Here is a 112349-nt window from a genome sequence, read left to right as displayed (position 1 = left end):
CCCTCCGGTCACGTCGACGGCCTTGCCGTAGCCGGGGCGGGAGGCCGCGAGTTCCAGGCAGAAGGGCACCAGCAGCAGCGAGAGCGCCGGCAGCACCAGGGTCAGCCGCCAGTCCAGCCAGTCCGTCACCATGCCGCCCATGAGGGTGGCGGTGGAGGAGAACAGCGCCATCGACGCGCCGAAGATGGCCAGGATCTTGGTCCGTTGCTCGGGTGCCGCCGCCGAGGCGAGTGTGAGGGCGCTGGAGGTGATGGCGCCGGAGCCCGCCGCCTGCACGAACCGGCCGGCGATCAGGGTGCCGAAGTCCTGGGCGACCAGGCACAGCACCGCGCCCACGGCGAGGAACAGGGCGCCGGTGAGGAGGGAGTTGCGCACCCCCCACTTCTCGGAGAGCCGCCCGAAGAACGCGGTGCCCACGCCGAGTGCGAGGGCGTGCGCCGTCAGCACCCAGCCGGCGACGGCCGGGCGGACCTCCATCTCCATCGCGACGTCGGGCAGCGCCACGCCGGCCGCGGTCACTCCGAAGATCACGGGGCCGAAGAGAGCGCCGAGCCTGAGCCCGGTCAAGCCCGCGCCGGGTGCGGTTCGCGGCGGGGCCTGCACCACGCTGTTGGTGGTCATCGAGAGTCGTCCCTTCCAGGATTCGTGAGGTGTGCCGAGCCGGCGTCTTCGTGTGGTCGAACCGGAGGAGGTCGTCCGGGTCATAGCGGCCCTTGATCGCGCCCAGCCGCGTGTGGTCGGCGGGCGCGTAGCCCCGGGCGGCCGGCAAGCCTGTGCGCGGTTGCCGGTCTGTCCATGCGTCAGCCCTCCCAGGCGGAGCCAGTCGGTTCGCTGATCACACTTCCAGCGCCGGCTCGGAGGGCCCATCCCTCTATTGAGGGGAAGTGGACTGCCCGCCGGTCCTGGCCCCCGGAGGCCACCGGCCTGCTGAAGCAGGCGGAGCACTTCGCCAACGCATGGTCCACCACCGGCCTCCCGGACGACTGAACACGCGATCGCCCGGCACTCGTCGTGCCCGCCTCGTACGGCTGCCGCCGGGGACAAAGAGAGGCGCCCCGCGTGGCCTCCAGGTCGGGGGATCCCCACGCCTTCGCGTACGTGTCGGTGGGTGTGGGCCGGCCGCGGTCGTCACGGCACCCACGCATTCTCACCGGTCCAGACGGACTGGCCTTCAGGAGAGCCCTCTCCGTGGAGACATCGGCCGCCCAGGGTGTCCAGGACGCGGTCGAGCACGTCCCGCAGTCCGGCCCGCACCGGGCGCGGCCGCCTCCGCCGTACCGCCGCCGCCTGCCCAGTCGAGGAGGGCGACGCTCAAACCGGCGACGACGGCGCTCGCCGTGACCCTGGCCTCGGTCCGCGGGGTGCCGCGTTCGCACAGCGCGCCGCCGAGGGCGTCGACGGTGGCCCGGCTGTTCCGTTCGATCGCGCCGTGCAGCCCCTTGGCGCCGGCGATGATCCGGATACGCTCCCGGACCGACTCCACCTGGTCCTCAGGCAGCTGTCGCCAGACCGCGCGGATGCCTTCGGCGGCCGCGCGCATCGGGTGCTCCTGCGGCGGCCGGACACGGACCGCGGCGGCGACCGCCGGGTCGAAGGCATCCTCCAGAAGCAGTGCCTCCTTGGTGGCGAAGTGACGGAAGAGCGTCATCTCGCTGACCCCGGCACGCTCCGCCACGGTCGCGGTCGTGGTGGCGTCGTAACCCTGGGCGGCGAACAGCTCAAGTGCGGCGGTGCGGAGGGCCTCGTGGGTGCGGTCGTACCTGCTCACCTCCGAATGTGAGCAACTAACATTCGGAGCCTCGAGGTCTCCGCCGTGAGCCCTTTCCGCCTTTGGCCCCATGAGATGCGCGAAGCGGGCATGCGTGAGGATTTGAGTCGCGGTAAGGCAGATCGGGGACGACCTCGCCGTACTCGGTGCAGAGGGGCGTCAGGTGATGCCCGAGGTCTCGCGCCATTGCCTCGCGAGTGCGGGATCGCCGGTGACGGTCGCCGCGTCGAGTGGCAGACGGTTCCACAGCAGGAGGTACAGGTTCCGGGCCGGGCCGGTCAGCTCGCAGTCGACGGGGCCCGCTGCGGATCGTTCGGTGTGCGGTGGCGCGTCAGGCAAGAGCTGTACGGTCCACACCGCCTCCGCGTCGGACGGGCGCACGCGCAGGGTGCGGGGGCGCTCGGTGCGCACGCGGCTCTTCGGGCGGGCGTGGAAGCCGGTGAGAAGCTCGTCGATGCCGTCGGCCGCGAAGGCCGTGTCCAGCGGGCAGAGCGCGCCGCCGCGGGCCGATTCGGCGTCTGTCCGGTGCACCGATGTCTCGTGGGCCTGCCGCCGCGCCCAGAACGCCAGCGGCGACGGGGCGCCGGGCAGGAAGGCCCAGCAGTCCAGTTCAGGGGCGGCCGTCCGCAGCGTCCGCACCAGGACGTCGTGCCCGTCCCGGAACCAGGGCAGCAGTTCCGCGCCGGTCGGCGCCTGCGGCAACGGATCCTCCGGCACGGGGCCGGGCAGCTGCTCGGCGACGATGCGACTCGCCCAGCGGTGGATGGTGCTCGTGTGCCGGAGCAGGTCGCCTGTCGTCCAGCCGGGGCAGGTCGGGACGGGCGCGTGCTCACCGCTGTACTCGGCGGCGTCCGCGAGTAGTTCGCCCTCTCGCTGCAGGTGGTCTATGTAGTCGCTAGTGAGCATGCGACGGATTCTGCCCTGCCGGCACCGGAGGCGTCACGCCCGCACCGAGTTGGCCGAGTCGCCGAGCGCCTCGTCGGCGCACTGGCGCACTGCACGGGCGAGGCGGCCCGGCGGCGCCGGCGGGATCAGCCCTTGGCGACGAGTTCGAGGATCTGCCGGGCGTGGTCGACGGACCCGTCGACGGTGTCGACGTCGTACATCGAGTCGACCATGAAGTGCTCGATGCCCGTCCGGTCGTGGATCTCCCTGATGGTGTCCGCGACCTGCCGCGTGCTGGTACCGGCGTCGATGTTCACCCGGAGCACGGTGTCGATCGCGCCGGGGTCGCGGCCCTCCGCGCGGGCCAGTTCGTCCAGCGCCGAGCGCTGGGCCGCGAGCCCGTCGGTGTCGACGTAGCTGGGCACGACCACCAGCGGCAGCCAGCCGTCGCCGCGCCGGGCGACCCGGCGCAGGGCGCGCTCGGACATCGCGCCCAGGTAGAAGGGCGGCCGCGGCCGCCGCGCCGGCTTCAGCGGTGCGTGGTGTTCGGGTACGGAGAGCTGGTCGCCCTCGTACCGCGCGGGGTCGTCGGTCCAGATGGCGTCGAGAGCGTCGAGCAGTTCCTCCATCCGGGCACCGCGGCGGGTGAAGTCCAGGCCGGCCGCCTGGTACTCCTCGGGCGACCAGCCGACGCCGAAGCCGGGAAGCAGGCGCCCGCCGCTGATCAGGTCGATGGTCGTCAGCGATCTGGCCAGCTGGACGGGCGGGTAGAGCGGGGCGACCAGGACGTGGGAGCCGAGCAGTACGCGGCTGGTCGCGGCGGCGGCGACGCCGAGGAGGACGAACGGGTCGGCTGCGGGGTTCAGTTCCTCCGGGATGGTGTCGCCCTGACCGCCGTACCCCACGACGGGGCGGACCGCGGCCAGGTTGCGGTCCCCCACCCAGAGGCTGGCGCCCCCGGCCTCCTCGATCGCGGCGGCGAACGCTCCGGCGCGGGCGACGCCGGATGCCTGGTGGTGGAACTGAGGGAGAGCGAAACCGATCTTCATGGCGTCCTTCGCATCGTGATCCTGATCGGGTGGGCCTACCCCGACGAGGACACCACACACTCAACTTCCGGCGAGGTATGCGTGGTTGACGGCCTCAGGACACCCCGGCCCACCGTGCGGCGGCGCCGCGGCGGCGGCCCGCGTCGGCGAGGACGTCCGCGGCGTACCCGGCGTCGTCCGGATTGAGGTCGGTCCCCGGGGCCACGACGCGGTCGACGCGGTCCAGCAGGTCGGGCTCCAGGACGATGTCCGCCGCGCTCAGCTGGTCGCGCAGGTGCTCGACGGTGCGCGGACCGATGATCGCCGCGGAGACCGCCGGGTGGGTGGTGACGAAGGCCAGCGCGAGCTGGATCAGCGTCAGGCCCGCCTCCGCTGCGACGGCGGCGAGTTCGGTGGCCGCGTCGAGCTTCGCCCGGTTGCCGGGCACATCCAGGTCGTAGTGGGAGAGCGTGGTGCGGAAGGGCATGGTCCGGGTGCGGTGACTGGACGGGCCCACGGCGCCGCGGTGCCAGCGGCCGGACAGCCAGCCCCCGGCCAGCGGGCTCCAGGCGAGCACTCCCATGCCGTACGTCTCGCAGGTGGGGAGCACGTCGGCCTCGATCCCCCGGACCAGCAGGGAGTAGGGCGGCTGTTCGCAGACGAAGCGCTCGCGCTGCCGCCGCTCGGCGGTCCACTGCGCCCGTACGATCGCGGACGGGGTGAAGGTGGAGGATCCCGCGTACCGGATCTTCCCGGCGCGGACGAGGTCGGTGAGCGCGCCCAGGGTCTCGTCCAGGTCGGTGACGGGGTCGGGCCGGTGCACCTGGTAGAGGTCGATGTGGTCGGTGCCCAGACGGCGCAGGCTCGCCTCGCAGGCCCGGACGATCCAGCGGCGCGAGGCACCGCGCTCGTTGCGGCCGGGCCCCATGGGGCTGGACACCTTGGTGGCGAGGACGACCTCGTCACGCCGTCCGGCGATCGCCTTGCCGACGATCCGTTCGGACTCTCCGTCCGAGTACACGTCGGCGGTGTCGATGATGTTGACGCCCGCGTCGAGCGCATGGCGGATGATGCGGGCCGAGTCGTCGTGGTCGGGGTTCCCCCACTTTCCGAGCATCATCGCGCCCAGGCACAGCGAGCTGACCTGGACCCCCGTACTGCCCAGCGTGCGGTAGCGCATGATCGCGGCCGTCCTCTCGTGGTCACGGTGGCGTGGCACGGCAGGCGGGTGCCTGCTACCTTTCCACCAAGCGGAGCCAACTCCGCTTACGTGACGAGAAGGTAAGCGGAGCCGACTCCGGTTGGCAAGCCGGGGAAGTGGAGGCCGGGAGTGGCAGGCCGAGAGGGAGAGGGCGCGCACGGGCGGGCGGACCGGCCGGTCCGGGCCGACGCGCGGGCCAACGAGGACCGGCTGCTCGCCGCGGCGGCCCTGGCCTTCGCGCGCGACGGCGCCGCCGCGACCCTGAAGCAGATCGCCAAGGACGCGGGCGTCGGCATCGGCACGCTGTACCGGCGCTTCCCGACCCGCGAACAGCTCGTCGACGCCACCTACCGCTACGAGACGGCACGGCTCTCCGCACGCGCCGCGGACCTCCTCGGCGAACTGCCCGCCGACCGTGCCCTACGGGCGTGGATGTCCGAAGTACTGGACTACCTCGCCACCAAGCACGGCATGGCCGACACGCTGGCGACCCTCCTGCGTGACGACGAGCGGCTGAGTTCGCTGACCCGCGAGCAACTCACGGGCGCGGTGGAGGAGTTCCGCCTCGCCGGGGTCGCGCAGGGGGTGATCCGCGCGGACGTGACCTCGACCGACATCCTCATGGCCCTGGCCGGCGTCACCCTCGTGGCCGGCGACGCCCCACAGCGCGCGCGGGCCGAACGGCTGCTCGACCTGCTCCTGGACGGCCTCACCCGCAGCGACCGCTGACACCCGCGCGAGACCGAGCCGGTGTGAATTCGGGATTGGGTAAGTATCGCAGAAATCGTTCACTCGACTGCCGCGCATCCGACGGAGTAGGCAGACGTTACTTCGGATATGACCGAGGAACACGGGGAATTGACGGCGCTCGGCCCGTACACCTACAGGCCCGGCAAAGATCACTGTCCGTCACCGAGTGACGGAACCCTGACCAGAGGCGGGCACCCCGTTCCCCTCCGGGTGACCGAACCGGTCCTGCAACGCTTCCTGGACGTCATGACGGAACTGGAGACCGGCCTCGCCGAGCGCTGGGCCAGGGCGCAGTCCTCCCTGACCTGCCCCCGGGCGGAGTGACCGGCGCGCCGTGCACGAGGAACACACCTACCCGCACATGCCGTACGGCGAGGGCTCGTTCCGCCCCGCGGGCACCGGGCGGCACCGGGCACCCCAGGAAGCCTTCGGGGAAACCCTCGTCCCGCCCGACCCCGGCTGGGACCCGGCCGAGGAACTCGCGTTCCTGCTCCAGGACGCGGTGGAGCAGCAGCCCGCCGTCCCGTACGGGATGGACACCTCGGCGATCCCTCCGGTGCCGGGCACACCGCTGAGCAATCTGCAGGAAATCACCGCGGAACTGCCCCCGTTGAGAGACGCGCCCACCAGTCACCGCCGCGTCCGCCGCCCGAAGGTGAGCCGGCTGCGTGCCGCGAGCCTTTTCGTGGCGGCGCTGGCCGCGGTCATCGCGGCCTCCGTCAGCCTGTTCGGCGGCATGGTGGCCTACGAGCCGCTGCGGCTGGCCGCCGTCACGCGTACGCGCGGCAGCGTCGTGTCCTGGTGGCCGCTGCTGGTCTACGGGCCCTGGCTGGTGGCGTCGCTGGCGGTCTTGCGGTCGGCCCTGCACCAGCGTCGCGCCGTCCACTCCTGGGCCGTCGTCCTGCTGTTCTCGGCCATCGCGATGCTGCTGTGCATCGCGGAGGCGCCGCGTACGGTCAGCGACGGGGCCGCCGCGGCACTGCCGGGGCTCGCCTCGCTGGTCTGCTTCCAGCAGATCGTCCGGCAGATCACGCTCACCCGGCCGCCCCGGCGGGCGGTGCCGCGCCACCGGCAGCGTGCGGCGGCCGCGCCGGGGGACGAGGCGGCGGACACGGCCGGCCAGGACCCGGTGTCCCTCCCGCAGCAGCGGCAGAGCACCCCGCGCACACCTCGGCCGGGCACCGGCCCCAAGAAGCGAACATAACTCTGTGTTACTGATCGCGGGGACTGAAACAGCGCTACTGGCGCGACAACAGCACTTCCGAAAGGCGCCCAATTCCTTCCCGCCGTCTCCCGGAGAGCGAATGGGTAATTCCTTCTCCGGGAAGTGGTGGAGGAATTGGGCGCCGTCCGCTCAGCCCGCCACCAGCTTCACGTCCTGGTCCTGCAGCGCGTGGAAGCTGGGCAGCGGCAGGCCGCTCGTGGTCCGCAGCTCCATCAGCGTCGCCTCGACGTGGGCCGCGCCCGGCTTGAGCGCGTCGGCGGAGGGCGTGCCCGTGTTGGCCCAGCGGTGCTCCTTGCCGTCGCAGACCGCGCGGGTGCCGCCGATGCCGTGGCGGACGGACGAGTCGTCGCCCTGACGCACGACGGAGCTGACGAAGACCGCACCGTCGGCGGCGGTGCAGCGGTAGGTGCCGGTGAGGGTGACGGTGCCGTCGGCGGCGAGGCGGCCGGTCCGGTCGACGGTCACGGACTCCGTGACGGTCGGGGTGTCGGTGGGGGCCGCCGTCGCGGCGGGGGCGGCCGGCAGGAACAGGGCGGCGCCGGCGGCCGCGGCGAGGACCGCGGAGCGTACGGGCATGGGGGATCTCCCAATCGGTCGGAATGCGGCATGGGGTGTTCGGGTGTTCCACTGGTACCGGGCGGACGGGCCGGTGCCGGTGACCGTCACCCCTTCGGTGGCGAGTCCGCGGCGCCGCCGTCCGTGAACCGTCGCCGGGTTGTCCGGGTGTTGTCACGCTTGCCGCCCGGGTCTTGGCGATGAGCTTTCGGCGGGCGCACGGTCTGTTCATGCGACGGTCCCGACGACGGGACGGTCTCCCGACGTGGAGGTGCGCCATGTGTACCCACCGGTCTTCCTGCCCCGGGGCCGACTCCCCCGCGACCGTCGTCGCGCACGTCGTCGCCGCCCACCCGGAGCAGGGGTGGAACCTGCTGTGCGACGGCACGATCGTCTTCGACGACACCGGTGAGCTGCGGCCCGACGGCCGGGTGGTCGCGCCGCGCCGGATGCCCGCCGGGCGCCTGGCGATGGCGGCCTGAGCCGGACCGTCCGCCGGGTGCCGCTCAGCGTTCCTCGGCTCAGCGCTTCTCGGCGATGAACTCCCGCAGCAGGGAGGCGAGCAGCTCCGGCTGGTCCTCGGGGATCAGCGTCCGGGCGTCCTCGACCTCCACCAGCCGCCCCTGCGGGAGGAGTTCGGTCAGACGCCGGCCGTGGGCGCGGGGCATCATCAGGTCCTCGGTCGCCCAGACGACGAGCGCGGGCCGGTCGAACCTCCGCAGCCCCTGGGCGGCCTCCAGCAGTTCGTCACCGCGGACGTGGGTGTTGTAGTGCCGGAAGTCGCGGCGGACCGCCGGATCGGTGCGCAGGGGGCGCAGCCACCCGTCGACGACCGCGTCCGGCACGGGCCGCTTGGTGAGGGCGCCGATACCGACGGGGAGGCGGCGCAGCGGCTTCAGGCCCAGGGTGCGGACCAGCAGGGGCACGCCGCCGGGCAGGCGGCAGGCGACGCCGATCAGCTTTCCCGGCAGCCCCGGCGGGTAGTTGTCGAACGCCTCGCACGCGACGAGCACCAGCCGCGCCAGCCGCTCCGGGTGCCGGGCCGCCACCGTCTGGGCGCGTCCGCAGTCGTTCTCGACCAGGGTCACGTCGGTCAGGTCGAGACGGCCGAGGAACTCCGCGATCAGTTCGTTGACGAGGTCCGGCGTGGGCGGCCGGGTCAGCGGCCGCCGGTGGGAGCCGTAGGGCAGGGTCGGCGCGATCACCCGGTGGTCGGCGCGCAGGTCGGCGAGGACCCGGCGCCAGACGGTGGCGATGGGGGCACCGCCCGCGCGAGCGAAGCCGAGCGTGGGGGAGGACGAGGCCGTGGAGGAGGACGACGACCGGGCCGTCCCCGCCGGTGTCCTCGTACTCGATGGTGCCCGCGCTCAGTTCGATGTCCGGCATGCCGGAACTCTAGGGCCGGCGGACGCGTCGCGGCAGTGGGCTACGGCAGTACCGCGAAGCCGTCGAGTTCCACCATCGCTCGTTCGTCCCAGAGGCGTACGACCTCCACGACCGCCATCGCCGGGTAGTCGCGGCCGGCCAGTCGGCGCCAGGTGCGGCCGAGGTCGGCGGCGTGGGTGCGGTAGGCGGCGACGTCCGTGGCGTAGACGGTGACGCGGGCGAGGTCGGCGGGGGTGCCGCCGGCGGCTCGCAGGGCGGTCAGGAGGTTGGTGAGGGCCTGTTCGAACTGGGCGGGGAGGGTGTCGCCGGTGACCTTGCCGTCGGTGTCCAGGGCGGTCTGGCCGGCCAGGAACACGACACGGGTACCGGTGGCGACGACGGCGTGCGAGAAGCCGGTGGGCGGGGAGAGTTCGGGCGGGTTCACCCGTTCGGCGGTCATGTACCGGCCTCCTCTGTCGTCGTGTCGTGCGTGCGGTACAGCTCCTTGGCGATGATGCCGCGCTGCACCTCGCTCGCGCCCTCGTAGACGCGGGGTGCGCGCACCTCGCGGTAGAGGTGTTCGAGGAGGTGGCCGCGGCGCAGGGCGCGGGCGCCGTGCAGTTGGACGGCCCGGTCGACGACGTACTGGGCGGTCTCGGTGGCGAGCAGTTTCGCCATCGCCGCGCGCCGCGGGACGTCCGGGGCGCCCTCGTCGTACGCCGTCGCCGCCGCGTACACCATCAGGCGGGCGGCCTCGGTGCGCAGGGACATCTCGGCGACCTGGTGGGCGACGGTCTGGAGGTCGCGCAGCTTGCCGCCGAAGGCGTCGCGGGAGGTGGTGTGCGCGACGGTGGCGTCGAGGGCGGCCTGGGCCATGCCGACGGCGAAGGCGCCGACGCTGGGCCGGAACAGGTTGAGGGTGTCCATCGCGACCCGGAAGCCACGGTCCGGCTCGCCGAGCACGTCGTCCGCGGTGACGGGCACGGCGTCGAAGGCGAGGGCGCCGATGGGGTGCGGCGAGAGCATGTCGAGCGGGCTGCCGGAAAGGCCGGGCCGGTCGGCGGGCACGAGGAAGGCGGTCACGCCGCGGGCGCCGGCGCCGGGTGTGGTGCGGGCGAACACGGTGTAGAAGTCGGCTTCGGGCGCGTTGGAGATCCAGCACTTCTCGCCGGTGAGCCGCCAGCGGGAGCCGCCGTCGGGGTCGGCGTCCAGGGTGAGGGGGCCCGCAGCGACGGGATCCGACGGGGCGTCGCGGGCCGCTCCCGCGCGGTCCCCGGGGGCAGGAGCGTTCGCGTCGTCCTCGGCGGCGGGCGCCACCGCGTCCCGGACGGTGCCGGTGCCCTCGGTGGCCCAGGCGGACTCGGCCGACGGGGCCGTGCTCGTGCCGCTCCCCGCGCCCTCCCCCGCCGGACCCCGGGGCTCCCCCGCGGCGGGCCGTGACGCCGACGGGGCCGCCGTGAGGGTCAGGGCCGCCGCGTCCGAGCCCGCGTCGGGCTCGCTGAGGGCGAAGGCGGCGACCGTCGTGCCGGCGACGACGCCGGGGAGCCAGCGGGCGCGCTGGGTCCCGGTGCCGTGGGCGTGCACCGGGTGGGCGCCGAGGCCCTGGAGGGCGAGGGCGGTCTCGGCCTCCGTGCAGGCGTGGGCGAGGGACTCGCGCATCAGGCACAGGTCGAGCGCGCCCGAGGTGAACAGGCGGGAGAGCAGCCCGAGCGCGCCGAGTTCGGCGACGAGGGCACGGTTGACGTGGCCGGACTCCCCCTTGTCCGCCAACGGACGCAGCCGTTCGACGGCCAGGGCGCGCAGCTCCCCGCACCAGGTGAGCTGCGCCGGTTCGAGCGAGAATGCGGTCATCGCCGGTCCTTCCCCTGCTCCGCTGCGGCCGCTGGGTCTCACCCGAGGTTATCGCGCCCCGTTGACTGTCGTCACCAACGCGATACGCTCGATGCGCGTGCCCACCACGACAAAGGGGGCGAACCGCCATGGCAGCTCCGCAGCACGCGGACCCGAGCCGCTCCGCCCACGTCGACACCTTCGCGCGCGAGCACCTGCCACCCCCCGACCAGTGGCCGCAGCTCCGCTTCGACCTGCCGGAGCTGCGCTACCCCGCGCGGCTGAACTGCGCCGCCGAGCTGCTCGCCGGCCCGCCCGGCGACCGCCCGGTCTTCCGCACCGCCACCGGGGACACCTGGAGCTACGGCCTGCTCCGGGACCGCGTCGACCGGATCGCCCACGCGCTCACCGGCGAGCTGGGCGTCGTACCGGGCAACCGGGTGCTGCTGCGCGGCCCCACCACGCCCTGGCTGGCCGCCTGCTGGCTGGCGGTGCTGAAGGCGGGCGCGGTGGCGGTCACCGTGCTGGCCCAGCAGCGCCCGCACGAGCTGGGCGCGATCTGCGAGATCGCCCGGGTGCGGCACGCCCTGTGCGACGTCCGGTCCGTCGACGACCTCGCCAAGGCGGAGATCCCCGGACTGCGGATCACGACGTACGGCGGGGACGCCCCCGACGACCTGCTGGCCCGCACGGCGGCGGGCACGGCGCCCGGCACGCCGTACCCGGCCGTGGACACCGCGGCCGACGACGTGGCGCTGATCGCCTTCACCTCGGGCACCACCGGCCGCCCCAAGGGCTGCATGCACTTCCACCGCGACGTGCTGGCCATCGCCGACACCTTCTCCCGGCACGTGCTCAAGCCGGACCCGGACGACGTCTTCGCGGGCAGCCCGCCGCTCGGCTTCACCTTCGGGCTCGGCGGTCTCGTGGTCTTCCCGATGCGGGCCGGGGCGAGCGCCCTGCTGCTCGAACAGGCGGGCCCCAGGCAGCTGTTGCCGGCCGTCGCCGAGCACCGGGTGTCGGTGCTGTTCACCGCGCCGACGGCGTACCGCGCGATGCTCGACGAACTGGACGGGTACGACGTGTCGAGCCTGAGGCGGTGCGTCTCGGCGGGCGAGAACCTGCCCGCGGCCACCTGGCAGGCCTGGTACGAGCAGACCGGGCTGCGCGTCATCAACGGCATCGGCGCCACCGAGCTGCTGCACATCTTCGTCTCCGCCGCCGACGGCGACATCAGACCGGGCACGACGGGCGTCCCGGTGCCGGGCTGGCACGCACGCGTGCAGGACGCCTCCGGCGTGCCGGTGCCCGACGGCGAGCCGGGACTGCTCGCCGTGCGCGGTCCGGTGGGGTGCCGGTATCTCGCCGATCCGCGGCAGCGGGAGTACGTGCGCGACGGCTGGAACATCACCGGGGACACGTACATACGTGAGCCCGACGGCTATTTCCGGTACGTGGCCCGGGCCGACGACATGATCATCTCCGCCGGGTACAACATCGCGGGACCGGAGGTCGAGGACGCGCTGCTGCGGCATCCGGACGTCGTGGAGGCGGCCGTGGTGGGCCGGCCCGACACCCGGCGCGGGCAGATCGTGGTGGCCCACGCCGTACTGAAGGAGGGCGCCGTGCGGGACGCCGAGGCGCTGCGCGCCTTCCTGCGCGAGGAGCTGGCGCCCTACAAGTGCCCGCGGGAGATCGTCTTCCTGGACGCGCTGCCGCGCACGGCGACCGGCAAGCTCCAGCGGTACCGGCTCCTGGCCGACGACATAAGATGATCAACGTGTACGACCAGCACGCGCAGCACGCCCCGAGGTCCCTCATCGTCACGCTCTACGGCGCCTACGGCCGTTTCGCGCCGGGCCCGGTGCCCGTCGCGGAGCTGATCCGGCTGCTGGGCGCGGTCGCGGTGGACGCCCCTTCCGTGCGCTCGTCGGTGTCCCGGCTGAAGCGGCGCGGGCTGCTGCTGCCCGCCCGTACCGCCGGGGGCGCGGCGGGCTACGCGCTGTCGCCCCAGGCACGTCAGTTGCTGGACGACGGCGACCGGCGCATCTACGCCACGGCCCCGCACGACGACGAGGGCTGGGTGCTCGCCGTGTTCTCCGTGCCGGAGTCGCAGCGGCAGAAGCGGCACGTCCTGCGCTCCCGCCTGGCCGGCCTCGGCTTCGGCAGCGCGGCCCCCGGCGTGTGGATCGCCCCGGCCCGGCTGTACGAGGAGACACGGCACACGCTGGGCCGGCTGGACCTGGACTCCTACGTCGACTTCTTCCGCGGCGAGCACCTGGGTTTCACGCCGACCGCCCGGGCCGTGGGGCGCTGGTGGGACCTGGCCGCGATCGCCAAGGAGCACGAGGCGTTCCTCGACCGCCACGCGCGCGTCCTGCGCGACTGGGAGGGCCGGGCGGACACCCCGCCCGAGGATGCCTACCGCGACTACCTCCTCGCCCTGGACTCCTGGCGCCACCTGCCCTACACGGACCCGGGGCTGCCCGCCCGGCTGCTGCCCGCACAGTGGCCCGGCACGCGCTCGGCGGCCGTCTTCCGCGCCCTGCACGAGCGGCTGCGCGACGCGGGCTCCCGCTTCGCGGCACTCGGAGAATCATCCAACCACGCCGAGTGACCTGCATCACACTTTTCCTGGATCAGGGAACGCTCAGTCTTCTCAGACCCTCTTCTCAGGTTTCTCACCTACCGTGCGGAAGCATGAGTCTCGCGCGCAACTTGAACCGGGCCCTCACCGTCACCACCGGCCTCCAGGTGCGGAGAGCACCCCAGGCCGTGAAGGAGAAGGACAAATCCGCCGCGCCGAAGCCGGCGGCGGCGCGCCCCGCGGCCGCCTACCGATGTCCGTCTCCCGAGGAACTTCCCACCGAGCGGCTGCTGCGGCGGCCCGTCTTCATCATCTCGTCCATCCGTTCCGGCTCCACCCTGCTGCGCATGATGATGGGCGCCCACCCGCGGCTGCACGCCCCGCACGAGCTGCACATAGGCAAGCTGGAGGTCACCTGCACCAACTGGTTCTCCGAGCGGGCCATGGGCGCCCTCGGCCTGAAGCGCGGCGATCTGGAGCATCTGCTGTGGGACCGCGTCCTGCACCGGGAGCTGACCAGATCGGGCAAGGACTTCGTGGTCGAGAAGACCCCGGCCAACGTCTACATGTACCAGCGCCTCAAGGACTGCTGGCCCGACGCCCGCTTCGTCTTCCTGCTGCGCCACCCCGTGTCGGTGGCCCGCTCCTGGCACGAGACCGACCCCGTCAAGCGGCCGTACGACACGGCCGTCACCGACGTGCTCAAGTACCTGACGGCCGTCGAGGAGGCCCGCGCGGCGGACGCCGAGGGCTTCACCGTGCGCTACGAGGACATCACCGACGACCCGGACGGCGAGATGCGCCGCCTGTGCGCGTTCCTCGGCGTCGACTACGCCCCGGCCATGCTGAACTACGGCAAGAAGAGCGGCGGCGAGCTGGTCAGGGGGCTCGGCGACTGGCGCGACAACATCCGCACCGGCACCGTGCAGCCGGGCCGCGCGCTGCCCGACGCGGACGAGGTCCCGGAGCCGCTTCGCCCGGTCTGCGAGGCCTGGGGCTACACCTCCTGAGGCCCGCCGTGCAGCGTGAGCCGGGGCCTGGGGGCGTCGGTGCGTCCGGTGCGCGGCGGACGGCTGCCCGCGCGGTACGGCGCCGGCCAGACCGCCCCCGGGCCCTCGTACCCCTGCTCGGCCGCGGCGTGCAGCGTCCAGTGCGGGTCGTAGAGGTGCGGGCGGGCGAGGGCGCACAGGTCGGTACGCCCGGCCAGGATCAGTGAGTTGACGTCGTCCCAGGAGGAGATCGCGCCGACGGCGATCACCGGCACGCCCGCCTCGTGGCGGATGCGGTCCGCGTACGGCGTCTGGTACGACCGCCCGAACTCGGGCCGTTCGTCGGACACGACCTGCCCCGTGGACACGTCGACGGCGTCCACGCCGTGCGCCGCGAAGGCGCGGGCGATCGCCACGGCCTCCTCGGCACCGATGCCGCCCTCGGCCCAGTCGGTGGCGGAGACGCGCACGGTCATGGGCCGCTCCCCGGGCCACACCCCGCGTACGGCGTCGAACACCTCCAGCGGGAAGCGGAGCCGCTGCTCCAGTGAGCCGCCGTAGGCATCGGTGCGCCGGTTGGTGAGCGGGGAGAGGAAGCCGGAGAGCAGGTAGCCGTGGGCGCAGTGCAGTTCGAGCAGGTCGAAGCCGACCCGGGCGGCGCGGGTCGCGGCGGACGTGAACTGCTCACGGATGTCGGTCAGTTGCGCCCGGGACAGCTCGCGGGGCGTCTGGCCGCCCGGCCTGTACGGCAGCGGGGAGGGCGCCACCAGGGGCCAGTTGCCCTCGGGCAGCGGTTCGTCCATGCCCTCCCACATCAGCCGGGTCGAGCCCTTGCGCCCGCTGTGGCCGAGCTGCACGCCGATCGCGGTGCCCGGCGCGCTCGCGTGCACGAAGTCGGTGATCCGCCGCCACGCCTCGCCCTGCCGGTTGGTGTAGAGGCCCGCGCAGCCGGGGGTGATGCGGCCCTCGGCGCTGACGCACACCATCTCCGTCATCACCAGCCCGGCGCCGCCGAGGGCGCGGGCGCCCAGGTGGACCAGGTGGAAGTCGCCGGGGACGCCGTCGACGGCGGAGTACATGTCCATCGGCGACACCACGACGCGGTTGCGCAGGGTCAGGTCGCGCAGCCGGAACGGGGTGAACATCGGAGGCGTGCCGGGCGGGCAGCCGAACTCGCGCTCCACGGACCCGGTGAAGCCCGCGTCGCGCAGCCGCAGGTTGTCGTGGGTGACCCGGCGGCTGCGGGTGAGCAGGTTGAAGGCGAACTGGCGGGGCGGCTGGCCGACGTAGCGGGCCAGGTCCTCGAACCACTCCAGGCTGGCCTTGGCCGCGCGCTGGGTCGAGGCGACGACGGGGCGCCGCTCCTCCTCGTAGGCGGCCAGGGCCTCGGCGAGGGAGGGCTGTTCCTCCAGGCAGGCGGCGAGCGCGAGGGCGTCCTCCACGGCGAGCTTCGTGCCGGAGCCGATGGAGAAGTGCGCGGTGTGGGCGGCGTCGCCGAGCAGGACGGTGTTGCCGTGCGACCAGCGTTCGTTGACGACGGTGCGGAAGGTGGTCCACGCGGAGTTGTTGGAACGCAGCGGGTTGCCCCCGAGGGCGTCGGCGAAGATCTTGGCGCAGCGGGCGGTGGACTCCGCCTCGTCGAGTTCGTCGAAGCCGGCCGCCCGCCAGACCTCCTCGCGCATCTCCACGATGACGGTCGAGGCGTCGGCCGCGTAGGGGTAGCCGTGCAGTTGCATGACGCCGTGCTCGGTCTCGGCGATCTCGAAGCGGAAGGCGTCGAAGGCGAAGTCGGCGGCCAGCCAGATGTAGCGGCAGCGGTGGCTGGTGACGCGGGGGCGGAAGACGTCGCGGAAGGCTTCGCGGGCGGCACTGTGCACACCGTCGGCGGCGACGACGAGGTCGTACGTCCGCGCCAGCTCGGCGGGGTCCGGGGCCTCGGCCCGGAAGCGGAGGTCGACGCCGAGGGCGTGGCAGCGGTCGTGCAGGATCTCCAGGAGGCGGCGGCGGCCCAGGGCGGCGAAACGGTGTCCTCCGGAGGTGTGGCGGTGGCCCCGGTGGACGATGTCGATGTCGTCCCAGCGGACGAAGTGGGCCTTGAGGGCCGCGTAGACGTCCGCGTCGGCGTGTTCGATGCCGCCGAGGGTTTCGTCGGAGAGGACGACTCCGAAGCCGAAGGTGTCGTCGGGGGCGTTGCGTTCGTAGACGGTGATCTCGCGGTGGGGGGCGAGGCGTTTGAGGAGGGCGGCGGTGTAGAGGCCGCCGGGGCCTCCGCCGGTGATGGCGATGCGTTGGGGGTGGTTGCGCTCGTTCGCCCGGTGCGGGTGCGTCGTGGCTGGTCGCGCAGTTCCCCGCGCCCCTGAGGTGCGCATACCTACCGTCCGTTCCACTTCGGAGGGCGTTTCTCCGTGAAGGAGGCGTGGAATTCCGCGTAGTCCTCGCCGGTCATCAGGAGGGCCTGGGTGGCGGCGTCCAGTTCGATCGCCGTGGCCAGGGGCATGTCCAGTTCGGCGGTGAGGAGGGCCTTGGTCTGGGCGTGGGCGAGGGCGGGGCCGTCGGCGAGGCGGTGGGCGAGGGCGTGGGCGGCCTCGTCGGCGCGGCCCTCGTCGGTCAGTTCGCTGATCAGGCCGATGCGCTCGGCCTCGGGCGCCCGCACCGTGTCGCCGAGCATCAGCAGCCGGGTGGCGTGGCCGAGGCCGACGACGCGGGGCAGCAGGTACGCGGCGCCCATGTCGCCTCCGGAGAGGCCGACGCGGGTGAAGAGGAAGGCGAAGCGGGCGGACGGGTCGGCGACGCGGAAGTCGGCGGCCAGCGCGAGGACCGCGCCCGCGCCCGCGGCGACGCCGTGCAGCGCGGCGATCACCGGGAACGGGCACTCCCGTACCGCGCGCACCACCTGGCCGGTCATCCGGTTGAAGTCCAGGAGCTGGGCGGTGTCCAGGGACAGTGTCGCGCCGATGATCTCGTCGACGTCGCCGCCGGAGCAGAAGCCGCGGCCCTCGCCGGCCAGGACCAGGGCGCGTACGGACCGCTCCCGGGACAGTTCCGCGAGCAGGTCGCGCAGGTCGGCGTAGGCCTCGAAGGTGAGGGCGTTGAGCTTGTCGGGGCGGGCGAGGGTGACGGTGGCAACGCCGTCGGCGCGCTCGACGCGCAGGTGCCGCCAGTCGGAGGTGGGGGCGGCGGAGCCGGTGAAGGGACTCATGACGGGCGGGGCCTCCTAGGGCGGGCACGGCCTCACTGAGCGTGGTGTCTCGCGGCCCTTCGAAGTTATCACCCTTCCGTGACCGTCGTCACGAGCGCGCGATACTTTGGTCCCGCGCCGGGAGGGTCGAAGGTCCCTAGGGGTGCCCGTCGAACGGCTCTGCCGGGTGGCGCCGTACCATTCATACGGTTGAAAGCAGGACAGGACGCCCTGCTCCACGAAACGGACCCGCCGTGCAAGATCACTCCAAAGCTCCCGCCTCCTGGCGCATCGCCCTGCCGCACTCCGCCGCGGCCGTGCCGGTGGCCCGTGCCCTGGTGCGCACCGCCCTGGCCGAGCTGGAGCACACGACGGACGGCGACACCGCGGAGCTGCTGACGGCGGAGCTGGTCGCCAACGCCGTGGAGCACACCTCGGGCGCCACGCCGATCGAGCTGGTGGTGGAGCTGAGGCCGACCGGCTGCCAGGTCGAGGTGCACGATCCGGACCCGGCACCGCCCGCCGACCTCACCCGCCCCGGGATCGAGCCGCCCGACCCGTGGCAGGAACACGGGCGCGGTCTGCTGCTGATCCGCGCCCTCAGCTCGTCCTGCGGTCACCGGCCCACCGGCTCGGGCAAGGCGGTCTGGTTCAGGCTTCCTGCGGTACCCGCTCCGCGCTGCTCTCCGGAGTGACCTCCGGGCGGGCGAGGCGGGAGTGCCGGCGGCCGTAGGCCGTGTACACCAGCAGCCCCACCGCCAGGAACACCGCGAACTGGAGCCAGGTGGCGCCGCCCGTCTCATACATCAGGTAGAGGCAGAAACCGACGCCGAGGAGCGGGGTCACCGGGTACAGCGGCACGCGGAAGGTGCGGGCCAGGCCCGGCTCGCGGCGGCGCAGCGCGATGACGGAGACGTTCACGGCGGCCATGGTGGCGAGGGTGCCGATGGTGCAGAGGTTGACCACCGCGTCCAGCGGCGCGAAGGCCGCGGGGAGGGCGAAGACCACGCCGACGATCAGGGTTCCGGCGACCGGGGTGGCGGTGCGCGGCGAGACCTTCTCGAAGACCCGCGGGATCAGTCCGTCCCGGGACATCGACATCAGGATGCGGGTCTGGCCGTACATGACGGCGAGCACCACCGAGGCGATGGCGACGACCGCGCCGAAGGCGACCACGCCGCCGCCGACCGTGGAGCCGGTGACCTCGTTCACGACGTAGGACAGGGCGGCGGGCCGGCTGCCGACCGCGTCGCCGCCGACGGCACCGATCGCGGCGACGGCGACCGCGCAGTAGAGCAGGGTGACCAGGCCGATGCAGACCAGGATCGCGACGGGGATGTCCCGGCGCGGGTTCTTGGCCTCCTCACCGGCCGTGGTGATCGCGTCGAAGCCGATGTACGAGAAGAAGGCGGCCGTGGTGCCCGCGCCGATGCCGCCGAGACCGGCCGGCGAGAACGGGCTGAGGTTGCCGTCCTTGAAGGCGACGAAGCCGATGGCGCAGAAGGCGATCAGGACGGCCAGCTTGAGGACGGCCATCGCGGCCGTGGCCCGGGCGCTCTCCCGCACGCCGCGCACCAGCAGGACGCAGGCCAGGGCGATGACGATCACCGCGGGCAGGTTGACCGCGCCGCCGTCGCCGGGGCCCGCGGACAGGGCGTGCGGCAGCTGGATGCCGAGGACGCTGTCGAGCAGCTCGTTGACGTACTGGCTCCAGCCGACCGCGACCGCGGAGACCGAGACGCCGTACTCCAGGAGCAGGCACCAGCCGACGAGGAAGGCGGTGCGCTCGCCGAGCCCGGCGTAGGCGAAGGAGTACGAGGAGCCGGAGACCGGGATCGCGCCGCCCAGCTCGGCGAAGGCGAACGCGGTGAAGACGCAGGTGATCGCGGCCAGCACGAAGGAGACGACGACGGCCGGACCGGCCTCGGCGACGGAGTCGGACAGGCCGACGAAGATGCCGGTGCCGACGATCGCGCCGACGCCGAAGCAGACGAGCTGGAAGAGGCCCATCGTGCGCTTCAGGCCGTGGCCTTCGCGGTCGGCGCCGGATTCGGCGATGAGGACCCGGGGGGACTTGATACGGGAAGCGGGCATGGCGGGTGGTGCTCGTTTCTGGTGGTGCGGGGCGCGACGGTGGTCGCGGCGGCGGCTCCGGAAGGGGTGGCTCCGGGGCCGCCGGACAGCATAGGGCCTGTTCAGGCGAGGGTGGCCACGAGTACGGCCTTGATCGTGTGCAGCCGGTTCTCCGCCTCGTCGAAGACGACGGAGTGCGCGGACTCGAAGACCTCGTCCGTGACCTCCAGGGACTCCAGGCCGTGGGCCTCGAAGATCTCCTGGCCGACCTTGGTGCCCAGGTCGTGGAAGGCGGGCAGGCAGTGGAGGAACTTGACGTCCGGGTTGCCGGTGGCGCGCAGGACGTCCATGGTCACCGCGTAGGGGGCGAGGGCCTTGATCCGCTCGGCCCAGACCTCCTTGGGCTCGCCCATGGAGACCCAGACGTCGGTGACGACGAACCCGGCGCCGCGCACCCCCTCGTCCACGTCCTCGGTGAGGGTGATCCGCGCCCCGCTGGACTCGGCCAGTCCCCTCGCCCGGTCGACGACCTCCTGAGCGGGCCAGTACGCGCGCGGGGCCACGATGCGCACGTCCATGCCGAGCAGGGCGCCGGTGACCAGGTAGGAGTTGCCCATGTTGAAGCGGGCGTCGCCGAGGTACGCGAAGGCGGTCTCCGACAGGGGCCGGTCGGTGTGCTCGGTCATCGTGAGCACGTCGGCGAGCATCTGGGTGGGGTGCCAGTCGTCGGTCAGGCCGTTGTAGACGGGGACGCCGGCGGAGGCGGCCAGCTCCTCGACCTTGGCCTGGCTGTCCCCCCGGTACTGGATCGCGTCGTACATCCGGCCCAGGACGCGGGCGGTGTCCTTCACGGACTCCTTGTGGCCGATCTGCGAGCCGGCCGGGTCGAGGTAGGTCGTCGAGGCGCCCTGGTCGGCTGCGGCGACCTCGAACGCGCAGCGGGTGCGCGTCGAGGTCTTCTCGAAGATCAGCGCGATGTTCCTGCCCTGGAGATACCGTGTCTCGGCCCCGGCCTTCTTCGCCGCCTTCAGCTCCGCGGCCAGTGCGACCAGGCCGCGGAACTCCTCCTCGGTGAAGTCCAGCTCCTTGAGGAAGTGGCGGCCGGCGAGGGCGGTCGGGACTGTCGCCATGGGGCGCTCCAGAGATACAGGGTCGAGGGATGACTTCTGGAAGTCTATACGACCTTCTGAATTTCTATACAGGCACTCTGTACAGGCGTTTCTATACGGGCGCGCGCTCCACCGGGCAGCTCATGCAGCGCGGGCCGCCCCTGCCCCGGCCCAGCTCACTGCCCGGGATCTCGATCACCTCGATGCCCTGCTTGCGCAGGTGGGTGTTGGTGGTGGCGTTCCGTTCGTAGGCGACCACGACCCCCGGCTCGACGGCCAGGACGTTGCAGCCGTCGTCCCACTGCTCGCGTTCGGCGGCGTGGACGTCCTGGGTCGCGGTCAGGACCCGGATCTCGCCCAGCCCGAGCGCGGCGGCGATCGCGCGGTGCATGTGCTCCGGCGGATGGTCGGTGACCTTCAGGTCCTTCTCCCCCGCGCCGGGCTCGATCGTGTAGGAGCGGAGCATGCCGAGCCCGGCGTACTGGGTGAAGGTGTCGCCGTCGACCATCGTCATCACCGTGTCCAGGTGCATGAAGGCACGCCGCTTGGGCAGGTCGAGGGCCACGATGGTACGGGCCGAGCCCGCGGCGAACAGCTTGTGGGCGAGCATCTCGACGGCCTGCGGCGTGGTCCGCTCGCTCATGCCGATGAGCACGGCGCCGTCGCCGATCACCAGGACGTCGCCGCCCTCGATGGTGGAGGGATAGTCGGCCTGCCCCTCGGACCACAGGTGGAAGGTCTCGTCCCGGAACAGCGGGTGGTGCCGGTAGATCGCCTCGAAGTGGACCGTCTCGCGCTGCCGGGCGGGCCAGCGCATGGCGTTGATGGAGACCCCGTCGTAGATCCAGGCGGAGGTGTCCCGGGTGAAGAGGTGGTTGGGCAGCGGCCCGAGCAGGAAGTCGTCCAGCTCCATGGCGTGGAAGCGCACGGACGTCGGCTCCGGGTGCGCCTCCAGGAACTCCCGTTTGGTCATGCCGCCGACCAGGACCTCGGCGAGTTCGTGGGCGGGCAGGTTCTCGAAGGCGGCCCGGAGATGGTCCGTGGCCAGCACTCCGTACTCCTTCTCGTCGAAGACCCTGTCCAGGACGAGCCGGCGGGCCGCCGGGACGTCGAGGGTCTCCGTGAGCAGGTCGCCGAAGAGGTGGACGGCGACCCCGCGGTCGCGGAGCACGTCCGCGAACCCGTCGTGCTCGGCGCGCGCCCGGCGCACCCAGAGCACGTCGTCGAAGAGAAGGGCGTCCTTGTTGCTGGGGGTGAGCCTTTTGAGCTCGAGATCCGGCCGGTGCAGGATGACGCGGCTGAGCCGCCCGGCTTCGGATGCGACGTGGAATCCCATGTCTCCATCCTGACCATTCGGGCGCGCGTTCACCCCCTGCTTTCACGTGCCCGTGGCCACAAGTGCGCCCTCCCGGTGCACCCGTGCGACGCCGGTGTGCCCCGGGGTCCTTTCGTAGACCAGAGCGACGGCCGGAGCGCCCGGCCACGTGTCAGGGGGGAGACCGGGTGAGTCCCGATACGATGATCGCCCATTTCATGGGTGCCTCGGCGCTGATCCTGGTGGCCGCGCACGCCGGCGGCCTGCTGGCCCGGCGGCTGCGCCAGCCCCGCATCGTGGGACAGCTGGCGGCGGGGATCGCCCTCGGCCCGTCCCTGCTCGGCACTCTGGCCCCCGACGCGTACGCCGCTCTGTTCCCGGCGGCGATCGGCCCGGCGCTCACCGGCTTCGCGCAGTTCTCCCTGGTGGTGTTCCTGTTCGCGGTGGGCTACGAGCTGGACCTGAAGGTACTCGGCGACCGGGCGCGCACCTCGGTGATGGTGGCCCTGGCCTCGTTCGCGGTGCCGATGGCCGTGGGGTGCGGCAGCGCGCTGCTGTTCCGGGACGGGCTGCACGGCCTGGGCATGGAGCGGGACCCGTCGGCCGCCACGGTGCTCTTCGCGGGGATCGCCCTGTCGATGACGGCGGTGCCGGTGCTGACCGCGATCGTGCGGGAGAACGGGCTGTCGCGTTCGGCGCCGGGGGTGGTGGCGGTCTCGGCGGCCGGGATGCTGGACGCGGTGTGCTGGACGGTGCTGGCGGTCGCGCTGCTGGACAGCGGCGCGGGGGACGCGACGCTCGGCCGGCCCTGGCGGGCGGCGCTCGCCGTCGGCTTCGTCACCGTGATGGTGCTCGCCGCCCGGCCGGTACTGCGCCGGCTGCTGTGGCGCACCCGCCTGGAGCCGTCGCTGCGGCTGGCGGTGCTGATCGGGTTCGCGCTCGGGTCGGCCTGGGTGACGCACTCCCTGGGGCTGCACGTGATCTTCGGGGCGCTGCTCGCCGGGGTGGTGGTCCCGCGCGAGGAGGGCGGCACGCTCGACCCCGATCTGCTGCGGCCGCTGCACGAGGTCGGTTCCCTGCTGCTGCCGTTCTTCTTCGTGCTCTCGGGGCAGTCCGTGGACCTGGACAGCATGACCGGCACGGGCTGGGCGGCCCTGCTGGTGGTGACGGTGCTGGCGGTCGCGACGAAGATCGGCAGCGGGACGGTGGCGGCCCGGCTGGGCGGCCTTGACCGGCACGAGGCGCGCACGGTCGGGGTCCTGCTCAGCGCCCGGGGCCTGACCGAGCTGATCGCCCTGGGCGCCGGCCTGGAGGCGGGGCTGCTGAGCGGCCCGCTCTACACGGTCCTGGTCTTCATGGCGCTGACCACCACCCTGCTGACCCAGCCGTTCCTGCTGCTGACCCGCCGCCTGGCCGACCGGGACCGCCGCGCGGCCCCGGCCCCGGACACCGCCGTGAAGCCCTCCGCGGGGTGACGCGGCGGTGTCGCCGCGTCACCCGGTTCACAGCCGCGGGTCCACCGGCTCCGACTCCAGCGCCAGCACCCCGAACACCGCCTCGTGCACCCGCCACAGCGGCTCGCCGTCCGCGAGGCGGTCCAGGGCCTCCAGGCCGAGGGCGTACTCGCGGATCGCCAGGGACCTCTTGTGGCCCAGGAAGCGTCCGCGCAGGCGGGCGAGGTTGTCGGGACGGGTGTACTCGGGACCGTAGACGATCCGCAGGTACTCGCGGCCGCGGCACTTGATGCCGGGCTGGACCAGGCGCCCGCGCGGGTCCCGGACCAGGGCGCCGACCGGCTTGACCACCATGCCCTCGCCGCCCCGGCCGGTCATCTCCAGCCACCAGTCGACGCCGGCCGCGACCGACCCGGGGTCGCCGGTGTCGACGTACAGCCGCCGCGTGGTGTGCAGCAAGCCGGTGGTGTCGTGCTCGACGAGGCGGTCGATGAGGGCCAGCTGCTCGTCGTGCGGCAGGGACGCGAGGCTGCGGCCCTGGACGGCGAGGATCTGGAACGGGGCGAGGCGGACGCCGTCCAGGCCGTCGGTCGTCCAGCAGTAGCGGCGGTAGGCGTCGGTGAAGGCGGCGGCGTCGGCGGACCGTTCGCGCTGGCGGGCGAGGAGGCCGGCGACCTCGACGCCGCGCGCGGCGGCACCCTCCAGCGCGGCGAGCGCGCCCGGGAACACCGCGCCGGAGGCGGCGCCCACGGCGGCGTACTGGGAGCGAAGCAGCCCGGAGGCCTTCAGGGACCAGGGCATCAGCTCGGCGTCAAGGAGCAGCCAGTCGGTGGACAGTTCGTCCCAGAGTCCGGCCTCGCCGATCGCCGCGCGCAGCCGGTCCAGGACCGCCTCGGCCACGGTCGCGTCGTCGAAGAACGGGCGGCCGGTGCGAGTGCAGAGGGAGCCCGTCGGTCCGTCCACCCCGAACCGGGCGCGGGCAGCGTCCGCGTCCCGGCACACCAGCGCCACCGCCCGCGAACCCATGTGCTTCTCCTCGCACACGACCCGGGCCACCCCGTCCGCCGCGTACTGCGCGAACGCCTCCTCCGGGTGCTCCAGGTAGCCCTCCACCGACGAGGTGGCGGTCGGTGTCATGGTCGGCGGGAGGTACGGCAGCAGCCGGGGGTCGGTGGCGAAGCGGCTCATGACCTCCAGGGCCGCCGCGCCGTTCTCCTCGCGCACGGTGATCCGGCCCGCGTGCCGGGTCTCCACCACCCGGCGGCCCTGGACGTCGGCCAGGTCCAGCGGGCGTCCGTCGTGTCCGCCGGGGGCCTCGGTGCGCAGGGGCTTCACCGGCTCGTACCAGACCCGCTCGGCCGGTACGTCGACCAGCTCGCGCTCCGGCCAGCGCAGCGCGGTCAGCCTGCCGCCGAAGACGGCGCCGGTGTCCAGGCAGATGGTGTTGTTGAGCCAGGTGGCCTCCGGGACCGGGGTGTGGCCGTAGACCACGGCGGCGCGGCCCCGGTAGTCCTCGGCCCAGGGGTAGCGCACCGGGAGCCCGAACTCGTCGGTCTCGCCGGTGGTCTCGCCGTACAGGGCGTGCGAGCGGACCCGGCCGGAGGTGCGGCCGTGGTACTTCTCCGGCAGACCGGCGTGGCAGACCACGAGCCGGCCGCCGTCGAGGACGTAGTGGCTGACCAGGCCGTCGATGAACTCCCGCACCTCGGTACGGAACTCCTCGCTCTCACCGTCCATCTGCTCGACGGTCTCGGCGAGTCCGTGGGTGTGCTGGACCTTGCGGCCCTTGAGGTGGCGGCCGTACTTGTTCTCGTGGTTGCCCGGCACGCACAGCGCGTTGCCCGACTTCACCATGGACATCACGCGGCGCAGGACGCCGGGGCTGTCCGGGCCGCGGTCGACCAGGTCGCCGACGAACACGGCGGTGCGGCCCTCGGGGTGGACGCCGTCGGCGTAGCCCAGCTTGCCGAGCAGGGCGTCCAGTTCGGCGGCGCAGCCGTGGATGTCGCCGACGATGTCGAAGGGGCCGGTGAGGTGGGTGAGGTCGTTGAACCGCTTTTCGGTGACGACGGTGGCGTGCTCGGCCTCCGCCGCGCCGCGCAGGACGTGCACCTTGCGGAAGCCCTCGCGCTCCAGGTGGCGCAGGGAGCGGCGGAGTTCGCGGGTGTGGCGCTGGATGACCCGGCGGGGCATGTCGGCGCGGTCGGTGCGGGTGGCGTTGCGCTCGGCGCACACCTGCTCGGGGACGTCGAGGACGATCGCGATGGGCAGCACGTCGTGCCGCTTGGCCAGGTCGATCAGCTGACGCCGGGCGTCCGGCTGCACGTTGGTGGCGTCGACGACGGTGCGGCGGCCGGCCGCGAGCCGCTTGCCGGCGATGTAGTGCAGGACGTCGAAGGCGTCCCGGCTGGCGCTCTGGTCGTTCTCGTCGTCGGCGACCAGGCCCCGGCAGAAGTCGGAGGAGATGACCTCGGTCGGCTTGAAGTGGCGCCGGGCGAAGGTGGACTTGCCGGAGCCGGAGGCGCCGATCAGCACGACGAGCGAGAGATCGGTGACGGGGAGGTTCCGGGTCCTCGCGGTGGTGTCGGTGGTCCCGGGGGTGTCCTTGGCGGTCATGCGGCCTTCGCCTCCTTCTCGGTCGGGGTCCTGGTGCTGAAGACGGCCATCTGGGTGGGCGGTCCCACCTCGGTTTCATCGGGGCCGACGGGGCGGAAGCCGACGTCGTATCCGTGTCGTTCGGCGACCGCCTCGGCCCAGGTCCGGAACTCCTCGCGGGTCCACTCGAAGCGGTGGTCGCGGTGGCGGACGTGGCCGGCCGGGAGCGTCTCCCAGCGCACGTTGTACTCGACGTTCGGCGTGGTGACGACGACGGTGCGGGGGCGGGCGGCGCCGAAGACCGCGTACTCCAGGGCGGGCAGCCTCGACAGGTCGAGGTGTTCGATCACCTCGCTGAGCACGGCGGCGTCGTAGCCCCGCAGCCTCTTGTCGGTGTAGGCGAGGGAGCCCTGGAAGAGGTGCACGCGCGCGGCCTGCCGCTCACCCATGCGGTCCAGCCCCAGCCGCCGGGAGGCGATGGTGAGCGCGCGCACCGACACGTCCACGCCGGTGATCTCGGTGAACCGCGGCTCCTTGAGCAGTTCGCGCACCAGGTGGCCCTCGCCGCAGCCGAGGTCGAGGACGCGGGCGGCGGCGTGGTCGCGGAGGGCGGTGAGGATGGCCTCGCGGCGGTGCACGGCGAGCGGGGTCGGCCGGTCCTCCTGCTCGGTCTCGGCCGCGACGGCGTTGTCGATCTCCTCGACCTCGCTGTCGTCGGTCTCCGCCAGCCGGAGCAGTTCCAGTCGCTCCATCGCCTCGCGCGTCAGCGACCAGCGGCGGGACAGGTAGCGGCTGGTGATCAGCCTCTGCTCGGGGTGGCCCGGCAGCCAGCCGTCGCCGGCCCGCAGCAGCTTGTCGACCTCGTCGGGCGAGACCCAGTAGTGCTTGGCGTCGTCGAGCACCGGCAGCAGGACGTACAGGTGGCGCAGGGCGTCGGAGAGAGTGCGGGTGCCGGACTCCAGGACCAGGCGGACGTAGCGCGAATCGCCCCACTCGGGGAACTCGGTGTCCAGCGGCACGGCCTCGACGGTGACGTCCCAGCCGAGCGGCTCGAAGAGGCGGCGGACGAGGCCGGGGCCGCCGCGGGCGGGCAGCGCCGGGATCTCGACGCGCAGCGGCAGCGGCTCGGCGGCACGCCCGGGGCGGGCCTTGCACACGCCGCGCATCGCGCTGGAGAAGACGTTGCTCAGGGCGACGGCGAGGAGGGAGGAGGCCGCGTAGGGGCGGTCGTTGACGTACTGCGCGAGGGCCGCGTCGGGGGCGCCGCCGCGGCCCTTGCCCTTGCCGCGCCTGACCAGCTTCACCGTGTCGACCTCCAGCAGCAGCGCCGCCGTGCAGCGCTGCTCCGCCGCCTCCGGGTAGAACACGTGGGCCGTGCCGAAGGAGGTGGCGAACGCCTGCGCGTTGTCGGGATGCTTGTGCAGCAGGAACCCGAGGTCGGTCGCGGGGTGCCCGGGGGTGCCGGTGGTGGTGATGGTCAGGAACATGCTGAGGGCCTCTCCGGCCGGTGGACGCTGACGAGACGTCGTACGCGCGGGAGCCCCCAGGGTGAGTGATCCCGGGGGGCTCCGGCAGGACGACGGTCACACCATCGCACAGGGCCGGTGACCGGCGCCTTCGGTTATCGGGCGGGTGTCAGGGCGTCAGGACAGCTGTGCCTGGACCTGGGAGGAGATCAGCTCCAGGTGGTCCAGGTCGTCGAGGTCGAGGATCTGGAGGTAGATCCGCCGGGCGCCGACGGCGGCGTACCGGCCGATCTTGTCGACGACCTCGGCCGGGGAGCCGGCGAGGCCGTTGGCCTTCAGCTCGTCGACCTCGCGGCCGATCACGGCGGCGCGGCGGGCGACCTCGGCGTCGTCCTTGCCGACACAGGCGACCAGCGCGTTGGAGTAGGTGAGGGCGTCGGCCCCGCGGCCGGCCTCCTCGGCGGCGGCCCGCACCCGGCCGAACTGCCGCTCGGTGTCCTCGACGGAGGCGAACGGCATGTTGAACTCGTCGGCGTACTGGCCGGCCAGGCGCGGGGTGCGGGTGGCCCCGTGTCCGCCGATGAGCACGGGCACCTTCGGCTGCGCGGGCTTGGGCAGCGCGGGCGAGTCGGTGAGGTCGTAGAACGTGCCGTGGAAGTCGAAGGTCTTGCCGGTCTCGGTGGCCCACAGACCGGTGACGATGGCCAGTTGCTCCTCCAGGCGGCCGAGCTTCTCCTTCGGGAAGGGGATGCCGTACGCCTTGTGCTCCTCCTCGAACCAGCCGGCGCCCAGGCCCAGCTCGATCCGGCCGCCCGACATCTGGTCCACCTGCGCGACCTGGATGGCGAGGACGCCGGGCAGCCGGAAGGTGCCGGCGGTCATGAGGGTGCCGAGGCGGATGCGCTTCGTCTCCCGGGCGAGGCCCGCCAGGGTGATCCAGGCGTCGGTGGGGCCGGGCAGGCCGTCCGAGGAGCCCATGCGGAGATAGTGGTCCGAGCGGAAGAAGGCGTCGAAGCCGAGGTCCTCGGTGGCCTTGGCCACGGCGAGCAAGGTGTCGTAGGTGGCCCCCTGCTGGGGCTCGGTGAAGATACGGAGATCCATGCGTTCCATCCTGCCTGTTCGGCGCGGGTGCGCCGGACAGGCTCTCCCGGCGTCAGCCGGCCTCCCGCTCCGGTAGACCGGCGTCGCGGTCGGTGAGTTTGCGCAGCATCTCCAGGACCCGGTCGCGTGATTCGTCGGCCGCGTCGATCGCCTCCACGCAACTCCAGTAGGTGGCCTCGTCGTCGGCGGCGCAGGCGATGCCCACCAGGGCTATGCCGGTCTCGCCGAGCAGGGTGCCCAGGCGCATCAGGGCCTGGCGGGCGTCGCCCAGCTCGGTGAGCTGCGCGGCACGCAGTTCGCCCGGGGCCAGGTCCGGGGTGCGCAGGACTCCGCAGCCGCGGCCCGCCAGTTCGGTCAGGCCGATGGCCTCGCCGCGCAGTTCCGGTGGGCCGTGGACGGCCAGCCGGCTGCCGATCGCCTGGGCGAGGGCCTGCACCTGCCACACCTCGGTCAGGACGTCCGGCACCTCTCCGCCGGCGGCCAGGGCACGCCCACTGGTCACGATGAGCCGCACAGCGTCCATGCGCTGCCCCCGTCTGTTTCCGACGCGCGCGCGGCGCGTCCGCCCGAACTCCGTCACTCACTACCCAGAGTGAAGGCGTGTGGGGCGAAAAGCCAGAGGAAGGCGGAAATCTTCGGACAACATCTCGATAACTGGCCGGATTTTGACTGCGGAGAGTGATAACGGAGTGGTGGACTCCTCCGTACTCGGCCGTCCCGCCGTCAGTCGTCCTGCCGCTCAGTCGTCCTGCCGCTCAGCCGTCCTGCCGTTCAGTCGCTCCGCGGGTCCGGCGCGGGGAAGCGCGACTCGTTCCGCTCGATCTTCGCCTCCAGCGCGGCCAGCGGATCGACGCCCAGCACCTCGCAGAACTGGAGCAGATAGGCCAGGACGTCGGCGACCTCGTCCCGGACGCGGTGCGCGGTGTCCGGGTCGGCCATCACTCCGGCCGACTGCTCGGGCGTCAGCCACTGAAAGATCTCGACGAGTTCGCCGGCCTCCACGCTGAGCGCCGCGACGAGATTCTTGGGGGTGTGGTACGGCTGCCAGTGCCGGGCGGCGGCGAACTCGGCGAGTCTGCGCTGGAGTACGGCGAGGTCCTGGGGGTGATCGGTCACGGGTCCAGGTGTACCACCGTGACGCCGTCCGCCCCCGCCGCCGCCCACGAGGCGTCGGCGACCGCTCCGACGAGGCGGATGTGGCCGCGGTCGCACATCCGCGCCGCCAGCCGCAGGAGTTCGGCGCGCTGGCGCACGTCCAGGCCTCGGTCGAAGCCGTCGGCGAGGACGGTGAGCGTCTGCAGCGCGGCGGGGACCTCGCCGGCCGGGTCGACCTCCAGCACCCCGGGCCCGGTGAACAGCACCAGGGCGAGGGCGAGGTAGCGCAGTTCGCCGTAGCCGAGCCGGGCCAGGCCGGTGCGCACCCCGTCGCCCCGGTCGAGCAGGGCGCGGACCACGCCGCCGACGGCGGGTTCGGCCAGCACGTCCGCGACGGGGCCCGCGCAGCCGGTGCGGACCGCCGCGACGAACTGCGCGTGCCGCCGGGCGCATTCGGTGCGGGTGCGCCACAGCACGTCGGCGAGGTTGTCGCAGCCGCCCCGCAGGCGTCCGGAGCCGGTCGGCACGGGCTCCCGCATCCGGCCGGGCCGGGGGTCGCAGGCGAAGACGGAGCGCAGCGCGACCACCATCTGCTCGGCGGCCGCCAGCACCCTGCGCTGTCCCTCCGTCCTGCCGGCCACCCGCAGCGGCAGCAGCGGGGTGCCGAGCCGGTCGTCGGGCAGTGGCGCGCGGGTCACCGGCGCCGAACCGGCCGTGTGCCAGGCGGCCTGCACGGCACGCCGGCCGGGATCACGCAGGGCCGTCTCCAGCAGCACGACGCCGTCCGCCGACAGCCGCTCCCCCACGACGCGCAGTTCGGGCTCCGCCTGCACGGCGACGTCCAGGTGGACCGGGCCCTCGGCGCCGTCGGCCGTGCAGCCGATGCGGAAGCCCCGGCGCCGCTGGGCGTCGGGCCGGGCCCGTTCGGGCACGCAGGCGAGGGGGTCGGGGAACACGGCGCCGAGTTCCGCGCCGCCGCCGAGCCGGGCCAGGGCGTCGTAGGCCCTGAGCGCGGTGGTCTTGCCGCAGCCGCTGGGCCCGGCGAGCAGGGTGAGCGGCCCGAGCCGCAGCACCGCGCGCCGGTGCCCCGCGAAGGCGGACAGCCGCAGCTCCGTGACGCGGGGCCGGCCGGGGAGCGGTGCGACGGACGCCGCCGACGCGGATGACGCTGCCATATGCGGACCGTACGTACTCCGCCGTAGGGCGAACCGTTTTGCCCGGAAGGCGTTCCTACGATCGGGGGACGGCTCCGTCAGGACCGGGCGGGGCCGTCACACCCCGGGGACCCCGACGGCGTCCTCCATCAGTCCGTTGACCTCGGTGCCCGCCGGGCTCAGCAGGAAGACGTTGCGGTCGACCCGGTGCATCCCGCTGGCCAGTCCGAAGACGACGCCGGTGCTGAAGTCCAGGACCCGCTTGGCGACATCGCCCTCGGCTCCGGTCAGGTCCAGCAGGACCGGGATGCCCGCCATCAGGGTCTCGGCGACCTCGCGCGCGTCCGCGAACACGTTGACCCGCAGCACCACGAAGCGGCGGCGCCGCTCGGTCTCCGCCTCGGGCATCGCCCGGTGGCCGACCGCCGAGGGCCAGGCGTCGCGTCCGCGCAGCGGAACGACCTGGGCGAGCCCCTCCCACTGCTCATCGGTGACGTCGTGGCTGTTCACCGGCTCCCCCGCATTCCACTCGCCGTTATTGCCTGCACCAGCCAATTCTTACGTCAAGTCACCCGTTCGGCCCAACTGCGACACGGTCCGCGAGGCTCATACCCGGGAGGTGGCGTCCTGGCGGCTGGCCAGGGCCCAGATGACGAACACGTCGATCGCCATCATGATCACCGACCAGACGGGCGCGTACGGCAGGAACAGGAACTGCGCGATCAGGCTCAGCGAGGCGATGACGATGCCCGCGACCCGCGCCCAGGCCATGTCCTTGAGCAGGCCGTATCCCACGACGAGGACGAGGGCGCCGAGGACGACGTGGACGATGCCCCAGCCGGTGAGGCTCATCTCGTAGACGTACGTGCCGATGCGGGCGTACACGTCGTCCTCGGCGATGGCCGCGATGCCCTGGAGGACGGCGAGGGCTCCGTTCAGCATCAGCAGGACGCCCGCGAAGACGACACCGCCCGCGGCCCAGCCGCCGGGCCGGTCGGCCGGGCGCTGGGACCAGGTGCCGTCGCCGCCCTGGGAGGGGCGGCCGGGAGTGGGTTCGGCGTGCTGGCTCATGTGCGCGGTCCTTTCTGCGTGTCCCCCGTACGGGCCTGGGCCCGCCGGCACCGGCACGGCGCCGCCGGGTCGTTCCGAGCCTGCGGGGCGCCGGGCCCCCCGGCCACGCGGGTCCGCCGCACGGGTGAACGGTGCCCCGACGTGCGCATGCGGCCGTGCGCCCCCTCGCGTTAACTGAGCCGCACCCGCGGGAGCGGACGAAGGAGGGCACGTGACGAGTCGGCCGGCGCCGGCGAACGCCGCCCCGGGCCGGGCCGAGCAGTCGCTGCGGCAGATGCTGCTGAGCCCCGGCTACCGGCGGCTGTTGCTGCTGTGCGTGCTGCTGGGCGTGCCGATCGCGCTGGCCTGCTTCTTCTTCGTCGGTCTCCAGCACCAGTTGCAGCACTGGGTGTGGACCTCGCTGCCCGAAGCCGCCGGTTACGACACCCCGCCCTGGTGGTGGCCGCTGCCCGCGCTGGTACTGGCCGGGCTGATCCTCGCGCCGATCGTGACCCGGATGCCGGGCGCCGGCGGGCATCTGCCGGTGAACGGTCTGGGCGGGCCGCCCGTCGGCCCCAAGGCGCTGCCGGGCGCGGTCCTGGCCGCGCTGGCCACCCTGCCGCTCGGCGTGGTGCTGGGTCCCGAGGCCCCGCTCATGGCGGTCGGCAGCGGGCTCGCGCTGCTGGCGGTGCGGCGGGCGGGCGCGGGCGGCGACCAACGGGCCGGCGCGATCCTCGCGACGGCCGGCTCCACCGCCGCCATCTCCACCATCCTCGGCGGTCCGGTGGCCGCGGCCGTCCTGCTCATCGAGGGCGCGGGGCTGGCCGGGTCGCAGCTGGTGGTGCTGCTGCTGCCCTGTCTGCTGGCCAGCGCCACCGGCTCCCTGGTCTTCACCGGCTTCGGTCAGTGGACCGGCCTGAAGATCGGCGCGCTCGCCCTGCCCGACCTGCCGCCGGCCGCCAACCCGGACGCGGGCGACTTCCTGTGGGGCATCCCGACGGCGGCGCTGATCGCCGTAGTGATCACGCTGGCCCGCGAGCTGGGGCACCGCACCGTCTCGTGGACGCGCCGGCACACGGCCGTGCGCACGGTCGCCTGCGCCACCGCGGTCGGGGTGTGCGTCGCCGCGTACGCGCTGATCACCGGCCGCTCCCCGGCCGAGGCGGCGCTCTCCGGGCAGGCCGCGCTCGCCCAGCTCGCGGCCGACCCGCACGCCTGGCCGGTGGGCGCGCTGATCGCCCTGGTCGCGTGCAAGGGGCTGGCGTGGGGCATCGCGCTGGGCAGCCTGCGCGGCGGCCCGATCTTCCCGGCGGTACTGCTGGGCACGGCGACGGCGATGGCCTGTTCCGGGCTGCCCGGCTTCGGCGCGACCCCGGCGCTCGCCCTCGGCATCTCCGCCGCTGCGGCCGCCGTGACCGGGCTGCCGCTGTCCAGCGCGGTCCTCGCGGTGCTGCTGACGGGCGGAGACGCGTACGACCAGATGCCGCTGATCGTCACCGCGTCGGTGGTCTCCTTCGTCGTCTCCCAGGTGGTGCGGCGCACGGAGCCGGAGGCGGCCCACGCCCCGACGACGGGAACGACCGGGTGACGGAGCGCCGCACCGTACGGACCCGTTCCGCCTGGCACACCGCCCGGCCCTGGGTCGTACGCGGCTGCGTCGCGGTGGCCGTGGCCGTGGCCTACTTCCTGCTCCCCCTCGACCATCTGGGGCCGCACCGGCCCGTGCTGAGCTGGGTGCTGTGCGCCCTGCTGCTGGCCGCCGTGGCCGCGCTGCTGCTCCGGCAGATCCACCACGTCCTCGTGGACCGCCCCGAGACCAAGCCGGGCATGGTCATCACCCTGCTCATCGTCCTGTCCGTGCACATCTTCTCGGCCACCTACTACGCCCTCGCCAAGGAGCCGGGCGAGTTCACCGGCCTGCACACCCGCGTCGACGCGCTCTACTTCACGGTGGTCACGCTCGCCACGGTCGGGTACGGGGACATCACGCCGAGCGGGCAGTCCGCCCGGATCGTGGTTCTGATCCAGATCGCCTACAGCTTCATCTTCCTCACCGCCGCCGCGACGGCGCTCAGCACGCGGGCCCGCGCGATGGTGGTACGGCGCACGGAACGGGACCGGACCGGCTGACATTTCCGCAGCCCCGAGCCCTGTCCGCCGGGTCCGCGCGGCAGGAGGCCCGCTTGTCACCACCCCTGTGGGAGCACTACTGTCACCACGCCTTGGTGAACGGGAAATCCGGTGTGATGCCGGTGCGGCCCTCGCCACTGTGAATCGGGAAGTCCGGCTCCGGCCCTTCGTGGGCAGCCACTGGGTCCTCGTGACCCGGGAAGGCGTTGCCCGGACTGCGGTACCCGTCAGCCAGGAGACCGGCCAGGGCGCGTCGTCCATCCACGAGGTGCTGGAGAGGGTCTGCTGAGCCATGCACATAGCCGAGGGCTTTCTGCCACCGGCGCACGCGATCGCCTGGGGTGTCGCGTCCGCGCCGTTCGTCGTCCACGGAGTCCGGTCACTCACCCGTGAGGTCAGGGAGCACCCGGAGAGCACGCTGCTCCTCGGCGCCTCCGGTGCCTTCACGTTCGTCCTGTCGGCCCTGAAACTGCCCTCGGTCACCGGGAGCTGCTCCCATCCGACCGGCACCGGTCTGGGCGCCATCCTCTTCCGGCCGCCGATCATGGCGGTCCTGGGCACCATCACCCTGCTCTTCCAGGCCCTGCTGCTCGCCCACGGCGGGCTGACCACGCTGGGCGCCAACGTCTTCTCGATGGCGATCGTCGGTCCCTGGGCCGGGTACGGCATCTACCGGCTGCTGCGCCGCTACGACGTGCCGCTGATGGTCGCCGTGTTCTTCGCCGCGTTCGTCGCCGACCTGTCCACCTACTGCGTGACCAGCGTGCAGCTGGCGCTGGCCTTCCCGGACCCGAGCAGCGGATTCGCCGGCGCGCTCGGCAAGTTCGGATCCATCTTCGCCGTCACGCAGATCCCGCTCGCGGTCAGCGAGGGCCTGCTCACGGTCATCGTGATGCGGCTGCTGGTGCAGTCCAGCAAGGGCGAACTGACCCGGCTGGGCGTGCTGCTCACCCGGTCGGGCAAGACCACGACCGACGAGCAGGAGGCGGTGGCCCGATGACCCGCAACGCGAAGATCAACGCCCTGCTGCTGCTCGCCGTGGCCGCGCTCGCGGTGCTGCCGCTGGTGCTGGGGCTCGGCGACCACAAGGAGGAGCCGTTCGCCGGCGCGGACGCCGAGGCGGAGACGGCGATCACGGAGATCGAGCCGGACTACGAGCCGTGGTTCTCGCCGCTGTACGAACCGCCGTCCGGGGAGATCGAGTCGGCGCTGTTCGCGGTGCAGGCCGCGCTCGGCGCGGGTGTGCTGGCGTACTACTTCGGTGTGCGCCGGGGCCGGCGGCAGGGCGAGGAGCGGGCGGCGACGGCACTGCGGGACACTCCCGCAGGGGACTGAGTGCTGCCGATCGACGCGGCGGCCCACAGCAGTCGGTGGCGCCGCCGCCACCCCGTGGACAAGGCCGTGCTCGGTCTCGGTCTGACCGTGCTCGCGATCTCGCTGCCGCCCTGGCCGGGCGCGGCGCTGGTGCTGGTGACGGCGCTGGCGGTGCTGCTCGGCCCGGCGGGGGTGCCCGGACGGCGGCTGTGGCGGGCGTACCGGGTGCCGTTGGGCTTCTGTGTGACGGGCGCGCTGCCGCTGCTGTTCCAGGTCGGGGGCGCGGACGGGTTTCTGACGGTGGCGCAGGGCGGGCCGGTGCGCGCCGGTGAGCTGCTGCTGCGGACCTCGGCTGCCTCGCTCGGGGTGCTGCTGTTCGCGTTCACCACGCCGATGTCGGACCTGCTGCCCCGGCTGGTGCGGGCGGGGGTGCCCGCGCCGGTCGTGGACGTGGCGCTGGTGACGTACCGGATGAGTTTCCTGCTGCTGGACTCGGTGCGCCGGGTCCGGGAGGCGCAGGCGGCGCGGCTGGGGCACACCACCCGGGCCGCGGCCTGGCGTTCGCTGGGCGGGCTCGGCGCCACGGCGTTCGTGCGGGCCTTCGACCGGGCGGCGCGGCTCCAGTCGGGGCTGGCGGGCCGCGGCTACGACGGCACCCTGCGGGTCCTGGTGCCCGAGGCCCGCGTCTCCGTGGCCTTCACCGCGGCGAGCGGCGCGCTGCTCGCGGCGCTGGCCGCCCTCACCCTCGTACTGGAAGGGCCGTTGTCGTGAGTGGGACGAGCGAGGGGACGGCGGAGGCGCTGGTCGCCCTGCGGGGTGCGGCCTTCGCCTACGAGGAGGGCCCGGACGTGCTGGCCGGGCTGGACTTCTCGGTGCGCGAGGGTCGGGCGCTGGCGATCCTCGGCCGCAATGGCAGCGGCAAGACCACGCTGATGCGGCTGCTGAGCGGCGGACTGCGGCCGCGTGCCGGGACGTTGACGCTCGGTGGGGAGCCGGTGGCGTACGACCGCAAGGGGCTGACCCGGCTGCGGACCACGGTGCAGTTGGTGGTGCAGGATCCGGACGACCAGCTCTTCGCGGCCTCGGTGGGGCAGGACGTGTCCTTCGGACCGTTGAACCTGGGCCTGCCGGACGCGGAGGTCCGGTCCCGGGTCGACGAGGCGCTCGCCGCGCTGGACATCGGGGCGCTGGCCGACCGGCCGACCCATCTGCTGTCGTACGGGCAGCGCAAGCGGACGGCGATCGCGGGGGCGGTCGCGATGCGGCCCCGGGTGCTGATCCTGGACGAGCCGACCGCCGGACTCGATCCGGACGGCCAGGAGCGGCTGCTCGCCACCCTGGACCGGCTCCGCGCGGGCGGCACCACGGTGGTGATGGCCACTCACGACGTCGACCTCGCCCTGCGCTGGTCGGACGATGCCGCGCTGCTCACCCCGGACGGTGTGCGCACCGGTCCGACGGCCGCGACGCTGGCCCGCACGGATCTGCTGCGGCAGGCGGGGCTGCGGCTGCCCTGGGGCGTCGCGGCGGCCGGACTGCTGCGGGCGCGGGGCCTGTTGCCGGAGTCGGCGGCCGGACCGCGCACTCCGGAGGAGCTGGCCGCCCTGGCCGACTGACGCGTGCGCCGGCCGGGGCGGCCCGGGGTCAGCGCGCGGAGTCGCTGTGCTCCGGTCCGGGGATGGCCGCCGCCGGCTCGCCCTCGGGACGGTCCTCGGCGCCGCCGCGGCGGCGGCCCGGCAGGACGGCGAGGACGATCAGGGTGCCGGCGGCCATGATGATGCCGCCGACGAGGCTGGTCGTCGAGACGCCGTGGGCGAAGGCCCGGCCGACGGCGTCGGTGAGGGCCTGCGCCTGCTCGGGCCCGGCGGCCGGGTCGGTGGCGAGCCGCTGGGCGACGGCGAGTCCGCCGCCCACGGAGTCCTGGGCGGTGTCCAGCGCGGCGGCCGGGAGGCGGCCGCCCACCAGGCTGCCGAGTTCGTCGCGGTAGGCGGTGCCGAGCAGGGAGCCGAGGACGGCGATGCCCAGCGAGCCGCCGAGTTCGAGCGCGGTGTCGTTGGCGCCGCCGCCGACGCCCAGTTCGTCCTCCGGGAAGGTGCCCATGATGGTGTCGGTGGCCGGGGAGACGCTGAGGCCGATCGCGAGGCCGAGGAGCAGCATCGGGGCGAGGAAGTCGGCGTAGGTGGAGCCCTGGTCGATCAGGACCAGCAGGAAGACACCGGCCGTGCCGATCGCCATGCCGGAGCCGACCATGGCCTTCACGCCCAGCTTCGGGGTGAGCCGCCCGGTCACCGCGGCGCCGACGAACACGGCGCCCGCCAGCGGCAGCAGCCGTACACCCGTCTCCAGCGCGCCGTAGCCGAGCACGAACTGGAGGAACTGCGTGGCGTAGTAGATGGCGCCGTAGGTGCCGAAGAAGAAGAACAGCACGGCCAGCATCGAGCCGCTGAAGGGCCGCAGCAGGAACCGGCGCACGTCCAGCATGGGGTGCGGGTGGCGCAGCTCCCAGGCGACGAAGGCCACCAGGCCGACGCCGGCCACGACGGCGGCGGTGACCGGGCCGGCGCCCCAGCCGAAGTGCGGGCCCTCGATGGACGCGTAGACCAGGGAGCCGACGGAGACGATGGAGAGCAGACCGCCCACGTAGTCGATCCGGCCCATGCCGGCCGCCTTGGACGGCGGTACGAGGAGCAGCGCGCCGACGACCGCGAGGACCGCGATGGGGACGTTGACCAGGAAGGTCGAACCCCAGGCGTGGTCCTCCAGGAGCCAGCCGGCGACCAGCGGGCCGACCGCGATGGCGAGTCCGGAGGTGGCGGTCCACGCGGTGATGGCGCGGGCCCGCTCGCCCTTGGGGAAGACGGCGACCAGCAGGGAGAGGGTGGCCGGCATGACGACGGCGGCACCCACGCCCATGACCGCGCGGGCCGCGATGACCAGCCCCGTCTCCTCGACCAGGCTGCCCATCACCGAGCCGCCCGCGAAGATCACCAGTCCGGCGATCAGGGCGCCGCGGCGGCTGTACTTGTCGCCGATCGCGCCGAGCACCAGCATCAGCGCGGCGTACGGGACGGTGTAGCCGTCGATGACCCACTGCAGGTCGCTGCTGCTCAGGCCCAGGTCGGCGGTCATGTCCGGCGCGGCCACGATCAGGGACGTGTTGGCCATGACGACGATCAGCAGGCTCAGACACAGCACGAGGAGGGCCCACCAGCGCCGTGGGTAGGGCCCGTTCATCTTCTCGACGGGGGTGGTGGCCAGGAGGGGCATGGGGGGCTCCGGGAAAACGTGGGCAAGTTAATTGCCCATCGATGTGCAGACAAGCGCCAGCGTAGTTTGTTGCACAGTGGTGTGCAAATATGACTGTTCGAGGAGGCCGAGGAGGAGGGAGGCGGCATGCGAAGGGAACCCGGCGCGGGCAGCGGAGGCGGTGGGACGAGCACCCGTGCCCGGATCCTGTGTGCGGCCGAGCGGCTGCTGGTCCGCGATCCCGACAGCAGCCTCGCGGAGGTCGCGGCGGCGGCCGGCGTGGCGCGCCGCACGGTGTACGTCCACTTCGCAGGCCGGGACGCCCTGGTCGAGGGACTGGTCGAGGAGGCCGCGCGGGCGGTACGGCGCGCCCTGGCCGGACCCGACGCGCCCACCCCGGCGGACGACCCCACGACCGCGCTGGCCCGTTTCGTCCGCGCGCTGTGGCCGGTCGGCGACCGCTACGGCACGCTCATCGCACTCGCCCGCCGCCGGGGACTCGACCCCGATCCGGTGCGCGCCGTCCTCGGCCCCGCCCGTGACACGGTCGCCGCGATCATCGTCCGCGGACAGCGCTCGGGCGTCTTCCACACCGGCGTTCCGGCGGGGGTGCTCGGCGCTGCCCTGGAGGCACACCTGCTGGCGCTGCTGGGCTGCGCACGGTCGGGGACCTGGGAGGACGACGGCACGGGGGCGGCGGTGGCGGCGCTGGTGGTGGCGGGGGTGGAGAGCGGGACCGCGGCGGAGGTGGCGGGAGGCGCACGGCCCTCCGTGGGGACGAGGCCGGGGCACGACCGGTGACCCGATCGGCGCGGGCACGGGCGACGATCTCCCCGCCGGGGAGGATCCCGGCAGGCACGGCCGGTGGTCTACACACCGGATGCGGACTCGCCGGGCGGAGCCGGTTGCCTACCCGCCGGACGCGGACCCGCCGGGCACGGCCGGTGAGCTGCACGCCGGAGATGGACCCGCCGGCCGCAGCCGGTGAGCTGCACGCCGGACACGGACTCGGCAGGGCACGGCCGGTGGCCTACACGCCGGAGACGGACCCGCCGGCCGCAGCCGGTGAGCTACACGCCGGACACGGACCCGCCGGGCACGGCCGGTGGCCTACACGCCGGACGCGGACCCGCCGGGCACGGCCGGTGAGCTGCACGCCGGAGACGGACCCGCCGGCCGCAGCCGGTGAGCTACACGCCTGACGCGGACTCCTCCGCTACCGGTGCCGGGCCGGCCTCCGCGACCACCGTGTGTGCGCGGCGCTGGGGCACGCCCGCCGCGATGAGCGTGGCGACGGCGGCCCGGGTGCCGTCGTCCTCCAGGGCCCCGGTGTTGACCTGCTCCAGGAGGGCGACGGTCATCGCCTCCAGACCGGCGCTCAGCACGGCCGGCGGCAGGTGCGCGGGGAAGACGCCGTCCCGCTGGCCGCGCTCCAGGATGGCGGTGACCTCGGCACGGGCCGGGGACAGGATCTCGGCGACACGCTCCACGCCCAGGTCGTGCCGGGCCAGCGCGAGGAGCATCCGGTAGCGGTCGCCCACGGGCCACATCAGCAGCACGAAGTGCGCGAGCGCCCGGTCGGCCGGTTCGCCGGGCCCGACCCGCTCCGCCCCGGCGGCCATCGCTCCGCGCAGCACCTCGGACGCCTCCTCGGCGAGGGCCTCGAGGAGCGCCGCGCGTCCCGGGAAGTGGCCGAAGAGGGTACGCCGTACGACACCGGCGGCGCGGGCCAGCTCCTCCAGCGTGGTGTCCGGATTCCGCCCCAGCTCCCGGCGGGCCGTGGCCAGGATGCGCGCCCGGTTGGACCGGGCGTTGCGTCGCTGCGGCTCACGGGCGACGGACTTGGACACGGCGACCTCGGGCGGCTTTGCGGGGAGGGTGACGGGGCGGTGGGGTGGCGAGGATTCCATTCTGGCACGTGGCGTCCACGGGAGCGTGGCCGCCGATCAGCGACGCTCCCCGGTCGGCTCGGCGCGGTCGGCGGAGGGCGTCTCGGCCTTCACGCAGAGGACGTCGCGGGCCTGCTCGGCGGCGCGGGCGATGCCCTCGGAGACGAAGTCGAGGAACCGGGCGACGTTCTCCGGGCGGACCCCGGCGGGCGTGCCGGAGCCGAGGACGCCGGCGCACGTAGCCTGTGACGATGAGACTGCGCGCGATCAACCTGGACTGCCCCGATCCGCCGGCCCTGGCGGCCTTCTACCAGGAGGCCGCCGACCTCGAACCCCACCCGGCGTCCAACTCCGAGTTCGCCGGCGTCATCTGCGCGGACGGTCTCGTCATCGGCTTCCAGCGGGTCGACGGCCACCGGGCGCCGCGCTGGCCGGACCAGACCGCCCCCCAGCAACTCCACCTCGACTTCGCGGTCGATGACCTGGACGAGGCGGAGGCCAGGCTGCTGGGGCTCGGGGCGGGCCGGCCGGATCACCAGCCGAACGAGGAAAGGTGGCGGGTCCTCACCGATCCCGCCGGGCATCCGTTCTGCATTGTGAAGGGCTGACCCCGATCCCGAGGTCCTCCCCGAACACTCCGTTCCGGGGCGCGGGCGAGCCGTTCCACTCCATGCGCGGGCTGTTGGGGCTCGGGTGAGTGGTGAAGACGCGGGTCGGCGTGATGCCCTCGCGTTCCAGGTCCCGCGCGCAGCGGTGCAGCCGGGCTTTCAGGCCGCGGGTCCGGGGGTCGAAGAGGACGCCGGCCACGTTGCCGCTGTGGGCGATCTGCACGCCGACGGCGCCCACCCGGTCCGCGAGGCGGGTGAGGACCGGGAACTCCGGGTGCGCGAGGCGGCGTTGACCGAGTCGGGCGCTGGCGGTGCCGACCCGTCCCAGGAGGGTGGCATCGCCGTCGGACACCGCCCGGCGCAGCATCCGGCGCAGGTGCTCGTAGGTGTCGAGGTCGCGGGCGTCGTAGGAGGGGGCGGGCAGGGCGAGGGTGTCCACGGGGGCGCCGCCGCCGAGGGCGCAGCCCAGCACGACGGCGGGCGGAAGGGCGTGGCCCAGGGCTTCGAGGGTGCGGCCCTCGCGCTGGGCGAAGAGCAGCGGCGGGCCGGGGGCGAGCATCAGCGGATCGCTGGCGCCCTCGGCCCGGACCGCCAGCCCGGCGATGGTCCGGGGCGGCAGAGGTACGCCCCACGCGTCGGCGACCGCGCGCACGGCGGCGATGACGTCGCTCGTGGAGGAGCCCATGCCAAGACCCACGGGGATGTCGCCGGTCAACGTCAGTACGCCGCCGCAGGGTGTCGCGGACAGGCGTGCGGCGCACTCCCGGAGCGCGAGGACGGCCGCCGCCCGTGCCTTGGTGCGTCCGGCGGGCGTCACGCGCACGTCGTCGGGCGGGGTGCCGGGCCGGCGCGTGAACCGGGCGGTGCTGCCGGGCCCGTTCATCGGCAGGGTGACCAGCGCCTGGCAGGGGTGCCCGCGCTCGTCCAGGAAGACGCCTTGGAGGATCTCGCCGTGGTGGCAGGCGGCGTGTCCGGTGCCGGCGGCGTCGCCGGGGTTCGCGTCGGTCGTGGCGCTTCGGGTGGTGGCCCGCGGGGCGGTCGCCGTCATGCGCCGTCCGCCGCCCGGTAGCGGTACAGCGTCGTGGGTTCCGCGCTGAACTGGGAGAAGGGGAAGGGCTCCGCGGACAGCGCGGTCACCCCCGCGCCGAGGAACGCGCGCGCCACGGCGCTGCCGGTCTGCGCGTAGACCACCAGCGGCACCTCCCGTTCGCGGCAGCGCGCCAGGACGGTGTCGAAGGTGCCGTTGCTGAGGGTCATGCCGGTGGCGATCACGGCCTCGGCGGTGTCGAGGACCTCGTGCATGTCGTCGGTGACCCGGTCGCCCCACTGGGTGGTGCGGAGGTTGAAGTCGCAGAGCAGGGGGGTGCCGCCGCGCTCGCGGATGGCGGCGACGAGCGGGTTGACGACGCCTATCAGCCCGACCCGCGCGCCGGGTCCGGTGTCCAGCAGTCCGGCGATGGCCGCGTCCCGGGCCCGCGCCCGGACCTCGGGCGTCCCGGCGGGCAGGACGACCGGTTCGGCCCCGGCCTCGCGGTGCGGGCCGGCTTCGGAGAGGTAGGCGTCGAGTGCGGCGATCCGCAGCGGGCGGGGCGCCGCGCGCAGCAGGGAGTCGAGGGAGGCGCCGGAGGCCTCACGGCACAGGGACGGATCGACCTCACCCGCCTCGAACGCACAGCCCCCGAAGGAGCCGCCCAGCCGGACGAGGACGTACTGGTTGAGGTACGTGGTGTCGCCGCCGGCCAGCCGTGTGCCGTGGTGGATCCAGAACACGCTGGTGGCCACGAGCCCGGCGGGACGCGGACCGAGTTCGCCCGCCAGGACGGCGGTCAGCAGCTCATCGGTGTTCTTCATGCCTGCCCTCCGGCGCCGGGGATGTCACGGGTGGTGCCGAACAGGAACGTCCAGCCGTTCCTCTCGGAGGCACGGGTGGTGCGCGGGTCGTCCTTCGGCTGGTTGAGGGCGGGTCCGGTCGCGGTCAGGTCCACGTGGGCTCCTCGGGCTCGTGGGGGGTGGCAGGGTGCCGGCAGGAACACTAACGGAAATGATTGTCATTACGATAGCCTGCCCGGACGGCGTCCCGGCCGACCGCTCTCCTGCCTCGGCCCCACCGCCCAACTCCGCCCCACAACCCGCACCTTCACCCCACCAGGACTGGAGCGCTCCATCGTGCCGGCCTCACCCGCACCGACCACGTCCGCCGAGGCTGGGGCCGGGGCCGGGGCCGAAGGGCAACGGCCCGTCCTGCTCGACGTCGCGTTCCTCCGCCTCTGAACCGACGTCTACGGCAACCTGCCCGCGGACACCTACCCGCACATCCGCGCCGTCCGCGAGCACCTACTCGGGGGCGCGCACTCGGCGTTCCCCGACCCCCTCGACCTCCTGCTGGCCCAGTTCGAGGCGCGGTTGGGCCGAGCCGGGGGCGGCCCGTGCGTGGAAGTCGTGAAGAAATGACGCACGCTTCCCGGGATCCGGTCACATCGACGGAACACTCGGAGGCTCACTCGGCGCCTTTGAACCCGTCGGGCGCCGCCACGCGATGGGAGACCGACAACGATGTCCAATCCGATACGGCGCAGAGTACGCACTGCCGCCCTCGCACTCTCGGCCGCCGTGACCCTCACTCTCGGCACCACCGCCATGACCGGTGCGGCGGCGGCTCCCGCGCCTGATCCCGCTCCCTCGCCCGCGTCCGCTTCCGCCAAGCAGGGACCGACCTCGGTGGCCTACATCGAGGTGAACAACAACAGCATGCTCAACGCCGGCAAGTACACACTCGCCGACGGCGGCGGCAACGCCTTCGACGTCGCCGTGATCTTCGCGGCGAACATCAACTACGACACCGGCTCCAAGAAGGCGTACCTGCACTTCAACGAGAACGTGCGGCGCGTCCTCGACAACGCCGCCACGGAGATACGGCCGCTGCAGCAGAAGGGCATCAAGGTCGTCCTCTCGGTGCTGGGCAACCACCAGGGCGCGGGGTTCGCCAACTTCACGTCCCAGCAGACGGCTTCGGCGTTCGCGAAGGAGATGTCGGACACCGTGGCCGAGTACGGCCTCGACGGAATCGACTTCGACGACGAGTACGCCGAGTACGGCAAGAACGGCACCGCCCAGCCCAACGACAGCTCGTTCGTGCACCTGGTGACGGCACTGCGCGCCGACATGCCGGACAAGATCATCAGCCTCTACAACATCGGCCCGGCCGCGTCACGCCTGTCCTACGGCGGGGTCGACATCTCCTCGAAGTTCGACTACGCCTGGAATCCGTACTACGGCACCTGGCAGGTCCCCGGCATCGGCCTGCCCAAGTCGCAGCTGTCCCCGGCGGCCGTCGAGATCGGCCGGACCTCGCAGAGCACGGTCACGAGCCTCGCCCGCCGCACGGTCGGCGAAGGCTACGGCGTCTACCTGACGTACAACCTCGACGGCTCCGACCGCAGCGCGGACGTCTCGGCGTTCACGAGGGAGCTGTACGGGAGCGACGCCGTGTACACGCCGTAGGGCGCCAGCCGGTGGGCCGCCTTGTCGACAACGATGTCAGCCGTCGGCGGGGCGGCAGCGGCCGCGCCTGAGGGCCACCGGCGTCCGCGTCCCGGAACGGGGGGTCGGGTCTCTCTGTTTACCCCGCGACGTCTGCCTGCGACGTTTGCCTGCGACGCGTCGGGCATGCTCCAAGTGACAGGAGTCGCGGGAGCGCTCTGACCGCCGGCGCCCTCTTGGATCCGTTCCTGGATCCGTTCCTGGATCCGTTCCGCGCAGGGTCCGTCACCGGGTCCTCGCCGTGTCCCCGTCCCCGCCGCCCGGCGCGCCGCCCATCATGCGGAGCATGCCCATGCCCCCGGTGCGCAGGAAGCGGAAGACGAGTACGAGGGCCAGGGCGATAAACGCGATGTTGAGCCAGGTCGTGTAGTTCCAGGTGACGCCTCCGTCGGGCAGCGTCGCCTCCGAGCGGTCCGGTACCGCCCCGAGACCACCGAAGACGAGCTGCACCACGTATCCGGCAGCGACCATGGCCACGTAGAAGGTGACGAGCAGGAACCCGGCCGTCCGGCGACCGTAGTACTTCCGGTAGATGTTGAGGATCGGCAGGATCAGAAGGTCGGCGAAGAGGAAAGCCGTCACGCCGCCGAAGCTGATACCGCCCTGCCAGAGCACCACGGCCAGCGGGACGTTCCCGACGGAGCACACGAACGAGGCGATGGCCACGGCGGGGCCGATCACCGGCCCCCACAGGTCGGCGGCGAGCGGATGGCCTTCGAAGAAGAGCGCCTGCCAGAACGGTTCGGGCACCCATGCCGCGACCGCGCCGGCGATGAGGAGCCCGACGACGAGGTCGCGCAGGATCGCGGCCCACTCCATGACGAAGACGTGGGCGACGGCGGTGAACCCCTCGGCGGACACCAGACGCCGGAGGAACGAGCCCTCCGCGCGTACCGACATGTCCATCGCGGCATGCCCCTCCATGGCGCCGGACACCCCGCGATCGGCCTGCTCCCGTGCCTCGCGGAGCAACCGCTCACGCAGGAAGAGGCGGAACAGCACGGCCAGGAACACGATCATGAGCGGGCCGCCGACGAACTGGGCCGCGGTGAACTGCCACCCCAGCAGCAGAGCCAGGATGACACCGAGTTCCAGGACGAGATTGGTCGAGGCGATCTCGAACGCCATCGCGGCGGTGAAGTGCGCGCCCTTGCGGAACAGCGAGCGTGCGAGCGCCACCGCGGCGTACGAGCACGACGAGGAGGCCGCGCCCATACCGGTGGCACGCAGGAGGGTGCCGGGCCGGTCGTCGCCGAGGAGACGGGCGACCGACGAGCGCCGGACCACCGCCTGGACAACGGCCGACAGGGTGAAACCCAGCACCAGCGCCCAGGTGATCTCCCAGGCCATGGAGCCGGTGCGGGACAGAGCATGGAGCACGGCGTCCACGGGCGCACCTTTCCGGTGAGGCATCGGCCCCGCCTGACACGGGGTGAACCATCGGCCCGCGTACCCGGGGAGCGGGTGGGACACCGCTCCATTTCCTGCAATTTTGCACGATGCAATCGTGTGCGGCGCGATCCCGCCCCGGCACGCGACCGTCGGAGGGCCGCGAGATTCACCCACCCGTGCGTCCGCACCCCCTTGACGCTGTTTGCATAATGCAAAAGTAAGGAAGGGGAAACAGTGAGCGTCATACACGGTGAGGGACGGGCCGGACGCCCGGTCCCGGGCGGCCGGGGTTCGATGATGGGCCTGGCCGTGCTGGTCGGTGCGGGGGCCGGGCTGGGATCGATCGTCTTCCGCTGGTGCATCCAGACCTTCACCCGGCTCTTCTCGGGCCACGCCGACTACGCGGCCGCCCCGGGAAGCGGCCATCCGCACCTGCCCTGGCTGGGCGCGTTCTTCGTGCTCGCCGCGCCGGTCGTCGGCGGGCTGCTGTACGGGCCGCTGGTGAACCGGTTCGCCAAGGAGGCGAGGGGTCACGGTGTCCCGGAGGTGATGCTCGCCGTCGCCCAACGCGGCGGGCGGATCAGCCCGAAGGTCGCCGTGGTCAAGACCCTCGCCTCGGCCCTGACCATCGGCTCGGGTGGCTCGGTGGGCCGCGAGGGGCCGATCGTGCAGGTGGGAGCCGCGCTCGGGTCGACGCTGGGCCGCCTCACCAGGCTCACCGAGGACCGGATGAAGCTCCTGGTCGCGTGTGGTGCGGCGGGCGGCATCGCGGCCACCTTCAACGCCCCGCTGGCCGGCGTCATCTTCGCGATGGAACTGATCCTGGCCGCCTTCAGCATCGAGGCGTTCGGTGCGACCGTCCTCGCCAGCGTCACGGCCGGCATCATCGGCCGCGCCGCCTTCGGCGACGTGGCCTTCCTCCACCTGCCGGCGTTCCACGTCCAGCATCTCGCCCAGTACGGCCTGTTCGCCGCCCTGGGGGTTCTCGCGGGCGCGGTCGGTGTCGCCTTCTCACGTGTCCTGTACGCGATCGAGGACGCGTGCGACTGGGCCTGGCGCGGGCCGGAGTGGCTGCGACCCGCGGCGGGCGGCCTGGCCCTCGGCCTGGTCCTGCTGGCCCTGCCGGAGATGTACGGGGTGGGGTATCCGGTGCTGGAGGGCGCCACCGAGGGCAAGTACGCGATCGGTTTTCTCCTGGTGCTGCTCGTCGGCAAGATGATCGCCACCAGCCTGACCATCGGCATCGGCGGGTCCGGCGGGGTGTTCGCGCCGAGCCTGTTCATCGGGGCGATGCTGGGGGCCGCGTTCGGTGCGGGCGCGCACCACGTGCTGCCCGTGACGGCGGGAGCGGTCGGCGCGTACGCGCTGGTCGGCATGGGGGCGGTCTTCGCGGGCGCTTCACGGGCCCCGATCACGGCCGTGGTGATCCTCTTCGAGCTGACCGGCGAGTACTCGATCATCCTGCCGCTGATGCTGGCGATCGTGCTGTCCACCGCCACCAGCCGGGCCCTGACCCGCGACACCATCTACACCCTCAAGCTGCGCCGTCGCGGCATCGACCTGGAAGGCCCGGCACCGGGCGCCGCCATCGGCGCGGAGACGGTCGCCCGCGTCATGGAACCGCTGCCCGCGCCGGTCGGCGGCGCTGTGGAGCTGGCCGATGCCGCCGTCCTGTTGAGCCGTTCCGAACACGGGGCACTGCCGGTCCACGATCCCGCGCGCGCGTACCTGGGCATCGTCACGGCGCGTGCGGTGACGGAGGCCCTCGCGGAACAGCCCGACGGCGCGCCGTCGGTGACGGGCGACCTCGTCGAGACACCGCCCCGCGTCACCGCCGACCAGCAACTCGCGAACGCACTGCACTCGTTGCTGTCCGCATCCGGCACGGGACTCCCGGTCCTGGACGCCGGCACGGGGGAACCGGTCGGCTGGCTGAGCCATCAAGGCGTCCTGCGGGCACTGCACGCCCCGCGGAACGGCGAAACGGCCGAACGGCTTCCGTAGGACCGTCGCAGGGTCCGGCAGCGGGCCGCCTTCGTCCCCTGCGCCGCGGATCGCTGACGTACGACGTGCCCAGGCCGGTACCGCCTCCTCGCCACAGTCCGGCCGCGCTCGGACATGTGTCCGGCGAACGGCGGGAGTTGTACGCTCCCAAGGTGGAGGGGGACAAGTATCGCTTCGGGGAGTACGAACTCGACACGGCTCAGCACCAGCTGCGGCGGGCCGGTCGTCCGGTTCACGTCGAGCCCCGGGCCCTGGGGCTGCTGTGCCACCTGGTTGAGCACCGGGAGCGCGTCGTTCCGAAGGGCGAGTTGCTCGACGAGGTGTGGGGTGACCGCTTCGTCAGCGAGGCCGCGCTCACCACGGCGCTGCGGACCGCGCGTCTGGCCGTGGGGGACACGGGCAGCCGTCAGCAGGTGATCCGCACCGTGCACCGGCGCGGTTGTCAGTTCGTGGCTCCGGTGACGGCAGCCGGGGACTCGGCATCCGCGTTCACCGGCCAGGGAGCCCGCGGCGACGTGCCGGCGTCCGGCGGACCGCGCGGCGCCGACCGGCAGACCATCCGGTTCTGCCGCGCCGGCGACGGTACGCGCATCGCCTACGCCTCCGTCGGCTCGGGGCCGCCTCTGCTCAAGGCCGCCAACTGGCTGTCGCACCTGGATCTGGAGTGGACGACCCCGGTGTGGTCGCACTGGTTGAACGGGCTCGCCCGCAACCGCCGGCTGATCCGCTACGACGAGCGCGGATGCGGACTCTCCGACCAGATGGTGCCCCGTTCCACGTTCGAGGACTGGGTCGACGACCTGGAGACGGTGGTCGACGCCGTGGGACTCGACAGGTTTCCCCTGCTCGGGGTGTCGCAGGGGGGTGCCGTGGCGGTGGCCTACGCCGCACGCCACCCGGAGAGGGTCAGCCGGCTCGTCCTCGCCGGAGCCTACGCCCGAGGACGGCAGGTCCGCGCCCGGAACGAGACCGAGAGCACCGAGGCCGCCCTCGACCTCGACGTGGCCCGGGTGGGGTGGGCCCATCAGGACCCCCGGTTCCTGCGCGTCTTCGCCTCCCAGTTCCTGCCCGAGGGCACGCCCGCGGACTGGGACGAGTTCACCGACTTCCAGCGCAGAACGACCTCGCCGTCCAACGGCGTCCGCTTCCTGGAGGAGTTCGCCCGCATCGACGTGTCCGAGACGGCGCACGGAGTGTCGTGCCCGACGTTGATCCTGCACTCCCGCGACGACGAGCGGGTACCCGTCTCGCAGGCCCATGAGCTGGCCTCTCTCATACCCGACAGCCGGCTGGTCCTGCTCAAGAGCCGCAATCACCTGCTCACCGCCCACGAGCCGGCCTGGGACGAGTTCCTGGCGCACGTCGACGCCTTCCTGGCCGAGTGAGCCCGCGCCGCGCCGGCGGCCGCCAAGCCGGTGCCGGGCGCCACGTCCCTGTCGCCGTGCTCGCGTTCTCAGGCCCGACGACGGCCGAGACGCCGGCGGGCCGTACCCGCCGCGGTCCTCACCGGCGGCATCCGTGGTGACCGGCACCGCCGAACCCGGCTCCGGCGGTGCCGGCGGCGTCGCCGAGTGACGCGCAGCGAGCATCTCGCGACCCGTCGGGCAAACCGGCTCGCCGCACGGCGAGCGTCCTCAGCACCTCCTCAGTCCGCCCTCAGGGAAGCCTCAGACGGCCACCATGCCTTGCCCCTCCCGTCGGCCCGATGCTTGAGCGGTGCCGAGCCAGGGCTCTTGGGGTGACCCCGCCCGGCCGGCGCTCAGCGACATCGAGAGACTCCCAGAGAGAAGGACACGATGAGGTTCAACGACACCAGGACGCCCGGCCGGACCCGGACTCACCGGGGGGCGGCGCTGCTGATGGCGGCGGGAGCCGGAGTGGGTTCCCTGCTGCTCGCAACGGTTCCCGCGCACGCGAACGACACCACCAAGACGGTCGCGGCGGACGGCCAGTCGATCACGTTCGCCACGAACGACAGCAGCCGGGGCGTCAGCGGCAACGTGACGTTCGTGGTGAAGTCCGACGGCAACTGGTCGATCACCGGCAGCGGGAAGAACTCGCACCTGCTCGTCCGCACGTTCCACTGGACCTGCGACCTGACCTGGGACGCGGCCGGCGTCAACCACTCCACCGGCAAGAAGGCCGTGCCCGGCAAGAAGACCCGCACCAAGAGCGCGGCGGCGTACGACCCGGCCGTCCAGGCGGACTTCGCGGACATCGCGGCCCGCGGCAGGGCCGACTGCGACATCGTCATCGGCTGACCTCCATGGCCCAGCGCCATGGCGACCCGGGGCCTGACCGGGCCCGGATCACCGAGATCGATCAGTAGCCCACGGGCGGGCTCCGCCCGTCGTTCGAGGCGCCGCGGGGAGCGAGGTCTCCCCGCGGCGGCAGCACCGTGTTCCGGACTCTGGCCCCGGCCTCTCCCGCAGAGGGCCGCGACGCCCACGGTCCGGACGGCGTCACACCTGCTCGGACAGAAAGGTGTCGAGGTGTGCCAGGAAGGCCGGCCAGGCCGGGTCGGCCGCGGTGAACAGGTGGTTGCGGCTGTCCAGCAGGACCAGGCGGCTGTCGGGGATGAGGGTGGCCAGTTCCAGGGCCTGGGCGACCGGGACCCGCGGATCGTCCCGGGCGTGGATGATCAGAGTGGGACAGGTCACCTCACCGGCTATGCGCGAGACGTCGATGCGCGTGAACTCCTCCAGGAAGCGCAGGCCGTTGGCGACCGAGGTCGTCTGCCGCTGGTAGGCGGCGAAGGCGTCCCATTCCGCGGGGGTGGCATCGCCCAGGAACTGGGAGGCGAAATAGCGCAGGAAGCTGCTCCCCTGCGTGCGCCAGCCGGCGCGGGCGAGGTTGAGGTCGACCTCGGCGGCGTCCCGTTCGCTGTCACTGGCCGCGCGGATCTGCTGTCCCCGGGCGTAGGCGGAGGTGAGGACCAGTCGGCTGACCCTCTCGGGATGGCGGGCGGCGTAGGCGACGGCCACCGCACCGCCCTGGGAGACGCCGAGCAGAGGAAAGCGGTCGAGGCCGACGGCGTCGACCACACAGTGGAGGTCGGTGACCAAGTCGTCGAGGGCGAACCCGGGCACCGACCACTCGGACAAACCGCAGCCCCGTTCGTCGTAGCGGATGAGCTGACGGCCGCGGGTGAGGCCGTCGAACCAGTGCGCCCACATCGGGGTGGTCCGGTCGAGGTCCAGGTGGGTCAGCCAGTTGGCCGTCTTGACCAGGGGCGGGCCCTCGCCGGTGAGAGCGTAGGCGATGCGGGTGCCGTCGACGGACCGGCAGAAGCGGATGACCTCGTCGTCGGCCGGCGCCGAGGCGGTGAGCGGGGTGGCCAGGGTGGGAACCGACGTCACTGGCGCGACGAAGCGATGACAGCGCGGGCTGACCGTGCGGATGAGCCGTTGCCGTGTGTCACTGTCACCGACCGCCAGGCGAGCGGCGCGCAGCCGGCCGGCGAACGCGCCGTCACCGGCCGCACCGGCGGACCCCATGGAGTGGCGCAGCTCTTCCTCGGACACGCCGCGGTCCCGGTGTTCGACCAGGTGGCACAGGACTGCCATGGCCCCGGGCTCGACGTCGATCACGTCTCCGTCATGGCTGAGCACGCGGCGGTCCGCGTCCAACACGTACTGTCCGAACCGGTACTTCACGGAGCCCACACGATTACCCTACAACACCTGCACTGGAGCACGGAGTTGAGAGGCGACCGGAGCCCCGCGCCCGTCTGCCCCCGGGCCCGGACCCCGTTCAGGGCCTCTCCGACTCGCGCTCCCGAAGCTCACGCCGGAGGATCTTGCCGGAGGCGGCCTTCGGCACCGCCTCGATGAACTCGACCCGGCGGATCTTCTTGTAGGGCGCGACCCGGCCCTCGACGTGAGCCATCACGTCGGCGGCGGATATCGGAACTCCCGTCACGGGCACTACGAACGCCTTGGGAATCTCGTTGCCCTCGTCGTCGCGAACGCCGATCACCGCAGCGTCGGCGACCCCTGGATGCCGTACCAGGACCGCTTCCAGCTCGGCCGGTGCCACCTGATAGCCCTTGTATTTGATCAGTTCCTTGACCCGGTCGACGATGAACCAGTTGCCGTTCTCGTCGACCCGGCCGATGTCCCCGGTGTGCAGCCAGCCCTCGGCGTCGACCGTCGCGTCGGTGTCCTGCTGCCGTCCGAGGTAGCCCTTCATCACCTGCGGTCCGCGGATCCACACCTCGCCGGACCCGCCCGGCACCACGTCCAGCCCCGTGACCGGATCGACCAGGCGTGCCTGCGTGGACGGGAGCAGGTGCCCCACGCACGCGACGGGTTCGTCCCGGTTGCCGTCGGCGTGGATGTGCGATGCGGGTGACAGTTCGGTCATGCCGTACGCCTGCCCGACCTCCACCCCGAGCCGGTCGGCCACCGCCGCTTGCAGACCCGCGTCGAGGGGTGCCGCCGCGCATATGACGCGCCGCAGACCGGACAGGTCCAGGCTCGCGACCGCCGGATGCTTCGCCAGCGCCAGCATCACGGGTGGGGCGACGTAGGCGTGGGTGATGCGGTCGCGCTCCAGGCTGGTCAGGAACGAGGTGACGTCGAACCGCGTGTGCACGTACACCGTCGCACCGCGCCGCAGCGCGCTGTTCACCAGCGCGGTCAGGCCGAAGATGTGGAAGAACGGCAGGATCGCGATGACGCGGTCGTCCTCGCCGACCCGGTGCAGGGCACTCAGCTGTTCCAGGTTGGTGCAGAGGTTGCGATGGGTCAGCATCACCCCCTTGGGCACACCCGTCGTACCGCTCGAGTAGGGCAGTACCGCCACGTCCTCGGCGGGATCGACCTCGACGTGCGCCACCGCGCCGTTGCGGCTCAGTTCCAGCACCGTGCGATGCCCCTCGGCCCGGTCGCAGACCAGGATCTCGATGTCCCGGCCGGTCAGCCGCGCGACCGTTTCCACCGCGGCCCGAGCGGTCTCGATCAGCGCCGAGACGCTCACCATGAGCCGCGCCCCGGAGTCGATCAGTTGTCGGGCGATCTCGGACGGTGTGGCCATCGGCGACAGCGTGGTCACGGTCCCGCCCGCGGTGGTGGTCGCGTAGAGGACCACCGGGAAAAGGACCGTGTTGGGCGAGTGCAGCGCGACCACGCCGCCCTTGCCGATTCCCTCTGCGGCAAGACCCGCCGCGAGGCCGCGGACCAGCTCCGCCAACTCGCCGTAGGTGAGCGTGCGTCCGCCGACCACGTCCACCATGGCCGGCTTCCGGCCACGCCGCGCCGCATCACCGAGCACCCATGCGTGCACCGGACGGTCGACCACGGCGACGTCCGGGTACCTGCTCCTGTAGATCATTGCTGCTTCCTCTCCCAGCGTGCTTCGGAGACGAGGGCCGCCGGCCCCCTCCGTGCCGGTGGCATCGGAGAGGGCTCGTGTGGCTCGAAGCCGAGGACACCGCGTGCGCGTCCACGCCCCGGCGGCGCGGACCGGTCTCCGGTCGGCCTTCCGGTCTCCGGGACCACCCGATCGTCGGGCCGCTCACCGCTCCGACGCTTGGTGGAACCCTGAGCCTTGTCTGAGGGCGACCTGAGGACGGAACCCGCGGAGCCACCGCGCGCCCGCAGGCCGACGGTCCGGGACGGCCCGCAGCGCACGGAATCGACGCGCGGCACCTTCCCCGCGCAACGGTCAGCAGTCCGCCCGGCAAGAACACCTGGGGCCCCGGACCGGCACACGCCGGCACACGCCGGCCCCCAGGCATGTGGCCGCCCCCCTCCGTGACGTGCCGACCAACTCACGGAGGGCACCCCGTACCCTTCCGGCCGGTGCACCGGCATCGTCGAGCACACCTGGCCGACCGGGCTCGCGCCTCCCCCTGCGTCACGTACCCCGCTGACCCACCCTGCGCCTCCCCGCCCTCGTGTCCGGCCCTCATCGGGGTGACCTCGTCGGGTCGCCGTTCGCCTTCGCCGACGACACCTGCCGCTTCTGCCGGCCCGGCCCGCACACCTCCTGCCCCGCCGGGGGCTTCTTCGCCGCCGACGTGGGCGGCGCCCAGGCCGAGCCATTCGCGTCCCACCGGCCCGGGGCACGCTCGTCATGGCCCCGGACGCCGTCAACGAGAAGCCGCTGCCCCGACAGGCTCCGCGAGCACGCGACCCGTGAGGTCGGGCACGGCCGGCCGGAGCCGGTTCGGCACTCAGTCGCCGACCACCCCGGCATCGATCCGCCGGCCGCGCGACGCGTCCACCACGACGGGGATGCCGTCCGGGATCCGGCCCTCCAGCCGTTCGAGCAGAGCGCTCACCGGTGGGAGGTCCCCGGGGACGCGGACGTGGACGTACATGGTCCGGGAGGTCGCGTCGACACCTGTGACGGACGCGCCCGACTCGTCGGCGAGCCACTGCTCAGCCGCGTCCTTGGTGCGCCCGGTCCAGACGTCGAGCAGCAACGTGACCACGGTGTTGGCCGTCAGCGGAACGAACACGACGGCGAACAGCAGGGCCATGGCGGCGTAAGCCCTGCGGGCGGGCCGTCCGGCTGCCGTGTCGGCCTCCGCGCCGTAGCCGAGCGAGGCGAAGACCACCATGCCCCCGAAGACGAGGGCGAAGAGGTTCGACACGAAGAGCACCAGCGCGCCCAGCGCCAGCCAACCCGAGAGCCGTCCCAGGCACACCCCGGCCACCACCAGGGGCGGGACGAGGGAGATGGCGATCGCGACCCCCGGCAGCACAGCGGCGACGTCCCGTCGGGCGAGCGCCACCGCGCCGGCGAAGCCGGTCGCCAGGGCGGCGATCAGATCCATCAGGCCGGGCGACGTCCGCGACGAGATCTGGCTGTTGGACAGCAGGTCGTAGTCACCGGGGAGGGACACCGACATCACCATCCCGACGGCGATCACCACCAGGCAGGCGAGGAGGACGGTCCTGGCCGATCCGGTGCGGCGGCGCTGCACCGAACCCAGGGCGATGCCCATGATCGGCGTGGACAGCGGGGCGATGATCATGGCCCCGATCACGGTGGCGGTCGAGTCCGTGAGCACTCCCCCGGCCGCGATGACCGACGACAGCGTCAGCATGGTCCAGAAGGCGGACCGCTTGGACGTCGTGTCCCCGGTCGACAGGTCGAGGTCCTGCGTCAGTTCGTCCAGCGAGCGGCGCTGAGAGGCCGGCAGGACGCGGTCGCGAACTCCACTGATCACGTACCCAAGCAATCACGCTCTGCACGGTTTCGGCGGGCAGGACACGAGTACTCCCGCTCGCCGGGCCGTGAACGGGTTACCGCGAGACGGTCCTCGTGGACCGAGGGAGCCGGAGAGCCGGAGAGCCGGGAAACCGCGGCCGATGCCGAGCCCGTCACTTCGTGTCGACGGTCACCGGGCCCGTGGGGCCCCGCGGGCGGTGAGGATCTCCTGGTCGGCCAGGTGCGGCAGGTCATCGACGGGGTGCCGGACCGCGGCGTTTCCCGGGCACTCCAGGTGACCGCGCTGCGGGCGGCGCCCTGGCCGAGGCCGTGCTCCAGCCGACGGTGCCCCGGGAGGGCCGTCGGCCACGCTCAGCCCCGCGTCATGCCGCGTACCGCGGCGGAGGCCCGGCCCACGTCCGCGCCCCCGCCGCGCACCTCAGTCCAGGTCTGCCTTCGAGTACAGCGCGTCGCGCAGATTGGCGCGTGCGTCGGCCGGCAGCAGATGGCCGTGCCGTACGGCGCGGACGTCGGCGTCGACGACCCGGGCGACGTAGCCCGCGTGGGTGGGGTACAGGCGGTCCAGTCGCGCGGCGGTGAACGGCACATGCGTTCCGAACAGCACGCAGAAGGTCTCCCCCGTGTTGTCCCCGGTGTTCAGCGCCCTCGGGACCGCCACCTGGGACAGCCGGATTCCGCCGAGGGCGAGTCCGTGGGCGTCGCGGGCCTTGGTGCCGTCCGCGGAGAACCGCAGCCCGGGCGCCGACGGCGGGAGCACACCCCGCTCCGCCCATCGCTCGAGGTGACTGTAGGCGGCGGCGATCACATGGTGCAGGGGCACCTCGCTGAACGGCGGACGGTCGCAGGCGAACTCCGGTGCGGCACCGAGGTCGCGGATGAGCAGCGGTTCTCGGTATGCCTGTCCGAAGCGGCCGGAGTGCGCGGCGCCGGCCACCTCCCAGCGCCGGTAGTGGTCGTCGTCGGGGCGCCGGACCGGCGTGCGCACATCGGTCTCCGAGAGCACGTGGAAGACGGGTTCGTCGCCCTTGCGAGCGGGAGCCTGGCCCACGATGAAGCCGTAGCCGTCGAAGACCGGCTCCGTCTGCGGCAGCACGTGGTCGTAGTACACCGTCATCCGGCCCGCCGACTGCGAGGCGCCGATCCCGAGGATCGTCTTCGCGCGGAGGGGGCCCAGCAGCCCTCCGGTCCCCGTGCGCAGGGCCCGGGCGGCCTGCGCGTACACGTCGTAGGAGAGTTCGTCGGCCGTGAACCGCCCGCCTCCGGTCACGTCGAGACCGCCGTAGCGGGCAGGGCTCCAGGACCGGAGCTGGTCCACGCCGACGCGCTGCGCGGACACCCCCACCCAGACCTGCCCGGCACGCGTGATCTGGTCGGGCGCCCACAGGGCGTCCAGGTCATAGCCGCCGCTGACGTTCTGCCACTCCGTCAGGACCGTGCCGTCGAACCGCGCCGGGTGGGCGGGCCTCCGGACCACGACGCGCGTGGTGTACGGCACGTCCTCGGCGAGCCGTGCACCGGCCGGACTGTAGGCGTCCGCCCGGCCGGAGAGGAAGAACTCCCGCTCGACGTAGCCTGCTTCGGCCAGCCCGGGCGCGGACAGCCAGGGATAGGTGTCCGCCGCGTCCGGCGCTTTCGGATCACCCGGCACGGTCCCGGGCACCGGCCCCTCCACAGTCGGTGTCCCGGCCTCGGCCTGCGGAGCCTTCGGCGTGGCCGCCGCGTTCGCGCCGGTGCTCGCGACGACGACGGCCAGTGTTGCCGCGGCCAGTTTCAAGGTGGTGCGCCACGTTCTCAAGGGTCTGCCCCTTTCCACGTTCTTCCACCGGCGGGCGGACCCCGCCATCCCGGGCCACGGTGCCCCTGAGCCCCCCGGCACGCATCGGTGGGATCACCAGCCTTCACGGTGTCCGGGCCCTCAAGGCAGGGAGTGGCCGGCTGGTCGATGGGGGGCGGCGGTCCCGATCGCTCCCTGGAACGGTGACAAGTCCTGGCCCGAGGTCAGCGAGCCGGTGGCGGTAGTCGGCGGCCAGTCCGACTCCGTGGCACCGGTGGGATCACATCCGCTCCCGTTCTCAGCGGTGCCGACCACTTCTTCGTCAACCGGGACAACGCCCACCTGTCCTGGATGCTCGTGTCGTGGTTCAAGCGGTACCTCAACGACGATCCTCGCTTCACCCCGTACACCTGCGGCTTCGACGACGCAGGCGTCCCCGGCGTGTCCAGTTTCCGCACCAACGCCTGCTGACGGAGCGCTTTTCGCTCCCTCCGCGGAGACGGGGCGCAGGACCGCACCGGCCTGGCCCGGCTGCGGGCGCGCGAGTCACGGGCGGTCCAAGCGCGCGCCGAAGCGGCCCCAGGCGACCCGACATCGGCACGAGAGGGTGCGACGAACACCGTTCGTAATGACATCCATTTTCATGTATCGTCTCTCCCGCTCACCGATCGCACCCGGAGGTCCCCATGGCCGTACCCAAACGCAAGATGTCCCGCAGCAACACCCGGCATCGCCGCGCGCAGTGGAAGGCCACGACGCCCCAGCTGGTCACGGTCACGGTGGACGGCGTGCCGTACCTCGTTCCGCAGCGGCTGGCGAAGGCGTACGAGCGCGGTCTGCTCCGTCCGGAAGGCTGACCCCGGCATGGTCCACGCCCCCTCGCCGCGCCTTCCCGTCACCGTCCTGTCGGGTTTCCTCGGAGCCGGCAAGACCACCCTGCTCAACCACGTCCTCAGCAACCGCGAGGGCCTGCGCGTCGCCGTCATCGTCAACGACATGAGCGAGGTCAACATCGACGCCGCTCTCGTGCGCGGCGGCGAGGCAGCGCTGTCGCGCACCGAGGAGCGCCTGGTCGAGATGACCAACGGGTGCATCTGCTGCACCCTGCGCGACGACCTGCTGGAGGAAGTGGACCGGTTGGCGCGCGAGGGGCGCTTCGACTACCTGCTCATCGAGTCCTCGGGCATCTCCGAACCCATGCCGGTGGCCGCCACCTTCGCCTTCGCCCGCGACGACGGCGCCACCCTCGGCGACCTGGCCCGCCTCGACACGATGGTCACCGTCGTCGACGCCGCCAACTTCCTCCCCGAACTGGCCGGCGGCGACGAACTGACCGAGCGGGGCCTGGACCAGTACGAGGACGACGAACGCACCGTCAGCGACCTGCTGATGGACCAGGTCGAGTTCGCCGACGTCATCGTCCTCAACAAGCTCGACCTCGTGGACTCGGCGTCGGCGGACCGGCTCCGGGCCACCCTGGCCCGCTTCAATCCGGCCGCCCACGTCGTGCCGGCGGTGCGGGGCCGCGTACCGGTCCGTGAAGTCCTGGGCACCAGCCGCTTCGACCTGGAACGCGCGCAGCAGGCTCCCGGGTGGGTCAGGGAACTCAACGGCGACCACGTCCCCGAGACGGAGGAGTACGGCATCTCCTCCACCGTCTTCCGCTCCTCCACGCCCTTCCATCCCGGCCGGCTGTGGACGTTCGTGACGGAGGCGCTGGACAGCGGGACCTACGGTCAGGTCCTCCGGTCCAAGGGCTTCTTCACCCTCGCCAGCCGGCCCCACGTGACGGGACTGTGGTCGCAGGCCGGTTCGGTGGCGCGCTTCGAACCCTCCTCCGCGCGTGACACCGACAGTCCCCACGCCCAGGAAATCGTCTTCATCGGAACCCAACTGGACAAGGAACTGCTGAGCGCGGCCCTGACCGGCTGTCTCCTGCGGCAGGGCGAGGCGCGGCCCGCATCCGATCCGTTCCCCGCCTGGGACACCTACGGTTTCGACGAGACCTGCGCACACGAGCACGACCCCCTCACCACCGTGACGGGGCACTGAGACTCCGGGCCGGACGGTGGTCGCAGCCACGGCACCGTCCGGCCCGGTACACATCCGTGTCAGGGAGGCCGCTCATGGACTCCCACGGGCCGAGGAGATCGTGGCCTCGATCGACTACGACTTCGGACGCTTCGACGGCCTTCCGAGCCTCGCCGGCGCGCTGCTGCGCACCCTCCCGTTCGACCGGTGGGTGGCGGAATTCCTGTCCGCCCACCCCCAGGCCACCGTGGTCGAGATCGGCACCGGGCTCAACACGCGTTACGAACGCGTCGACAACGGCCGCGCCCGCTGGTTCGAACTCGACCTGCCCGACGTGATCGCCCTGCGCCGCAGATTCTTCACGGACACCCCGCAGCGGACCATGATCGCGTCATCCGTGACGGACGAGGCCTGGGCCGCCGAGGTGGCCTCGGGCGCGGGCGGGCCGTACCTCTTCCTTGCCGAGGCCGTACTCCCCTACCTGGACGAGGCCGATGTCCACCAGGTCGTGGATCTGCTCGCCGACCGCTTCCCCGGCGCCCTGCTCGCCCTCGACACCGCGGGTCCGGGCTTCTTCGACACCCAGGAGGAGCACGACGCGCTCAGCCGGGTCGAGGCCCGTATGCACTGGTTCTGCCCCGACCTGCCGGCCCAACTGGCCGACTGGCGCCCAGGGTCCGACATGATGGCTTCGCACACCCTCACCAGCCTGCCCGCCGCTCTGCTCGCCCAGCTGCCGCTCCCCTACCGGCAGATGGTGGCCGCACTCGCCGCGCAGAAGCTCCCCCAGGCCGAGGGCTACCGGCTCAACCTCGTGCGCCTGCCCTGAGATCCGCGCACCCCGACTTCCGTGCCGTAGGCGCCGACCGTGACCCCGCCGAGTCACGGTCGGCGCCTACGCCCCTGTCGCGGACGGCGACGTCACCAGGAGGACTTGGTGACTCCCGGCAGGAAGCCGGCGTGCGCCTGCTCTCGCAGGTTGACCCGTGACAGGCCGAACTTCCGCAGGTGTCCGCGGGGCCTGCCGTCCACGCTGTCGCGGTTGCGCACGCGCGTCGCGCTCGCGTCGCGGGGCTGGCGCCGGAGTTCGGCCACGGCCGCCTCGCGTTCGGCGTCGGTGGAGGACGGCCGGCGGATGATGTCCTTCAGCTCCGCACGGCGGGCCGCGTACCGCTCGACGACCGCCTTGCGCTTCTCGTTCTGCGCGATCTTGCTCTTCTTGGCCATCAGACCTTCCCCCCTCGGGCGCGGATACGGGCCACGGCGGCCTCGATGCCGATGCTGTCGACGGTCTTGACCGCCTTGGCGCTGAGCGTCAGCCGGACGTGCCGTCCCTCGCTGGGCAGCCAGTAGCGCTTGCGCTGGATGTTCGGGTCGAAACGGCGCGAGGTGCGCCGGTGCGAGTGGGAGATGGTGTTGCCGAAGCCCGGCTTGGCGCCGGTCAGTTGGCAGTGGGCGGACAAGGTTCTGCTTCCTCTCGTCGGACGGCTACTTTTTGGTAATGGAAACCATTCCCATATACTACCTCCATGGCGCGGGCCGAGTCACACCCGTCCGCCATCCCCCCCCTCCGACCCAGACACCGAGGAAGCCCCATGAAGCCCGGAATCCACCCCTCGTACGGCCCCGTCGTCTTCCGCGACCGCGCCGCGAACTACGCGTTCCTCACCCGCTCCACCATGACCAGCGAGAAGACCATCGACTGGGAGGACGGCAACACCTACCCGGTCGTCGACGTCGAGATCTCGAACGTCAGCCACCCCTTCTACACGGGTACCGCCCGCGTACTGGACACCGCCGGGCGGGTCGAGCGCTTCGAGCGCCGCTTCGGCCGACGCGGAGCCAAGTGATGCGGGACGAGGCCCGACTGCCCGTCGTCATGGTCGGCGGGCTCCACTCCGAGGCGCGCCGGCAGGTCGTCGACCACCTCCTGCGCACCGTCCCCGGCAGTGTCGCCCTGCACCACGACCTGTCCACGGCCGCGGAGCACGGCACCGTCCTGCGCCGGGTGCGGGACGCCTCGGGCGAGGTGTCCCGCGGCGAGGCCAAGTTGGCGAACGACTGCGCGTGCTGCGCGCTGCGCGAAGATCTGGTTCCCGAACTGGAACGGCTCGCCGACGCCGGTCTGACCCGCCTGGCCGTCGTCGAGTTGTGGGACTCCGTCGAGCCCAGGGGGATGGCCGAGGTCGTCGTCCACCACGGCGGCGACGCGATGCGGCTCACCAACGTGATCACGGCGGTGGACCCGGCGCTCGTTCTCCCCTGCCTCGGCAACGGCGACGACCTGGCCGAGGCGGGTCTCGCGGCCGCCGCCGGCGACCGGCGCACCGTCGGTGACACCTGGGCCAGACAACTGGAGTACGCCCCCGTGCTCGCCGTCGTGGACAGCTCTGACGCCGACGACGAGGATCGCGCCCTCCTCGCCCAGCTCCACCCCACCGCACACCAGGTCCGTGCGGACTCCCCGGAACTCGCGGAGCTGGCCTTCGCACGTTTCGACGTCGAGGCGGCCGCGGCAGCCCAGCACCCGGCCTGCGCCCTCCTTCCCCAGGAGGCAGAGGAAGCGGGCGTGACCACCTTCGTGTGGCGGCGCCACCGGCCGTTCCACCCCGAGCGCCTTTTCGATGCGCTGGAGGATCTCTGCTGCGCCGCCGCCCGCAGCCGCGGACGGTTCTGGCTCGCCGACCGCCCCGACACCCTGCGGGCCTGGGACGCCGCCGGCGGGGCCCTGTGTGTCGAGAGCGCCGGACCGTGGCTCGCCTCCCTACCCGACGCCGCCTGGGAGATGGAGCCGCCCGTCCGCCGGGCAGCCGCCGCTCTCGACTGGCACCCCGAACACGGTGACCGCTGCCAGCACCTGGTCTTCACCTCACCCGGGCTCGACCACGACGGACTCGAGCGCGTCCTCGAGTCCTGCCTGCTCACCGATGCCGAGTACGCAGCGGGACGTGAGGCGTGGAGGCGCCTCCCGGCATCGTTCGACGCCCTCCTCGACCCCGTCGCGTGACGCGGCCCGTCCACCCCGTACAGAAGGAGCCCACATGCCCTCTCGCCAAGGCCCCCGCAAGCCCCTGAAGTCCCGCCCCAACCCGCTCGACGCGGCCGGGATCACCTACATCGACTACAAGGACACCGATCTGCTGCGGAAGTTCATCTCCGACCGCGGCAAGATCCGCAGCCGCCGCGTCACCCGCGTCACGGCCCAGCAGCAGCGGCAGATCGCGACGGCAATCAAGAACGCCCGGGAGATGGCGCTGCTGCCGTATTCAAGCCGGTGAGAAGGTAAGCAGGTCCAGGAGAGTAAAGAAAGCGGAAATGCACCCCCGTTTCGGGGGTGCATTTGTATCATCGCACGGATTCGGACGCACCAAGAGTTCAGTGATCGTCCCAGTGGCCGCTGTGCGCCGCGTGACGGTGACCGTCGTGGACGTAGTCCATGTGGTCGCCGTGCGGGATGGCTACGTGCCCACAGCCCGCACCGTGCTCGTGGTCGTGACCGGCGTGCTCCTGATGCCCGCGGACCTCGCACTCGTCCACGTGATCCTCGTGCGCACGGTGCAGATGACCGTCGTGCACGTAGTCGACATGACCGTTGTGCGGGACCGCCACGTGTCCGCAGCCCTCGCCGTGCGCATGTTCGTGTCCGGGATGCTGCTCGTGCTGCACAGATGTCGCCACGCCACTCATCTCCAGGATCAGCCGCCGGCCATCGAGGACGGCGGTACGGAATTTACTTCCGTTTTCTATCCCACGGGAAAAGACTGCCACGGAAGGACACGCGGCGACAAACGGGCCACCCTGATATCGTAAATTCGATAACGATTTTCACTGCACCCTCGGGCGATAATCCCTGGATTTCCACGCCAACGGGCAGGGGCATTGGCGTCAGGAAAGGAAGTCCGTACAGGCCCCTGGGTCCGTCCTCGGGGTCGCTGAGCAGTCCGTGGAATCCGTGCAACGGGACCGGTCAGTGACCGGCCACCGTCCCGGACAGTTCGTTGGTGCCCTTCGGCAGCGTCACGGACGTCACCTTCTCGCCCGAGTCCAGGTCGAAGGCGTGCAGTTGGCGCTTGCCCGGGTCGGAGACGTACGCCGTGTGGTCGCGGACGAACAGGGTGGGCCTGGGCTGCTGCCAGTCCAGGGGTTCCGTCCAGTCGCCGACAGCGTCGATCTTCTTCTCGACCTTGCCGGTCTCCGGGTCGATGACGTGCAGGACGCCGTTGGTGCCGAGCACGAGGGCCTCTCCGTGCGGGCCGCGGGCGAGGGAGCGGAAGGAGTAGCTGGTGCCGAGGTCGACCAGCTTCATCTTCGCGGTGCGGGTGTCGATCAGGGATATGCGGGTCGGCCGCTCCAGCTCCGCCTCGGGATCGGTCTTGTAGTCACCCAGGAGGATCGGGGAGGCGTCGCTGCCCGCCTGGTTGCCGGTCCGGGCGTAGTCACCGGGAGCGTCGACCTTGGTGAACTCGCCGTCCTTGTAGAGCAGTACGCCGTCCTCGCAGCCGAGACCGACCACCTCGCCCTGGGCCGCGGCCTCGCCGTGCACGCCGGGGCAGTCCTCGGAGCGCGCGATCTCCTTGTCGTCCTTGTCCAGGACGAGGGCGCCGGTGCGCTTCTCCTCGGTGCCGAGGGTGGTGACGAGTTCACCGCCGGCCAGTTCGATGGCCACGCCGTGGTGGGGCTCGGCGGAGGTGTAGCTCCGGGTCTTCGGCTGCTTGCCGCCGGCCAGGTCGGCGGGGTCGAGGACGTGCACCTCGCCCGTGCCGTCGGTGAACAGGACCGTCCTGCCGCCGTGCCGCACGACGTGGCCCGGCTTGGCACCCTTGAACTCGGCGCCGGTGAACTCCTGCCGGGCGGCGTCGAACACGCGGAAGCCGGTGTCGGTGGAGATGACGACGTGGTCCTCGTCGCCCGCCGGGTTGACCCGGTTGAAGCCGGGCAGCTCGATCGTCTTCGCCAGCTTCAGGGTCTCGCCGTCGACGACGTAGAGACCCCCGTCGTAGGAGGCGACGACCGGGTTCTTGACGGCAGCGGCCTCGCTGCTCTTCGTCTGCTTCTTCGGCTCGGCGTCGGACGAGGCGTCGTCGCCTCCGCCGCAGGCGGTCAGTGCCATGGCCGTCGCCAGAGCGAGTGCGGTGCCAGTGAACGTTCTGGCGCGTGTCGACCTGTTCATCGCGTGTCTTTCCTCTCCGGCCCTCGGGGCGCGGGGTCGTGTGGTGGAACGGCCGGCGTGTTCGGTTCGCCGGGCCGCGGGGAGGCTTGGTCAGGCGCCGGTGAGGCCCTCGGCCATGGCCGAGGTGTTGGCGCGCATCATCTCCAGATAGGTGCCGGCGCCCTTGCCCTTCTCGGTCAGCGACTCGGAGTAGAGGGAGACGACGTCGACGTCACCGCCCATCTCCTGGCGCAGTACCTCCGCGAGCTTGGTGGGCTGGGAGGAGTCGGCGAAGACGGTGCGCACCCCGGCCTGCTCCATGGCCCGGGTGAGGGAGCGCAGGTCGGAGGAGCTGGGTGAGGCGAGGGTGGTACCGCTGGGGATGACGGCACCGATCACGCGGAGGCCGAAGCGGTCGGCGAGGTAGCCGAAGACGTGGTGGTTGGTGACCAGGGCGCGCCGGTCCTCGGGTACGGCGGCGAAGGACTTCTCCATCCAGGTGGTGAGGTCGGCCAGTTGTCCGTCGTAACGTGCGGCGTTGTTCCGGACGGCCTTGCCGTCCACGCCGTCGACGTGTTCGGTGACCTGGTCGGCGATCAGTCCGGCGGCCTTGCGCACCCGGTCGGGGTCGGTCCAGAAGTGCGGGTCGGGTTCGCCGGCCTCGTCCTCGGGGCCGCCGTCCTGCCCGGTGTGGAAGGTGAGGGGATCCGCCGCCTCGCCCGCCGCGAAGGTGGCCACGCCGGACTCGCGGGCCGCCTCCACGTGCCGCAGTACGTTCTCCTCCAGGCCGAGCCCGTTGTAGACGACCAGGTCCGCGTTCTCCAGCTCGGCGGCCTGCACGGCCGACAGGCCGAAGGAGTGCGGGTCGGCGTTGGGCTTCATCAGGACGCTGACGTCCGCCTCGTCCCCGACGATCTCCCGGGTGATGTCGCCGAGGATGTTGGTGGTCACCACGACCGCGGGCCGTTCGTCGCCGCCGCCCGCGCAGCCGGTGGCCGTGCCGGCGACGACGAAGAAGCTGATCAGGGTCACCAGAGCGGCACGGATCCGTGCCGCGCCCACGCGCACGCTCATCGGCCCGTCTCCGCCATCAGGGACGGCCGGACGTCCAGGTCGAACGTGCGGGCCACCCGGAGGTCGTCGTTGTAGTCGATCTCGTACACGCGCCTGCCCTCGGGGTCGTTGAGGTAGGCGCGGCTGCGGTCCACCTCGATCACCGGGGTCGCGGTGCCGCCGGACCCGGCTTCGGGGATGTCCTTCAGCAGGGGTTCGGTGACCGTCGTCTCCTTGCCGGCGGATATGTCGTAGCCGTGCAGGGCGCCGTCGGTCTCCAGGACCATCAGGGGCGCGCCTTCGCCGGCCGTGTTGGCGGCGACCACGGGGCCGGTCTCCACCCGGGTCCAGGCGCCCTCGGTGACGTCCAGGACCCAGACGGCGTCCTTGCCCGCGGGTGCCGTGAGGGTGCTGCTGCCCGGACGGTGCCGGAACTCGGCGGCACGCTCCTCCTTCGGCACCTCCTCGCCGTAGGGGATCTTCTCGGCGGTGAAGGCGCCGTCGTCCTCATGGACGAGCAGGGCGCCGTCGGCGCAGCCGAGGACGATCCCGCGCCGGGTGACCGCGTCGCCGTGCGGCTCCTCGCACTCCGCCTCCGGGCCGGCGACGCGCTTGCCGGACCGGTCGAGCACGGCGACCTCGGCGGGGCCGTCGCTCCCGCCGGTGAGGGCGATGAGGTGTCCGGCGTACGGCACGACCGGGCCCGCGTAGGTACCCGGGAGCCGGGTGGGGGTGCCGAGGGCGCCCTTCTCCAGTTCGGCGCGCGGGTACAGGCTCGCCTTCCCGTCGGCCGACGTGACCACGGTGACGCCCGCGTCGCTGCGGACGCCCGTGCCGGTGCCGCCCGGGAACTCGCCGACGTCCTGGATCTTCGCGCTGTAGTAGTGCACGTGGTCTCCGTGGTCGACCATCCACGCGCCGCTGTCGAGGACTTGGGTGCCGTTCGTGCCGTGGAAGTAGCCGAAGCGGCCGTCCGTGGTGAGGGAGGTGAGACCGGCTCTGCGGGCGGTGTCGTGGACCTTGCCGGTGATCAGGTCCAGCACCCGGGTGTCGCCGCTGCCGGGGTCGCCGAGCAGGAGCCGGGACTGCTGCTCGGCCGCCTCGGTGGCGCCTTCCACGTAGCCGTGCGGGGTGGCGGAGGAAGCGGGTTTCCCGGAGCCGGACTTGGCATCGTCCTGGCCCCCGTCCTGGCCTCCGCATCCGGCGGTCAGGAGGGCCACGGCCGCCAGCGCCGGAGCCAGCGATGTGACGTTTCTTCGGACGAACAACGAGATCGCCTCAGGTTTCGTTCGGTCGGGACGTGATGGCGCTCGGGGCCGAGGTGACCGCCAGGGCGGGGACGCCGGCACGGCGCGCACGGCGGCGGTGCCGGAGGCCGGACGCCAGGTGGGACAGGAAGAAGAGGCCGACCGCGAGGGCCGAGACGGTCGCCCCGGCCGCGGTGCTCAGGTGCCAGGAGAGGAGCAGGCCGCCGAAGGTGGCGGCGGCGCCGAGGACCGCGGCCAGGACCATGACGCCGCTCACGCTGCGCGCCCAGGGCAGGGCCGCCGCCGGCGGGGCGATGAGCAGGCCCAGGACGAGCAGCGTCCCCACGATGTGGAACGAGGCGACGATGGCCAGGGCCAGCAGCCCCAGCAGCACGGCGTGCGCGAGCCGGGGGCGCAGACCCAGCGTCCTGGCCTTGCGCTCGTCGAACGCCAGCGCCAGGAAGGCCCGGTGCCCGAACGCCGAGACGGCCAGCGCCAGCAGCAGGGCCACACCGAGAAGGGTCAGGTCGCTCTCGCGCACGGCCAGGACGTCACCGAAGAGGAAACCGGTGAGGTCCACCGCGAAGGACTGCGAGCGGGACACGATGATGACGCCGAGCGACAGCATGCCGACGAACAGCAGGCCGATGCCGGTGTCCTGGGACAGCCTCGGGGTGCGGCCGAGCGCGGTGACGCCCGCGGTCATCACGGCCGCGCTCACCACCGCCCCCACCAGCAGGTTGCCCCCGAGCAGCGAGGCGACCGCGACGCCGGGCAGCAGTCCGTGGGACATGGCGTCGCCGAGGAAGGCCATCCCCCTCAGCACCACCCACGTCCCGGCGAGGGCGCAGATCGCCGACACCAGGATCCCGGCCCACAGGGCCCGCTGCACAAAGGCCACCTCGAAAGGGGCCGTCAACCACTCCATACAAGGACACTACAATGACAACCATGTTCAATAACAACCCCCCGTCGCCACGCGCCGGTGATCCGAGGAACGAGCGCGTCCGGTTCCACGAGCTGAACGCCGGCTATCCGGGCCGCCCCGTACTCCACCAACTCAGCGCGGGCATACCGGCTTTGGCCATGACCGCCCTCGTCGGACCGAACGGAAGCGGGAAGTCCACGCTGCTGGGCGTGCTGGCCGGAGTGATCACCGCCACATCGGGACAGCTCCAGTACACGGAGGGCTCCCCACCGGCCTTCGTCCCGCAGCGCGGCGCCGTCGGCGACACGCTCCCCCTCACGGCACGGCAGACCGTGGAGATGGGCCGCTGGGGCGAGCGGGGACTGTGGCGGCGGCTGACCCGGCAGGACCGGGCCGCGGTCGACCACGCCATGGAACGGCTCGGCGTCACCGGCCTCGGCGCCCGCCAGCTCGGTGAGCTGTCGGGCGGCCAGCGCCAGCGCGTCCTGATCGCACAGGGCCTCGCCCAGCAGTCCGACCTGCTGCTCCTGGACGAGCCGACCACAGGACTCGACCCCGAGGCACGGGAGCGGATCACCACCCTGCTGACCGACCTGGTGGACGACGGCACGACCGTCGTCCAGGCCACGCACGATCTCGAGGCCGCCCGCTCGGCCGGCACCTGCCTGCTCCTCAGCGACGGACGGCTGGTCGGGCACGGCCCGCCCGAGCACGTACTCACCCCTCAGGCCCTGACCCGGATCTGGCAGCCGGCGTGAAGCCGTGGCCGGAGGCGGGGCGCTCGGCGTGGCCTCACTAAGCTGGGCGGGCCGCCACCGCGCGGAGGGTGCCGAACGGTGAAGCGAGTGACGTGAGCGATCCGAAGTACGCGGGAGGCCGGGGCGGGCTCGCCGACGCCGTACGCCTCACCGTGCGGGCGGGGCTGAACCTCCTGCTGGGCGGGTTCGCGCTCCTCACGATCGTCACGGTCGCCGGCGTGCTCGGCCCGATGCTCGCCCTCGATCTCTACACACCTCCCGTAGCGGCCTGGTGGACGGTCTTCACCGCCGTCGTCGTCCAGGGGGTGCCGTTCCTCCTGCTCGGTGCGCTGGTCTCCGCGGCCGTCGGCACGCTGGTCCCCGAACGGGTCTTCACCCGCCTGCTGCCGCGCAGTCCCGCTCTCTCGGTACCCGTGGCGGGCGCGGCCGGGGTGGTGCTGCCCGGGTGCGAGTGCGCGTCCGTGCCGGTGGCCGGCAGTCTGATGCGGCGCGGGGTGGCACCGGCGGCCGCCCTCGCCTTCCTGTTGTCTGCACCCGCGGTCAATCCCGTGGTGCTCGTCGCCACGTCCCTCGCCTTCCCCGGTGAACCGATGATGGTGGTGGCCCGGTTCACCGCCTCGCTGGCCACCGCCGTGACCATGGGCTGGCTGTGGGCACGCTTCGGGCGCCCGGAGTGGCTGCGGCTGCCGACGCGGCCCGCCACCGAGGCCGCGGGCTCGCGCGCGTGCGCCTTCGCGTCCGGTCTGCGGCACGACTTCCTGCACGCAGGGGGCTTTCTGGTGGTCGGGGCCGGCGCGGCGGCAACTTTCAACATCGCCGTGCCGCGGTCGCTCCTCGACCTCTTCACGGCATCCGCCTGGGTGTCGGTGCTGATCCTGGCGCTGCTCGCCGTGGTGCTGTGCGTGTGCAGCGAGGCGGACGCCTTCGTGGCGGCGTCGCTGAGCGGGTTCGGGCCGGTGGCCCAGCTGGCGTTCATGGTGGTGGGGCCGATGGTCGACCTGAAGCTCTTCGCCCTCCAGGCGGGCACGTTCGGGCGGGGCTTCGCCCTCCGGTTCTCGTCCGTCACCTGGGTGACCGCGGTGACGGGCAGTGTCCTGGTGGGGTGGTGGCTGCTGTGAGGAAGTACGGTTCCGCCGTGCTGTTGCTGCTGGTCGGCGCCGCCGTGCTGCGCATATCGCTCCTCGGCGACCTCTACCTCCGCTACGTACAGACGGGGCTGCGGCCCTACCTGATCGCCTCGGGTGCGCTGCTGGCGCTGCTCGGTCTGGTACACGGCGCGCTGACCGCGCGAGCGGCGCGGGAGGACTCCGCCGACGCCGTCGTGGACGGTCGACGGGACCACGTGCACTCCCACACAGGCGCTCCCCGCGTCGCCTGGCTGCTCGCCCTGCCCGCCGTCGCCCTGCTCTGCTTCCCGCCTCCGGCGCTGGGCTCCTACAGTGCGGCGCGCGAAGAGGCCGGGCGTGCCGAGGAGTTCGTCGGCACGTTCCCCGCACTGCCCGCCGGTGACCCGGTGGAGCTGAGCCTGGCCGAGTTCGGTTCCCGGGCCGCGTACGACAGCGGCTACTCGCTGCGCGACCGCACGGTGCGGCTCACCGGCTTCGTCACCCGCGAGGACGACGGCACCTGGTACGTGACCCGGCTGCGGGTGGCGTGCTGCGCGGCCGACGCGACGGCGGTCAAGGCGGAGATCCGTGGCGTACGGGCACCGGAGGCCGACACCTGGGTGGCGGCGACCGGCACCTGGCACCCCAGGGGCCGGCTCGGTTCGGCGGACGCCTGGCCCCCGGTGCTGGACGCCACGGACGTCCGGCCGATCGCCGAGCCGGCGGACCCCTACGAGGAGCGTTAGGGGGTCCGCCGCCGGGGTGGGCCGTCCGGCCCTACCCTCGCGCCGCCCCGGCCGGTGCGGACGACCCGTTCCAGTCCATGCGTGACCACGGGAGCGACAGGTCGTCCGTGCCGCGGACCTGCCGTGGGGCCAGGTCCTCGATCCGGTGCGCCTCCCCGTGTCTGGCGAACACGGTGTCGACGTAGCGGTGTCCGGTGTCGGCGGCGATGAACAGTGCGGTGCGGCGGGGCTCTTCGCGCCGCTCCCACCGGGCGGCGAGGTAGGCGGCTCCGGTGGACAGGCCCGCGAAGACGGCGTGCCGGCGCAGCAGGTCGACGCTGCCGGTGAGAGCGGCGTCGAAGGCGAGCCAGTGGAGGGTGTCGTAGAGGTCGTGGCGGACGTTGCCGAAGGGGATGGAACTGCCGATGCCGGCGATGATGATCTCCGGGTCGGCGACGTGCTCGCTGCCGAAGGTGACGCTGCCGTACGGCTGGACGCCGACGAGCCGTACGTCCACGGAACGCTTGGCCAGGTAGTGGGCGAGGGCGCCGGTGGAGGCGCCCGAGCCCACGCCGCCGACCAGCGCGAGCGAGTCCCCGCCGGTCTGGGCGTGTATCCGGTCGGCGACGGCTTCGTAGCCGAGGTAGTGGATGTCGTCGTGGTACTGGCGCATCCAGTGGTAGTCCGGATGGGAGCGGAGGATCTCCTCGACGCGGGCGACCCGGCGGCTCTGGTCGAGCTTGAGGTCGCTGCTGGGCGGCATCTGCTCCAGGTGGGCGCCGAGTACGTCGAGCTGGGTGCGCAGGGTGTGGTCGACGGTGGTGGAGCCGACGATGTGGCAGCGCATGCCGTAGCGGTGGCAGGCGAGGGCGAGGGCGTAGGCGTAGATGCCGCTGGAGCTGTCGATGAGGGTGTCGCCTCGGCGTACGGCTCCGGTGTCGAGCAGATGGCGTACGGCGGCCAGCGCGGAGACGATCTTCATCGTCTCGAACCGCAGGCAGACGAGTCCGTCGTCGAGGCGGATCAGGTCCGGGCGGCCGACGGCTTCGGATATGTGGTCGTCCACGGGGGTCCTCCAAGTCGGTGGGGGGACGCGAAGTTGGTGAAGGTGCGGGTCTGCGTGATGCCTTCGCGGGCCAGGGCGCGGCGGCAGCGCCGCAGCCCGCCGTCGAGCCCGGGTGCGCGGGGGTCGAAGAGGATGCCGGCGACGTTGCCGCTGTGGGCGATCTGCACGCCGACGGCGCCCACGCTGTCGGCGATGCCCTTCAGCGCCGGAAACTCCCGGTGGCGGAGCACACGTTGACGCAGACGGGCGCTGGCCGTGCTCACCCGGCCGAGCAGAGTGGTGTCGGCGTCGGCCACCGCCCGGCGCAGCATGCGGCGCAGGTGCGCGTAGGCGGCGAGGTCCCCGTCCTCGACGAGCACCGTCAGGGCCAGCGTGTCGACGGGTTCGCTCCCGCCCAGCGCGCATCCGACGACCACCGCGGGCGGGAGGGCGGAGCCGAGGACCTCCAGGACCCGTCCCTCCCGCTGGGCGAAGAGCAGCGGACGAGGGCCGTACATCAGCGGGTCGCCGGCGCCCTCGGCACGCACCGCGAGCCGGGCGACGGTCTCCGGGGGCAGCCGCAGCCCCCAGGAGTCCGCGACCGCCCGCACCGTGGCGACGACGTCGCTGGTGGACGAGCCCATGCCGAGCCCGACCGGCAGGTCGCCGCTGAGCGTCAGTTCTCCGCCGCACGGGTCCTGACCGCGTAGGACGGCGCACTCGCGCAGCGCGAGGACGGCGGCCTCCCGCGCCTTCGTACGGCCTGCCGGTGTCACCGTCACCTCGTCGGGCTTGCTGCCGGGCCTGCGGGCGAAGCGGGCGACGCTGCCCGGTCGGTCCATCGGGAGGGTGACGAGCCCGTGGCAGAGGCGGCGGTTCTCGTCGTGGAAGTAGCCCTGGAGGATCTCACCGTGGTGGCAGGGGGCCCGCCCGTCACCGGTGGTGCGGTGCGGGTCCCCGCCGGGTGCCGTCGGACGGGGGGCCTCCGTCACGCGTCGGCCGCCGCCCGGTAGCGGTACAGGGTCGTGGGCTCCGCGCTGAACTGGGAGAAGGGGAAGGGCTCCGCGCACAGGGCGGTCACCCCCGCCCCGAGGAAGGCGCGCGCGACGGCACTGCCCGTCTGGGCGTAGATCACGAGGGGCACCCCGCGCTCGCGGCAGCGCGACAGGACGGTGTCGAAGCTGCCGTTGCTCAGGGTCATGCCGGTGGCCACCACGGCGTCGGCGGTGTCGAGCACGACGTGCATGTCGTCGGTCACCGGATCGCCCCACTGGGTGGTGCGGAGGTTGAAGTCGCAGAGCAGGGGGTCCCCGCCACGCTCGCGGATGGCCGCCACGAGCGGGTTGACCACCCCGATCAGGCCGACCTTCGCACCGGCCTCGATGTCCAGGAGCCCGGCGATCGCCGCGTCCCGGGCGAGCGCGCGGGTCTCGGGCGTTCCGGCGGGCAGGGCGACCGGCTCGGCCTCCGTGGCCTCCCGGTGCGGCCGGGCGGCGCTGAGGCAGGCGTCCAGCGCGGCGATCCGCAGCGGCCTCGGGGCCTCGCGCAGCAGCGTGTCGACCGGGGCCCCGGAGGCGTCCCGGCATATGGACGCGTCCAGCTCGCCGGCCTCGAAGGCGCAGGCGCCGAAGGAGCCGCCCAGGCGGACGAGGACGTACTGGTTGAGGTAGGTGGTGTTCCCGCCGGCCAGCCGCGTCCCGTGGTGCGCCCAGAAGACGCTGGTGGCCACCAGGTCGGCGGGGCGGGGGCCGTGGTCGCCCGCCAGTACGCCGGCCAGGAGTTCGTCGGTGTTCTTCATCGCGGACCTCCGGTGCGGGGCGTCTCGTGGGTGATGCGGAAGAGGAAGGTGAGCACGCCGTCCTGCCAGTCGTGGAGGTGGGCGATCCGGGGGCTGAGTCCGTGGTCCAGGGCGTGCTGGACGAGTGCGCGCAGATCGGCGGTGTTGGAGGCGATGACGTAGATCTCTCCGCCGGGGGCGAGCAGGTCCTTCTCCGCGATCTGCGCGAAGAACTTCGCCAGCAGCGGCGCGCCGACGCAGACGTTGCGCACGACGTCCGGGTCGTCGCTGACGGTCTGGCTGACCGCCGGTGGGTTGAAGGTGACGACGTCCAGGCGCACGCCTTCCGGGAGCGCGTCGAAGACGTCGCTCACGGCGGGGAGGAACGAGGTGTCCGCACGTTCGCCGACCAGGCGCCGGTAGTGGCGGGCGGTGGCTGCCACGCTCTCCGGATGGACGTCGAGTGCGTGGATCTCCCTGGCGCCCCGCAACCCGGCCGCCACGGCCTCGACGCCGAGACCGGCGCCCATGGCGGCGTAGGTGAGTCCACGGGTCTCGATACGGCCGTCGAGCAGCCGTTCGTGGATCAGCCGGCTGGTCCAGCCCGGGATGAAGACGCCGGGCGGAACGTCGAACGTCCAGTCGTTCCACTCGTAGGAACGGGTGGTGTGCAGGTCGGCCTTGGGCTGGTTGAGCGTGATGATCTGGTCGGCGGGCAGCGGCGGGGGCAACAGCTCGAGCAGAGCGGAGCCGGTCGCGTCACGGTCCATGGGGGTCCTTCCTTGGGGACTGAGGGCTGGGGGCTGGACTGGGGGCTGGGGGTTGGACTGGGGACTGCGGATGCGCGGGTCGGATGTGGCCTGGTTCCTCCCGGGGGATCGGGCATCGGGGGACGGGCGGTGCGGGCTCAGCCCGGCTCGTCGGCGATGACGCGCCGTTCTCCGGTGAAGGTGTGCGGTGAGGTACCTCGGCAGCACTGGGCAACGGCTCACGTCATGTGACGACGGGCCGAAACAGCACCCTAATGGGAATGATTGTCATTGCGATAGTGTGGGGCCGAAGCGACGGCACCAGGGCCGCCCGCCGTGCGCCGCTCGCGCACACCATGCTTCAACTCACCTCCCTGGCAGCGATGTTGCGGCCACCCAGCATCCAGACCGCCCACCCCCACACGACAGGAGCGCTCCCTCGTGCCGAGCCCTTCCGCTCTTTCCACGTCCTCTGAACCACCTCCGGACAAGCAGCGCACCGTCCTGCTCGACGTCGCGTTCCTCCGCCTCTGGACGGGCGCCACGGCGTCGGGCCTGGCCACCTGGGCCCTGCCGTTCGTCCTCGGCCTCGCCGTGCTCGACCGGACGCTGACCGCCACGGATCTCGGCCTGCTGCTCGCGGCGCGCACCGTGGGGTTCCTCGCCGCGGTGCCCGTGGCCGGAGTGCTGGCCGACCGGCATTCCCGCCGTGGCGTGGTCCTGTGGGCGGGGCTCGCCTCCGGAGCCGCGGCCCCGGTACTGGCGGCCGGGCTGGACCGCTCGGTGCTGCTGATGGCCACGGCGGCGGCGGTCGCCGGCGCCGGTCAGGGGGCGTGCAGGCCCGCGTACCAGGCCCTGACCGCCGAAGTGGTCGACGCCGACCGCAGGCAGCAGGCCAACGCCGCCATGACCCTCGCGGTCCGGGTCACGACGCTCGTGGGCCCCTCCCTGGCCGCGCTGCTCGCCGTCTTCCTCGACACGGGGGCGCTGCTGGTGGGTATCGGGCTGCTCTGGCTCGTCGCCGCGTGCGTCCCGGGCCGCGGTGCGCGCCCGGCTGCCGCGGACGACTCGTCGCAGCCCTCGGCCAGGTCGGGAGGAACATCCTTCGTGGCGGAATTCACCGAGGGCCTGCGCGAAGCGCGCAGGCACCCGTGGTTCCTCGCCGGCCTGGGCGCGCTGACGGCCGTCATAGCCACCGGCTACTCGGCCACCGGTGTGGCGCTGCCCCTGGTCAGCAGGGACCAGTACGGCACCGAGGTCGTCCTCGCGGGCGCGATGACCGCCTACACCGCCGGAGCCCTCGCCGGCGCGCTGATCATCTCCCGCTGGCGCCCCCGCTCCCCCGGCCGGGCCGCACTCGCCGGCCTCGCCACCTACGGACTCGCACCCCTCAGCCTCGTCGTCCCCGCCCACCCCGCCGTAGTGATGGCCGCCTACGCCGTCGCGGGCGTCGGCATCGAACTCTTCAACGTGCCCTGGTTCACCGCCGCACAACGCGAGGTCGCCCCCGACAAGCTCGCCCGCGTCTCCTCCCTGGACTTCCTCCTCTCGTACGGCCTGGCCCCACTCGGACTCGCCCTCATCGCCCCCGCCATCGACGCCTTCGGCGCCAGGCCGGTCCTGGTCGTCTGCGCGACCGTGTGCTTCGCCGCCCCGGCCGCCGCCGCCCTGGTCCCGTCCTCCCGGACCTTCTCCCAACCGCCCACGCGTGACGACACCCCCTGACGACCCCGACGAACGGCCCCCGTTGGGGCAGCCTGGAGCCATGCACGCACCCGCTCAGACCCACCGCCCGCACCCCACCTCCGGTCCGGGCATCACCCCCGGCCGCGTCCCGCACGGGAACCCCGGCACGGCACGCGAACTGCTCGCCCGCGACGGGGCCGTGATCCTCACCGGCCACGGGAACACACCCGACGCCCTGGTGATCGCCGCGGCCCAGGTCGTCGGCGACCGACTCCGCGAGCTGTACCCGCAACGGGTCCGCACCTCGCACCCGGGCAACCCCGTCCACCTGCACGCCGACAGCTTCGACATCGTCGTCGACATCGGCGGAGTCCCCCACCGCAGGCGCCACCCCGACGAGGACCACGTCCTCGTCCAGTGCGCCCGCCCGGCACCCGAGGGCGGCGATTCCTTCGCACTGGACGCGTACGCGTTCGTCAACGACCTCGCCACCACCGACCCCACGCTGCACACCTTCCTCACCACCACCGACGTCGACCTGTACGGCGCCTGGGCGGACCTGCGCGGACTGCCCGCCGTCCCCAGGATCGGACGCCACGTCGAGTTCACCCGTACCGGACGCCGCATCGTTCGCCGCACCGACGGAGCGGTGCCGATCCACCGCGACCCCGACGGCGACCACATCTCCCGCCAACTCGCCCGCCTGACCGAAGCCGTGCACGCCATCGAACCGTCCCTCCCCCGCTTCCGGCTCGACGAGGGCGACATCCTGGTCCTCGACAACTACCGCTGTTGGCACGGCCGCGACGGACACACCGGTCAACGCACCGTCCGCATCCTCACCGCGCGCAGCTCCGACGCCACTTGACGGCCGCAGGTCGAGCAACCCACCCGAACGCCGAAGCCGCAGTTCAGCGTGTGTCTGCGGCCGCTCCGAACGGGCGACGCCTCTGCTGAGCCGTACCTGCGAGGTCTTTGAGCAGCACGTCCGCCACCAGTTCCTCGACCACGGCGATGCCGTGCTCTGCCATGGCCTCGGCCAGGTCGGGATCCCAGGGCGCTTCGGTGATGCGCCCCGGCTGCGGACCGCGTGGGTTGAGGGCGACCGCGGCACGGTAGTCCGCTGCCGTCATGCGCCAGGGACGCGCCGACGTCTTGTCCAGGACGTAGGCGGCGATGCGGACGCCTTCTCCGTCGAAGTCGCCGTGGTAGCGAAGAACCGCGCCGTGGTCCGCGAGCATGCGCAGGAACTGGACGGCGGCGCTGTTGGGCCAGCCGGACGTACAGACGAGCGGCGGGCAGCAGGGCCCGAAGCGGCGTAGGGCCAGTGCCAGGACGCTGGGGTTCTCCACGACGTGGACGACGGGTGCGGGGGCCTCGGAAAGGATGAACTCGCCCGGGTCCCGGACGTGGGCGAGGGTCAGGCAGGCGGCCTGGCCGGCCTCCGCGCACGCCGTGGCCATCCGGGCGAGCAGACCGTCGCCGGCCGGGCGAAGACCGCCGACGAGAACGGTGGCGGACAGCTGGTCGTCGGCGACTCCCGCGCGGGTCCACAGGGCGCGCCGCTGCGCGGCGGACTGCGCAGGGGCGGTGCCGTACAGGGTCGCCAAAGCGCGCAGGACGAGAGCGGACAGGGGTGTGCCGTCGTCGAGTGCGTGCGCCCGGCCGCTCAGGACCCGGGCGGCGAAGACGGGCAGGGGTTCTGCCCGGCCGGGCAGTTCGGCGAGCACCTTGAGGGCGTCCGTGAGCAGCGTACGGGTGTGTTCCGCCGAGCCGGCGATAACGCCGGCTGCCCGGCAGGAGGCTGCCCAGTCGGAGAGCACCGGCTGGGCCCTCACCGTCTCGTGCTCGGCCAGCCAGGTCCACAGCTGGGCCCGCTCGTCCTTCTGGCGGCGCCGCTCGCCGGCTCTGTCGCCGAGAGGGCCGACCAGCTCGGTGACGATTTCTCGTACGGTGCGGCCGGAGAGTTCGGTGACGGCCTCCTCCAGGCGGGCCAGGGGGACGGAGGGACGTGCGTCCGGCAGACGGTCGAGGCCCAGGAGGTCGGCGAGCGCCTCGCGCTGGGTGTCGTCGAGCGGTCCGAGGCGCACCCGTGTGACGGGGCGGCCGGAGGAGAGGCGGCTGTGGAGCGTGTCCCAGAGGGGGCGGAGTTCGGGGCGGCGCAGGGTGGCCTCGCCCGGGGCCGGTCCCGTGGGGACCGTCGCTTCGGTGCTGGTCATTCCACCTCCAGGTCGACGCCGTTCCAGACGAAGCGGGCGCTGGTGACCGCGTCGTCGTCCCCGCCGGTGAGGAGTTGGTGGACCGCGATGCCGGGCAGTTCGCCGTAGGTGCACCATTCGTGGTCGGAGGTGACCATGAGGTCCAGGTCGAGGGCGGTGAGCAGCGCGAAGACCTGTCCGCGGTTGACCGTGTCGACTCCGACGAAGACCTCGTCCAGCAGGATCGGCCGGGGCGCCAGGGGCACGGCCTCGTAGTGGGCGGCGACGGCGGCGAAGAGGGGCAGGTGCAGGGCGATGGCCTTCTCCCCGCCGGAGAGCGCGCCGTGCAGCTTCTTGGTCAGCGGCTGCCAACCGGTCCCGTTCGCCCGGTCGAGGCGGACGGTGAAGCGGTGCCAGGCGGTGTAGTCGAGCACCTCACCGAGCTGTTCCTCCCAGCTCGCGGCCGTCTCACTGCCCTTGGCCTCCTCGATGCGGGCGCGGAAGAAGACGTGCAGCGCCTCCCGGTCGCTCTCGGTGACCCGGCCGGGGTCCTTGAGCAGCAGCTGACGGGCGGTGCGGGTGCTGTCCGGTAGGTCCGGGCGGACGTCCCAGACGAGTTGGACGGCGACGTTGGAGGCGGTGCGGACCCGCTCCAGGTGCCCGTTCATGCGGTCGACGAGTTCGCCGGCCTGGCGGATGCGGGCCGCGAGGTGGCGGCGGATGTCGCCGGTGAGGATCTGGTCGAACAGGTGCCGTTCGGCGGTCGTGATGTCGTCCCGGCTGCGGTCGCGCTCCTGGGTGAGCGTGCTGAGCAGGCCCGTCGCCCCCACGCGTACGCCGTCCAGGGTGGCGGTGAACAGCTGGATGTCGTCGTCCGGTTCCAGGTCCAGGTCGGCACGGGTGCCGAGGCGCTGGCGGGCCTCGTGGACCGCTTCGGACAGGCGGGTCGCGGCGTCGCCCAGGTTGCGTGGGGCGTGCGGGAGGTCCGGCCACTTCGCCGCTGTGGCGCGGGCGGCCTCCAGGGTGGCCTTGGTGCCGTCCGCGGCGTCGAGTTCCGGTGTGATGCCGGCGTCCTCGGCCAGCCCGGCCAGACACAGGTGCCGGAACCGGTGCGCCGCCGCGTCCCTGGTCGCGACGGCCTGTTCCCGTCGTGCGGCGTCCTGGCCGCTGGTGGCCCGCACTGCTCCGACCTGTCCTTCCAGGCGCAGCAGGAGTTCGGCGGTCCGGCCGGCCTCCTCTCGGCAGCGGCGCAGCTCGGCGCGCGCCTCGGCGAGGCGTGCGACGATCTGCCGGTAGTCCGCGCCGACGGTGGCTTCCACTGCCTCCAGGCGCGCTGTCAGGCCCGTTGCCTCCGCTTCGGCGGCGGCCGCTTCCTCGGTGCGTTCCTCTGCGGTCCGGCGCGATCGGTCGGCCTGGACGGCCCGCTGGCGGGCCCGGTCGGTGGCGGCGGTCGCGGCGAGCCGGGCGTCCACCCAGCTGTCGGCGGTGTCCCGGAACCTGTCGATGGCGTCGGAGAGCGTACGCAACCGGGCGCGGTCGGTGGGCAGTCCGTGTTCGGCGGCTCGTCGGTCGAGCGTGCGCAGAGCGACCGCCACCTCCCTCTCGCACCGCGCCAGTCGTCCGGCGACGTCACGCACGGCGTCGTCCCGAGCCGCCACGGTGTCCTCCGCGCGGTCCCGGTCACGCCGCCGGGCGTCGAGTTCCCGGTGGTCGGGTCGGGCGGCGCGGTCGGCGTCCAGCCGGGCGCGGCGAGCGGCGAGGCCGCGCAGCCGGTCGTCGAGTGCGGCGAGGGAGGCGTTCGTCTCGCCGATACGGTCGTTCAGTTCGCCGATCAGGCGCTGCCGGGCGCGCTGACGCGCCAGGGCGCCGATGTGGGCCGGCTCCGGTTTGCTCCAGGTGCCGGTGGCGAGCGCGAGACGCCAGGCGCCGTCGGCGGAGACGGCCGCGGGGTGCCCGCCCGGCAGAGTGGGTCCGTAGGCGATGCCTGCGAGGATGCGGGTCACGGTGCCGGCCGGGACGGGGATGTCTTCCTCGGGCCTCAACACCTCCAGCAGGCTGGGCTCCGGGGCTGTCGCGGCCAGGGCTGCCTCGGCGCGCGTGTCGTGACCCGGCAGCGCGATTCCGTCGTAGGGACTGACCCAGGCGTCCAGCAGACCCGACGCCTCCAGTGCGGCCTCCACCGCGGACTGAACGAGGAGCGGGACGCCTTCCCGGAAGGCGACCAATCGCCACAGGGGCGCTCCCGCCGTCGCCGTACGGACGGCGGTGCGGGTGGGCGGGGGCGCAGGCGGCAGGTCGGTTTCACCGCTCAGCCGTCGTAGCCGCTCCTCCACTTGGCTCCGCTCGTCCAGCAGACCCTGGCGTGCGGCCCGGGTGGTGGCCTCCGCCGTGGCGATCTCCTGTTCCAGCGGGCGGGCGGCGGCTTCGGTCAGGGCCGTCACCTCGGCCTCGGCCGCTGCTGCGGCAGCGAGTCGGTCGAGGTCGGTGACGCGCAGTTCCGTGCAGTCCTCGACCCAGGCGAGCAGGCGTTCCACCTGTGCGGCGAGGGTGTCGTCCCAGGCGGCGGACGCCTCGTCCCGCCGGGCGATCGCCTCCGCGAGGCGGGTGCGGGCCTGGTCCAGCAGTTCCTCGGCGGCGCCCCGGTCGCCTACGGCGCGATCGTGGTCGTCGATCGCCTCGGTGACGAGGGTGACCTGCTGCCGTCGGGCGGTGTCCGCGCCGCGCACCAGTCGACGGGCCTGTCGTGCTCCGTTCCCGGCCGTCGTGCGCGGGACTCCGCCCTGGTCGCGTCCCGGGGTGCGGAGGAGGGCCACCGCGGGTTCCGCCGCGTCGAGGACCGTCCTCACCTCGTGGTGGATGGACTCCAGCCCTGCTGCCCGAGCCGCCCGGTGTGCCTCCCCGGCGGTTTCGCGCGCGTGCTCGCCCAGTGTGCGGGCGTGGTCCGCCGCCTCCTCGGCGTGCCGCTGGTCCTCCTCCGACCGGACCTGAGCGGCCTGAGCGGCGGATCGCTGCCTCTCGGCGGCTGTTGCCACCTCTTCGGCGCGTCGGCGGAGCCGGTCGAGTTCCTCGCCCTGCCGGTACGCGTCACTCTCGCGCAGGCCCTCGACGGTCTCGTCCAGCGCGTGCGCGCGCAACTCCAGTTCCTCGCGCCGGGCCTGGGTCGACCGGCGTTCCGCCAGCGCCTGTTCGAGTTCCTCGGCGCTCCGGCGGGCGACGCGGGTGAGGTTGTCCAGCTCGGTCGTGGCTGAGACGAGCGCGGCGGAACCCGCGCGCAGGACCCGCCGCGCGTAGGCACGCTGCCGGGACGCGACGGTCTCGGCGGCCGTCACCTCGTCGTCCAGCCGCTTGAGGTGTTCGCGCTGCCGGTCGAGCCGCTCGAAGCCCTCGGCGAGTTCGGCGATCTCGGCCTCGCCCAGCGGGGGCAGAGCACGGGAGAGCAGAGTGGAGAGCAGTGACGGGTCGAGCCGCTCCGACAGTTTGGGCTGACGCAGCTGGAGCAGCGCGGACAGCAGCGACTCGTAGCGTTGCTCCCCCATCCCCGCGAAGAGTTCACGCCGTACGACCGTGCGATAGTCGGTGGCCGAGGCATGGACGTCGCCTCGGTCGCGCAGGGCTTCGGCGAGGGCGGCCCGGGTCAGTGGCTGTCCCGCGTCGTTGACGAGGAGCACACCGCCGGGGTGGGCGATTCTGGAGCCGGTGGTGAAGTAGTCGGCGTGCACCGTGCTGGTGTGCACGCTGGCCTGCAGGCGCGCCCCGCATCCGAACCACCGCTCGGTGCCGTCGTCGCCGACGCGGCGGAACTCCATCCACACATATCCGACGCGGGTCTTGCCTGAGGCTCCCTCGCCCAGCAGGTTCCAGTGCATGGTGCGTTCGGAACCGCCGAAGGTCGAGAGGCGGTTGGGGCGGAGGCTGGCATCGAAGAGGAACGGCAGCAGCAGTTCCAGGGCCTTGGACTTGCCGGAGCCGTTCTGCCCGCGCAGCAGCAGGCGGCCTTGGTGGAAGGTGAACGTCTCGTCGTAGTAGCGCCAGACGTTGAGGATGCCGGCACGGTGGGGCCGCCAACGGCTGCCGGTGGCGTCCACCGCCCGGGCGGACCCTGCCGCGGCCGGTTCGGTGGGCTCCGGCCGCCGGGGGAAGGGGAGCTCTGTCACGCTCACTGCTCGTCTCCTTCTGCCACGTCGCCCTCGGCAGCCGTATCGCCTGCCGCCCGGGGAGCGTCCCCATCCGGTCCGGGCTTGTCGTCCCGGTCCGGAGTCGTCGTCCGTGTCAGGCGGTAGCGGTATGCGGCCGGGCGCGCGACGACACGGCCCCCGGTCCGGCGGGCCAGGCCGACGTCCCGCAGGACGCGTACGGCGTCGTCGGAGAGCCGGGCCGCGCCGTCTTCGGACTGGTACGCCCTGGCCCACCGCGGAAAGCGCCGCAGCAGGTCCGCTCCGGCCTCGGCGAGCTGCTCGGGCAGCAGCCCGCTGGGCGCGGCGCACAGCGGCTCCAGGAGGAGCAGAGCTGCGACCCGGGCGGTGGACGTGTCGTCGGGGAAGCGGACGTCGGTGGCGAGCCCGTCCGGGTCCACGAGCAGGAACCCCTCGGCTCGTTCCTCCAGCAGGAAACCGGCCTGCTCGACCGAGCGGCGCAGGATCTGACGTCCGGTCAGGGAGGTGACGTAGGCCAGCTCGTCGTCGGTGAGGTCCGTCCGGTACAGCACGGGGTCGTCGAAGAGGCGGCGCAGCACCGAGTGGCGCAGCATCAGGTTGCGTTGCGCGTCCGTGGCGGCCCGCTCGCCGTACGCCTCGTCCGCCGTGCCGTCGGGGACCGCGCCGCCGTAGCGGCGCTCGCGCACCAGACCGGTGAGGAGTTCCCCGAACCGCGCGGGCACCTCGCCCGGGCGTACGGCGAGCCGGGAGGCGCCGACGGGCGCTGCGGGCAGCCGCATCAGCAGCGTGGTGTCCACCCGGTAGAGCACCTTCGCCTCCGCCGACTCGACGTACGCCTCGGTGGTCCCGTCGACCGCGCTCAGCACGTCGTACGACTCCAGCAGTTTCAGGACGTCGACGAACGCCATGCGCTCCGGCTTGTGCACCGGGTCGAACGCGGTCAGCGCCCGGTCGGCCGCCGTGGCCTGCACGACACGGTCGGCGAGCATGCCGATGGTCGTCATGGGCATGGACAGCAGCTCGGCGGCGGTCACGCACAGCAGCACGTATCGCCGTCGGTCGAACGGGGCCCGGCCGGAACGGGCCCTGCGGGCCGGCCGGGTGCCGTCCGGGTCGGCGCGGACCTTGGTGAGGCGGGCGTAGCCGCGGCGCGGTTCCACCACCAGGCTCCAGCCGCAGGTGTAGTCGAACCACTGGGCCAGCGGCTCGCGACGGCGGCGTACCAGTTCGAAGCCGGCCGGGTCGGTGTCCTCGGTCAGCAGGGGCCGGACCAGCAGGAGACGGATGGCGCGGGCGACCTGTTCCCGCTCCGCTGCCGCGAGTTGGTTGGCGAGGGTGCTCATCCGGCTGCCTCCCGCCGTGCGGTGCCCGGCTGTGGGAGGGGACTCACTGCGCCGGCCGCTGTGATGAGTACGACGTAGTCCGGTCCGGCGAGTGTGCCCTTCGTCGTGCGCAGTACGGCGGTGCGCTCGTCGGGAGGTGGGGACAGTGCGATCTCCACCCGGCCGTCCCCTGTAGTCGCGCGCCGCGAGCCGGACGTGTCCGGCCGGGCGGCCAGGGCCCGGCCCACCAGGTCGAGCAGCCGCTCGAAAACGGCGGGATCCAGGGTGCCGAAGGAGGACAGGCGCACGGGGCCGTCCGTCTGCAACGCCTGCCAGGCCCGCGCGAGTTCCGCCCGCTCCGCGCGGGCCCGCCCCGCGCGCTCGGCCCTGACCGCTGCGACGTCCCGCACCCTGGCCGTGCGGGTGAAGCGCTCGGTCCGTCCGCTGGTCCGCAGCAGCGCCGACACCTCCACGGGCGGGGCCTCGGACCAGGAACGGGACGACGGGATCAACTCGGGGTCGGGGTGGGCGAGGTGGGCGTGGCGCGCCGGGCCGAGTCCGAAGGCTGCCGACCACAGCCGGTGCAGGTCCTCCTCCGCCGGGGCGGCGGCGAACCAGCGCGCCAGTTCGCGGAGGTCCTGTACGGCGCTGGAGGAGCGGCGCCGTGACTCGTTGATCCGCTCCAGTACCTGCAGCAGCGAGACGATGGCGCGCCGGGCGATGTCGTGCAGCTGCTCGATCCGGGGGCGTGCCCCGTCGTCCGGCAGGAACCACGCCCGCAGGCCCGCCCAGCGCGCCCGCCTGCTCTCCAGCCAGCCGGCCGCGGGGTCCTCACCGGCGACCGGGGGCAGTTCGGCCCCGCGCAGGGCCCGCTCGCGCAGCACGGCGGTCCCCCGCTCCTCCACCCGGGCCACGGCGGCGGCGACCGCCTGCCCGCGCCGGTCGAGGTTGACCAGGAACTCCTGGAGATACGCGACGGTGGCGGCCTTGACCTCGCGGAACACCTCCAGGTCCGCCCCCTCGGCGCGCAGGAGGCGCTGCAGTTCGCCGTTGAACGCCTTGGTGTTCTCCACCAGGGCCTCCAGATGCCCCTCCAGCTCGCGCAGCGTGCTGAAGATCCGCCGGTCGGCCGAGGCGGGTTCGCCGGACAGCAGGCTCAGCTCGTCCAGCCGGTCGGCGATGGCCTCCAGTACCGCGGTCTGCAGCGCCCCCGTGGAAGCCAGCACCTCGAGCGCGTGCCGCACTCCGGCGAGGGCCGCCTCACCCCGGCGGGTCAGCGAGTACTGGAGGTTGCGCCGCTCGTACTCCTCGGCCGTACGGTAGTTCTCCGCGTGGTTGTGCACGACGTCGAGGAGCTCCCACTTCACGAGCCGGGCGAGCACGTCGTGCAGTTCCCCGTCGTCGACGTCCGCCATCCAGCCCACCAGACGCAGTCGCTCGCGCACCGCGTCGGCCCCCAGCGTGGTTTCGAGGTGCTCGCCGGCCACGCCGAAGGCGTCCAGCACCGCCCCGTACAGGTCGGCCTTCTCCCCCGTCGTGAACCGGAACATCTCCGGTGGCACCCTGCGCACGCCTGTCGTCCCTCCCCACCGCCCTGGCGGCATCGGCGATCTCCACCGTAGAGGGCGGCACCGACATCACGGGCCGCGTCCCGGAAGAGGGGTGGGCGCCCCGGTCTGCCGGGGAATGGGCGGTGACCGGCCTCCCGCGGGCCCGGGTGGCGGACCAGCGTGGCCGTGGACACCGGTTCCGCCCGATGGTGAGGCCCGCCGTGGGTCGGCCACAGGGACGTCGAAGGAATGCGCAGGGGGCGGGCGCAGGGGCGTCAACGCGCCATTCCCAGCCGTCCGGTGTGACTGAAACGGATCGGTGTCTCAACAATTTCGACCGGTTGGCCTACGCTTCGCGTGATCCCGGCCCTCAAACCGAGGGTTCGACGTGTCGTGAAAGGTTCACTTCTCGTGGCTGGTACCGGTGTTCGCAGGGTCGTCGCTTCAGGACCACTGCGGTGAGCCGGCCGTTACGGAACCCGGAGCGCGCCAGCGGTGCCGACGCCGCCGTCGCCGTCGCCGGATGGGCCGTCGCCCTGACGGTCGCCGCCGGTGCGGGGTGGGCCGCCGTCGCCGCGGACGCCGAGCGGCACCGCACCCTCGCGGGAGCCTGTGCCGCGGCCGTCGTCCTGCTGATCGCCCTCGTGGTGATCCTCACCCGGCGGCTGTCCACCGAACGCGCCCACCGGGCCCGGGAGGCGGCGGTGTCCACCGCTCGGGGCTCCGAGGTGGCGCACCTGGCCGCGGTACGCGTGCCGGCCATCACCGAACGGCTGCGTACCGGGCAGCAACTGGAGGACGTACCGGGGCCGTTGGCATCGGCGGCGGAGACCGGCGAGGAGTTCGCCCGGGCACTGGACTCGGTCGTCGTCGCGCTCGGCTCGGACGCGGCCGTGCACCGCGAACGCGCCCTGCGCGACTCGGTGCAGACCGCCTTCGAATCCGTGGCGCGCACCATGCATGTGATGGCGACCGTGCAACAGCAGGTCCTGGACGAGGTCGAGCGCTCCATCGAGGACCCGCGTCTGATGGCGGACGTGATGAAGGCCGACCACGCCGCCTCGCAGATGACCCGCAAGGCGCAGACCCTGCTGGTGATGTGCGGCATCTGGCCCGCCCGCCGGGAGACCCGGCCGGTCTCGCTCTACGACTGCGTGCGGGGCGCCCAGTCCCGGATCGTGGAATTCGGCCGGATCGAGGTGCACGGGGGACAGACCCTGTACGCGATACCCCCGGTGGTGGAGGGGCTGATGCACTCCATCGCCGAACTCCTGGAGAACGCCACGGTGTTCTCGCCGTCCAGCTCGCCCGTCGTCGTCAGCGTGCGGGAGGTCGGCGCCGGTGCGGTCGTCGAGATCGACGACGCCGGGCTCGGGATGCCGCCGGACGTCCTGGAACAGGCCCTCGGCCAGCTGCGCGACGACCTGGACCTGACCCGCCTGGGTGCGGTGCCCCGGCTCGGCCTGGCCTGTGTCGGGCGCTGGAGCCGGGAGCTGGGCTTCAACGTGGAGCTGAGCGGGTCTTCGGCGTACGGCGGCACCCGGGCCGTGATGTTCGTACCGTTCCAGTTGCTGACCGACCCGCTGCCGAGGCCCGCGGCACACCGCCGCCCGGCGGCGGAACCGGCCGTACCGGCCGAACCGATCGGCCCGGCCGAACCGGCCGAGCGCGTCGGTCCCGCCGTGCCCGTCGTGCCCGTGGCGGGCGGACGCGAGGACGCCGCGCGGGAGCCGGCCGCCGCACCCGCCCCGGTGACGGCCGGCCTGCCCCGACGGCGCAGCCGGCGCGGTGCGGGCCGGGCCGCGACCGCCCCACGGCACTCGGCGCCCGACCGGCTGCCCGAGGCCGCCCCCGAGCCCTGGACGCCGGAGGCCGCCCGCGCCTCCATCACCAGCGTGGTCTCCGGGACGCGGCGCGGCCGCGCGGCCGTCGACGCGGACGCCGGCACCGAGGAGGCCTCGCCCCCGCACGGCGGACCGTCCCTGCCCAGTAAGCCGCACGAGAAAGCCGGAGGCAGACCGTGACCGGAATCATCACCCGACTCCCCGACCTGGGGTGGATGCTGCGCCCGCTCACCGAGATCCCCGGCGTCCGGCACGCCGTGGTGGTGTCCGAGGACGGGTTGCGTCTCGGGCACGCCTCGGCCGAGGACCTCTCGGGGCCGGTGGCCAGCCTGAGCGTCGCCGACGCGGAGTCGCTCTCGGCGGCCTGCGCGGCGATGACCATGACGGGCCGGTCCACCAGCGCGCTGTTGTTCGGGCGGGGCGCGGCGACCCGCCAGTTGATGCTGGAGACCGACCAGGGGTTCGTGCTGTTCACTCACGCCGGGGTGGGCGCGCACCTGGGGGTCGCCACCGATCCGGACGCCGACATGGGCCTGGTGGCCCATCAGATGCAGTTGCTGGTGGCGAAGATCGGCGCGCACCTGAGCAGCCTGCCCAGGGACGAGGCCGCCGCGACGTCATGACGGAGCGGCCTGAGGTACCGAGGGCCTCGGCGATCCGCCCGTACGTCATCACACGCGGTCGGACGGAGTCCGAGGGCGAGCCGCTGTCCTGGGAGTCCCTGGTGATGGCGGCGGACTCGGCGTTCCCCGCCACCCTCCAGCCCGAGCACCTCGCCATTCTGGCGCACTGCGAGGGGCTCATCTCGGTCGCCGAGGTGGCGGCTCACCTCGGCCAGCCGCCGTCGGTCGCACAGGTGCTGCTCTCCGATCTCCTCCGGTGGGGGCTGATCGTGACCCGCCCACCCATCCCGCCGGCCGAACGCGCCGATGTGACCATGCTCAGAAAGGTCCTCCATGGTCTCGAAAGCTGCCTCTGAAACCCTGTCCGAGGCCGGGGCGCCGCCCGCGGCGGGCGGCGGGAAGTACCTCGACTCGACCGTGTCGGGCGCGGCGAAGATCCTGGTCGTCGGCCCCCTGGGAGTGGGCAAGACGACGCTGATCGGTACGGTGTCGGAGATCGAACCGCTCTCCACGGAGGCGTCGATGACCCAGGCGGGCGTCCGGGTCGACCCGTACACCGGGGACGGTGGCAAGAAGACCACCACGGTCGCCCTCGACTTCGGCCGGCGCACCATCGACGGCGACCTGGTCCTGTACCTGTTCGGCACGCCGGGCCAGCAGCGGTTCCTGCCGGCCTGGCAGGACCTGGCCAAGGGGGCGCTCGGCGCGCTGGCCCTGGTGGACACCCGGGACCTGGCTGCCTCCTTCGACGCACTGGGCAACCTGGAGGACCTGGACCTGCCCTTCGCGGTCGCCGTCAACGTCTTCCCGAACGGCCCCGGGTACGCCGCCGACGACATCCGTACGGCGCTCGACCTGCTGCCCGGTACCCCGTTGGTGACCTGCGACGCACGGGACCGGGCCTCGTCGGTCCGGGCACTGATCGCTTTGGTCCGTCACCTCATCCACGTCGCCACGGAGTCCTCATGAGCATGCCGCACCCCACGGCCGGGCCTGCCGCCCGCTGCCCCGTGTCCGGCACCCCCGGCACGCCGGCCGCACTGTACGGGCCCGGCCTCGACGGCAACACGATGCCGGCCCTGTACGAGCGACTGCGCGCCGCCCACGGCCCGGTGGCGCCGGTGACCCTCGCTCCCGGCGTCGACGCCTGGCTGGTCCTGGGCCACCGCGAACTGCTCCGGCTCACCCGCGAGGAACAGGACTTCTCGCACGATCCGCGCCGGTGGAGCCTGCTGCGCGAAGGCCGGGTGCCGCCCGACTCGCCGATCCTGCCGATGGTCGGCTGGCGCCCCGCGCTGCTCTTCGCCGACGGGCAGCAGCACCGCAGGATGCGGGGTGCCGTCTCCGACGCGCTGGCCGGGATCAACGGGCACGAGCTGCGCCGCGGCGTCCGGGCCGCCGCCGAGGGCCTGATCGCCGGGTTCGCGGCGCACGGCGAGGCCGACCTCGTCGCCGCGTACGCGCGTACGCTGCCGATGCGGGTGATCGCCGGGCTGCTCGGGGTGGACGACCGGACCGGCCGTGAGCTGGTGGAGGCGGTGGCCGGGCTGGTGTCCGCCACCAGCGGGGCGCGGGACGCCAGCCGCCGGATGGGCGCCGTCCTGCAGGGGCTGATCGAGAAGAAGCGACGGGTGCGCGGCGACGACATCGTCTCCGCGCTGCTGCACCATCCGGCGCGGCTCACCGACGAGGAGGTCCTGCACAACCTGGTGGTCATGTTCGTCGCGGGCAACCAGACCACGGTGAACTGGATCGCCACCACGCTGCGCATCCTGCTCTGCGACCCCGCGCTGCGCTCCTCGCTCAGCGGCGGCCACCTCGGTGTGGACGACGCGCTCGACCTGGTCCTGTGGCGCTTCCCGCCCACCCAGAACTTCCCGGCCCGCTACGCCACCCGTGACATGAGGCTCGGCGGCCAGGACGTCCGGGCGGGCGACATGCTGATCCTGGGCCTGGCGGCGGCCAACGCGGACCCGGAGGTCCTGCCGGCCGGCGGCGCCCCCGTCGTCGGCAACCGCTCGCATCTGGCGTTCGGCGCGGGCCCGCACACCTGCCCCGCCCAGGACCCGGCCCGGCTGATCACCCGGACCGCGGTCGACACCATCCGGCACCGCCTGCCCGATCTGGAACTGGCGGTCCCGGAGCACGAGTTGAAGTGGATCAACTCGCCCTGGAGCAAGGGCCTCGGCACGCTGCCCGTGCGCTTCACCTCCCCACAGTTGCCGCGGGGCCCGGTGCCCCCTCAGCCGACCGGAGCTGTCACCCCCGCATGGCAGCCCCTCCCCCACTGACCCGACCAGGGCTCGTCCCTCGTCTGTCCGCCCCGTCCCTCCGAAGACCTGGAGCCCTGTTGAACACGTCACCGGTGAACCCCGAGGCCGACCGTCCGCACCGGCTGGACCCTGCGGGGGGCTGCCCGCACGCAGCCAACGCCCGACTGCTGGCCCGGGGCGCGGTGGCCCCGGTGGTGCTGCCCGGCGAGGTGCGGGGGATGGCGGTGCTGGGCCACGACGCGCTGAAGGAGTTCCTCGCGCACCCCGACGTCGCCAAGAACGCACAGCACTTCACCGCGCTCCAGGCCGGTGAGATCCCCGACGGCTGGCCGCTCAAGACGTTCGCCACGGTGCAGGGGATGACGACCGCGGACGGCGCCGACCACCGGCGGCTGCGGTCGCTGACGAGCAAGGCGTTCACGACCCGCCGGGTCGAGGAACTCCGTCCCCGCATAGTGGAGTTGACTTCTGACCTGCTCGACGGCCTGGACACGGCCGCCGACGAGGACGGCGTCGTCGACCTGCGCGCCCACTTCGCGCTGCCGCTGCCTATGGGCGTCATCTGCGAACTGCTGGGCGTGGACGAGGCCCACCACGACCGGCTGCACGAGCTCTCCAACCAGATCGTGGCCACGGACATAGGTCCGGCCGAGGCGATGGCGGCCAACCGGGAGATGGTGGAGGTGCTCAGCGCGGTCGCGGCCGCCCGGACGGCCGCCCCGGGGGACGACCTGACCAGCGCGTTGATCGCTGCCCGCGAGGAGAGCGGCGACCGGTTCAGCCCGCACGAACTGATCGGCACGCTGATGCTGACCATCATCGCGGGGCACGAGACGACCCTGAATCTGATCACGAACGCGGTACGCGCCCTGTGCGCCCACCGGGACCAGCTCGACCTGGTCCGCTCCGGTGAGGCGAGCTGGTCGGACGTCGTGGAGGAGACCCTGCGCTGGGACAGCCCGGTCAGCTACTTCCCGTTCCGCTACCCGACCCGCGACCTGACCCTGGACGGCACGGTGATCCCTCGCGGCACCCCGGTCCTCGCCGGTTACTCGGCGGCCGGCCGCGACACGCGGGTCCACGGCCCGGACGCGGCGCGCTTCGACATCACCCGCACCGGCGGGTCCCGCCACCTCTCCCTGGGCCACGGCACCCACTACTGCATGGGCGCACCCCTGGCCCGCCTGGAAAGCACCACGGCCCTGGAGCTGCTCTTCGCCCGCTTCCCCACCCTCGACCTCGCGGTCCCGGAGCCGGAACTGCCGCGCCACGCCTCGTTCGTGGGCAACAGCGTGCAGAGGCTTCCGGTACGACTGAGGGGGTGAGGGGCGGGTGGGAGGCGGACGGCGTTTGACGTCCCCGCTGCCGGGAGCGTTATGAACGTACGTCAGGGACGTCGTGCCGTGATGTCGACGCCGATGCCGGATGGCCGTTGTCAGGTCTTCGTACGGGAAAATTCTTCCTCCTGTGCGACCCAGCAGGCCACAAGTACCGAAGAAGCGTCACCGGAGGCGCCCGGCGCTTCCAGCAAGGCCGGGTCGTCGGTGCGGCAGCGGTCTACGGCGAGGGGGCAGCGCGGATGGAAGCGGCACCCCGGGGGCGGGCTGCCGGGGTCGGGGATCTCGCCGGTCAGGGCCTCGGGCCGGGAACCGGTGCCGTCGGGCACGGGGACGGCGGCCAGCAGCGCCCGCGTGTAGGGGTGCCGGGGGGTGTTGAAGATCTGCTCCACCGTTCCGGTCTCCACGATCCGGCCCAGGTACATGACGACCACCCGGTCGGCGAGCGCCCCGACGACGGCGAGGTCGTGGGAGATGAAGACGAGTGCGATGCCGTCCTGCCGGGACAGGTCGTGCAGCAGGTTCGCCACGGCGGCCTGGGCGGAGGCGTCCAGGGCCGACACCGGCTCGTCCGCGATGATCATCTCGGGTCGTGAGGCGAGGGCGCGGGCGATCGCCGCGCGTTGCCGCTGGCCGCCGGAGAACTCGTGCGGGTACTTCTCCGCCGCCCCCTGCGGCAGGCCGACCCGCAGCAGTGCCTCCTCGGCCTCGCGCGCCACCTCGGGGTCACGGCGACTGCGCCGCAGGCCGCGGGCCCGGTCCCGGGCGACCACCACCTCTTCGATCTGGGCGCCGACGGTGCGCCGGGGGTTGAGCGAGGCGTTGGGGTCCTGGAAGACCCATCTGGAGGGGCAGCAGTCCGGCGGCGCGGCGACGCCGGAGTCCCGTGAGCGCGGTGGGGCCGGTCCCGTCCGCCACGGCGTGGCCGGCGTGCGCTACGTCGCCCGGCCGGGCGGCGTGCCAGGACGACGCGACGGCCTCCTCGCAGCGCAGCGGCTCACCTCACCGGGCCGGCTCCGGACGGTGGACCGGCGGCCGCTCCGCCGTTCACGTGCGCCGAGCGCCGTACGGCGAGGGTGAGGCCGGTCGTGTCCCTCGTCGGTCTCGCGCGCCACGTCGGCGTCACGGCGATTGCGCCGCAGGCCGCGGGCTCGGTCCCGCACCGGACGAGCGCCCCGGCGAGGGCCGCGTGGGGCAGGTGCGGGCCGGACGAGGGCGGCCGCCGCCATCGCCAGGATGATCACCGGGAAGGCGAAGACGACGTCGGTGAAGCGCATCAGGACCTCGGCCATCCAGCCGCCGAAGAAGCCCGCCACGAGACCGATTCCGGCAGTCAGCCGCCCGAGACGGCGCACCCCGGGTCGCTCATCCCCCGATGACGGACGAAGGCGGCCGCAGCGGCCCCTCCGCTTCCTCGACGAGCCGGGCCGCCGCCAGCAGCCGGTCCTCCCGGTGGTGCGGGGCGACGAGCTGGACGGAACAGGGCAGGCCGTCGGGTGCGAGGCCCGCGGGGACGGTCATGGCCGGGTGGCCGGTGTCGTTGAAGACCGAGGTGAAGGCGATCGGGAGCGTGCCCTCCCGCACCGCCTTCAGGGTGTCGGCGCCTTCGGCGGGCCAGGCGGTGGTCGGCACGGTCGGCAGGAGCAGCAGGTCGTGGCGGTCGAAGAGGTCCGCCGTCCACTGGTCGAGCCGGGAGCGGTGCGCCCAGTGCCCGGCGGCCTCCTCGGGCGTGAGCCCGCTGCCGTCGTCCAGCAGCTTCGCGAACCACGGCTCGAAGTCGTGGCGCCGGGCGGCGAGTTCGTCGGCCAGGCCCAGGTACCGGTTGTAGGCGAGGAGCTTCTGCCGCAGCTGGAACGGACGGGGGTAGGTCTCGGCGTCCGGGAGGACGGCGCCCTCCTCACGCACCGTGTGGCCCTCGGCGCGCAGCAGCGCCGCCACCCGCTCAAGGGCTGCGACCATCTCGGGACGCGGCCTGGCCACGCCCAGTGTGGTAAGGACGCCGACGCGCAGGGCGGGCAGCGGTGTGTCGAGCGCGGCCAGGTACGAGCCGGTCGGCGCGGGCAGCGAGAACGGGTCGCAAGGGTGGTGTCCGGCCGCGACGTCCAGGTGCAGGGCGGTGTCGCGGACCGTGCGGGCCATGCCGGAGGGACACGAGTTCTGCGGCCAGTTCGGCATGCGGAGCGGGCCCTGCGGGATGCGCCCGCGGCTCGGCTTCAGTCCCGGAAGGCCGCAGAGTGCCGCGGGGATACGGGTCGAGCCGCCGCCGTCGCTCGCCGTACCGAGGGCCACGAGTCCGGCCGCGACGGCCGCCGCGGCACCACCGCTGGATCCGCCCGGTGAGCGTTCGGGATTCCACGGGTTGCGGGTGGTGCCGAAGGCGTCGTTGGCCGTGTGGATGGCGGCACCTACCGGCGGGGTGTTCGTCTTGCCGATGATCAGGGCGCCGGCGGCACGCAGCCGGGCGACGTGCACGGAGTCGCCTGCGGCGGGCGGGGCGTCACGGAAGCCGCTGGTGCCGCGGCTGGTGGGGAATCCGGCGGCGTCCTCCAGGTCCTTGACGAGGACGGGCAGTCCGGCGAGCGGGCCGGTCCCCTCCCCGCGGGCGAGCCGTTCGGTGAGTGCGTCGGCCTCGGCGCGGGCGCGTTCGGGGTCGAGGGCCACGACGGAGTTGAGCGCCGGGTCGACGGCGGCGATGCGCCCCAGGGTGTGGTCGGTCAGTTCGCGCGGGGAGAGCGCGCCGGCTTTGACGAGCGCCACGAGTTCGGTGGCGCTCGCATGGGTCAGGTCTGTCACGGTAGGGCGTCTTCCTTGAGGTTCTGCTCTGCGGGGTTCGGGGTGGTGGCGGCCTCGGCCGCGGCCTCCAGGCTGACACCGGTGGTGCGGGGGCCGAAGAGGACGGCCACGCAGCCGCCGACGAGGCCGAGGACAGCCAGCATGGCGAAGACCGCGGCATAGCCGATTCCGCTGTAGACCGCCGCGACCAGTGTCGGAGCACCGAAGTTGACGATGCGCGACAGCGCGTTGGAGGTGCCCGCCCCCAGCGCGCGCACCCGGGTGGGGAAGACCTCGGCGGAGTACACCTGGAGGAAGGGAACCGACGTCTGGAACAACAGGCTGGTCAGGGCGCCGAGCACCAGGACGGCGACCGGTGAGTGGACCAGGCCGAACAGGAGCAGGGTCACCGCGGTCGTGCAGCCTAGGACGAGTTGGGTGCGACGCCGGTCCCAGCGGTCGATGAGGGGCACGGCGAGGACGGCCCCGAGGGGCGCGGCGCTGGCAACGCAGGCGGACAGCAGCAGTGTGTCGTCGAGGTCGAGGCCGGATTCCGCGAGGAAGGTCGGGGTCCAGGTGTTGAAGGCGGAGTAGGCGAACAGCCCGGCGACCCACATCGTGGCGACCACGGCGAACCGGCGACGGTTCGGCGGTGCCAGCAACTCCGCGAGGCGGACGCGGGAGGCGGGAGAGGGGTTCCGGGGCCCGCCTCCGTCGGCGCGGGCCGCGAGGCCGGGCTCGGCCTGCACGTCGGCCCTCGCGTCCGGCGCAGGGGCCTGGACCCCGCAGCTTCGTTCGATGGAGCGCACGATCGCCTCCGCCCGCTCCCTCTCGCCCCGGCTCAGCAGCCAGCGCGGGCTCTCCGGCACCCAGCGGTGCACGAGACAGGCGAAGACCACCCCGAGCAGGCCGAGTCCGAGGACGAGCCGCCAGCCCCACGTCCAGTGCGGGACGACGAGGTAGCCGGTCCACGCGGCGATCGGGATGCCCAGCGCGCCGACGGCGACCTTCCACGTCTGCAGCCGACCGCGCGCCGCCGCGGGGACGAACTCACTGAGCGTGACGATCGCGATGACGGCCATGGCCTGGGCGCCCAGATGTGCGACGAAGCGGGCTGCCATCAGCTGCCATGGACCCTGCACGATCACGCACAGGGCACTGCCCCCGCAGTACACGGCGACGCTGACGAGCATCGTGCGCCGACGTCCGAGCCGGTCGGCGAGATACCCGCCCAGCACGCCGCCGCCGAACGCCCCGAGCTGGCTGACGCCGGCGATCAGAGCCACCGTGGACAGCGGTATGCCCCACTGCTCACGCAAGGTGGGCGCGACGAACGCGAAGGCGTTGATCTCCACCCACTCGAACAGGATCATCCCGGCGAGCGCGAAGACCAGCCTGCGGTGGAACGAACTGAGCGGGAGCCGGTCGAGCCGGTCTCCCAGTGCGAAGGGATCGCGTGGTGCGGCCATGGATGGCGACCTCCCGGAAGCGGTGACGGGACGCTGCGCGCGGCCGGGTCTGCGGGACCGGCCGCTCACGGCGGGGAAGAGGAGCGCGTGGAGCCAGGGGTCAGATGACCCCGTCGGCCTCCAGAACGGCGAGCCGGTCCTCGCTCAGGCCGAGGACACCGGAGTAGACCTCGGCGTTGTGCTCGCCGAGCGCGGGTCCGGTCGAGCGGACCATGCCGGGCGTCTTCGACAGGCGGGGCAGCGGTGCGGGCATGGGCAGCGCGCCGAACTCCGGGTCCTCGACGTCGATCAGCGTCCCGCGCTCGCGGTAGTGCGGGTCCGCGGCGATGTCGGCGATGCTCATCAGCGGTGAGGAGGGGATGTCCGCCTCGTTGAGGATCTTGCTGAGGTCGTCGGCGGTGTACCCGGCGGCCCACTCGCCGACGATCCGGTACAGGTCCTCGGCGTGCCCGGCCCGCGCGGCGCGGGTCGCGTACGCCTCGCTGTCGGCCAGCTCGGGCCGGCCCATGAGGGTGCTGAGGCGGCGGAACAGGGCGTCGGTGCCGGCGTGGATGGAGATCCGGCGGCCGTCGGAGGTGGTGAAGTCGCTGGCGGGGACGATGTTGGCATTGCGGTTGCCGGCGCGCTCGCGGACCCGCCCGGTGGTGGCGTACGCGGCGAGCGCGTCCTCGGAGGCGCGGAACCCGGCCTCGTACAGCGCGAGGTCGACGACCTGCCCGCCGCCGCCCGCGGTGTCGCGGTGGTAGAGGGCGGTGACCACGGCGAACGCACCGAGATAGGCGGCCATGTAGTCGATCGTCGAGTAGCCGCTGCGGACGGGGTCCCGGTCCGCGTCACCGGTCACGTAGGTCAGTCCGGCGAAGGCGCTGGCGATCCGGTCGAAGGAACCGCGGTCGCTGTACGGCCCGGTGAGGCCGTAGCCCGTCACGTACACGAGGACGGTATCCGGGGCCAGCTCGCTGAGCCGGTCCGGGTCGAGCCCCCAGGAACGCAGGGTCGGCGGGCGGTAGTTGGTGACGACGACGTCGAAGTGCGGGATCAGGTCACGCACCATCCGCTGTCCCTGCTCCGTGCGCAGATTCAGGGTGACGGACTTCTTGTTCCGGGCTTCCTGCGCCCAGTAGGGGGAGCGGGCGCCGGCGGTGGTGCCTCGGGTGAAGTCGCCGCGGCCGGGCTCCTCCACCTTGACCACCTCGGCACCGAAGTCACCGAGGAAGGTGGCCGTCACCGGGGCGGCCAGGACAGTGGAGAGGTCGAGTACGCGGATACCCGCGAGGGGGAGTGTCGCCATGGGTACACACTCAATTCACGATCTGTTATTAACGAAACGTTACTAGCGGGAACTCTAAGCTGGTCTCCCCGGCACGGCAAGGGTCGGAACCGAGAAGAAACGCAACCGACGGTGACCGGTCCGGACTGCGCCGGGCGGTCGAACCGCCCTCGGGCGCTACGGTTCGAGGGCAGTGGTGCCCTGCGGCGCCGCCGGACATCACGGAACGACGAACGAGGGGCAGCAGGGCATGAGCCAACCGGGCAAGGTGCGCAGGAGCAGGCGCAGCCGCCAGGAGACAGAAGCCGATCTGCTGGCCGCCGCGCGTCGACTGCTCGACCGCGACGGAGTCCTCGCCGGCATCAGCCTCCGCGAGGTCGCCGCCGAGGCGGGCGTCAACCACGGCCAGATCTACCAGTACTTCGGCACCAGGCAGGCCCTGCTGCGGGCCGCCGCCTCCGACTTGGTGGAGCGCCGTGTCGCGGAGGGCGACGGCCACTGGGAGCTGCCGTTCGCCGAACGCCGTCAGGCGATGTTCCACTACCGCGTCGAGGAGCCCGAAGTGGTGCGCCTCGAAACGTTGTTGGCCCTCGACGGCGACACCGACTTCAGCCCGCTCCCCCGATTCGGGCAGACACGCAAGAGCCTGGACAGAGACCTGCACACCGGTGCGCTCCCGCCGGACGCCGACGCGGTCGCGGCCCACGTGATGACGGCGGCGGCACAGATGGGCTACGCGATCTTCCGCGAGGCGTACGCCCGGGACACGGGGATCCCACTGGCGGAACTCGACGCGCGGGCGGGAGAGGTGTATGCCCGGATGGTCGCGGGACTCACAGCCACCACGCCGGCCCCCGCACAGCCGGCGGCCGACGCCGCCCGGAAGCGCGGGACCCGCGCCGCGGAGCCTGCCTCGGAGGAGTGACCATCGCAGGCGCCGTCATTGAGCCGTCTCGCTCCGGCCAGGCCCCGGACCCGAGGGCAGCCACCGACCCCTCGCCCACCTGGACCTCTGTTGCACCGCCCTCATCGAGCCGTTCGTCGAGCCGTTCGTCGAGAACGCCGCAGATCCGGGAGACCTCACTCTTCGACAGGCCGGTGCCCGAGCCGAGAGCCTTGACCAGGTCGTCGACGTCACGGGCAGAGACTCGTCGCGGTCGCCGGTCCGAGTCGGTGCGCAACTCCCGACAGCTCCAGCCAAGAGAGTTCCGGGGGCAGGACTTCCTGTTCGAGCGTCGTATGCGCGTCAAGGGTCTCCGATCGAGACCTTGAGGGCGTCACCGACGCAAGCGCCTCACCGGTGAAACGAGCGTCACGGCGGACGGCGCGAGGGGGGTGCGGCCAGTCGGTCTCGCGAGCGATGGATGCTCTGCCTGCGGCTGATCGGCACCTCAATCGGCTGGTCGCGCCGTGATCTGGTGGTGGCCGGCGGCCCATGACGCAAGGATGCGCAGGCCATCGTGGGTGGGGGAGCCGACCTCGGCCGTCCAGACCACCAGTTGCTGGTCCGGGTCGGTGCTCGCGGTCAGGGTGTCCCAGTCCAGCGACAGCTCCCCGGCGACGGGATGCTGCAACACCTTGGTGCCCACGCTGAGCGTGGCGACGTGGTGTGTGGCCCACCAGGTGCGGAAGTCGGCGTCCTGTACGGACAGCTCTCCGACCAGTGCGGCAAGCCGCGGGTCGTCCGGGTACTTCGCCGCCTCCATCCGCAGTTGTGCGACCGCGGTCCGCGCAACGCTTCTCCAGTCGGCATAGAGGCTGCGCATCATCGGGTCGGTGAAAAGAATCCGCACGTAATTGCGATGCTTCTCAGGAACCTTTCCGAAGTCCGTGATCAGAGTGGCCGCCAGGGGATTCCATGCGATGACGTCCATGCGGCGGCCCATCACGATCGCCGGGGTGGAGGTGAGATCGTCCAGCACCCTGCGCAGTTGCGGCTGCACCTTCTGCACAGCGCGGCGACGCGGTTTGGCTGTCTCCTTGCCGGCCAGGCCGAACAGGTAGCGCCGCTGGTCCTCATCGAGGTGCAGCGCCTCGGCCAGGGTCTCCAGTACTGGCGCCGAGGCCGGCAGGCGGCCTTGCTCCAGGCGGGTGTAGTAGTCGGTGGAGATCGCCGCGAGCCGCGCCACCTCCTCGCGGCGCAGTCCGGCCACCCGGCGCGGACCCGCGCTGTCGGGCAGGCCCACGGCGCGCGGGGTCAGCTCGGCGCGTCGCGCCTTGAGGAAGGATCCCAGCTCGTTGCGCTTGCTGCTCATGCCTTCACTGTCGCACTCGGAGTCTGCCGCTGGGAGGGAAGGATCCTTCCCCGGAAGAATCTCTCCTCTTTTCGCACGCGTGAGGCGGCGCCAAGCTGGACGACGTGGCGATGAGGAAGAGGTCGCAAATCCGGGAAATTGATTCTCGGAAAGGCGAGCTCGACCCTCGGCCCAAGAGAACTTTGCACATCATCCGGCGTGCGGCGCCGGAGACGCTTTTCCGGGCTGGTCCGGAGAACGGAGAAGAAGCCGCGATGCAGCACATCGAACTGGGGAGCTTGGACGTCTCCCGTATCGGTCTCGGTGCCATGGGGATGTCCGACTTCTACACCGGAGCCAACACGGACGACGCCGAGTCGATCCGCACCATCCACCGTGCCCTCGGCCTCGGCGTGACCTTCCTGGACACCGCAGAGGTCTACGGACCGTTCCTCAACGAGGAACTGGTCGGCCGGGCACTCAAGGGACGCCGCGACCAGGTGGTCTGGCCACGAAGTTCGGTCTGGTCTCCCACACCGGTGCAACGGCGACGCCGAACGAGGTCGACTCCTCCCCGGGGAGCGTCCGTGCCGCGGTCGAGGGCTCTCTGCGACGGCTGGGCACCGACCGCATCGACCTCTACTACCAGCACCGCGTCGACCCCGGCACGCCGATCGAGGAGACCGTGGGCGCACTGGCCGAGCTGATCGGCGAAGGCAAGATCCGGCATATCGGCCTGTCCGAGGCCAAGCCCGCAACCATCCGCCGCGCCCACGCCGTCCACCCGGTCACCGCGCTGCAGACGGAGTACTCGCTGTGGGAGCGGGAGGTCGAGCAGGAGATCCTTCCGGTGGCGCGGGAGCTGGGCATCGGCTTCGTCCCGTACTCGCCGCTCGGCCACGGCTTCCTGACCGGCTCCGTCCGCTCCATCGCCCACCTGGACGAGAGTGACTTCCGCGTCGGCAACCCCCGCTTCGAGGGCGAGAACTTCCGGCGCAACCTGGCCATCGCCGACGAGGTCCAGGCCGTGGCCGCCGAGGTGGAGGCGACACCGGCCCAGGTGGCGCTGGCCTGGCTGCTGGCCAAGGGTGAAGACATCGCTCCGATCCCCGGCACCAAGCGGGTCTCTCGCGTCGAGGAGAACACTGCCGCCGATGCCCTCGTCCTGACCGCCGACCAGCTCGCCCGCCTCGACAACCTCCCGCCCGCCGCTGGAGACCGCTTCCAGGAGGAGTACGGGCAGCTCATCGAGAAGTGACCGCCCCTCTCACCTCCAGCCGTCCGGAACAGAGATCAAGTGGACGCCGCAAGCCGAGGAGCCGGCAGGGCCCACGAGCTCTGAACGGCGCAGCCGGCAACCTCAAATGATCAAGGAGACACCCCCACATGTCCGACCACGGATTCCAGCAGATCTTCCCGCTCGGTGATACGAACGACGCCTACGCCGAGAACTTCATCGGGCAGAGCTACCTCGCTCCTTTGACCGGCGGGAGCGTCCCGGTCAGCAACGTGTCCTTCGAGCCGGGCTGCCGCAACAACTGGCACATCCACCACGGCACCGATGGCGGGGGCGATCAGATCCTGCTGTGTACGGCGGGCAGCGGCTGGTACCAGGCCGAGGGCCAGGAACCGATCAGCATGACCCCGGGCACCACCATCCGCGTCCCGGCGGGGACGAAGCACTGGCACGGCGCGAAGGCCGACTCGTGGTTCTCCCACCTCGCCTTCATCACGCCGGGAGAAGACGTCAGCAACGAGTGGCTGGAGCCGGTCACCGACGAGGTGTACGGCCGACTGCCGAAGAACGGAGAGAACGCATGAGCATCCTGAACGAGACCTACACCCTGGCAGGCGGCGTCGAGATCCCGAAGCTCGGCCTGGGCACCTGGTTCATCGAGGACGACAAGGCAGCCGACGCCGTCCGCTCGGCGATCGAGACCGACTACCGCAACATCGACACCGCACAGGCGTACGGCAACGAGCGCGGAGTCGGAGAAGGCGTCCGCACCTCCGGTGTGGCACGCGAGGACCTGTTCGTGTCCACGAAGCTGGCCGCGGAGATCAAGGAGTACGACGCGGCGACCGCGGCGATCGACGAATCGCTGGCGAAGCTGGACATCGGCTACATCGACCTGATGCTGATCCACGCCCCCCAGCCGTGGGACGACTTCCGCGGCGGTGACCACGCCGAGGGCAACCGCCAGGCGTGGCGCGCACTGGAGGACGCCCACAAGGCCGGCAAGATCCGCGCCATCGGCGTGTCGAACTTCCTCCAGTCCGACCTGGAGAACATCCTCACCCACGGGACGGTGGCACCGCACGTGAACCAGGTGCTCCTCCACGCCGGGAACACCCCGGAGGAGCTGCTGAGCTTCTGCGAAGAACGAAACATCCTCGTGCAGGCGTACTCGCCGATCGCCCACGGCCAGCTCCTCCACAGCCCCCAGATCAAGGAAATCGCCGAGAGCTACGCGGTGAGCGTCCCGCAGCTCTGCATCCGCTACACCCTGCAACTGGGCACCCAGCCGCTGCCGAAGACCGCGAACCCCGAGCACATGCGCTCCAACGCCGACGTCGACTTCGAGATCTCCGAGGCGGACATGGCCACCCTGCGCACTCTCGACGAGCGTGACTACGGCGAGCACGCCGCCTTCCCCGTCTACAGCGGCAAGTAGGTCAGCCCGCGCCCGGGCCGGCCGCAAGGCACAACATACTTGCGGCCGGCCCGGCACCATGCCCTGACACCGCCGTCACCACGGCGGTCCAGCCCACACCCACGGAGCACCACATGACGGACACGATGGAGGCATTGCTGCTCGGCCGCGGGCCCGAGTGGGTCCTGGACGACGTGCCGATCCCCACCCCCGGAGCAGGGGAAGTCCTCATCCGCAACCACGCCTCGGCGACCAACAACGCCGACCTGCCCATGCTCGCCGAAGCCGACCCCACCCACGGCGGAACCGGCAACCAGTCCATCGCCGGGTTCGAGTACGCCGGCGAGATCGCCGCAGTCGGCCCGGGCGCGGGCCGCTGGAAGGCCGGGGACCCGGTCATGGGAACCTTCCCCTCCGCGTTCGCCCAGTACCTGGTGGCCGATCACCGGTTCGTGCTGCCCCGCCCGACGACCCTGGCCCCGGATGTGGCGTGCGCGCTGCCGACCGCACTGCTCACCGAGTTCGGCGCCCTCTCCATCGCGGGCTTCCGGGCGGGACAGAGCGTCCTGAGCACGGGAGCGTCCACGAGTATCGGCATGATCGGCATCCAGATCGCCAAGACGCTCGGCGCATCGAAGATCATCGCCACCACCCGCAGTAAGGACAAGAAGGACCTGCTCACCAGCCTGGGAGCGGACACCGTGATCGTCACCGGCAGCGGCGAGGACTTGGCGGAGTCCGTGCTCGATGCGACCGACGGCAAGGGGGTGAACGTGGTGCTCGACCACGTCGCCGGCGATACCTTCGCCGCCTGCTTGCCCGCGACCGCCCTCGACGGACAGGTGGTGAACATCGGCCGCCTCGCCGGCCCCGCCACGACGATCGACCTCGACGCCCTGTCCTTCCGGCATCTCACCGTGCACGGCGTCTCCTTCGGGTTCTCCCGGGACTGGGAGACCGTCCCGATCCTGGAGGCGCTCAGCACCGAAGTGCTGCCGGCTGTCCAACGCGGTGACGTCACACCCGTCATCGATTCCACCCTCAGCGCCGAGCGATGCCGAGAAGCCGCCGCCCGGCTCCGCTCGGGAAACACGGTCGGCAAGGCGGTCTTCACCTTCGCGTGAGGTCCTGTGCCGGCCTGAACGGATGCCCTGACCCGACTGGAGCATTCACATTCCTTGGATCTGAGCTGCTACGCCGCCGCACCCGCGTCAACAGCCCGATGGCCTTGGCCGACGGAGGCGTCATTGCCAGGGCGCATGGTTTGTTCGAGAAAGCGGCTGTCTCTGGCGACGGTTTCAGAACAGCCGGCCGGGTCACGACACTGGCGCTTCTTCGGAGGGAACCTGGGCCTGGGAGGTAGACCGACTGGTGTCGGCCCGGTCTCCTCGTGGTCAGCGCCGCCGTTGGTCCGCTCGCAGCTCGAAGTCGCCGTAGCTGTTGTCGACCGGGTTGACGGTGACACCGGGGGCGACGATCTCGTCGATGGCGTCCAGCACGTCGGCGGACAGGGCGATGTCGGCCGCGGGCAGGAACGCCTCCAGCTGCTCCATGGTGCGCGGACCGATGATCGCCGAGGTGACGCCGGGGTGGTTGATGACGAAGGCGACGGCCAGCTCGATCAGGGTGAGGCCGGCCTTCTCCGCCAGGACCGCGAGCTGTTCTACGGCCTCCAACTTGCGCTGGTTGGAGGGGGTGTTCATGTCGAAGCGGGCCTGGGGACGGGCGGCCGAGGCCGGGCCCTCTGTGGCGTGCTTGCGGTAGCGGCCCGACAGCCAGCCGCCCGAGAGCGGGCTGTAGGTGAGCGTGCCCATGCCGTGCCGCCGAACCGTGGGCAGCACGTCCTCCTCGATGCCGCGGACCAGGAGGGAGTACGGCGGCTGCTCGGTGACGAACCGCTCCAGGTTCCGGTCACGCGAGGTCCACTGGGCCTCGACGATCTGCGAGCCGGAGTAGGAGGACGAACCGATGTAGCGGACCTTGCCCTGGCGTACGAGGTCGGTGAGGGCGCCGAGGGTCTCGGCGACGTCGGTGTCGGGGCTGGGCCGGTGGACCTGGTAGAGGTCGATGTGGTCGGTGGCCAGACGGCGCAGGGAGTTCTCGACCTCCCGGATGATCCAACGGCGGGAGCCACCCCGCTGGTTGGGGTCGTCCTGGTCCATCGGCATGAAGAACTTCGTCGCCAGGAACACGTCCTCGCGGCGGCCCTCGAGGGCCTTGCCGACGATCTCCTCCGAAACGCCGGCGGAGTACACGTCGGCGGTGTCGACGAAGTTGATGCCCGCGTCGAGGGCGCGGTGGATGATGCGGATCGAGTCGGCTTCGTCCTCGTTGCCCCAGGGGCCGAACATCATCGCGCCGAGGCAGAGCGGGCTGACGTGGACGCCGGTGCGGCCGAGCGGTCGGTACTGCATGAGGTGGGTTCTCCTTGATCGTGTGAGGTCACTCGGTGTCGGCGGGGACGACCGTGCCGGTGGTCGTCCAGCTGGCGAGCAGGTCCAGGGCCTGGCGTTCAGGGGAATCCGGCTCGGGTGTGTAGATGTTGAGGCGCAGGCCCGGGTCGGAGGGGAGGTCCAGCGCCTCGTAGGGCAGCGCGAGGTCACCGACGAGCGGGTGGTGGAAGTTCTTCACGCCCGAGCGGTGGAATTTGACGTCGTGCCGGGCCCACCTGCGGGCGAACTCGTTGCTGCGGGTCGTCAGCTCCCCGACCAGATCGGTGAGCGCTTTGTCATGCGGCGCCCGGCCGGTCTCGGTGCGCAGGAAGGCGACGGCGTCGTCGGCGCCCTTGTCCCAGTCGGCCCAGAAGTCCTGGGCCGCGGGATCCAGGAACAGGAAGCGGGCGCTGTTGACCGGACCGCGCTGCGCGAACAGCGGGGAGTCGAAGAGCGGCGCGTACAGCGCACGGCCGAGCGCGTTGGCGGCCACGACGTCGAAGCGGGCGTTGCGGACGAACGCCGGGACGTCGGTCATCGAGTCGAGCATGCGCAGGATCGTGGGCCGTACCCGCGAGGAGGTCACCGCCGGCCTCCTGCCGGCCGGGGTGGAGGCGCGGGCGAGGTCGTACAGGTGAGTACGTTCGGCCTCGTTCAGCTGCAGGGCGTGCGCGAGGGCCACCAGGACCGAGTCGGAGGCCCCGCTGAGGTTTCCGCGCTCCAGCCGGACGTAGTAGTCCACGCTCAAGCCCGCGAGCAGGGCGACCTCCTCGCGGCGCAGCCCCGCGACCCGGCGGTTGCCGCCGTAGACGGGCAGCCCCGCCTGCTCAGGGGTGATCCGGGCCCGCCGGGTGCTCAGGAACTCGCGCACCTCCCCGGCCACGCTCTTCTTGTCAGCCATGGTCGCTCTCCAGGCGGAGCGCCGTACGGCACGGAGCGGGACGGACAGTGGTCGCGGCGGACGGCAGTGGCACGGGGAAGCTCCTCGGATCGGCGTGAATCTTGTGCCGGCCTCTCCACCGTAGGACGGCCCTGGAGGGCCTGCGAGGTACTGCCAGTACCTGGAAGAGCAGTGACTCCCACCCGAGGGCCCACGCGATGTTCCCTGGAACAGGACCGAGGACCGGACACCGCGGGAGGGTCCCGACCTCGGCCTTTACCGATCCGAGGGAGCACCGTGCGCGCAGCACCCATGTACGAAGCAGGTGACGTCCGTGTCGAGGACATGGCCGATCCCACCCTGGAGGAGCCCACCGACGCCCTCGTCCGCATCACCACCGCCTGCGTGTGCGGCAGCGACCTGCACGGCTTCTGGGCCGTGAACGGTGTCGACGGCGGCCAGGGCGGGACAGCCCGTGTGCCGCTCGCCGGCGGAACCCGGGCCGAGCTGCCAGCCGGCGCCGACGACGCGCTGAAGGTGCTGGTCAGGCCGTGAACAGGCAGTCTGCGAGAAAGGTGAAGGCTGCCGCGGCCAGCGGAAGCGCGGCTGCCGCGGCGGCCGGCCGGCAGGTGATCGCTGCGGCGGATGACGAGGAGCTGACGATGGGGCCGGTGACGCCATGACCACCACCACCGCTCAGCGCAGGTCGGCGCCTGCGGCAAGGCGGCCGGGCATGCCCCCGGCCCACCCGACACTGATCCTCGCGATCATCTGCGTCAGCTTTTCTGAACGTGCCCGTCGGCGCCGTGATGATGGTCCTGGCCGTACGGTTCCTGCCCGAGACGGAACGGCGGGGCGGCCGTTTCGACGTGGCCGGGGCGCTGCTGGCGACCCTGGGTTCCACCGCCCTGGTCCTGGGCATCGTGGACGCGGCCGACTTCGGCTGGACGGCGCCGGCCGCCCTGCTGCCGCTGGCGGCGGGCGTGGTGGTGCTGGGCTCGTTCGTGGCGGTGGAGCGGCGGGCCGCCCAGCCGATCGTGCCGCTGCGGCTGTTCACCAGCCGGGAGCGTGGTGGTGCCGACGTCACCCGGATGCTGTACATGGGCGCGATGATGGGGTTCTTCTTCACTGCGCAGTTCGTGCAGAGCGTCTACCACTGGACGCCGTTGCAGGCGGGAATGGCGTTCCTGCCGATGACGCTGGTCAACTTCGCCCTTGCCGTCCAGGTGCCCCGCCTCCTGGAGCGGGCCGCACGGCCACTGGTCCTGGTGACGGGAGTCGCCCTGACCACCGTGGGCATGGCGTGGCTGAGCCGTCTCGGCCTGCACACCCCCTACCTGACCGGTATCGCTCTGCCGATGGTGCTCATCGGCGCCGGGCAGGGCCTGACGCTGGCGCCTCTGACCTCCAGCGGCGTCGACGGCGTCGCCGCCTTGGACGCGGGGGCCGCCTCCGGCCTGGTCAACACCGTGCACCAGATCGGCAGCGCGCTGGCCCTGAGCCTGCTGACGGCCGTCGCCGCCACCGTCTCCACCGGCCACACACCGGCCGACATCGCCGGCCGCTCCGCAGCGGCCCTGACCGGCTCGGCCGTCCTCCTGGCGCTGGCCGTCGCCACCGTCCTGACCCTCATCGCGCCCGCACGGGCACCCCACACCGAAAGGTCCCTGTGATGCAGACCCTCACCCTCAACAACGGCGTCGAGATGCCCGCCCTCGGACTCGGCGTCTTCCAGACCCCGCCCGACGAGACCATCGCCGCGGTGAAGGACGCCCTCGACCTCGGCTACCGCCACATCGACACCGCCGCCGCCTACGGAAACGAACGCGAGGTCGGCCAGGCCGTCCGCGACTCCGGCGTCCCGCGCGACGACGTCTTCGTCGAGACGAAGATCTGGATCAGCGACTACGGCTACGACGAGACGCTGCACGGCTTCGACAAGAGCGCCGCCAAACTCGGCCTCGACCGGATCGACCTGCTGATCCTGCACCAGGCCCTGCCGTCCGAGTTCGACAAGACCCTCGCCGCCTACCGCGCCCTGGAGAAGCTGCTGGCCGACGGCAAGGTCCGCGCGATCGGCGTCAGCAACTTCATGGTCGACCACCTCACCCGGCTGCTCGACGCCACCGATGTCGTACCGTCCGTCAACCAGCTGGAGATCCACCCCTACTTCCAGCAGCGCGCCGTCCTCGACTTCGACGACGCCCACGGCATCCTCAACCAGGCGTGGTCCCCCATCGGCGGCATCACCTTCTACCCGGGCTACGGCGAACACCGCCGGAGCGTCCTGGAAGACCCGGCCGTCACCGGCATCGCCGAGGCGCACGGCAAGAGCCCGGCCCAGGTGCTGCTGCGCTGGGGACTCCAGCAGGGCCGATCGGTCATCCCGAAGTCCACCAAGCGCCACCGCATCGCCGAAAACATCGACGTCTTCGACTTCGACCTCACCGCCGACGAACTCGCCGCCCTGGACGCCCTGGAGACCGGCCACCGCGGCGGCCCCGAGCCCGAGGCCGTCACCCTCGCCGACTTCGGCCGCGCCATCCCCGAAGCCTGACTTCCCACTTATGGTTCCCGGATCTGTCTCACGACGTGTCGGGGTTGATCAGTCTCACCGGGTAGACCTGGCTGGCGTCCCGCTCACCGCGGCAGGACACCACAACCACCGGCCTCCCTTGACTCCACTCGACCTGCCCAACCTTCACCTGACACCCCATCAGAACGAGCGTCAAATGAGCGTCGCGAGCGTCATTTCAGCGTCAAGATATCGCCCGTAACGCCCACACCGCACATCATGCGCACGGGCAAAACCGCAGGTCAGGAGCCCTTTGCGGCTGGTTCGAGGATGGCGACGCACTCCACATGATGCGTCATCGGAAACAAATCAAACACCCGCAGCATCCGCACCCGATACCCGCCATCCCGGAAGTACCCCAGGTCCCGGGCCAACGCAGCCGGATCGCACGCCACGTAGGCGATCCTCCGCGCCCCCAGTGACGCGAGGTGCTCCACCGTTTTCCTGCCCGCGCCCGCGCGCGGCGGGTCCAGGACGATGAGGTCGACCTCGTCGATGCCCGTCCGGGGCAGGACCGCCTCGACCTTGCCCTGCTCGATACGGACGCGGTCGAAGCCGGCGAGGTTGTGCCGGGCGTCCTCGACCGCGCGCTTGCCGGACTCGATGCCGAGGACCGCTCCCTGGTCGCCGACCCGGTCGGCGAGGGCGCCGGCGAAGAGGCCCACGCCGCAGTACAGGTCGAGGGCCATGTCGCCCTTGCGCGGGAGGAGGCCCTGCATGACCGCGGTCACCAGAGTGCCGGCCGCCTTCGGGTGGACCTGCCAGAAGCCGCCGCTGCCCACGCGGTAGGTGCGGTCGTCGGCGCGTTCGCGGACGAAGGGGCGGCCGTGGACGCGGTGGACGCCGCCGTCCTTCTCGCCGACCCGCATGACCGAGACCGGGCGGTCCAGTTCCACGATGGGGAGCCGCGCGCCCGGCCGCGGGGTCAGGATGACCTGGCGGTCCTGGGAGCCGGTCGCCGCGATCGCCTCGATCGACGCCATGCCGGGCCAGTCCCGGGCCTCGATGCCCAGCTCGCTGACGCCCTCCGCGGCGATCATGCAGTGGTCGACGGGCTCGACCTCGTGCGAGCGGTGTTTGCGCAGGCCCGCACGGCCCTCGGCGTCCACCGCGTACTGGACGCGCGTGCGCCACGCCGGGACCTGGCCGGCGGGCAGCTTGTCGCCCTCGGCGGGCATCACCGTGCCGTCCCAGCCGGCCTCCTCCGGGGTGAGGCCCGCCAGCCGCTTCAGCTGCTCGGCGACGACCTCGCCCTTCAGGCGGCGCTGGGCGCCCGGCTTGGCGTGCTGCCAGTCGCAGCCCCCGCAGCGGCCGGGGCCGGCGAAGGGGCAGGGGGCCTCGACGCGGTCCTTGGAGGCGTCCAGGATCTCGACGGCGTCCGCGCGCAGGAAGCGGGCGCCCTCCTCACCCTCCGTCACCCGGGCCACGACGCGCTCGCCGGGCAGCGTGTGCCGGACGAAGAGCACCTGTCCCTCGGACGTACGGGCGATGCAGTGGCCGCCGTGCGCGACGGGGCCGATCTCGACCTCGTACTCCTCGCCGACGAGCGAGACCGCTCCGGACTCCGCCTGCGATTTCTTCGGTTCTGCCTGCATGGCGGGGTGGCTCCAGAGAACGGGGGTGTGAGGGACGGCGGGAAGGGACCGCAGCCGTCCACTCTACTTCGACGGCGAGGAGTCCTTCGCCCGGTCGTGGTGGAGCGGACCGCGCCGGACCGCGCCGGGCGCGTTCCAGTCCTGCCGCTTGCGGGCCCGCTTCTTCGCGGCCTCGGAGGACTGGAGCTGGTACGGGACGGACGTGACCATGACGCCGGGGGTGAACAGGAGGCGGCCCTTGAGGCGCAGCGCGCTCTGGTTGTGCAGCAGGTGCTCGTACCAGTGGCCGACCACGTACTCGGGGATGATGACCGAGACCGCGTCGCGCGGGGACTCCTTGCGCAGGCTCTTGACGTACTCGATGACCGGCCGCGTGATCTCGCGGTAGGGGGAGTCCAGGACCTTCAGCGGTACGGCGATGCCGCGCCGTTCCCACTCGTCGCGCAGGGCCTTGGTCTCGGCCGGGTCGACGTTGACGCTCAGGGCCTCGAGGGTGTCGGAGCGCATCAGCTTGGCGTAGGCGAGCGCGCGCAGGGTGGGGCGGTGGATCTTGGAGATGAGCACCACCGAGTGGACCCGGGACGGGCGCACCATGTCGTCGCTCTGCGCCTCCTCCGGGTCCTCGGGGGCGGCGATCTCCTCGGAGACGCGGTCGTAGTGCTTGCGGATCGCCGTCATCGTGGCGAAGAAGATGCACATCCCGAGCAGGGCGACCCAGGCGCCGTGGGTGAACTTCGTGGCCAGTACGACGACCAGGACGAGCCCGGTGAAGAAGGCGCCGAAGGCGTTGATGGCCCGGGAGCGGATCATGCGGCGGCGCGCGGACTGGTCCTTCTCCACGGCCAGGTGGCGGTTCCAGTGCCGGACCATGCCGATCTGGCTGAGCGTGAAGGAGACGAAGACGCCGACGATGTAGAGCTGGATCAGGCGCGTGGAGTCGGCGCCGTAGACGAAGACGAGGAGTATGGCGGCGCCGGCCAGCAGGACGATGCCGTTGGAGAACGCCAGGCGGTCACCGCGCGTGTGCAGCTGGCGCGGCAGGTAGCGGTCCTGGGCGAGGATCGAGCCGAGCAGCGGGAAGCCGTTGTAGGCGGTGTTCGCGGCGAGGAAGAGGACCAGCGCGGTGGCCGCGGCCAGCACGATGAAGAGGAAGCTGCCCTCGCCGAAGACGGCCTCCGCGACCTGCGAGATCACCGGGTGCTGGACGTAGTCGGCGCCGACCGCGACACCGTTGTGGAAGAGGTCGGTGGCCGGGTTCTCCGACATGCGCACGTCCGTCGCGGACGCGAGCGCGATGATGCCGCAGAACATGGTGACGGCGAGCAGGCCCATCATCGCGAGGGTGTTCCCCGCGTTCCTCGACTTGGGCTTGCGGAAGGCCGGGACGCCGTTGGAGATCGCCTCCACACCGGTGAGCGCGGCACAGCCGGAGGAGAAGGCGCGCAGGAGGAGGAAGATCAGGGCGAAGCCGGCGAGCCCGCCGTGTTCCGGCTTGATCTCGTAGTCCGCCGTCGGCGCGCGCATGGTGTCGCCGAGCACCACGGCCCGGAACGCTCCCCACGCGATCATGATGAAGACACCGCCGACGAAGACGTACGTGGGGATCGCGAACAGCTTGCCCGACTCCTTGACGCCACGCAGGTTCATCAGGGTCAGCAGCAGGATCACGGCGATCGCGCAGAGGACCTTGTGCTCGACCACGAAGGGGACCGCGGAGCCGAGGTTCTCGATGCCGGAGGAGATCGAGACGGCGACGGTCAGGACGTAGTCGACCAGCAGGGCGCTGGCGACGGTCAGGCCCGCCTTGGGTCCCAGGTTGGTGTTGGCCACCTCGTAGTCGCCGCCGCCGCTCGGGTAGGCGTGCACGTTCTGCCGGTAGGAGGCGACGACCGTGAACATCAGGACGACGACCGCGACCGCGATCCAGGGGCTGAAGTGGTACGCCGACACGCCCGCGATGGACAGGACGAGCAGCACCTCGCCGGGCGCGTACGCCACCGAGGAGAGCGGGTCGGATGCGAAGACGGGGAGGGCGATGCGCTTCGGCAGGAGCGTTTCGCCCAGCCGGTCGCTGCGCAGTGCGCGCCCGATCAGGATCCGCTTGGGCACGTCGGTCAGTTTGGACACAACAGAGGATCGTAAGCGTTCGAACGGGCGCGCGCCCACCCGCCACCCCCGATCCACCCGCCGTCTGCTCTACGGGTGAATTCGACGGGTGGTCGGGCTGCGGGTTCCGCAGGTCGGGGGCCTGGCATGCCTATATGACGAACACCGCGCAAACACCGCCCGGTGCCCGGCCGTTGCCACCCTGGAGGTCTCATGCACCTGTCCGCGGAGCTGATCGGCGGCCTTCTCTCTCTCGCCGGCCTCGGAATCCTCACTTTTGCCAGCATCCGCAGCATCGGGCGCCGGGGGTCGTCGGTGGAGAGCTGAGGCGGGACGCCCGGCCCTCCGCGTCACTGGGCTCGGACCGTCGGCGGGGCGCCGGGGGCCACCCGGGCGGGGGCCGGACCCGCCGGACCGGCATGATGGTGCCCGGCGCCCCCGGACAGGGGCCGCACGTGTTGCCCGTCGAGCCGAAAGAGGAAAATGAGCGGGACGTACGCCTACGTCAGAGGGCTCGGAAGAAGAGTGGTGTAGAGCCGTGCACATTGTCATCATGGGCTGCGGGCGCGTGGGCTCCGCCCTCGCCCAGGCCCTGGAACAGCAGGGGCACACGGTCGCCGTGATCGACCGGGACCCCACCGCCTTCCGACGTCTCGGTTCCTCGTTCGGTGGCCGCCGGGTCACCGGCATCGGCTTCGACCAGGACACCCTGCGCGAGGCGGGCGTCGAGGACGCGGGCGCCTTCGCGGCCGTCTCCAGCGGCGACAACTCGAACATCATCGCCGCCCGCGTGGCGCGCGAGATGTTCGGCGTGGAGAATGTCGCCGCCCGCATCTACGACCCCCGCCGCGCCGAGGTCTACCAGCGCCTGGGCATCCCCACGGTGGCCACGGTCCGCTGGACGGCCGACCAGATGCTGCGCCGGCTGCTCCCCTCGGGCGCCGAGCCGCTGTGGCGCGACCCCACCGGCGGGGTCCAGCTCGCCGAGGTGCACACCTCACCGTCCTGGGTGGGCCACAAGATCAGCCGGCTCCAGGAGGAGACGGGTGTGCGGGTGGCCTTCCTCACCCGGCTGGGGGAGGCGATCCTGCCCTCCTCGCAGACCGTGTTGCAGGAGGGCGACCTGGTGCACGTGATGATGCGCACCGACGAGGTCGACAAGGTCGAGGCGGCGTTCGCCAAGGGGCCCGAAAAGGAGGGCGGTCACTGATGAGGGTCGCCATTGCCGGAGCCGGCGCGGTCGGCCGCTCGATCGCGGGCGAGCTGCTGGAGAACGGCCACGAGGTCCTGCTCATCGACAAGGCGCCGACCGCGATCTCGGTCGAGCGCGTCCCGATGGCGGAGTGGCTGCTCGCCGACGCGTGCGAGATCACGTCCCTGGACGAGGCGGCGCTCCAGCGCTGCAACGTCGTCATCGCCGCGACCGGCGACGACAAGGTCAACCTCGTCGTCTCGCTGCTGGCCAAGACGGAGTACGGCGTCCCGCGCGTCGTCGCCCGGGTCAACAACCCGAAGAACGAGTGGCTGTTCAACGAGTCCTGGGGCGTGGACGTCGCCGTCTCCACCCCGCGGCTGATGTCGGCCCTGGTGGAGGAGGCGGTGAGCGTCGGCGACCTGGTCCGGTTGCTGCGCTTCAGCCACGGCGACGCCAACCTGGTCGAGCTGACGCTGCCGGAGGAGTCGGCCCTCGCCGGGATCCAGGTCGGTGACGTCGAGTGGCCCGAGGACACCTCGCTGGTGACCATCATCCGCGGCACCCGGGTGCTGACCCCGTCGCGGGAGGACTCGCTGGAGGCGGGCGACGAGCTGCTGTTCGTCGCGGCGCAGGCCCGCGAGGAGCAGCTGGAGGACCTGTTGTCGGCGCGGCGCGGCGACCCGGCGCGCTGACGGCACGGCGGTACGACGGTGGGGGCGCCCGCGCCAGCGCGCGCGGCTCCCCCCGCGGGAACTTCTAA

At 72.4% G+C, this 112349-nt stretch carries 102 protein-coding genes, 3 pseudogenes and 1 riboswitch (1 of these 106 running past the window's edge); of the genes and pseudogenes, 47 read left to right on the top strand and 58 right to left on the bottom strand.

Going from position 1 to position 112349, the window contains the following annotated elements; translation table 11 throughout:
- From bagJ to ACFW01_RS14840, 5 genes are all read right to left on the bottom strand, one after another.
- Positions 1 to 621: the 5' end (the start) of a bagremycin/ferroverdin transporter BagJ/FevB gene (bagJ, locus tag ACFW01_RS14860; RefSeq protein WP_384503859.1), read on the bottom strand. 738 nt of this gene lie to the left of the window's left edge; 621 of the gene's 1359 nt are visible here — the first part of the coding sequence; its start codon is at positions 619 to 621; its stop codon lies beyond the left edge, outside the window.
- Between the two features lie 550 nt (positions 622 to 1171).
- The gene (locus tag ACFW01_RS14855) at positions 1172 to 1768 is read right to left on the bottom strand and encodes a TetR/AcrR family transcriptional regulator (RefSeq protein ID WP_234958622.1); all 597 of its coding nucleotides are present in this window, start codon (positions 1766 to 1768) and stop codon (positions 1172 to 1174) included.
- 159 nt (positions 1769 to 1927) lie between these two features.
- Positions 1928 to 2674: a maleylpyruvate isomerase family mycothiol-dependent enzyme gene (locus ACFW01_RS14850; protein WP_384503857.1), complete on the bottom strand. Its 747-nt coding sequence runs from the start codon at positions 2672 to 2674 to the stop codon at positions 1928 to 1930.
- 125 nt (positions 2675 to 2799) lie between these two features.
- Positions 2800 to 3702, bottom strand: a complete 903-nt coding sequence (locus ACFW01_RS14845; protein ID WP_234958620.1) for a TIGR03619 family F420-dependent LLM class oxidoreductase — start codon at positions 3700 to 3702, stop codon at positions 2800 to 2802.
- Positions 3703 to 3796: 94 nt separating this feature from the next.
- Positions 3797 to 4861 carry an aldo/keto reductase gene (locus tag ACFW01_RS14840; protein ID WP_384503855.1) on the bottom strand — a complete coding sequence of 355 codons (1065 nt, stop codon included), beginning with the start codon at positions 4859 to 4861 and terminating at the stop codon, positions 3797 to 3799.
- Positions 4862 to 5011: 150 nt separating this feature from the next.
- On the opposite strand from ACFW01_RS14840, the gene ACFW01_RS14835 reads away from it, so the two are divergent.
- Together ACFW01_RS14835 and ACFW01_RS14830 are read left to right on the top strand one after the other, a co-directional pair.
- Complete coding sequence (locus ACFW01_RS14835; protein WP_234958619.1) at positions 5012 to 5611, top strand: TetR/AcrR family transcriptional regulator; 600 nt, start codon at positions 5012 to 5014, stop codon at positions 5609 to 5611.
- Positions 5612 to 5993: 382 nt separating this feature from the next.
- Complete coding sequence (locus ACFW01_RS14830; RefSeq protein WP_234958643.1) at positions 5994 to 6836, top strand: hypothetical protein; 843 nt, start codon at positions 5994 to 5996, stop codon at positions 6834 to 6836.
- A 150-nt stretch (positions 6837 to 6986) separates the two neighbouring features.
- Here ACFW01_RS14830 and ACFW01_RS14825 read toward each other — a convergent pair whose 3' ends face one another.
- The gene (locus ACFW01_RS14825) at positions 6987 to 7433 is read right to left on the bottom strand and encodes a DUF6299 family protein (protein ID WP_384503853.1); all 447 of its coding nucleotides are present in this window, start codon (positions 7431 to 7433) and stop codon (positions 6987 to 6989) included.
- A 257-nt stretch (positions 7434 to 7690) separates the two neighbouring features.
- On the opposite strand from ACFW01_RS14825, the gene ACFW01_RS14820 reads away from it, so the two are divergent.
- On the top strand, positions 7691 to 7894 hold the full coding sequence (locus ACFW01_RS14820) for a DUF5999 family protein (protein WP_234958617.1): 204 nt from the start codon (positions 7691 to 7693) through the stop codon (positions 7892 to 7894).
- A 39-nt stretch (positions 7895 to 7933) separates the two neighbouring features.
- On the opposite strand, the gene ACFW01_RS14815 is transcribed toward ACFW01_RS14820, so the two are convergent.
- The 3 genes from ACFW01_RS14815 to ACFW01_RS14805 form a co-directional block, all read right to left on the bottom strand.
- On the bottom strand, positions 7934 to 8617 hold the full coding sequence (locus tag ACFW01_RS14815) for an alpha/beta fold hydrolase (RefSeq protein WP_384503851.1): 684 nt from the start codon (positions 8615 to 8617) through the stop codon (positions 7934 to 7936).
- 221 nt (positions 8618 to 8838) lie between these two features.
- Positions 8839 to 9237 carry a RidA family protein gene (locus ACFW01_RS14810; protein ID WP_234958616.1) on the bottom strand — a complete coding sequence of 133 codons (399 nt, stop codon included), beginning with the start codon at positions 9235 to 9237 and terminating at the stop codon, positions 8839 to 8841.
- On the bottom strand, positions 9234 to 10628 hold the full coding sequence (locus ACFW01_RS14805) for an acyl-CoA dehydrogenase family protein (RefSeq protein ID WP_234958615.1): 1395 nt from the start codon (positions 10626 to 10628) through the stop codon (positions 9234 to 9236). Before ACFW01_RS14805 ends, ACFW01_RS14810 begins: the two co-directional genes overlap by 4 nt.
- Before the next feature lie 65 nt (positions 10629 to 10693).
- Between ACFW01_RS14805 and ACFW01_RS14800 the strand changes: the two genes are divergently transcribed.
- From ACFW01_RS14800 to ACFW01_RS14790, 3 genes are all read left to right on the top strand, one after another.
- Positions 10694 to 12382, top strand: a complete 1689-nt coding sequence (locus tag ACFW01_RS14800) for an AMP-binding protein (RefSeq protein WP_234958642.1) — start codon at positions 10694 to 10696, stop codon at positions 12380 to 12382.
- On the top strand, positions 12379 to 13224 hold the full coding sequence (locus ACFW01_RS14795) for a PaaX family transcriptional regulator C-terminal domain-containing protein (protein ID WP_234958614.1): 846 nt from the start codon (positions 12379 to 12381) through the stop codon (positions 13222 to 13224). Before ACFW01_RS14800 ends, ACFW01_RS14795 begins: the two co-directional genes overlap by 4 nt.
- Positions 13225 to 13307: 83 nt before the next feature.
- Positions 13308 to 14204 (top strand): sulfotransferase, encoded by an 897-nt coding sequence (locus ACFW01_RS14790; RefSeq protein WP_234958613.1) that lies wholly within the window; start codon positions 13308 to 13310, stop codon positions 14202 to 14204.
- Here the strand turns inward: ACFW01_RS14790 and ACFW01_RS14785 are convergent.
- Positions 14192 to 16552, bottom strand: coding sequence for a bifunctional salicylyl-CoA 5-hydroxylase/oxidoreductase (locus ACFW01_RS14785; protein ID WP_234958612.1), 2361 nt, complete (start codon positions 16550 to 16552; stop codon positions 14192 to 14194). The genes ACFW01_RS14790 and ACFW01_RS14785 overlap by 13 nt on opposite strands.
- 2 nt (positions 16553 to 16554) lie before the next feature.
- Complete coding sequence (locus tag ACFW01_RS14780; protein ID WP_234958611.1) at positions 16555 to 17382, bottom strand: enoyl-CoA hydratase family protein; 828 nt, start codon at positions 17380 to 17382, stop codon at positions 16555 to 16557.
- A 233-nt stretch (positions 17383 to 17615) separates the two neighbouring features.
- On the opposite strand from ACFW01_RS14780, the gene ACFW01_RS14775 reads away from it, so the two are divergent.
- Positions 17616 to 18056 carry an ATP-binding protein gene (locus tag ACFW01_RS14775; RefSeq protein WP_234958610.1) on the top strand — a complete coding sequence of 147 codons (441 nt, stop codon included), beginning with the start codon at positions 17616 to 17618 and terminating at the stop codon, positions 18054 to 18056.
- Here the strand turns inward: ACFW01_RS14775 and ACFW01_RS14770 are convergent.
- The 3 genes from ACFW01_RS14770 to ACFW01_RS14760 form a co-directional block, all read right to left on the bottom strand.
- On the bottom strand, positions 18013 to 19455 hold the full coding sequence (locus ACFW01_RS14770) for an amino acid permease (protein ID WP_234958609.1): 1443 nt from the start codon (positions 19453 to 19455) through the stop codon (positions 18013 to 18015). The two genes, ACFW01_RS14775 and ACFW01_RS14770, sit on opposite strands and share 44 nt — an antisense overlap.
- Before the next feature lie 101 nt (positions 19456 to 19556).
- Positions 19557 to 20564 carry an ornithine carbamoyltransferase gene (gene argF / locus ACFW01_RS14765; RefSeq protein ID WP_234958608.1) on the bottom strand — a complete coding sequence of 336 codons (1008 nt, stop codon included), beginning with the start codon at positions 20562 to 20564 and terminating at the stop codon, positions 19557 to 19559.
- 91 nt (positions 20565 to 20655) lie between these two features.
- Positions 20656 to 21879, bottom strand: coding sequence for an arginine deiminase (locus tag ACFW01_RS14760; RefSeq protein WP_234958607.1), 1224 nt, complete (start codon positions 21877 to 21879; stop codon positions 20656 to 20658).
- 167 nt (positions 21880 to 22046) lie between these two features.
- Between ACFW01_RS14760 and ACFW01_RS14755 the strand changes: the two genes are divergently transcribed.
- Positions 22047 to 23333: a cation:proton antiporter gene (locus ACFW01_RS14755; RefSeq protein ID WP_234958606.1), complete on the top strand. Its 1287-nt coding sequence runs from the start codon at positions 22047 to 22049 to the stop codon at positions 23331 to 23333.
- Positions 23334 to 23360: 27 nt separating this feature from the next.
- Here ACFW01_RS14755 and ACFW01_RS14750 read toward each other — a convergent pair whose 3' ends face one another.
- From ACFW01_RS14750 to ACFW01_RS14715, 8 genes are all read right to left on the bottom strand, one after another.
- The gene (locus tag ACFW01_RS14750; protein ID WP_384503846.1) at positions 23361 to 25928 is read right to left on the bottom strand and encodes a polynucleotide kinase-phosphatase; all 2568 of its coding nucleotides are present in this window, start codon (positions 25926 to 25928) and stop codon (positions 23361 to 23363) included.
- Entirely contained in the window at positions 25925 to 27394 is a 1470-nt protein-coding gene (locus ACFW01_RS14745) for a 3' terminal RNA ribose 2'-O-methyltransferase Hen1 (RefSeq protein ID WP_234958604.1), read from the bottom strand. Before ACFW01_RS14745 ends, ACFW01_RS14750 begins: the two co-directional genes overlap by 4 nt.
- A 156-nt stretch (positions 27395 to 27550) precedes the next feature.
- A complete protein-coding gene (locus tag ACFW01_RS14740; RefSeq protein WP_234958603.1) occupies positions 27551 to 28474 on the bottom strand; it encodes an LLM class F420-dependent oxidoreductase in 924 nt (307 codons plus the stop codon).
- A gap of 52 nt (positions 28475 to 28526) precedes the next feature.
- The gene (locus tag ACFW01_RS14735) at positions 28527 to 28997 is read right to left on the bottom strand and encodes a DUF6099 family protein (RefSeq protein ID WP_234958602.1); all 471 of its coding nucleotides are present in this window, start codon (positions 28995 to 28997) and stop codon (positions 28527 to 28529) included.
- 248 nt (positions 28998 to 29245) lie between these two features.
- Positions 29246 to 29590, bottom strand: a complete 345-nt coding sequence (locus ACFW01_RS14730) for a nucleotide pyrophosphohydrolase (protein ID WP_234958601.1) — start codon at positions 29588 to 29590, stop codon at positions 29246 to 29248.
- On the bottom strand, positions 29587 to 30744 hold the full coding sequence (locus ACFW01_RS14725; RefSeq protein ID WP_384503843.1) for an ATP-binding protein: 1158 nt from the start codon (positions 30742 to 30744) through the stop codon (positions 29587 to 29589). The genes ACFW01_RS14730 and ACFW01_RS14725 overlap by 4 nt, the downstream gene beginning before the upstream one ends.
- A gap of 96 nt (positions 30745 to 30840) precedes the next feature.
- Positions 30841 to 31233: a cell division protein SepF gene (locus tag ACFW01_RS14720; protein ID WP_161326440.1), complete on the bottom strand. Its 393-nt coding sequence runs from the start codon at positions 31231 to 31233 to the stop codon at positions 30841 to 30843.
- A 96-nt stretch (positions 31234 to 31329) separates the two neighbouring features.
- Positions 31330 to 31794 (bottom strand): hypothetical protein, encoded by a 465-nt coding sequence (locus ACFW01_RS14715; RefSeq protein WP_234958599.1) that lies wholly within the window; start codon positions 31792 to 31794, stop codon positions 31330 to 31332.
- A gap of 274 nt (positions 31795 to 32068) precedes the next feature.
- On the opposite strand from ACFW01_RS14715, the gene ACFW01_RS14710 reads away from it, so the two are divergent.
- The 6 genes from ACFW01_RS14710 to ACFW01_RS14685 all read left to right on the top strand — a co-directional run bounded on the left by ACFW01_RS14710 (position 32069) and on the right by ACFW01_RS14685 (position 36833).
- Entirely contained in the window at positions 32069 to 33361 is a 1293-nt protein-coding gene (locus tag ACFW01_RS14710; RefSeq protein WP_234958641.1) for a chloride channel protein, read from the top strand.
- The gene (locus ACFW01_RS14705) at positions 33358 to 33903 is read left to right on the top strand and encodes a potassium channel family protein (RefSeq protein ID WP_384503841.1); all 546 of its coding nucleotides are present in this window, start codon (positions 33358 to 33360) and stop codon (positions 33901 to 33903) included. The genes ACFW01_RS14710 and ACFW01_RS14705 overlap by 4 nt, the downstream gene beginning before the upstream one ends.
- Before the next feature lie 76 nt (positions 33904 to 33979).
- A riboswitch (cobalamin riboswitch) is annotated at positions 33980 to 34166 on the top strand.
- 29 nt (positions 34167 to 34195) lie between these two features.
- On the top strand, positions 34196 to 34903 hold the full coding sequence (locus tag ACFW01_RS14700; RefSeq protein WP_234958598.1) for an energy-coupling factor ABC transporter permease: 708 nt from the start codon (positions 34196 to 34198) through the stop codon (positions 34901 to 34903).
- Complete coding sequence (locus ACFW01_RS14695; protein WP_234958597.1) at positions 34900 to 35238, top strand: energy-coupling factor ABC transporter substrate-binding protein; 339 nt, start codon at positions 34900 to 34902, stop codon at positions 35236 to 35238. The genes ACFW01_RS14700 and ACFW01_RS14695 overlap by 4 nt, the downstream gene beginning before the upstream one ends.
- A complete protein-coding gene (gene cbiQ / locus ACFW01_RS14690) occupies positions 35239 to 35988 on the top strand; it encodes a cobalt ECF transporter T component CbiQ (protein WP_234958596.1) in 750 nt (249 codons plus the stop codon). It abuts the gene before it with no gap.
- Positions 35985 to 36833 (top strand): ATP-binding cassette domain-containing protein, encoded by an 849-nt coding sequence (locus tag ACFW01_RS14685; protein ID WP_234958595.1) that lies wholly within the window; start codon positions 35985 to 35987, stop codon positions 36831 to 36833. Before cbiQ ends, ACFW01_RS14685 begins: the two co-directional genes overlap by 4 nt.
- Before the next feature lie 28 nt (positions 36834 to 36861).
- Here ACFW01_RS14685 and ACFW01_RS14680 read toward each other — a convergent pair whose 3' ends face one another.
- Complete coding sequence (locus ACFW01_RS14680) at positions 36862 to 38484, bottom strand: MFS transporter (protein WP_234958594.1); 1623 nt, start codon at positions 38482 to 38484, stop codon at positions 36862 to 36864.
- A gap of 126 nt (positions 38485 to 38610) precedes the next feature.
- On the opposite strand from ACFW01_RS14680, the gene ACFW01_RS14675 reads away from it, so the two are divergent.
- A complete protein-coding gene (locus tag ACFW01_RS14675; protein WP_234958593.1) occupies positions 38611 to 39264 on the top strand; it encodes a TetR family transcriptional regulator in 654 nt (217 codons plus the stop codon).
- 389 nt (positions 39265 to 39653) lie between these two features.
- Here ACFW01_RS14675 and ACFW01_RS14670 read toward each other — a convergent pair whose 3' ends face one another.
- Both ACFW01_RS14670 and ACFW01_RS14665 read right to left on the bottom strand, forming a co-directional pair.
- Positions 39654 to 40313 carry a TetR/AcrR family transcriptional regulator gene (locus tag ACFW01_RS14670; protein WP_234958639.1) on the bottom strand — a complete coding sequence of 220 codons (660 nt, stop codon included), beginning with the start codon at positions 40311 to 40313 and terminating at the stop codon, positions 39654 to 39656.
- A 96-nt stretch (positions 40314 to 40409) separates the two neighbouring features.
- Positions 40410 to 40583 (bottom strand): annotated as a pseudogene (locus tag ACFW01_RS14665) (MarR family transcriptional regulator); the annotation flags it as partial.
- 20 nt (positions 40584 to 40603) lie between these two features.
- On the opposite strand from ACFW01_RS14665, the gene ACFW01_RS14660 reads away from it, so the two are divergent.
- A complete protein-coding gene (locus ACFW01_RS14660) occupies positions 40604 to 40960 on the top strand; it encodes a VOC family protein (RefSeq protein WP_384503837.1) in 357 nt (118 codons plus the stop codon).
- Here the strand turns inward: ACFW01_RS14660 and ACFW01_RS14655 are convergent.
- The 3 genes from ACFW01_RS14655 to ACFW01_RS14645 are packed head-to-tail and all read right to left on the bottom strand — an operon-like array spanning position 40917 to position 42945.
- Positions 40917 to 42008 carry a GHMP kinase gene (locus tag ACFW01_RS14655; RefSeq protein WP_384503835.1) on the bottom strand — a complete coding sequence of 364 codons (1092 nt, stop codon included), beginning with the start codon at positions 42006 to 42008 and terminating at the stop codon, positions 40917 to 40919. The genes ACFW01_RS14660 and ACFW01_RS14655 overlap by 44 nt on opposite strands.
- A complete protein-coding gene (locus tag ACFW01_RS14650; RefSeq protein ID WP_384503833.1) occupies positions 42005 to 42811 on the bottom strand; it encodes a Rossmann-like domain-containing protein in 807 nt (268 codons plus the stop codon). Before ACFW01_RS14650 ends, ACFW01_RS14655 begins: the two co-directional genes overlap by 4 nt.
- Positions 42808 to 42945: a hypothetical protein gene (locus ACFW01_RS14645; protein ID WP_384503831.1), complete on the bottom strand. Its 138-nt coding sequence runs from the start codon at positions 42943 to 42945 to the stop codon at positions 42808 to 42810. The genes ACFW01_RS14650 and ACFW01_RS14645 overlap by 4 nt, the downstream gene beginning before the upstream one ends.
- A gap of 568 nt (positions 42946 to 43513) precedes the next feature.
- Between ACFW01_RS14645 and ACFW01_RS14640 the strand changes: the two genes are divergently transcribed.
- The gene (locus ACFW01_RS14640) at positions 43514 to 44461 is read left to right on the top strand and encodes an endo-beta-N-acetylglucosaminidase H (protein WP_384503829.1); all 948 of its coding nucleotides are present in this window, start codon (positions 43514 to 43516) and stop codon (positions 44459 to 44461) included.
- A gap of 264 nt (positions 44462 to 44725) precedes the next feature.
- Here the strand turns inward: ACFW01_RS14640 and ACFW01_RS14635 are convergent, their stop codons facing one another.
- Positions 44726 to 45889: a permease gene (locus ACFW01_RS14635; protein ID WP_384503827.1), complete on the bottom strand. Its 1164-nt coding sequence runs from the start codon at positions 45887 to 45889 to the stop codon at positions 44726 to 44728.
- 300 nt (positions 45890 to 46189) lie between these two features.
- On the opposite strand from ACFW01_RS14635, the gene ACFW01_RS14630 reads away from it, so the two are divergent.
- The 3 genes from ACFW01_RS14630 (at position 46190) to ACFW01_RS14620 (ending at position 50157) form a co-directional block, all read left to right on the top strand.
- On the top strand, positions 46190 to 47896 hold the full coding sequence (locus ACFW01_RS14630; RefSeq protein WP_384503900.1) for a chloride channel protein: 1707 nt from the start codon (positions 46190 to 46192) through the stop codon (positions 47894 to 47896).
- Between the two features lie 152 nt (positions 47897 to 48048).
- Positions 48049 to 49281, top strand: coding sequence for an alpha/beta fold hydrolase (locus ACFW01_RS14625; RefSeq protein WP_384503825.1), 1233 nt, complete (start codon positions 48049 to 48051; stop codon positions 49279 to 49281).
- Positions 49282 to 49692: 411 nt separating this feature from the next.
- The gene (locus tag ACFW01_RS14620) at positions 49693 to 50157 is read left to right on the top strand and encodes a hypothetical protein (RefSeq protein WP_384503823.1); all 465 of its coding nucleotides are present in this window, start codon (positions 49693 to 49695) and stop codon (positions 50155 to 50157) included.
- A gap of 201 nt (positions 50158 to 50358) precedes the next feature.
- On the opposite strand, the gene ACFW01_RS14615 is transcribed toward ACFW01_RS14620, so the two are convergent.
- The 4 genes from ACFW01_RS14615 to ACFW01_RS14600 form a co-directional block, all read right to left on the bottom strand.
- Positions 50359 to 51561, bottom strand: a complete 1203-nt coding sequence (locus ACFW01_RS14615) for an alpha/beta fold hydrolase (RefSeq protein WP_384503821.1) — start codon at positions 51559 to 51561, stop codon at positions 50359 to 50361.
- An 88-nt stretch (positions 51562 to 51649) separates the two neighbouring features.
- The gene (locus ACFW01_RS14610) at positions 51650 to 53230 is read right to left on the bottom strand and encodes an AMP-binding protein (protein WP_384503819.1); all 1581 of its coding nucleotides are present in this window, start codon (positions 53228 to 53230) and stop codon (positions 51650 to 51652) included.
- A gap of 844 nt (positions 53231 to 54074) precedes the next feature.
- Complete coding sequence (locus ACFW01_RS14605; RefSeq protein ID WP_384503817.1) at positions 54075 to 55076, bottom strand: TIGR00341 family protein; 1002 nt, start codon at positions 55074 to 55076, stop codon at positions 54075 to 54077.
- A 420-nt stretch (positions 55077 to 55496) separates the two neighbouring features.
- Positions 55497 to 56873, bottom strand: a complete 1377-nt coding sequence (locus ACFW01_RS14600; RefSeq protein ID WP_384503815.1) for an alpha/beta hydrolase domain-containing protein — start codon at positions 56871 to 56873, stop codon at positions 55497 to 55499.
- Positions 56874 to 57538: 665 nt separating this feature from the next.
- On the opposite strand from ACFW01_RS14600, the gene rpmF reads away from it, so the two are divergent.
- From rpmF to ACFW01_RS14585, 3 genes are all read left to right on the top strand, one after another.
- Entirely contained in the window at positions 57539 to 57709 is a 171-nt protein-coding gene (rpmF, locus tag ACFW01_RS14595; RefSeq protein ID WP_007387878.1) for a 50S ribosomal protein L32, read from the top strand.
- 7 nt (positions 57710 to 57716) lie between these two features.
- Positions 57717 to 58904, top strand: a complete 1188-nt coding sequence (locus tag ACFW01_RS14590; RefSeq protein WP_384503813.1) for a GTP-binding protein — start codon at positions 57717 to 57719, stop codon at positions 58902 to 58904.
- A 100-nt stretch (positions 58905 to 59004) separates the two neighbouring features.
- The gene (locus tag ACFW01_RS14585) at positions 59005 to 59712 is read left to right on the top strand and encodes a class I SAM-dependent methyltransferase (protein ID WP_384503811.1); all 708 of its coding nucleotides are present in this window, start codon (positions 59005 to 59007) and stop codon (positions 59710 to 59712) included.
- Between the two features lie 92 nt (positions 59713 to 59804).
- On the opposite strand, the gene rpsN is transcribed toward ACFW01_RS14585, so the two are convergent.
- Both rpsN and rpmB read right to left on the bottom strand, forming a co-directional pair.
- Positions 59805 to 60110, bottom strand: coding sequence for a 30S ribosomal protein S14 (gene rpsN / locus ACFW01_RS14580; protein ID WP_004924335.1), 306 nt, complete (start codon positions 60108 to 60110; stop codon positions 59805 to 59807).
- Entirely contained in the window at positions 60110 to 60346 is a 237-nt protein-coding gene (rpmB, locus tag ACFW01_RS14575) for a 50S ribosomal protein L28 (protein ID WP_073731825.1), read from the bottom strand. Before rpmB ends, rpsN begins: the two co-directional genes overlap by 1 nt.
- Positions 60347 to 60478: 132 nt before the next feature.
- Between rpmB and ACFW01_RS14570 the strand changes: the two genes are divergently transcribed.
- From ACFW01_RS14570 to rpsR, 3 genes are read left to right on the top strand one after another with little or no spacing between them, the layout of a single operon-like run.
- Positions 60479 to 60733 (top strand): type B 50S ribosomal protein L31, encoded by a 255-nt coding sequence (locus ACFW01_RS14570; protein WP_161327488.1) that lies wholly within the window; start codon positions 60479 to 60481, stop codon positions 60731 to 60733.
- Positions 60733 to 61890 (top strand): CobW family GTP-binding protein, encoded by a 1158-nt coding sequence (locus ACFW01_RS14565; protein WP_384503808.1) that lies wholly within the window; start codon positions 60733 to 60735, stop codon positions 61888 to 61890. Before ACFW01_RS14570 ends, ACFW01_RS14565 begins: the two co-directional genes overlap by 1 nt.
- 34 nt (positions 61891 to 61924) lie before the next feature.
- Positions 61925 to 62161: a 30S ribosomal protein S18 gene (gene rpsR, locus ACFW01_RS14560; protein WP_234958575.1), complete on the top strand. Its 237-nt coding sequence runs from the start codon at positions 61925 to 61927 to the stop codon at positions 62159 to 62161.
- A 97-nt stretch (positions 62162 to 62258) separates the two neighbouring features.
- On the opposite strand, the gene ACFW01_RS14555 is transcribed toward rpsR, so the two are convergent.
- From ACFW01_RS14555 to aztB, 5 genes are all read right to left on the bottom strand, one after another.
- Positions 62259 to 62570, bottom strand: a complete 312-nt coding sequence (locus ACFW01_RS14555) for a hypothetical protein (protein ID WP_234958574.1) — start codon at positions 62568 to 62570, stop codon at positions 62259 to 62261.
- Positions 62571 to 62850: 280 nt separating this feature from the next.
- Entirely contained in the window at positions 62851 to 64053 is a 1203-nt protein-coding gene (gene aztD / locus ACFW01_RS14550) for a zinc metallochaperone AztD (protein WP_384503806.1), read from the bottom strand.
- A gap of 90 nt (positions 64054 to 64143) precedes the next feature.
- The gene (aztC, locus tag ACFW01_RS14545; RefSeq protein ID WP_384503804.1) at positions 64144 to 65106 is read right to left on the bottom strand and encodes a zinc ABC transporter substrate-binding protein AztC; all 963 of its coding nucleotides are present in this window, start codon (positions 65104 to 65106) and stop codon (positions 64144 to 64146) included.
- Complete coding sequence (locus ACFW01_RS14540) at positions 65103 to 66353, bottom strand: hypothetical protein (protein ID WP_234958571.1); 1251 nt, start codon at positions 66351 to 66353, stop codon at positions 65103 to 65105. Before ACFW01_RS14540 ends, aztC begins: the two co-directional genes overlap by 4 nt.
- A 10-nt stretch (positions 66354 to 66363) precedes the next feature.
- Entirely contained in the window at positions 66364 to 67260 is an 897-nt protein-coding gene (aztB, locus tag ACFW01_RS14535; RefSeq protein ID WP_384503802.1) for a zinc ABC transporter permease AztB, read from the bottom strand.
- Positions 67261 to 67283: 23 nt separating this feature from the next.
- On the opposite strand from aztB, the gene aztA reads away from it, so the two are divergent.
- The 3 genes from aztA to ACFW01_RS14520 all read left to right on the top strand — a co-directional run bounded on the left by aztA (position 67284) and on the right by ACFW01_RS14520 (position 69870).
- The gene (gene aztA, locus ACFW01_RS14530) at positions 67284 to 68018 is read left to right on the top strand and encodes a zinc ABC transporter ATP-binding protein AztA (protein WP_384503800.1); all 735 of its coding nucleotides are present in this window, start codon (positions 67284 to 67286) and stop codon (positions 68016 to 68018) included.
- A 92-nt stretch (positions 68019 to 68110) separates the two neighbouring features.
- The gene (locus ACFW01_RS14525) at positions 68111 to 69136 is read left to right on the top strand and encodes a permease (protein ID WP_384503798.1); all 1026 of its coding nucleotides are present in this window, start codon (positions 68111 to 68113) and stop codon (positions 69134 to 69136) included.
- Positions 69133 to 69870 carry a TIGR03943 family putative permease subunit gene (locus tag ACFW01_RS14520; RefSeq protein WP_384503796.1) on the top strand — a complete coding sequence of 246 codons (738 nt, stop codon included), beginning with the start codon at positions 69133 to 69135 and terminating at the stop codon, positions 69868 to 69870. Before ACFW01_RS14525 ends, ACFW01_RS14520 begins: the two co-directional genes overlap by 4 nt.
- Before the next feature lie 31 nt (positions 69871 to 69901).
- Here ACFW01_RS14520 and ACFW01_RS14515 read toward each other — a convergent pair whose 3' ends face one another.
- The 4 genes from ACFW01_RS14515 to ACFW01_RS14500 are packed head-to-tail and all read right to left on the bottom strand — an operon-like array spanning position 69902 to position 73441.
- Positions 69902 to 70915 (bottom strand): pyridoxal-phosphate dependent enzyme, encoded by a 1014-nt coding sequence (locus tag ACFW01_RS14515; RefSeq protein WP_384503794.1) that lies wholly within the window; start codon positions 70913 to 70915, stop codon positions 69902 to 69904.
- Positions 70873 to 71886 carry a GHMP kinase gene (locus tag ACFW01_RS14510; protein WP_234958565.1) on the bottom strand — a complete coding sequence of 338 codons (1014 nt, stop codon included), beginning with the start codon at positions 71884 to 71886 and terminating at the stop codon, positions 70873 to 70875. The genes ACFW01_RS14515 and ACFW01_RS14510 overlap by 43 nt, the downstream gene beginning before the upstream one ends.
- Positions 71883 to 72692 carry a Rossmann-like domain-containing protein gene (locus tag ACFW01_RS14505; RefSeq protein ID WP_234958564.1) on the bottom strand — a complete coding sequence of 270 codons (810 nt, stop codon included), beginning with the start codon at positions 72690 to 72692 and terminating at the stop codon, positions 71883 to 71885. The genes ACFW01_RS14510 and ACFW01_RS14505 overlap by 4 nt, the downstream gene beginning before the upstream one ends.
- A complete protein-coding gene (locus ACFW01_RS14500) occupies positions 72689 to 73441 on the bottom strand; it encodes a methyltransferase (protein ID WP_234958563.1) in 753 nt (250 codons plus the stop codon). The genes ACFW01_RS14505 and ACFW01_RS14500 overlap by 4 nt, the downstream gene beginning before the upstream one ends.
- 420 nt (positions 73442 to 73861) lie before the next feature.
- Here ACFW01_RS14500 and ACFW01_RS14495 point away from each other — a divergent pair, with 420 nt between their 5' ends.
- Positions 73862 to 75145 (top strand): MFS transporter, encoded by a 1284-nt coding sequence (locus ACFW01_RS14495; protein ID WP_384503791.1) that lies wholly within the window; start codon positions 73862 to 73864, stop codon positions 75143 to 75145.
- Positions 75146 to 75185: 40 nt separating this feature from the next.
- Positions 75186 to 75974 (top strand): TauD/TfdA family dioxygenase, encoded by a 789-nt coding sequence (locus ACFW01_RS14490; RefSeq protein WP_384503789.1) that lies wholly within the window; start codon positions 75186 to 75188, stop codon positions 75972 to 75974.
- A gap of 43 nt (positions 75975 to 76017) precedes the next feature.
- On the opposite strand, the gene ACFW01_RS14485 is transcribed toward ACFW01_RS14490, so the two are convergent.
- From ACFW01_RS14485 to ACFW01_RS14470, 4 genes are read right to left on the bottom strand one after another with little or no spacing between them, the layout of a single operon-like run.
- Positions 76018 to 77325 carry a TIGR02679 family protein gene (locus ACFW01_RS14485; protein WP_384503787.1) on the bottom strand — a complete coding sequence of 436 codons (1308 nt, stop codon included), beginning with the start codon at positions 77323 to 77325 and terminating at the stop codon, positions 76018 to 76020.
- A complete protein-coding gene (locus ACFW01_RS14480; RefSeq protein WP_384503785.1) occupies positions 77322 to 81464 on the bottom strand; it encodes a TIGR02680 family protein in 4143 nt (1380 codons plus the stop codon). Before ACFW01_RS14480 ends, ACFW01_RS14485 begins: the two co-directional genes overlap by 4 nt.
- The gene (locus tag ACFW01_RS14475; RefSeq protein ID WP_384503783.1) at positions 81461 to 82801 is read right to left on the bottom strand and encodes a TIGR02678 family protein; all 1341 of its coding nucleotides are present in this window, start codon (positions 82799 to 82801) and stop codon (positions 81461 to 81463) included. The genes ACFW01_RS14480 and ACFW01_RS14475 overlap by 4 nt, the downstream gene beginning before the upstream one ends.
- The gene (locus ACFW01_RS14470) at positions 82798 to 84351 is read right to left on the bottom strand and encodes a TIGR02677 family protein (RefSeq protein WP_384503781.1); all 1554 of its coding nucleotides are present in this window, start codon (positions 84349 to 84351) and stop codon (positions 82798 to 82800) included. Before ACFW01_RS14470 ends, ACFW01_RS14475 begins: the two co-directional genes overlap by 4 nt.
- A 437-nt stretch (positions 84352 to 84788) precedes the next feature.
- Between ACFW01_RS14470 and ACFW01_RS14465 the strand changes: the two genes are divergently transcribed.
- From ACFW01_RS14465 to ACFW01_RS14440, 6 genes are all read left to right on the top strand, one after another.
- Positions 84789 to 86354: an ATP-binding protein gene (locus tag ACFW01_RS14465; protein ID WP_384503779.1), complete on the top strand. Its 1566-nt coding sequence runs from the start codon at positions 84789 to 84791 to the stop codon at positions 86352 to 86354.
- The gene (locus ACFW01_RS14460; RefSeq protein WP_234958556.1) at positions 86351 to 86797 is read left to right on the top strand and encodes a roadblock/LC7 domain-containing protein; all 447 of its coding nucleotides are present in this window, start codon (positions 86351 to 86353) and stop codon (positions 86795 to 86797) included. The genes ACFW01_RS14465 and ACFW01_RS14460 overlap by 4 nt, the downstream gene beginning before the upstream one ends.
- Positions 86794 to 87153 carry a DUF742 domain-containing protein gene (locus ACFW01_RS14455; RefSeq protein ID WP_234958555.1) on the top strand — a complete coding sequence of 120 codons (360 nt, stop codon included), beginning with the start codon at positions 86794 to 86796 and terminating at the stop codon, positions 87151 to 87153. Before ACFW01_RS14460 ends, ACFW01_RS14455 begins: the two co-directional genes overlap by 4 nt.
- Before the next feature lie 61 nt (positions 87154 to 87214).
- Positions 87215 to 87766, top strand: coding sequence for an ATP/GTP-binding protein (locus ACFW01_RS14450; protein WP_382808385.1), 552 nt, complete (start codon positions 87215 to 87217; stop codon positions 87764 to 87766).
- Positions 87763 to 89088, top strand: coding sequence for a cytochrome P450 (locus ACFW01_RS14445; RefSeq protein ID WP_234958554.1), 1326 nt, complete (start codon positions 87763 to 87765; stop codon positions 89086 to 89088). The genes ACFW01_RS14450 and ACFW01_RS14445 overlap by 4 nt, the downstream gene beginning before the upstream one ends.
- 59 nt (positions 89089 to 89147) lie before the next feature.
- A complete protein-coding gene (locus ACFW01_RS14440) occupies positions 89148 to 90395 on the top strand; it encodes a cytochrome P450 (RefSeq protein WP_384503776.1) in 1248 nt (415 codons plus the stop codon).
- A gap of 110 nt (positions 90396 to 90505) precedes the next feature.
- Here ACFW01_RS14440 and ACFW01_RS14435 read toward each other — a convergent pair whose 3' ends face one another.
- The 5 genes and pseudogenes from ACFW01_RS14435 to ACFW01_RS14415 all read right to left on the bottom strand — a co-directional run bounded on the left by ACFW01_RS14435 (position 90506) and on the right by ACFW01_RS14415 (position 95939).
- Complete coding sequence (locus ACFW01_RS14435; RefSeq protein WP_384503898.1) at positions 90506 to 90832, bottom strand: oligopeptide/dipeptide ABC transporter ATP-binding protein; 327 nt, start codon at positions 90830 to 90832, stop codon at positions 90506 to 90508.
- A gap of 147 nt (positions 90833 to 90979) precedes the next feature.
- Positions 90980 to 91237: pseudogene (locus ACFW01_RS14430) on the bottom strand (ATP-binding cassette domain-containing protein); the annotation flags it as partial.
- 535 nt (positions 91238 to 91772) lie between these two features.
- On the bottom strand, positions 91773 to 93200 hold the full coding sequence (locus ACFW01_RS14425; protein ID WP_384503774.1) for an amidase: 1428 nt from the start codon (positions 93198 to 93200) through the stop codon (positions 91773 to 91775).
- Positions 93197 to 94648, bottom strand: a complete 1452-nt coding sequence (locus tag ACFW01_RS14420) for an MFS transporter (RefSeq protein ID WP_384503772.1) — start codon at positions 94646 to 94648, stop codon at positions 93197 to 93199. The genes ACFW01_RS14425 and ACFW01_RS14420 overlap by 4 nt, the downstream gene beginning before the upstream one ends.
- Before the next feature lie 100 nt (positions 94649 to 94748).
- Positions 94749 to 95939: a CoA transferase gene (locus ACFW01_RS14415; RefSeq protein ID WP_234958547.1), complete on the bottom strand. Its 1191-nt coding sequence runs from the start codon at positions 95937 to 95939 to the stop codon at positions 94749 to 94751.
- Positions 95940 to 96168: 229 nt separating this feature from the next.
- Here ACFW01_RS14415 and ACFW01_RS14410 point away from each other — a divergent pair, with 229 nt between their 5' ends.
- Entirely contained in the window at positions 96169 to 96843 is a 675-nt protein-coding gene (locus tag ACFW01_RS14410; RefSeq protein ID WP_234958546.1) for a TetR/AcrR family transcriptional regulator, read from the top strand.
- Positions 96844 to 97309: 466 nt separating this feature from the next.
- Here ACFW01_RS14410 and ACFW01_RS14405 read toward each other — a convergent pair whose 3' ends face one another.
- A complete protein-coding gene (locus tag ACFW01_RS14405) occupies positions 97310 to 98173 on the bottom strand; it encodes a helix-turn-helix domain-containing protein (RefSeq protein ID WP_384503769.1) in 864 nt (287 codons plus the stop codon).
- 254 nt (positions 98174 to 98427) lie between these two features.
- Between ACFW01_RS14405 and ACFW01_RS14400 the strand changes: the two are divergent.
- The 4 genes and pseudogenes from ACFW01_RS14400 (at position 98428) to ACFW01_RS14385 (ending at position 101930) form a co-directional block, all read left to right on the top strand.
- Positions 98428 to 99410 (top strand): annotated as a pseudogene (locus ACFW01_RS14400) (aldo/keto reductase).
- A 128-nt stretch (positions 99411 to 99538) separates the two neighbouring features.
- Entirely contained in the window at positions 99539 to 99973 is a 435-nt protein-coding gene (locus ACFW01_RS14395) for a cupin domain-containing protein (protein ID WP_234958543.1), read from the top strand.
- Positions 99970 to 100827: an aldo/keto reductase gene (locus ACFW01_RS14390; RefSeq protein ID WP_234958542.1), complete on the top strand. Its 858-nt coding sequence runs from the start codon at positions 99970 to 99972 to the stop codon at positions 100825 to 100827. The genes ACFW01_RS14395 and ACFW01_RS14390 overlap by 4 nt, the downstream gene beginning before the upstream one ends.
- A 113-nt stretch (positions 100828 to 100940) precedes the next feature.
- On the top strand, positions 100941 to 101930 hold the full coding sequence (locus tag ACFW01_RS14385; protein WP_234958541.1) for a zinc-binding dehydrogenase: 990 nt from the start codon (positions 100941 to 100943) through the stop codon (positions 101928 to 101930).
- A gap of 270 nt (positions 101931 to 102200) precedes the next feature.
- On the opposite strand, the gene ACFW01_RS14380 is transcribed toward ACFW01_RS14385, so the two are convergent.
- The gene (locus ACFW01_RS14380; protein ID WP_234958540.1) at positions 102201 to 103220 is read right to left on the bottom strand and encodes an aldo/keto reductase; all 1020 of its coding nucleotides are present in this window, start codon (positions 103218 to 103220) and stop codon (positions 102201 to 102203) included.
- A 28-nt stretch (positions 103221 to 103248) separates the two neighbouring features.
- Entirely contained in the window at positions 103249 to 104139 is an 891-nt protein-coding gene (locus tag ACFW01_RS14375) for a helix-turn-helix domain-containing protein (RefSeq protein ID WP_384503766.1), read from the bottom strand.
- Positions 104140 to 104415: 276 nt separating this feature from the next.
- Between ACFW01_RS14375 and ACFW01_RS14370 the strand changes: the two genes are divergently transcribed.
- The 3 genes from ACFW01_RS14370 (at position 104416) to ACFW01_RS14360 (ending at position 106675) form a co-directional block, all read left to right on the top strand.
- Complete coding sequence (locus ACFW01_RS14370; RefSeq protein WP_384503764.1) at positions 104416 to 104673, top strand: hypothetical protein; 258 nt, start codon at positions 104416 to 104418, stop codon at positions 104671 to 104673.
- A gap of 236 nt (positions 104674 to 104909) precedes the next feature.
- A complete protein-coding gene (locus ACFW01_RS14365; protein WP_384503762.1) occupies positions 104910 to 105791 on the top strand; it encodes an MFS transporter in 882 nt (293 codons plus the stop codon).
- Positions 105791 to 106675: an aldo/keto reductase gene (locus ACFW01_RS14360; RefSeq protein ID WP_384503760.1), complete on the top strand. Its 885-nt coding sequence runs from the start codon at positions 105791 to 105793 to the stop codon at positions 106673 to 106675. The genes ACFW01_RS14365 and ACFW01_RS14360 overlap by 1 nt, the downstream gene beginning before the upstream one ends.
- A gap of 260 nt (positions 106676 to 106935) precedes the next feature.
- Here ACFW01_RS14360 and ACFW01_RS14355 read toward each other — a convergent pair whose 3' ends face one another.
- On the bottom strand, positions 106936 to 108288 hold the full coding sequence (locus ACFW01_RS14355; protein WP_384503758.1) for a class I SAM-dependent RNA methyltransferase: 1353 nt from the start codon (positions 108286 to 108288) through the stop codon (positions 106936 to 106938).
- A 63-nt stretch (positions 108289 to 108351) separates the two neighbouring features.
- The gene (locus ACFW01_RS14350; protein WP_234958517.1) at positions 108352 to 110415 is read right to left on the bottom strand and encodes an APC family permease; all 2064 of its coding nucleotides are present in this window, start codon (positions 110413 to 110415) and stop codon (positions 108352 to 108354) included.
- Positions 110416 to 110932: 517 nt separating this feature from the next.
- On the opposite strand from ACFW01_RS14350, the gene ACFW01_RS14345 reads away from it, so the two are divergent.
- Together ACFW01_RS14345 and ACFW01_RS14340 are read left to right on the top strand one after the other, a co-directional pair.
- Positions 110933 to 111604 carry a TrkA family potassium uptake protein gene (locus ACFW01_RS14345; protein WP_234958516.1) on the top strand — a complete coding sequence of 224 codons (672 nt, stop codon included), beginning with the start codon at positions 110933 to 110935 and terminating at the stop codon, positions 111602 to 111604.
- Positions 111604 to 112281, top strand: a complete 678-nt coding sequence (locus ACFW01_RS14340; protein ID WP_064730242.1) for a TrkA family potassium uptake protein — start codon at positions 111604 to 111606, stop codon at positions 112279 to 112281. The genes ACFW01_RS14345 and ACFW01_RS14340 overlap by 1 nt, the downstream gene beginning before the upstream one ends.
- Positions 112282 to 112349 lie beyond the last annotated feature (68 nt).

It is taken from the genome of Streptomyces sp. NPDC058985 (assembly GCF_042740985.1).
Classification (GTDB): domain Bacteria; phylum Actinomycetota; class Actinomycetes; order Streptomycetales; family Streptomycetaceae; genus Streptomyces.
The sequence above is the reverse complement of the archived record's forward strand: the minus strand, read 5'-3'. Positions and strand labels throughout refer to the sequence as shown.

Excerpts from the sequence above, each read along its gene's own strand:
- ACFW01_RS14850 (WP_384503857.1), bottom strand. The coding sequence starts at position 2,674 with ATGCTCACTAGCGACTACATAGACCACCTGCAGCGAGAGGGCGAACTA.
- ACFW01_RS14845 (WP_234958620.1), bottom strand. The coding sequence starts at position 3,702 with ATGAAGATCGGTTTCGCTCTCCCTCAGTTCCACCACCAGGCATCCGGC.
- ACFW01_RS14840 (WP_384503855.1), bottom strand. The coding sequence starts at position 4,861 with ATGCGCTACCGCACGCTGGGCAGTACGGGGGTCCAGGTCAGCTCGCTG.
- ACFW01_RS14830 (WP_234958643.1), top strand. The coding sequence starts at position 5,994 with ATGCCGTACGGCGAGGGCTCGTTCCGCCCCGCGGGCACCGGGCGGCAC.
- ACFW01_RS14825 (WP_384503853.1), bottom strand. The coding sequence starts at position 7,433 with ATGCCCGTACGCTCCGCGGTCCTCGCCGCGGCCGCCGGCGCCGCCCTG.
- ACFW01_RS14820 (WP_234958617.1), top strand. The coding sequence starts at position 7,691 with ATGTGTACCCACCGGTCTTCCTGCCCCGGGGCCGACTCCCCCGCGACC.
- ACFW01_RS14810 (WP_234958616.1), bottom strand. The coding sequence starts at position 9,237 with ATGACCGCCGAACGGGTGAACCCGCCCGAACTCTCCCCGCCCACCGGC.
- ACFW01_RS14805 (WP_234958615.1), bottom strand. The coding sequence starts at position 10,628 with ATGACCGCATTCTCGCTCGAACCGGCGCAGCTCACCTGGTGCGGGGAG.
- ACFW01_RS14795 (WP_234958614.1), top strand. The coding sequence starts at position 12,379 with ATGATCAACGTGTACGACCAGCACGCGCAGCACGCCCCGAGGTCCCTC.
- ACFW01_RS14790 (WP_234958613.1), top strand. The coding sequence starts at position 13,308 with ATGAGTCTCGCGCGCAACTTGAACCGGGCCCTCACCGTCACCACCGGC.
- ACFW01_RS14785 (WP_234958612.1), bottom strand. The coding sequence starts at position 16,552 with ATGCGCACCTCAGGGGCGCGGGGAACTGCGCGACCAGCCACGACGCAC.
- ACFW01_RS14780 (WP_234958611.1), bottom strand. The coding sequence starts at position 17,382 with ATGAGTCCCTTCACCGGCTCCGCCGCCCCCACCTCCGACTGGCGGCAC.
- ACFW01_RS14770 (WP_234958609.1), bottom strand. The coding sequence starts at position 19,455 with ATGCCCGCTTCCCGTATCAAGTCCCCCCGGGTCCTCATCGCCGAATCC.
- argF (WP_234958608.1), bottom strand. The coding sequence starts at position 20,564 with ATGGCGACAGTCCCGACCGCCCTCGCCGGCCGCCACTTCCTCAAGGAG.
- ACFW01_RS14760 (WP_234958607.1), bottom strand. The coding sequence starts at position 21,879 with ATGGGATTCCACGTCGCATCCGAAGCCGGGCGGCTCAGCCGCGTCATC.
- ACFW01_RS14750 (WP_384503846.1), bottom strand. The coding sequence starts at position 25,928 with ATGACCGCCAAGGACACCCCCGGGACCACCGACACCACCGCGAGGACC.
- ACFW01_RS14745 (WP_234958604.1), bottom strand. The coding sequence starts at position 27,394 with ATGTTCCTGACCATCACCACCACCGGCACCCCCGGGCACCCCGCGACC.
- ACFW01_RS14740 (WP_234958603.1), bottom strand. The coding sequence starts at position 28,474 with ATGGATCTCCGTATCTTCACCGAGCCCCAGCAGGGGGCCACCTACGAC.
- ACFW01_RS14735 (WP_234958602.1), bottom strand. The coding sequence starts at position 28,997 with ATGGACGCTGTGCGGCTCATCGTGACCAGTGGGCGTGCCCTGGCCGCC.
- ACFW01_RS14725 (WP_384503843.1), bottom strand. The coding sequence starts at position 30,744 with ATGGCAGCGTCATCCGCGTCGGCGGCGTCCGTCGCACCGCTCCCCGGC.
- ACFW01_RS14715 (WP_234958599.1), bottom strand. The coding sequence starts at position 31,794 with ATGAGCCAGCACGCCGAACCCACTCCCGGCCGCCCCTCCCAGGGCGGC.
- ACFW01_RS14710 (WP_234958641.1), top strand. The coding sequence starts at position 32,069 with ATGCTGCTGAGCCCCGGCTACCGGCGGCTGTTGCTGCTGTGCGTGCTG.
- ACFW01_RS14700 (WP_234958598.1), top strand. The coding sequence starts at position 34,196 with ATGCACATAGCCGAGGGCTTTCTGCCACCGGCGCACGCGATCGCCTGG.
- ACFW01_RS14695 (WP_234958597.1), top strand. The coding sequence starts at position 34,900 with ATGACCCGCAACGCGAAGATCAACGCCCTGCTGCTGCTCGCCGTGGCC.
- ACFW01_RS14680 (WP_234958594.1), bottom strand. The coding sequence starts at position 38,484 with ATGCCCCTCCTGGCCACCACCCCCGTCGAGAAGATGAACGGGCCCTAC.
- ACFW01_RS14675 (WP_234958593.1), top strand. The coding sequence starts at position 38,611 with ATGCGAAGGGAACCCGGCGCGGGCAGCGGAGGCGGTGGGACGAGCACC.
- ACFW01_RS14660 (WP_384503837.1), top strand. The coding sequence starts at position 40,604 with ATGAGACTGCGCGCGATCAACCTGGACTGCCCCGATCCGCCGGCCCTG.
- ACFW01_RS14655 (WP_384503835.1), bottom strand. The coding sequence starts at position 42,008 with ATGACGGCGACCGCCCCGCGGGCCACCACCCGAAGCGCCACGACCGAC.
- ACFW01_RS14650 (WP_384503833.1), bottom strand. The coding sequence starts at position 42,811 with ATGAAGAACACCGATGAGCTGCTGACCGCCGTCCTGGCGGGCGAACTC.
- ACFW01_RS14640 (WP_384503829.1), top strand. The coding sequence starts at position 43,514 with ATGTCCAATCCGATACGGCGCAGAGTACGCACTGCCGCCCTCGCACTC.
- ACFW01_RS14630 (WP_384503900.1), top strand. The coding sequence starts at position 46,190 with ATGGGCCTGGCCGTGCTGGTCGGTGCGGGGGCCGGGCTGGGATCGATC.
- ACFW01_RS14620 (WP_384503823.1), top strand. The coding sequence starts at position 49,693 with ATGAGGTTCAACGACACCAGGACGCCCGGCCGGACCCGGACTCACCGG.
- ACFW01_RS14610 (WP_384503819.1), bottom strand. The coding sequence starts at position 53,230 with ATGATCTACAGGAGCAGGTACCCGGACGTCGCCGTGGTCGACCGTCCG.
- rpmF (WP_007387878.1), top strand. The coding sequence starts at position 57,539 with ATGGCCGTACCCAAACGCAAGATGTCCCGCAGCAACACCCGGCATCGC.
- ACFW01_RS14590 (WP_384503813.1), top strand. The coding sequence starts at position 57,717 with ATGGTCCACGCCCCCTCGCCGCGCCTTCCCGTCACCGTCCTGTCGGGT.
- rpsN (WP_004924335.1), bottom strand. The coding sequence starts at position 60,110 with ATGGCCAAGAAGAGCAAGATCGCGCAGAACGAGAAGCGCAAGGCGGTC.
- ACFW01_RS14570 (WP_161327488.1), top strand. The coding sequence starts at position 60,479 with ATGAAGCCCGGAATCCACCCCTCGTACGGCCCCGTCGTCTTCCGCGAC.
- ACFW01_RS14565 (WP_384503808.1), top strand. The coding sequence starts at position 60,733 with ATGCGGGACGAGGCCCGACTGCCCGTCGTCATGGTCGGCGGGCTCCAC.
- rpsR (WP_234958575.1), top strand. The coding sequence starts at position 61,925 with ATGCCCTCTCGCCAAGGCCCCCGCAAGCCCCTGAAGTCCCGCCCCAAC.
- ACFW01_RS14555 (WP_234958574.1), bottom strand. The coding sequence starts at position 62,570 with ATGAGTGGCGTGGCGACATCTGTGCAGCACGAGCAGCATCCCGGACAC.
- aztD (WP_384503806.1), bottom strand. The coding sequence starts at position 64,053 with ATGAACAGGTCGACACGCGCCAGAACGTTCACTGGCACCGCACTCGCT.
- aztC (WP_384503804.1), bottom strand. The coding sequence starts at position 65,106 with ATGAGCGTGCGCGTGGGCGCGGCACGGATCCGTGCCGCTCTGGTGACC.
- aztB (WP_384503802.1), bottom strand. The coding sequence starts at position 67,260 with ATGGAGTGGTTGACGGCCCCTTTCGAGGTGGCCTTTGTGCAGCGGGCC.
- aztA (WP_384503800.1), top strand. The coding sequence starts at position 67,284 with ATGTTCAATAACAACCCCCCGTCGCCACGCGCCGGTGATCCGAGGAAC.
- ACFW01_RS14505 (WP_234958564.1), bottom strand. The coding sequence starts at position 72,692 with ATGAAGAACACCGACGAACTCCTGGCCGGCGTACTGGCGGGCGACCAC.
- ACFW01_RS14500 (WP_234958563.1), bottom strand. The coding sequence starts at position 73,441 with ATGGACCGTGACGCGACCGGCTCCGCTCTGCTCGAGCTGTTGCCCCCG.
- ACFW01_RS14490 (WP_384503789.1), top strand. The coding sequence starts at position 75,186 with ATGCACGCACCCGCTCAGACCCACCGCCCGCACCCCACCTCCGGTCCG.
- ACFW01_RS14485 (WP_384503787.1), bottom strand. The coding sequence starts at position 77,325 with ATGACCAGCACCGAAGCGACGGTCCCCACGGGACCGGCCCCGGGCGAG.
- ACFW01_RS14475 (WP_384503783.1), bottom strand. The coding sequence starts at position 82,801 with ATGAGCACCCTCGCCAACCAACTCGCGGCAGCGGAGCGGGAACAGGTC.
- ACFW01_RS14455 (WP_234958555.1), top strand. The coding sequence starts at position 86,794 with ATGACGGAGCGGCCTGAGGTACCGAGGGCCTCGGCGATCCGCCCGTAC.
- ACFW01_RS14445 (WP_234958554.1), top strand. The coding sequence starts at position 87,763 with ATGAGCATGCCGCACCCCACGGCCGGGCCTGCCGCCCGCTGCCCCGTG.
- ACFW01_RS14435 (WP_384503898.1), bottom strand. The coding sequence starts at position 90,832 with ATGTACCTGGGCCGGATCGTGGAGACCGGAACGGTGGAGCAGATCTTC.
- ACFW01_RS14420 (WP_384503772.1), bottom strand. The coding sequence starts at position 94,648 with ATGGCCGCACCACGCGATCCCTTCGCACTGGGAGACCGGCTCGACCGG.
- ACFW01_RS14415 (WP_234958547.1), bottom strand. The coding sequence starts at position 95,939 with ATGGCGACACTCCCCCTCGCGGGTATCCGCGTACTCGACCTCTCCACT.
- ACFW01_RS14410 (WP_234958546.1), top strand. The coding sequence starts at position 96,169 with ATGAGCCAACCGGGCAAGGTGCGCAGGAGCAGGCGCAGCCGCCAGGAG.
- ACFW01_RS14405 (WP_384503769.1), bottom strand. The coding sequence starts at position 98,173 with ATGAGCAGCAAGCGCAACGAGCTGGGATCCTTCCTCAAGGCGCGACGC.
- ACFW01_RS14395 (WP_234958543.1), top strand. The coding sequence starts at position 99,539 with ATGTCCGACCACGGATTCCAGCAGATCTTCCCGCTCGGTGATACGAAC.
- ACFW01_RS14390 (WP_234958542.1), top strand. The coding sequence starts at position 99,970 with ATGAGCATCCTGAACGAGACCTACACCCTGGCAGGCGGCGTCGAGATC.
- ACFW01_RS14385 (WP_234958541.1), top strand. The coding sequence starts at position 100,941 with ATGACGGACACGATGGAGGCATTGCTGCTCGGCCGCGGGCCCGAGTGG.
- ACFW01_RS14380 (WP_234958540.1), bottom strand. The coding sequence starts at position 103,220 with ATGCAGTACCGACCGCTCGGCCGCACCGGCGTCCACGTCAGCCCGCTC.
- ACFW01_RS14375 (WP_384503766.1), bottom strand. The coding sequence starts at position 104,139 with ATGGCTGACAAGAAGAGCGTGGCCGGGGAGGTGCGCGAGTTCCTGAGC.
- ACFW01_RS14360 (WP_384503760.1), top strand. The coding sequence starts at position 105,791 with ATGCAGACCCTCACCCTCAACAACGGCGTCGAGATGCCCGCCCTCGGA.
- ACFW01_RS14355 (WP_384503758.1), bottom strand. The coding sequence starts at position 108,288 with ATGCAGGCAGAACCGAAGAAATCGCAGGCGGAGTCCGGAGCGGTCTCG.
- ACFW01_RS14340 (WP_064730242.1), top strand. The coding sequence starts at position 111,604 with ATGAGGGTCGCCATTGCCGGAGCCGGCGCGGTCGGCCGCTCGATCGCG.